Below are 115,343 nucleotides of genomic sequence, written 5' to 3'. Positions count from 1 at the left end.
AGCGGGCGCTCGTCATTGGAAGCAAGGGCTGGATGCGACGGACAATCGAAGAGCCTCAGACGGAATCGCTTATTCGCGGGCCCAAGGACGGCTTTACCGAGGATATCCGCACGAACAGCGCTTTAATCCGAAGGAGGCTACGGGACCCCGGCTTGCGCATGGATTCCTATATGGTTGGAACGCGATCGAAGAAGGAAGTCATGGTTGCTTATATCGAAGGCATTGTCGATCCGGAGCTAGTGAAAGAAGTGAAACGAAGGCTTCTAACGATCGAGATGGACGACCCTGAGGGCTCTGGCTATATCGAGCAATGGATTACGGACAGCTTTTTGTCGCCTTTCCCGCAAATTTTGAATACGGAGAGGCCTGACCGCGTATCCTCCTCGCTGCTCCAAGGACGGATCGCGATATTAGTTGACGGCTCGCCGTTTAATCTGATCATGCCGATTACGATCGCCTTCGCCCTCAACTCACCCGAGGACTATTACCAGCCTTGGCTGCTCTCTTCATTAGTGCGTTTGTTGAGGTTCGTCTCCGCTTTTATTGCTACTTTTCTGCCTGCGTTTTACATTGCGCTTGCCGAATTTCATCATGGCATGATACCTTCCAACATCGCTTTCTCGATAGCGGCAGCAAGGGAGGGCGTGCCTTTCCCGGCGGTAATCGAGGCGCTGCTAATGGAATTTACGCTTGAGATACTGCGCGAGGCGGGGGTTCGTCTGCCGAAGCCGATTGGCCAGACAATCAGTATCGTAGGCGGTCTCGTCATTGGCGATGCAGCCGTAGCGGCTGGTATTGTAAGTCCGCTCATGGTAATCGTGGTTGCTGTTACGGCAATCGCTTCCTTCACGTTGCCTTCGTATTCCTTCGGCATTATAACTCGAATACTGAGGTTCTTCGTCATGCTGGCAGCTTCCATATTCGGGCTCTTTGGGATCATTCTTGCATTTCTGATGATTAGCATCCATGTCGTCAATCTGAAGAGCTTCGGGGTCCCATACTCTGCGCCGTTATCGCCGATGTTCCTCAAGGATTGGAATGACTTTATATGGAGAGCTCCGGTTACTTTTCAGAAGGATCGTCCTCAAATGCTGCATACCGAAGACAGAACAAGAATGAAAAAGAAATAGCAATTGGACAATAGCTTTGAACAGGAGGCCTATCAGATGAGAGAGGATAGTTGGAAGTACGGCGATCAAAAAATTGACGAGAAGGAACTCATGTTCACGATCGGTTCACTAATCATTGGTGTCGGCATACTAACGCTTCCTCGCTCTATTGCGAAAGCTACGGGATCTCCCGATGGATGGCTTTCGATCTTGATTGCTGGATGCGCGGTTCTCATCCTTGCTTGGTTGTTGTCTCGCCTATCGCTGCGGTTCCGAGGCAGACCTTATTTGGAGTATGCAGCATCTATTGCTTCGAAGCCTGCAGCGAATGGGATCGCTATCGTCTATGCGTCGTATTTTCTCATGTTTACAGCGTATGTAACGAGATCGGTGGCTGAGCTATCCAAACAATTCTTATTCGACAAAACGCCGTTGGAAGTCATTTCTTTAGCATTTCTGCTCGTGCTTATTTATGCCGTGTCTGGTTCTAGAGCAGGTCTTATTCGATTAACGGTTATTTTTTTGCCTTTCGTGTTGATCGTTACGAGTATATTTCTGCTATTAGGTATCAAGCAGTTCGATTACCACAATCTGATGCCAATACTGAATACAGACTCCAGCAAGGTGATGAAGGGTGCAAAGGAATCCATATTCTCGTTTCTGGGTTTCGAATCGGTGTTATTCTACAGCTGCTTAATGAGAAACCCGTCCAAAATCCCAAAATTTACGATGTTTGCCATCATTATTACGATAATCACCTATTTATTGATCTTCATCGCAGTGATTGGCATCTTCTCGGTGGAGGTCACCCAGAACATTCTCTTTCCAACATTGGAGCTGGCTAGGGAAGTGAGCGTGCCGGGAGAGTTTTTCGAGAGGTTAGAATCATTGTTTCTGATCTTCTGGGTCGTATCTATCTTCACGACGGCAGCAATATCGCTTGATTTGACCGTACAATCAACCTACTTCTTGTTTAAAGCAGAGAAGCGGAAGCTGATGTATGGGCTGACTCCCGTCATTTACTTATTATCGATGATGCCGGGCAATATCGTGGAGCTTGGCCAACTGGGTCTGCTCGTCAGCAATACCGGAATACTAACCTCGCTCATTATTCCGGTCCTGCTATTTGTTATTGTAAAAATACAGGAGGCTAGATCAAGTGGCTAGAGTGTGTGCAATCGTTATTTGTCTATCGGTCTCCGCGACCCTTCTGTCTAGCTGTTGGGATCGGATTGAACTGGAGCAGCGCGGTTTCGTGATCGGAGTGGCCATTGATGTTGCTGACAAGAAGAAACTGGAGGAGCATGCGTCGGGGGAAGGAGTGCAGGAATTCAAAATTACTTTCCAGGTTGTGGTCCCAGCGGGATTGAAGCAATCTGACAAAAGCGGGGCAACACCATCGAACAAGGCATACTTCAATGTTCATGTTAACGGTAGAACGATGCAGGAAGTGCTTGCCAAGCTTGCCTCGCAGTTAAGCCGGCTGCCGTTTCTTGAACATCTCAAGCTGATTATCATTTCTGAGAAGGTGGCTGCGACAAAATTAGGCTTTGCCAATGTTCTTGATTATTTTCTTAGGAATAACGATGCCAGGCGCAACGTATCTGTCATGATCGCTAAGGGGGAAGCTTCGCGGGCTCTTGACATCGTCCCGCAAGGGGAGCGTACTCCAGTATTTTTTATTAACAATATCGCCCGCAACGGCAGAGAATTGATGCGAATCCATAAAGATACGAGAATTGGCGACGTACACGAATATCTGTTAAAGAGGGAGAGTTTTACGTTGCAAAAGCTTACCATTAAGAATCTTGAAGCAAGTCTTATTGGCGCTTCCGTCATGGACGGCAAGACGAATAGTCTCGTTGGCTTTCTGAACCAACGAGAGACGCAAGGACTGAACTACTTGACCGGAGATAATGACCGCGGCTTAATCGAGTTACAAGTCGAAGATAATTTAATTGTGTTTGAGACTGAGAGGTCTCAAGTGAGGCTTACTTCTGAGGGCACTGACAAGGGAAATCTTAAATTCAAATTTTTGGTAGAAATGGAAGTCGTTATTGCGGAGGCGTTCGAGAGGCAAGATTATTTAAGCGAGCTTACAATCGATAAATTACAGGTGAAGGTTGAAGAGGAGGTCGTTAGGCTGACTGAAGAAACCATCGCTAAGACTCAGAAGATCTATAAGAAAGACGTGATCAAGCTAGGTTCCTACTTGAGTGAGAATAAACCGCGACTATGGTCGCAATTAAGCGACAATTGGGATAGTGGAATCAATTATTTTTCCAAAAGCGAGATTAAGGTCAAGGCCGATGTCAAGATTCGCAGAATCGGATCCGTGAACCAGACAGAGAAGAGAGGATAGGATAGGTTACATATGAAATTTATTTTAGGTCATATTCCCACGGGATTAAGCTTTGTATGCGCGCTTCTCACCATCGCGATCCCCTATCTCGTCTATAAGGTGAACCAAAAGCTGCATGAAATCGGAGATCCGTCCTGGAAGAAGAAATAAAGGGATAGGATTCATGTGGACATCGAATAAGGAGAAATGGATAATAGAGGTAACCAAAGTTCAGCTAACAACTGGGAGGGAAACTACGACTTATGTATGAGCCGAAAACGAAAGAAACCGACCACAGTGTCATCGAGTTTATTGAGCAGATTGAAAATATGAAGAAGCGTGAAGATGCTTATCGATTACTCGATATTTTTACGGAAACGACGGGGTTCGAAGCGAAGATGTGGGGGCCAAGCATTATTGGATTTGGTTCTTATCACTACAAATATGCGACAGGACACGAAGGCGATGCTCCTCTTGCGGGATTTTCTCCTCGGAAAGCCAAGATAAGCTTGTACTTTGAACCAGGGGATACAGGACGGGAAGAGCTCCTTGCACGGTTAGGAAAGCATACATCTGCGAAATCATGTGTCTACGTTAATAAATTGGCCGATATAGATGTCGAGGTTTTAAAGCTATTAATAAAACAATCTATGACGATTACGCAAGAAATGTATCCTGAAGGGCGATGAGCAATCTAGTAATGAGGCAATCTTTCGTTTATTTGATTCCGAATTGCTGGAAGAGTGGGCATACTGCCTGCTATGTTGGATTTCTGCAGGATAGAACGGTCCATGGAGCACCAACACGCAGCTATACTGGATTTTTGCAGCAACTTCGTACTCGAATGGCTGAAATGAACCTTCCCATTAGAAAGTTATTGCCAAAATCCAACATAGGCTCAGAATGCACCTAAAACCGGCCAAAGTTGATGTAATTATCCAATATAGACTCTAGTTAGATGTATACCCATCAAGTAATAAACGGAGGTCATACTTAAGGATTACTAGGCAATATTGTTTTAGTCACGAAGAAGCCGAAAAAATAACGAATCGATTTGGTGCCATGTTTTACAAAAAAGTTCAACATCATATTGCAGCCTATTCCGATAAATGAGGTCTAAGTGAATTACAATTCATCCCGGCCTATTCGGCTAATCTTGTATTTAAATGTTACTCAGAACGCTCTGGAGACGCAGTGTTGAAAATAGGCAGAGAAGGGAAATAGTTCAGCATGAGCATACAAATACGGGGCAACACCCGAGGAATATGCTGATTTATTAAAAACCGTTGCTTTCGCTGAAGCCATAATGATTAACTTTCAATTGAAAATTACATCGCCGATCATCTAAAAAAATAAGAGCTGTACCGATGCCAACGGTGGCTTCCGGTACAGCTCTTATGCTTATTTCATTCGAAGCATCATTGTCCAAAGATCCGCGCTTTCGTACCCGAGTCTCCAAGCTGCGACGCCTGCTAGATCGTATTTGGTTGCTAGCGCGACGCGTGCTTTAGTCGTTTCAGTGGTCTCGGCCCAGAACAGGTAGGTGAAGCCATCCTTCACATACTTGTATTTAATTTGTCCGGATGCTGCATCCGGAACACCTGTTGCTTTGTTATCCGCGATTAGAGCAGGAATATCCTTCATAAGAACGGCACGATTGCCGACCAGCTTGCCAGCGGCGTCCAGCTTCCACTCGCGTACGTAGAACGGAATGCCTAACATAAGCTTGCTGCGCGGGATGCCGTAACCGAGAAACTGTTTGATGCCTTCCTCAACCCATGTCAAGCCTGCTACGGAACCCGGCGTATCACTGCCGCTCCAATGCTCGTCGTACGCCATGATGATTATCGTATCTACAATGGAAGATAATGCCGTATGATCGTAGGCGGTAAGATGATTCCAGCTTAAGCTGCCTCTCGGCAAGTCGATGGATACGTTCAGACCTTTGGCATGAGCTGCCTTCGTAAGCGCCTTAACGAAATCAGTGTAGCTGGCACGATCAGCGCCGGCTACTTCTTCGAAATCGAGATTAAGGCCAAATGCCTTAATTTCAGATAAACGTCCAACGAGCTTACTAATGAAAGCCTGCTGTGCTGCCTTATCCTGCAGGAAAGCTGTAGTCATCTTCCGGTTGAACTGATTATGGACGAGCGGTGCGACGCGGATGCCTTGTTCCTTAAGCGTCTTGACTAAATCGGCATCGGATGTATCGTTGATCGATCCATCAGCGGCGGTGAGTTCGAACCATGTTGGCGAGTCGATCGACAAGCCTTGCGTGTTCGCAACATGGCTTAATATGGTGCTGCTAGATGCGCTGCCATTCCAAGCCAAGTAGACGAGCGACTTAGCGTTGTTCCATACGCTGCGGCCGTCTGACGTACGGACATAGGCGTTTGCGTATTTTTTAGCAAAATCGATCGCGCCCGAACGAGTGTTGAACGAACGCAGCTTCTTGTCGCCTTGGAATACAGTAAGATACGGAACACCTGACCACCATACATTGTCTTTGTATATGACCTCGGCATTCGGCGCTTTCTTTGCCAGTGCAACTGCGTCATCGAGGTTAATAAAAGCACCGATAAGCTTGCCGTTCTGAATAACCTCGTAGGCAAGCACGTTGGAATGGAGCACGATGCCTGTCGCAGTATTGACGACTTCACTTCCTGCAATTACAGACGAACTTTTGATGGCGTCGTAGAGGAAGCCGTACAGCTTGCCGTTGTTCGCTGGAACACCGTCAACCCTAATTTGATAGACGGCTGTTGCAGAACGCTGATCCTTCTTCTGCGCAGCGGTTAAGTTGTCCCATACCCAAGCGTTTTTCGTTAGATCGATAATATGTGCGTTATTCCACTTCTTTGCTTCCTGGATCGCGGCTTCAATGGTCGTGAATGTCCATATCGGCTGTGTCTTGTCGCCTTGATACACTCTGAACTTGGCGTGATTCGCATACTTCCAGCCAATGTTCTCCAAATCGCGAATATGTACGTTTCTTTGCGTCTTAGCGAATACCAGCGCCTGCTCATAGGTCCGGTATTCCCATGCGCTTGACGAGATGCCGTTTTTGTACACTTTGTAGCGAGGGAGATTGTCCCACACCCAGGTACGTCCAGTAATGGTCTCTACATGGCTGTAGCTGACGTTTTTCGCATACGCAATCGCTTTGCTCTCTGTCGGGAATTCACGCAGTGCTTGGTCGTTCTGATAGACGCGGTATTTCGTTACGAGACTTGAAGAAGCCTCAGCAACGCCGCTCCCCGAAGTTCCAGCCAGCAGCGAACTGCTAAGCAGCAGCAACGTAACTGCAGCGATCAGCTTCTTTTTTAACACTCTATTTTCCACTCTCCTCTTTAGTTGTCCGTTTAGTTAGACGCTGGAAGAGGAGGGGAGTTGCTCTTAATCTATGAAAAGTTTGGCGGTAATTATTGCTATATAAGATGAACTAAATTCATATCTGTCGAATAGGTAGAGACCATTCTATTGCACGGGGGGTGAAAATGAAAACTGTTGACGAGCAATTGCAAGACGTGGAACAAAGGCTTAAGCATGAAAAGAGCAGAAGAATGTTTGAGCGTTATCAAACCGTTCGTCTCCATCTTCTCGGCCACGATAATGCCGCAATTGCAGTAAGTATAGGTAGAGAGGAAAGTATAGTCGACACGTATCTGCGTCGGTATCGTAAGCTAGGTCTGGACGGATTACAGATGAAATTTTCTCCTGGTCCTCCGGAACAAAAACGTAAAGAACAACAACAGAATTAAAGAAAAGGATCTGTGATCATGTTCCGCATGATGTTGGCTTTACAGCAAAGTTTAATTGGACACTTGGGCTCATTGGAGAATACATCAGCCGCGAATTCGAGAAAAGTTACTCGATCCGAGGTATCTCCAAACTGATGCATCGCATGGGCTTAAGCTATACGAAACCAACCTACACTTTGGCAGCGGCAAACGAAGAAAAGCAAAGATTGTTTGTCGAAACGACCTTCCCAAGGTTAAAAAAAATACGAGAACGACGAAATTGATCATATATTGTTTGAAGATGAGAGTATGATTCGCGACTACCAAGCACTTCAGAAAACATGGTTTGCCAAAGGAAAGCAACGAATGATCAAGACAACCGGCAAGCATCGCGGCGTCAAACTACTGGAGACACTGGATTATGCAGAAGGCAAAATCGTTTGGAAAGAAGACGAGCAATACAACGCGGAATCCTTCTTTGCGTTTCTTGGAGAAGTCCTGATTGCCTATCCAACCGGGAAAATAGTTATGGTATTGGATAATGCTCGGATTCATCACGCGAAGTTACTTTCAAGTTTCCTTCAAGAGAACAATTATCGTCTTGAACTGGTATTCCTACCGCCTTATAGTCCAGAACTCAATCTTGTTGAAGGACTTTGGAAATGGCTGAAAGCAGATGTAAGGGATCGAGACGGGCTGCAAATATGGAAACATCTACTAAACAACACTCAAATTGATAATGCAACAAATAAGCCGTCATAGCTAGACGGCTCTACTTTTTCTTTTCTTTTATCGAGGCATACCCGGAATCTACCGCTAAAAGTCCTCATCGAGTTAGCGCCGTCAGCCCTTCGATCAAGATTGGGACATCCCATGTTGGAATGACGAGCTAAATGAGTCGTATCCCCCTAGGCTCCGCCAAACTTAAAACGACCAAACTCTTGTGGTTGAAGGCTTTTTGCATGTTGAAATAATGCTCATATTTGATCGTGGTCACACATTTGGTCACACTGAGCATTTTTTTATGAAGTTTAGACTCATATTTTTGTAATTTAGAGTGAATTATGAACATGCAAAATCTCAATTGCTGACACAGCAGTCTGTCTTGAAACTGATAGCCGAGAGATGGCCAAGGATGATGTCAAGTCGATGCACTGTATAGTCAGATCACCCGCGAGTTGATGATGCTTATGATGGAAAATCTGCGCAACATACTCGAGCGGACGCTTGGCGGCTTGCCCAATTTTATTAAGACGGCTGCCTCTATATGGAGCTGGCAAGCAAGAGCCGGTTCTCGTCACCTTGCTGAATGAATTGAACGTAGCTGTTCTTCAGCGGTTGAACGGGCTATGGTTAGTACGCATTCATCATGACATGCTCGGATATGATTAGTGGCGGCTCCGTCGCCATAATAATATCTTCAATCGTATAACCATCGGCAACCTCAGCGAGCAGCAAACCTTCAGCCATAACATCGATGACTGCGCGATCGGTAATGATACGGTGAACGACCTGTTTGCCGGTAAGCGGAAGATTGCAAGCATGAAGTATTTTCGGCTCATTCGCTTTAGTGACATGATCCATAATAACGACAATTCGTTTCGCGCCGTGTACGAGATCCATCGCGCCGCCCATTCCTTTGACCATCTTGCCTGGAATCGTCCAGTTGGCTAAATCTCCGGAGCGGGATACCTCCATGCCCCCTAATATAGCGAGATCGATATGACCACCGCGAATCATCGCGAAAGAATCGGAGCTGCTGAAATAAGATGCGCCTTCGACGGCGGTGACTGTTTCTTTGCCGGCATTGATTAGATCTGGATCGACTTGTTCAGGCGCAGGATAAGGACCAATGCCAAGTAGACCGTTCTCTGAGTGCAGAATGATTTGTTTGTCAGGAGAGATGAAGTTGGCTACGAGCGTAGGTATGCCGATGCCAAGATTGACATAGTCTCCGTCTTTAATTTCTTTCTCGGCACGCTTGGCGATACGTTCCCGAACCGTTAACCTTCCGTTCATTCCGAATTTCCTCCCTTATTCGTTATTGAGTAGTAAGCCGCTCGATCCGTTTCTCTTGGACAGCTGTGATGAGCTTTTGCACATAGATCCCTGGTGTGTGTATCATTTCCGGATCTAACTGACCGATTTCTACAATTTGCTCTGTTTCAGCGATCGTAACCTTGCCTGCAGCCGCCATAATCGGATTGAAGTTTCGGGCTGTTTTATTATAAATCAGATTTCCCATACGATCGGCTTTAGCTGCTCGAATGAGGCTGAAATCAGCTGTGAGAGCATGCTCGAGCACGTATTCAATACCATCGAACATTCGGGTTTCCCGTCCTTCTGCAAGAGGAGTCCCCACTCCAGCTGGTGTATAAAAGGCTGGAATGCCGGATCCGCCTGCTCGAATTCGCTCGGCTAATGTGCCTTGAGGTACGAGTTCAGCTTCAATTTCCCCATTAAGTACTTGGCGCTCGAACTCTTTGTTCTCTCCGACGTAGGAGGCTATAATTTTGTTGATCTGTTTGTTTCGAAGCAGGAGACCGAGTCCCCAATCGTCTACCCCGCAGTTATTCGAGATGATGGTTAAGTTTCGGACACCCTTCTCGGCCAATGCGAGGATGAGCTGCTCCGGGATACCGACAAGGCCGAAGCCGCCGACCATTAAGGTCGCTCCATCAGGAATAGGCTGAACTGCGTCGGAGAATGAGGTTAACGTTTCTTTCATCATTGTTCGTCACCTTCCTATTCCAATATGTTCTCAACAATGGTTGCGATGCCTTGACCGCCGCCGATGCATAACGACGCCAACCCATAGCGGGAGACTCTGCGTCTCATTTCGTATAGTAGAGTAACGAGCACGCGCGCTCCGCTGGCACCGATCGGGTGGCCTAAAGCGATCGCGCCGCCATTCACATTGAAAATAGCTGGGTCATAATCAAAATGTTTTGAGAAAGCCAACGCTTGCGCTGCGAATGCTTCGTTAACCTCAATTAAGTCGAGATCGCTTATGTTCAAGCCAGCTTGGGCAAGAGCGCGTTCAGTTGCAGGAATAGGACCAAGCCCCATCAAGGCGGGATCAATTCCGGCGGAGGCATAGGAGCGAATGATCGCCAAAGGCTTAATGCCTAGGGAGGAGGCCTTCGCCTCCGACATTAGGACGAGCGCTGCCGCTCCGTCATTTATCCCGGAGGAGTTGCCGGCTGTTACAATGCCGTCCGGCTTGAAGGCAGGCTGTAGCTTCGCTAAAGCCTCTATACTCGTGTTTAGGCGGGGGTATTCATCCGCCGTGACTGATAGAGGACTGTCTTTCCTTCGTGGAATGCCAACGGATGTGATTTCATCGGCGAACTTGCCCGCAGCGATCGCTTCCTTCGCTTTTAACTGGCTGTCATAGGCGTATCGATCCAACTGCTCTCGGATAAATCCGTAGCGTTCACATAGATTCTCGGCCGTTATGCCCATCGGATAACGATTTGTTGCGCATCGAAGCCCGTCATGCATCATACTGTCCACAATCGTCTGGCTTCCCATACGATAGCCGGAGCGGGCATCTGGCAAGAGATAAGGAGCGAGGGTCATATTCTCCATCCCTCCTGCGACGATAATTTCGCTTTCCTTGCAAAGAATCGCATTGGCAGCAAGACTAATCGCTTTCATTCCGGAACCGCATACTTTATTGATAGTCAGGGCGCTGCTCTCTACGGGAATACCGGCGGCAAGCGCGGCTTGTCTGGCAGGGTTCTGACCTAGTCCGGCTTGCAGCACATTCCCCATGATGACTTCCTCTACGTCAGTTGGAGCAATGCCTGCCCGCCGTATCGCTTCAGCGATAACAATTTGGCCGAGTTGTATCGCCGATACATCTTTGTATATGCCGTTGAAACTGCCAATAGGCGTCCGCACCGCACTTGCGATTACGACATTATTCGTTGTCATCTTTCTCATGCCTCCCAGTCCCTTTCAAAGCAAGCAGACGCTGTAGACTGTAGCTCATGTCCGATGCGGCTGCAGCGGGATCGTCATACTCATAATAGCCGCTGCCGGTCTTAACTCCGAGCTCACCGCAAGCGGCCAGCTTCTCGATAGTTCCAGGAGTAACCGTGCTGTTGCTTAATTCGGGGAAAAGTTGTCCGGTTACTTTGGCCCATATATCAAGTCCTCCCAGGTCTGCAATCTCAAACGGTCCTTTCATTGCCCAGCGAAGACCAAGTCCTTCGCTTACTACCGTATCGATTTGCGCGGCATTGGCTACGCCGCTGTCTAGCAAGTAGCAGGCTTCTCTCATTAAAGCGGCTTGTAGACGATTAGCGATAAAGCCGGGGATATCCTTATTTAGCACGACGGGTGTTTTTCCGCATTTTCGCAGCAGTGCTGCGAGCTCTTCCAGGATGGATGGCGGTGTGGCGGGCAAGCCAACCATTTCGACTAATGGAATTAGGTGTGCCGGATTGAAAAAGTGGGTAATGACCATTCGATTAGCAAAGGGCAGTTCTTGCGCCAATGTCTGAAGAGCGTAGGTTGAGGTGTTTGAAGCTACGATGGTCTCATTCCTAATAACTGAGGCCAGCTGCTGATAAACCTCACGTTTGACTGTAAGCTGCTCAGGAACACATTCTATGATTAGATCAGCTGTTGCAACCGCTTTCTCGAAATGGCTTGTTAGCTGGATGAGGAGAGTCTCTTTGTTCAGTTGGGTTTTTACACTTTGCAACATTACGTCATTAGGCTCATACAGAGAGACCTCATAACGATGCTCCGCGAATAAACGAGCAATGGCAAGTCCCATCGTTCCCGCTCCTAACACTCCGATATGCTTGATCATTCGAATCCTCCTTGGTCTGTCACTTGTAATTATTTTACACAAAACTATAATATAGTCATAATACATATATAGAATACTATTTATTCGAAATATCTATATATGAGAGGAGGCCATATGATGGATATCAGACAGCTAAGCTACTTTCTAGAAGTTGCGGCGCATGGAAGTTTCTCAAAGGCGAGCCAAGCGATTCATCTGTCTCAACCAACGATCAGCAAAATGGTCAAAAACCTGGAAAGCGAGCTGGGGGTTGAGCTGTTTAACCGTTCGACACGCAAAGTGATGCTGACGGAAGCAGGGAAAGTGGTGCAGCTTCATGCGCAAGCGGTTATAAACGCTACTGAAAATCTTCAAGCAGCAGTAGCCGATCTAACTCAGCTTAAAGCCGGGAGCTTCACTTTGGGGCTTCCGCCGATTATCGGAGCGAGTTTCTTCCCCAGAGTCATAACGGAGTTCCGTAAAAGGCATCAGGGAGTTACGATTCAACTCGTTGAGGAGGGAGGGAAGCGGATAGAGCAGCTTCTGCTAGAGAACAGCATCGATTTGGGAGTTGTCGTCTTGCCAGTGGATGCGACTCAATTCGAGATCGTTCCGATCGTAAATCGGCATTTGAAGCTCATTGTACCGATCGGACACCCTTTGTCGCTCAGAAATAAAGTGCGTTTGTTCGAATTGCGCGAAGAGTCTTTCATCCTCTTCCGTCAGGAATTCAATCTTCACGATCGAGTGAAAGATGCTTGTATCCGTGAGGGATTCGAACCGCAAGTCGCGTACGAGAGCAGTCAGTGGGATTTCATCTACGAATTGATTTGCGCCAATCAAGGGATTTCGTTGCTTCCGGAAACGATCTGCGACAAGTTCGATCCCCGTATGGTATGTGTCATCAGTGATATCGAGCCAAACATTCATTGGGATTTGGGCATTATATGGAAAAAAGACGGCTACTTATCTCATGCAGCCAGAGGCTGGATAGAGTATGCGGAGCAAGTATTTTGAGGCATGTGCTATAAGGTGGATAAAAGATAGTAGAAGTGGACAAAAGCAACTTCAGATCAAGCAGGAGAATGCCTTATGATCAGAGTAGAACAACCTCGACAAGAATGGATCGGAGTTGAGAGATTTGAGTATTCTAAAAAATCCTAATATATTTCTGCGTATATTATTCCTCTTTCTGATTGTTATATTGCCCATCTATATTTTGGTGTTCACGATTAATCATACAAGCGGCTCAATACTTCGTAATGAAATTGCAAGTTCTATGGAATCACGAGTCAGTTCTTATTCGGAATTGATTGATTCCGAAATCAATCATATCGCTCAGTTGAAAACGGATTATCTGGCCGATGAAGATTTGCAGAAGCTGAGCACCGTCTCGATTGCTTTAACGCAATATGAGCGGCTTGCCGCGATTAAACGATTGTCCAATAAGCTGTTTATGTTCAAGGAGTCGAGTCGATTTATAGAAGATGTTCAAATTTACATCCCTAATATTCAAAAAACAATTCGAGCTTCCAGTTATTCCAAACCCATGGAGGAAGACGAAATGAAGATGATCCGTGAAACGAATGTCAATAGAAGTCCCCGAATTGTTGTGTGGAGAGAACAATTAATTCTCGCTTTGTATGATCCCCCGTACTCCGGAGCAAGATCGAATTTTTATATTAAAATCATTTTGTCCCCCGAACGAATGAAGCAGACCCTGGTGCAAATTACGGCAAAAGAAGATGGAAAGTACTTTCTGATCGATAATTCCAACACTTGGATGTTATCCAATACTTCAAGCGGCGTGGAGTTAGCTGCGGATTTTCAAGATGCTTTGGATGGAAATACTTTTCTTCATGGCAGCGGAATTAATAATATGCCATTGGATGCTCAATCTTATCTTGGTGCCTATCGTAGTTCTAAATATTTGGATACAACGCTGTTGGTAGCCGTGCCTGAACGACAGATTTTTAAAGTTCTTAATCGATTTACCTATTTATTCTGGTTTTTATCTATTGCAGCTATATTTGTTGTTCTATTTTTCTCTTATCGCATGTATCTCATAATCCATCGTCCTCTGCAGGTATTCGTTCGTGCATTGCGCAGAGTAGAAGATGGAGATCTGAATGTGGCGCTGCGACATGATAAGCACGATGAATTTCAGTATTTGTACAGACAGTTCAATGTGATGGTAAATCGGCTCAGAGAACTGATCCATGAAGTATATACGCAGCGCATATTGACCCAACAAGCAGAATTGAAGCAATTACAGTCTCAGATCAATCCTCATTTTTTGTACAATACCATATTTATGCTGCATCGAATGGCTGCATCCTATGGCTTGCCGGATGTGACTCGTTTCACAGATCTATTGGGGAAATATTTTTTGTTCCTGACACGAACCGGAGTCAGCGAGATTTATTTAGATGAAGAATGGAACCATGCGAATGTATACATAGAAATTCAGAAAATACGTTTTGCAGATCGTATACGCATAGAGTGGCCATCTCTTCCCGAGCCCTATCGGAAGATCAAAGTGCCTAGAATGATCATACAGCCGCTCATAGAGAATGCATACAAGTACGGGCTGGAGAAAAGAGGAAGCAATGCCGTCCTTCAAGTTGATATCGTCATAACGAAACAGGATTCTCTTCTGATATCGGTGGAGGATAATGGAAGCGAGTTGAGTGATACAACCTTAAATCACTTGAGAGGTTTGCTGGTTAAAGGAAAGAATGAACAAGAAATAACGGGGTTGATCAATGTTCATCGCAGGCTTCAGATCTATTTCGGTTTGCAATTTGGGTTGCAGGTTGAGAGGAGTGAGCTGGGGGGGCTGAAAGTAACGATCGATATTCCGAATAGAAGGGATGATGAAAGTGAATCGACTATTAATCGTGGATGATGAACCCATCATAGTGAATGGGTTGGTGGATTTATTCATGCAGCAAGATATGCAGCCGTTAGAAGTATATGGCGCTCATTCCGCAGCGGAGGCATTAAAGCTGCTTTCGCAAATACGAATGGACATCGTCATTACAGACATAGGAATGCCAGAAATGGATGGACTGGAGTTGCAAATGCGGATCAATCAAACATGGCCGCATTGTAAAGTTATTATCCTCACCGGGTTCAGTGATTTTCAATATATTCAAGATGCTTTGCGGAATCAAGGTATCGACTATGTGCTTAAGGGTGAGGGCGATGAAGTCATATTCAAGGCTGTGGAAAAGGCGATAGAGCTTAATAAAGAAGAAGTCAAGATGCAGGAGCTGATCGCTCAGGCGGGCAAACAGCTGCGTCTGACAATCCCATTGCTGCAAAAGGAGTTCCTGCAAAATATTCTGCAAGGCGATATATATTCGATCTCCAGACTGACTGAGCATTTCACTGAGCTGCAAATTCCGCTTCATGCAGACCAACCGGTCATGCTGGTGCTAGTAAGAGTTGACAGCTTTCGAGAGAATTACAGCATCTATGATCGCAACTTATTAGTCTACAGCATACAGAATGTAGCTCAAGAGTACTTGCAGTCCTCTCTCGCTTTGCTCTCGGTTGAACTGAACCATAGCAGAATGTTGTGGTTTATTCAACCCAAGATTTCCGCATCAAACCATATCGTTACATGGTCAGACAGCAAGAACTTCTTAATGGGAAGTCTGGAGCTCATTCAACAAACCTGCAAGGATTTATTGGGTACATCGCTTTCTTTCATCTTGCAAGAACAACCGACAACGTGGCCGAGGGTAAGCGACGTCTATGGGAAATGCACGCAATGGATGTCACGCGGACTTGGTTTGGGATCAGAGTTTCTATGGGTTTATCAGGATAAAGAAGAGAAAGCTTGCGAGCCCAAGCTAATATCGTTAAATGACAATCATCTTGGAAAACAGTTGGATCAGCTGAGGCTGTATCTTCAGAATGGACAAAAAGAAAACTTTGAAACGGTATTGTCCGATATTCTGCTTACAGGCTCCGACCATGCCAATGAACCTATGATCGAACAAGAAATCTATTATTCGCTCGTTCCGATATTTCTTTCTCACATGAATCGTTATTTTCCGGAAGAGATGGGCTATCATTCGAATATTAGCAAGCTGATATCTATGGAAGCGCATTCATCTTGGCGAGACATTGCCGACTTTTTCAAGGAGCTGTCGTCGGCTATATTTGCCGAAAAGAAAGTAGGAATGGAGCATGAGGAGAATGTTGTAATCAATAAGGTTCAGAAGTACATACAACATCATCTGGACGGAGATCTGTCGCTCGTGCGGATAGGAGATATCGTAGGGCATAATTCAAAGTATTTATCCCGGTTATACAAAAAAAGTACAGGAGAGGACCTGTCAAGCTATGTTAGCCGATCCAAGTTGGTGCATGCGCAAACCATGCTTCAAGAAACATCCATGAAAATTTATGAGATTTCAAGTGCTGTCGGATTTTTGTCTGAGCCGTATTTCTACCGATTTTTCCGCAAAGCAACAGGAATGACGCCTCAGGAATATAGGGAGATCCATTCAGTGGACAGAAGATAGGAAAAGTGGAAATCGGTGAGTAGTCTACATTTGAACCGTCTAACTATAATGAATGTTGTGAGGGGAATGAATTTAAAGCTTATATATGCGGGGAGGACTGCCCATGTCTGTAATGACAGTAACCGGTAAGGTAGATAAGGATAAGCTCGGCTGGGTACTGCCTCACGAGCATGCTTTTATTGATTTACGCAATCTTGTGCCGTCTCCGCAAAGTATCTCGGCCAAGACAATGGCTCAAGAAAAAGTAAGTTTGACTAATTTGGGTCACTTGTCTCGCAATCCGTATGCTGTGCTGGATAATGCCGTGATCGATGACGAGAAGGTTGTCAGGGATGAGCTCCTGGCCTTAAAAAAAGCGGGAGGAGGCACATTGGTTGATCTGACCCTTCGCGATATCGGGAGAGATCCGGTACTGCTTGCCGGCGTGTCTCGGGAGACGGGTATCCAAATTGTTGCTGGCTGCGGTTATTATATCCATGCTTCTCACCCTCCGGAAATGGATGCGAAAACAATCGAGGATATTGCAGAAGAAATGCTGGCGGAGATCAAATACGGGATGGAAGGGACGAGTATTAGAGCGGGAGTTATTGGTGAAATCGGCACGAGCGAAATCATCTATCCCAATGAGAAAAAGTCGTTGATGGCAGCGGGTTTAGTTCAGCGGGAAACGGGATTGGGACTGCATGTGCATACCTATTTGTGGGGCGAAACGGGGCATGAGGTCATCCGAATTCTTAAGGAGCAAGGTGCCTCAACTGAAAAAATTTGCATTAACCACATTGATGTTGATTTGCGGATGGATTATTTGAGAGCGTTGCTTCAGCAAGGGGTATATATCGAGTTTGATAATTTCGGCAAGGAGTTTTATGCCGACAAAAGACACAGAAGCATACTGCAAGGCTTGTTCGCCAGAGATATTGAGCGTGTAAAAGTGATCAAGCAGTTAATAGATGAAGGCTATGTGTCGCAAATACTGGTATCAAACGATGTCTGTCTGAAAACCTGTTTGCATCAGTATGGAGGTTGGGGGTTCGACCATATACTGACGAACATTGTGCCGATGATGGAAGACGAAGGGATAACACAAGAACAAATCAGGATGATTATGTGCGACAATCCAGCCACATTTCTGGACAATCCATTCGATTAAGGAGGGAAGAAAATGCAGATTATCGATTGCAGTTGCTCCATTGGATACAAAACGATTAATTATGAGGTCGTCAATCATGAACATTTGCTTGTTCGTGAAAAGGTGAAACAAGTGCGTGACGCGGAGGAAATGCTCGTTGCGATGGACTATTGTGGCGTTGACCGTGCAATCGTTGGTCACAATACGATGGCGGATGTCGATCCGGATTATGGAAACCGAGCAGTGATTGCAGAAACGGTTAAATCGCCGGAACGATTAATTCCTACATGGACCATCCTGCCTTCTATTACGGAAGAACAGTACGCACCGGAACATTTATTCCCGGCGATGAGAGCCAGCGGCGTGAAATTGCTGAGGGCCTATCCGGAACGGAACCGATATTTGTTGAATCGCGTTGTTATGGGTGACCTTCTGCAAGAACTCGCTGCTGCTCAAATTCCACTGTACTTGTCGTCTAGCGAGGGATGGGAAGGAATATACCAAGTGTTGCAGGAATACCCGGATCTTACGGTTATTCTTTATAACTACGGCTTGTGGAGCCATTCTAGGCTGACATTTCCATTGCTCAAAACTTACAAAAACTTTTATATCGAGACCGGAGATATGCAGACCGCCGGAGAGATCAGGGAAATATGCAATAAATTCGGTTCGGAACGTTTGCTCTTCGGTTCTGAATTTCCGAGCAATGGGATAGGCGGTCCGCTAGCGACACTATTCGGATCGGGCATTGCAACGGAGCATTTGGAGAACATCGCTTATCGTAATGCGGAAAGAATGCTGAGCGAGGTGAAATTATGAGTTTGCACACAATGACCAGTAAATCGCTTCTGGCGAAAGAATTTTTTGAAACGGGCCGCTTGAGCAGCATTTCAATCATTGATATGCATACACATATGGGTGCTTTTTACGGCACTTATTTGCCTGAAGCGAAATTGGAAATGATGATTAACGCGATGGACAGACAAAATATCGAGTGGATTATCTCGGCACCGCATAGTGCCTTGTTTGATCCAATACGCGGCAACTCGGATATCCGCGCTGCTATGCGCGAATATCCCGGAAAGATTTATGGCTATTATGCGGTGAATCCGCATTATGATCATGATCTAGATCGTGATCTGGAACAATTTGATAGCTTCGAAGGTTTTCTGGGGTTCAAAGTTCTTCCAGACTATCACAAATATCCGCTTAACGGGGAGAAGTATCGCAAAATATATGAATTTGCGAACGAACGTGGTTTATTGCTCCTTTCGCATACTTGGGGACATAGTCCATATAATCCACCGCAGATGATTGCAGAGCTGTCGCGTGAATATGAGAATATTCAATTCCTTCTGGGTCATTCGGCGCCCGGGGAAACGGATTATGCGATTGCACTTGCCAAGGAACGCTCTAACGTTTACTTGGAATTGTGCGATACCGGACGTCTTAATGGGGTTGTCTTGAAGATGGTGCAGGAAGCCTCTTCTGAGAAGGTGCTGTTTGGAACCGATTTCCCTTGGTATGACCCCCATTATATGCTGGGCAGCGTGCTCTTATCGGGCATTAGCGATCAAGATATCGAGAATATTATCCATCATAACGCAGCTCGCTTGCTCGCGGGCATTCAGGCACAAAAACAACTTAGGAAAGGTTTGAAGCGTAGATGTCAGATATCATAGAGTCGTTTGAAACGGCTAAAGGCAATACATTCGGAGACTTATTGACGTTAAGAGAGAAGACCGGCTCATTGAAGGTCGGTTTGCTCACGCTTGGATTCTTCGAGTACTGGCGAATGTTCCCTGAAACCATGAGAGCCAACGTAAATGAGGATATGACTTGCGTCTATACCCATTTATGCGAAGTTCTGGATCATGATGCGGTTATCTGGCCGGGTTTAATTGATACGCTTGATGCGGCTGATAAAGCTGGCAAGAAGCTGGCCGATGAAAGAGTCGATATAATCGTATATGTTGCAGGCACCTATTGCCCGGATTATATGGCCATCCAGGCGCTGGAGCATATTCGTCATGTTCCGGTTATCCTGTTCAATACGCAATCCAGCAATAAAATAAATTTGCAAACCAACTATGAAAACATTCTAAGAAATTCCGCTTTAATCGCCAGTCTGCAATTGGCAGCCACATTCAGAAAGATGGGATGGTACCCGGACTTAAAGGTTGTTGTTGGTTCAATTCACGATACAGAAGGCTACGGAGAAATAAAGAAGTATATACGGGCATACAAGGTTTATCAGCAACTTAAGAATACGAATATCGGTGTTATCGGTCATGTATTCAGAGGCATGTACGATTTCGAATACGACAAGACGATGATCAAGGGGACGCTCGGGCCCAATATAATTGCTATTCAGGTCGACCATTTGCTTGATCAGTTCAGTCAAGCTGACGATGAAGAAATTAAAATGATCGAAGCAGCAACGAAGAGCAGGTTTAATATCGTGGGACTAAGCGATAACGATGTCTACCAATCATCAAGATTTTACGTAGCTCTTCGGAGAACGCTTGAGCGATTCCGGTTGGATGCGCTTACACTGCTCGGTCAGCATTATGTGGAACAGAAAACGGGAACGACCTCATACTTGGCCAATACCATGATACATGAGGAAGGCAAGTATATCGTGAATACCGAGGGAGATGTACATGGTCTGATCATCATGACCATCATGAATGAACTCAGCGGACAAATGCCGACTTATGCCGAGTGGGGCGAATATGATGAGGAGCTGAATGCCCTGCTCATGGTTCATCATGGTTATGCGAACACCAATTATGCAACCGACAGAAACACGGTTAAGGTGAACCGTTCACCTGAACAATGGGGATTGCAGGGAGCGGGATTTGGTTTCGAATATACAATCAAGCCAGGAGAAGTGACGATTAGTCATCTGATTATTGATGCAGAAGGTTATAAGATGCTTATTGTAAAAGGCGAGGCCTTGCATATTCCAACTAACATTCCTTGTGAGGAAATTACAGGCGTTGTAAAGTTTGATACTCCAATCAAGCCATTTTTGACTACGCTTATCAAGGAAGGATTTGCTCATCACTGTATTATTGCATACGGCGACCTTACGGAGGAACTTTCGATGATTGCCGATTTTATGGGAATAAGAAAAGTGATCTATTAAAGTTTGGAATTGAGGAGGAGATTCATTTGATTAAGATTCCCATTGAGGAATATATTGCTAGAATTGAAAGCTTGAGAGAACTTATGAGAGATCAAGATTTGCAAGCATGCTTGGTTTATGGCGACGAGTACAGGAAGGAAAACCTGCGTTATATTGGAAACTACTGGCCGTTATTCGAACGAGGGGCGGTAATTGTTCCGCTCAGCGGAGATCCCATTATTTTAGCTGCGCCAGAAGGGGAAATGTTTTGTCGTGAAATGAGCGCTTGGTCGGATGTTCGACTGTTACCCGAATTTAATTGCGTAACTGTACCCGACAATATTGAGTATCCGCTCGCTCATTATACGAGCTTGATCGCAATTTGCAAGCAACTGCAGGAAAGCCTTTCACTCCACAAACTGGGTGTGGCGGGTATTGATGCGATTCCTGTGCCGTTAATGAAGATCATCGAGTCCAGTTTTGCAGGGATTGAAATCGTAGATGCAGCTGATTTGTTATTCAAGCTGAGGATGAACAAGTCTGCGAACGAGATTGCTTGCCTGCAGGAGGCAGCCAGAATTGCCGATGCAGGCTATAAGTTAATGATCGAACGGGTAAGGCCGGGGATGACGGAACTGGAACTGGCCTCACTGGCTTATGGTGAATGTACACGTCAAGGAGCGGAACATATGCCGTTCTGTCTGATTACCAGCGGCGATCGGGTAAAGACGATTATCGGGCGGCCTTCGAGCAAAGTGATTGAAGAGGGAGACATGATCCTGGCCGCTATAGCCGTACAGGTCGAGGGGTATATAGCAACCGTGAACTTTCCGTTTGTTGCCGGGACGATGACGGAAGAGCAGAAGGCATTCATCGATGTTCTCGTTGAAGCGGAGGAAACCGGGCTTGCCCGGATTAAAGGCGGCGCCAAGCAGAGCGATGTGGTACGCGCTGTTAAAGACTGTTTTAAGAAGCATGGGATGACGCAGTATGATTTATACCCGCCGCTCCACGGTTGTGGCCTGGCGGAAGCCGAATCCCCGTACCCGGACGAGAATTCTGTCGCGATATTCACTGCGGGTATGACCGTGAATACGGATGTCAGTTTATTCGGCCATCCTCATGGCTCCAACCGGATTGAAGAAAGCCTTCTGGTCACCAATAACGGTTATGAATCGATGTCGAAGCTAGTCAGACATCTCAGCAAGACATGGAGAACCACGAGGGAAATATCGGTGAACTGAGGAGGAAGAGGGTATGAACAAAGAAGGCGCCCGGAACTGGTATGTAATTGATGGATATTTGCCGTATAAGGGGAAAATGGAGCAGGATTTGTTTGAAGGCCATGAAGCTATTATGATACTGAATTGTCACGATACAGATGCCCATATTTTCATGGATATTTTCTATGAAGATCGAGAGCCTGACCAAGACATCAAGCTTAACGTAAGTGCCAGAAGGGTAAAGTGCATTCGGATGGATCATCCTGAAGAAATTGGCGGAATTGCACTGGGTAGACAAGTCCAATATTCCCTTCGTTTCCGCAGCGATATCGAAGTCATCATTCAGTATGGCAGAATGGATATTGCCCAGCCCAATCTGGCGTATATAGGAATGATGGGATATTCGGAGTAATTTGGTACAAGGGAATGTAAAGATGGGAGTTTGCCGCTTATTTGGATGAATACAATCCTGATTCTAGCGTTCAAATTCCTTTCTTTGCGTTCTCTATTATTATCGGTTTTTTGCATGGGTTATACGAAATATAAGGTAGTGGACAGAAGATATTAAAGGTGGAAATTAGCAAGTGGTTAGCTGTAATACGCGCTTGTATAATTTGAAACATATCAAGGATATTTCCTTTGATAAATCCAATTCCAAAGGGGCATAAAGCATGAAGAGAAAAAGGATCGTTATTACATCAATCATATTTGTGTTATGCGTGATGGCGCTGTCTGCTTGTTCGAACGACAAAAATGGGAACAAAGGCAGCGAAGCGACATCGTCGCCAGCTCCGTCGGAAACGCCCGAACAAACGGTTGTGATTGATCCTTTAGGCAAATATGATGCACCTATTTCGATGACTACGGTAAGACGAATTGATGCAAGCATGAAATTGCCAAGCGGACAAACCTATGAAAAAAACGTGTGGAGCGATGCGATTCTTGAAGAACTCGGAATTGACATTAAAGTGCAATGGAGTGCGGACATTGGCCAATATGACAGCAAACTGAATGTGACGATGGCTTCCGGGGATTTGCCTGATTTAATGCGCGTCAACGGTCAACAACTGCAACAACTGGTCGAAACGGATAGTATTGCAGATTTAACTGAAATATTCGATCAATACGCTTCGGAAGAAACGAAAAAGCAGTTTGCAGTCGGAGACGGGATTGCGCTTGAGCAGTCGTCGGTTGGAGGAAAGTTATATGCTCTGCCTAATACGGCATCCGCGATCGGCGGAGCAGGCGGCCCGCTCATCTGGGTTCGGGCGGACTGGATGAAGAAATTAAATCTGCCAGAGCCTAAAACAATAGATGATTTTATTCATATAGCAAAGGCGTTTACAAATGATGATCCGGATGGCAATAGCGCTAAGGATACGTATGGTTTCACATTCGACAATACTGTGAAAAACAGTGCATTATCAGCTTCTGGTTTTTTTAATAGCTTTCATGCTTATCCGGGGTTGTGGATTGAGGACAACAATGGCGGACTTGTGTATGGCAGTACGCAACCGGAAGCCAAAGAAGCCCTTCTAGCGTTGCAACAGCTGTACGCTGAAGGGATTATTGATCCCGAATTTACTGTCAAAGATGCAGCCAAAACAATCGAGATGATCGCTTCAGGAAAAGTAGGAATGATCAATAGCGCACATTTCTTCGGCCAGTTAGGTCCGCATCAATTAAAAGATAATGATCCAAATGCCGAATGGGTTCCATACCCGCTGCCGTCTATTAATGATGAACCCGCTAAGGTTGGCTTGAATGCGCCAGTTCTTGAATATTTTGTGGTCAGAAAAGGTTACGAGCACCCGGAAGCTATCGTCAAATTATTCAACTATGTCTTTGAAAAAACGGTAGGTAAAGCTGCCGGCAAGGAGACATATGATCGTTTCATGTATGATCCGGAGGATGGCAGCATTCAATTATGGAAACTGGCGCCCGTATTTTCGAATGACGCAACAGATCTTCCGTTTCAACAGTTTATAGATGCCGTTGACGCCAATGATGAGAGTTTGGCTGCGGATCCAACAGCAAAATTGCTTTGGGATAATCGTTTGAAAGCGATTAATAACGAAGGCAGCGTATATGGTTGGTCTTTGTATTATCCGGCTTGGAAAATCTTTTTCGATATTATGGATAAAGGCTTATTCGTAAACGACGGTTTCTATGGCGGCAATACGCCGTCCATGACGGATAAATCGGCTACCTTGGCAACGATGGAAAACGAAGTATTTACAAAAATCATTATGGGCGCAGTTTCAATTGATGAGTTTGATAAATTCGTTAAAGATTGGAAAGCTCTGGGTGGAGATCAGATTACTAAAGAAGTGAATGAGTGGAAGCAAAATCAATAACAACGAGCATTGATTGCGTGCATTTTTAAAGTATAGCAAGGGCGAAACATCCTTTCGCCCTTGTCTATGACGAAGGGGGTTAAATATGCGATATAGTAACTGGGCGAGAGAATTGCCCCTTCATGTGATGATTATCCCAGCACTTATTATTCTAATCGTATTTGCCTATATACCGATGACGGGCGTAGTTATTGCTTTTCAAAAGTTTTATCCTGCTTTGGGAATAACAGGTTCGAAGTGGGTTGGCTGGGATAACTTCGAATTTATGTTCAAATTGCCGAATACGGTTCAAGTTTTATGGAATACGGTTATCATTGCGGTGATGAAAATTATTGTAGGAATTGTGCTGCCCTTGATTGTTTCTATATTGTTGAACGAAGTCAATCACAAGCTTACCCGCGCAGGCATCCAAACCCTTATTTATTTACCGCATTTTTTATCTTGGGTTGTGCTGGCGGGCATTCTGATTGACATTCTATCAATGAAGGGGATTGTGAACCAATTTCTTCAATTCGCCTTTGGTGTAGATCCTATCTTTTTCTTGGGAGACAATAACTGGTTTCGTTTCGTCGTGGTTGTATCCGATGCATGGAAGGAATTTGGATTCAGCACGATTGTTTACCTTGCTGCCATTGTAGGGATAGATCCCGCTCTGTATGAATCGGCCAAAGCAGATGGAGCGAATCGATGGAAGCAAACATGGCATGTCACCCTTCCGGGAATGATGCCCATTATTGTTCTGCTTACAACATTAAGTATGGGGAATATACTGAATGCCGGTTTTGATCAAATCTTTAATCTTTATAGTCCTGTCGTTTATGAGACGGGAGATATCATTGATACACTGGTTTATCGAACCGGTTTGGTGGAGATGAGCTTTGGTGTTTCGACAGCTGTAGGGCTGCTTAAATCCTTTGTTTCATTAATATTAATATCGCTTTCGTACTGGTGTGCCTATCGATTCGCAAATTATCGCATCTTCTAAGTTTGGAGGAAACAACATTGAATGCTTATGCGGGACAATTGGAAAAAGTCGTAACTGTGGTTATATATGTGTTGTTAATTGGGCTCGCTGTTTCATGCGTCTTGCCGTTGATTCATGTGTTGGCTATTTCTCTCAGCAGCGCTTCTGCGGCCGATGCGGGAAGGGTTACGTTCTGGCCGATTGATTTTACTTTTCAATCCTATCAATATGTCATTGGAAAACAACAATTTCTCGACTCCATGTTTATTTCCGTGAAGAGAATCGTACTGGGAGTATCGCTTAGTATGTTGCTGACCCTATTAGCGGCATATCCATTGTCCAAAGAAAAAAACAGCTTTCGATTTCGAACCGTTTATGTATGGGTATTCGTGTTTACGATTCTCTTTCACGGGGGTCTTATTCCTTGGTATATGACGATCCGGTCTGTAGGCATGTTGGATTCGATATGGGCTTTGGTTATTCCTGGAGCGGTTCCGGTATTTAATGTCGTTCTTTTGCTTAATTTTTTCCGTAATTTACCCAGGGAAATTGAAGAAGCAGCATTTGTTGACGGCGCCAATCATTGGGTTATTCTATTCAAACTGTTCTTGCCGCTCTCAGCCCCTGCGCTTGCGACGCTTACGCTATTTAGCATTGTAGGGCATTGGAATGCATGGTTTGACGGACTCATTTTAATGAATAGTCCAGACAATTATCCCTTAACCAGCTATTTGCAGACCGTTGTCATAGGCAGGGAACTTAGTCAATTATCACCGCAGGATGCGATATTGATGTCCAGCATTTCAGATAAGACATCCAAATCGGCACAAATATTTGCCGCGTGCCTCCCGGTTCTGCTCATCTATCCTTTTCTTCAAAGATACTTTATTAAAGGTATCGTATTGGGAAGCGTGAAAGGGTAAATCTATTAACGAAATTAGGAGTGATTGGCTACAGACTATGAATGATCAAAATGAACTAAGATGGATTTCTCCTGCGGATTGTCCTCTTATAGTATCGGGATTTGCATGGTGGAAAGAGGAGCGCAGCTTTCGGCGTCTTCCTGCGGCAGCCCATGGAACGATTCGCGGCGTGCTCGACGAGCTGGCGAACCATACTGCCGGGGGGCAGATAAGATTTCAAACGAATGCGGCTAAACTGGTTGTCAAAGTGAAGCTGTTTGGAACTAATCCTTATGATCATATGCCGTCAACCGGGGTTAATGGATTTGATTGTTATTTTGGTCCTCCGGGTTCTCAGCATTATTTTGGAACTACGCGTTTCCCTTACGATGCAGAGCAATACGAGAGCATATTGTTCGAATCGCTTGAACCGGAGCTTCGCTATATTACACTTAATTTTCCGCTTTATCAAGGTGTGCATGAGTTGCAAATCGGTTTGAACCCAGATTCAGCAATCGGCAATTTCCCGCCGTATGATAATGAAGGCAAGATCATTATATATGGTACATCGATTACTCAAGGAGGATGCGCCTCACGACCCGGTATGGCTTATACTAACATTTTGAGCCGGAAGATTAATATGGAATTTATTAATTTAGGTTTCTCGGGAAACGGAAAGGGCGATTCAAGAATAGCTGAGCTCATTAGCGAGATTGAACGCCCAGAATGTCTTGTGCTTGATTACGATGCCAATTGCGATAATCTTGATGAATTGGCTAAAACGATGCCTGAGTTTATACGAATAATCCGTAGCCGTCATCCCGTGCTGCCGATTCTCGTTATATCGCGGATTCCATTCGGATTTGAACATGCTCAAGCACGATCCTATCAAGATAGAATAGAAAGAATGACCTTCCAACGAAAGCTTGTTAAAGAACGTAAAGAAAACGGAGATGACTTTATTTTCTTTTGCAACGGTGCCGAGTTAATTGGAGAATTGTGGAACGGATGTACGGTGGATGGAGTTCACCCTTCCGATTTGGGTTTTTGGCAGCTTGCGAATGGATTGGCTCCAATCTTGAAAAACATATTGTCTGGGGAGTGAATGTTGTGGAGAAGCTCAAGAACGGAAAGGTTTTCATCTGGATGCAATTGCTAGGTTTCGATAGAGAGGACTCCGATCGAGGGGCTGCGAGGTTTTTAGACCAGACCGGTTTTCTTCCCGATGGCGCTTGTGCGCTGCTGTTCCACCCTGATTTCGTCAATCAGTACAAGGGTATGGACGAGGAATATGAACTTCCCGCCGATAATTGTGCTTATTACGGCATCCCGCGCAATGCGGAACGTGAAAGGCAGCCTTGGACGAATCACAACCTTCGGGACCTATCCTTCAACTTATCTGACAGTGGAACCGGCATGTACGCAGGCATTATGGGGGTGTCCATCGGCAATTCCTTCCACCAAGAATGGATTTGTGACCATCCAGAATTGCAGTTTCATACAAGGGGCGGTGAACGACGCGGGTTATTCGCGCTCAAACGCTTTAAAAACGGTACATACTACGAGGATTTTTTCGTAGAGCAGCTTTGTCGTACGTTGGTTGATTACGGATTTAAGGGAATTCATCTTGCGGACGGGTTTAGCCCAAGCGGAAACATCTACCATGGCGACTACTCGACCGACATGGTTACGCAGTTCATTGACCATACGGGGCTGATTCTGCCTGATGGTATTGCTGCGGCGCTTGGGAATGACGAAGCGGATGTAGAAGACGCCCGCGCAGACTGGATTTGGAAAAATGTCCGTGCAGAGTGGATTGAATTCATGTGCTGGCGATGGGAAGGTTTCTTTGAAAAAATATGCGCGCGTGTTCACGCTATCGGACGTGAAGTGATGGTACTTGGCATGTACTGTACGGATCCATTCGAAACGAAGTATTGTCTTGGAACGGATTTGGCACGCATCATGAATGCTGGCGTCGATTATCTCACTGCCAATATTTTGCCGACCAGTTGTTTTATCGCATCTCCGTGGGATACGCAAGATTACTATTTCCACCGTTATATGGCTATTGCTCCTATTACTGCAGCACATATTCGACAAGGCCATCTGGTTTCGATGGTTGGTCTGCAGGATGCATCTGAGGAATGGGACATGATGAAGCATGTGCCTTGCCTGCACGAACGAGACCTTTATACCATGATGGCATACCAGCTTGCAGAGAAAGGCGGTTCGCGGCGTGCCCTTGAAGGCTATTTCCTGTGTCTAGGCGACGGAATCAAACGCGCCGATTGGGATTGGGAACGAGAACGCATGGAAATTGCCTTCTCCGCGGATGTCGATCGAACACTCTCGCCTACGATGCTTTGGTCCGACCATGCTTATGAGAACATGCTGACCGAATACATCCATACACGTCGCTGGACACCCTTCAAGCTGTTCTACGAGCTCGCGAAGGCCGGAACTCATTGCGGTGCTTGCGTTCGTTCGGAAGATCTCGATTCATTTACCGGTACATTGCTGGTACCTGATTTTGATATGCTGTCACTTGAAGAACAGCGCAAGGTAGCCGCATACGATCGTGGAGCGGTTGTATGTACGGCTCGTACAGGCTTCGAGCCGGCTGATTACGGGATCCAAGAAACGATTCTGTTCTCGGACCGCTACAGCAATCGGCCGTTGACTGTGTTCGCCTTCGGCGCATCGCCGGATGAGGATACCCGTGCGGCAATCGAAGCTCTGTTAAATCAAGATGACGGAAAGCCGAATATGGAAGGCGATCCCGCTGACGCGCCTGATTTCCCTTATACGCTTGTCGACACATTGCCATTCGTCAAGGTAACTACAGGCTTCCGCGACGCGCTTGCACGGCTCCTTCTTCATATTGGCGACTGTCCGTTAACCTGTGATAAACCTTTTTTGGCGTACCGGCTGAAGGACGGCACATGCCGAATCTACTTATTCAATGACAATGACGTTCATTACCGACGGGCTTTTGTTACGATGAAGCAGCCTGTCGCGGATACACGCACGGTCTCCAGCTTTCCTATTCTGCCAGTCCGTTACAAGGATGCGGCATCAGGCGGGCTTACCCACCAATACGTTAGCGGTTCAATCTATAAGCAAAGCTTTGAGGTCAAGCTTCAACCCGGCGGAGTTACCCTCATCGATGTGTATCCCGAAGCTACGAAATCCGTATAAGGCCTTTACAATGAACGCTGCAGCCGCTCGTATCCCTATCGGGAAACGAGCGGTTTTTTCAACTTATAGGAAAGTATAAAATTCGTGTTTATACGCTCTGATATTTCATTCGCGAATCAGTAGCCAAAAGATAGTAAAGTGGAAATCGGAAAGTGGTTACCCATTCAAGGGTGAACGTATAATTAAGCTCGTCAGAACAATATATCTTCTAACAATTTAAATGGGAGGGATTGTAATGAGATTGGTCAAAATGGTATGCGCGTTGGTTCTCTGCCTGACATTGTTGCCCGTATACGGTATAGGAAGCGTGAACGTGCACGCAGCAACAGAGTCTGATCTGCCTGTCGCAGTCGCGGACTCACTGAGTGTTGAACCGCTGAATCGCGCATCCGGCACCCAGATTGCAGGGAGCAATGTTGAAGCGGGAGGCGTGCAATGGACGGCTAGTCCATCGCTCGTATATTTCGAGGATGAGAATGAAAGCTATGTGACTAGCAGCAGCGCTGAAATGCTTGCCAATGCAAGCGTGCCCTTTCGGTCGGTTGGAGATTTAGCAAGCATTGAAGCGGAAATTAAGCCGTCAGGGGTGAATGATTGGGTAGGGCTTGGACTGCTGAAGGGGACTGGCCCGATCTGGCAGGATGGAGAGGTATGGATCTATGTCAATAAGAATGGGGAGTACCAGGCTTTCGTTAATGGGACCAAATATTTGGTGAAGTCCGGAGCGCTGCTTACCTTTGATGCAAACGGTTACACCAAAGTTAAGGTGCAGTTAAATTCAGCTGATGCTACGATTTCTATTTGGCTGAACGAAGAACTTGTTGTAGATCAGCATGACATCAGCGGGATTGAAGGATTCACTCCGAACATATCGCATGCGGGCTTTGTGCTCAGCGGTGCAACAGCATATGGACAACGAGTGAAAAATCTGATCGTTCGGGGGGAAACATTGGCTATCTCGGATACGTTGGCAATCAATGGCACGAATCGCACAGTTGGCGCTTCTCTCAAGGAAAAGGAGACGGAGTTCGACGGCCGAAAGTGGGAAGCCGGTCAGAATCTGGTGTTCGCTGGCGATGAAAGCGAAAGCTATATTACCAGTTCGGTTCGAGGCTCATCCACTGCCAGTGTCCCATTCAAGTCCGTAGGTCTGGTATCCAGCGTGGAGGCTGATATTTATCCGGCTGGCGTAGAGGACTGGATCGGGTTGGGGTTGAATAAAGGTACGGGCGCCATGTGGCTGGACGGCCAAATATGGATTTACTTGAACAAAAACGGTGAATACCAGGCCTTTTTGGACCGGACGCAATATTTGGTCAAAAATGGAGTGGCTCCAGGTTTTGATGCAAACGGCTATACTAGAGTGAAGGTCGAATATAATGCGTCAGAGCATACTGTAAGCATTTGGATGAATGGCCAGGTCATCGTGGATAAGCACGATGTTGGCCAGTTCGCAGGCTTCATTCCTGACATAAATTATGCGTCTTTCATGTTCAGCAATGCGACTGCGAATGGCCAGAGGATCAAAAACGTTGTAGTTAAGGGCGTAGCGGCGCCCATGGATCCTGAATATCCGGTCGATTTGGAGCCGTTCCCGCCAAGCGAATTTCCGATCGGGGTCTTCGAGGATGCGCTCCAGATAAGAGGCAATAAACAAAGATTCAAGGAAATCGTTGCAGACCTGCATAGCCATGGCTTGGACTCCATTATGATTACGAATGGCAATGTGGACGAAGACCACTTTATGTTTGAGGTAACGGATACATATGGTGTAGGCGTGCATTACGGACCGCATGCGAATACGTATGACTGGATGCACAGCGAGGCCGCTGATCCACAGCAATTCCAGCCTATTGCAGACAATATAATTAGTAAATTGAAAGATCATCCCAGCATCAAGAGTATTAACCTGTCGGATGAACCGTTTCCGGAGGCTTTGAACAATCATGTCGTCGCGACCGAATATTTTCATGAAAATGCCCCGGGGCTGAAAGTTTCCACTCCGCTCGTCGGTTTGGACCGGGTGGGTCCCATCTTCACTGCGGCTGGGCTGGATACCTTGCTTATTGACGTTTACCCTGCCGCGAAGCACAACCCGGTCGGCGACTTTACGTTAAATGCGTTCGGATATTCGGCATGGGATTTTGTCAGCTATGTCCGGAAAGTAGTAAAAGAAAAGCCTGAGGATACTCCTTTATGGATGATATTGCAAACGCATAAATTTGATTCAGGACGCTTCTCCACAAGGACTCCTGTTGTGGGCGAGCTAAGAATGCAGAACTGGATGGCTATAGGAGAAGGAGCTACGGGCATATTCTGGTTTATCTATGGCACACAGCAAAGCTGGCTCGGACTTGAGGACAGCCCTGAGCACTATGATGAAGTCAGTTCGTTAGCCAATCGCGTCCGACCATTGAAAGAGACTTTATTGAGTGCGAAGAAGGATGAGGATCGTTTTACAGTCGCGGGAACCGGCAACGCGCAGCCGTATGTCAGTACATTGGCGAAACGGGACGGAAGCAAGTCCTACGTAGTCGCTGTAAACACGGATGCCGAACATCCACAGGAACTGACGCTCAGCTCAGCTTACTACACAGGCAGTTTGAAGGACCTGGAAACGGGTGAAATTTATGAGATTGGAACTGCTGCAATCAGCTTCTTGCCGGGAGACGGCAAATTGTTCGAAGTAATCCCAACAACGACTAGAACCAGCCCAATTGTTCAATTGTTGACTCCTGATCAAGGAACGATTCTGTCGGAGAATGGTTCGCTTACGCTCCAAGCAAGCGCAACCGCCCCGCAAGGTATGGCCAAGGTCGAGTTTTGGGCGAATGGGAAGAGGATTGGAACAGATACATCTGATCCATACAAGCTGGAATGGAAAGGGTTGAAGGCCGGAAGCTACTCCATAACGGCAAAAGCAATCAGCAGTCAAGGGATTGCCGCCCAATCGCAACCCGTCCATATCATGGTTCTCGGCAACGGAAATAAAGTGCAGAATCCTTCTTTTGAGGAAGGTGAGGATAACGAAGGGATCCCTAAAGGATGGACGTTCCCGGCTGACGTTACTCCCGTTCTGGATACGAGTACTTCACGCTCCGGCGGGACATCCCTGCAAATAGCGGGGGCTTTCTCTGGTACCAGTACGAGACAAAGCGTAAATCTGGAGCCGTACAAGGAGTATGAATTGAGTACATGGGTCAAAACGGATCAGGTTAAGGGGACGGGCTTGTCCTTGCGTATGTCCGTAGAAGGAGCCGCAACTTATAGATATGAATCTGAACCGCTGTTCGGCACCAAAGGATGGACACGTCTCGTTACGCGCTTCATGACACCGGCCGTCGTGAATAATGGATGGATCGAGATTCTCCTGGACTCGGTATCTGCCTCTGGTACGGTATGGTTGGATGACGTTAGTCTTACTGCTACGGGCAGGGATATGCTTGTCGATGATCTTGCCGTGTACTGGACCTTCGATGAAGGAAGAAGAACGACCGCCTATGACTCGACTGCTCATGCCAGACATGGCAGCATTATAAGAACAGTTGATGGCGTTCCAACTAATGAGATTCCTTGGGTTCCCGCGTATTATTCCGGTAAAATCGGAAGTAATTCCATGTACCTGGACGGAGGCAATAATTATGTAGCCAATCAGGAGACCGGCGTGCTCGACGAACAGGGCTTCACGATCTCAACATGGTTAAAGCCTTATGAGAACGGGCGGCGCATGGTCATTTACTCTAATAAAAACGTCGTATTGGAGATCGATGAAGCAGGTGCGTTGCAGCTCAGAATGTTGTCAAACTCTTCGGAGGAAGGATGGACTACGGTAGCAGGCGGCCCCGTTTCCACAAATAGCTGGTCTCATGTCGCGGTTGTATATGATGCGGAAGCAGGAGCGGCATTATATATAAATGGTGATTTGGTGAGTGAACCTAATCATGCCGTATACCTCTCCCAGGGAGCCATAGGCACTGTACTCGGCACATCGCTGCAAGAAACCGAAGTCAACTTTCATGGCTATCTGGATGATTTCCGTATCTATCAGCGGAAGCTGGCTGTAAGTGAAATAACGCGTCTGATCTTGAATGCGGAATATGATGAGAACGCTGAAGAGCCTGGCAATGGCAATGGCAATGGCAATGGCGCAGGAAGCGGCAGTGGAACCGAAGGAGCGACAGTTACAATCGTGGACGGCATTGCGGTTGTTCGCATGAAAGACAGCCAGAAGTCGGTTTCAATACCGATAGGTCAGATTACTGGATACCCTTTGCAGGTTCAAACAGGAGAAGCACGGTTAAAGATTGAATCAGCTGAGTTGAACGCCTTGCTGGGCAGAGCGGACAATACGGCTGGTGCGACTTTGGAGATTGAGTTTGCGCCAGCCAGCGAGCAAATAATGAAGGAAGCTGCGGGCAAGAATCCGGATGATGCCATTCGCATCTTGAGTCCAGCCTATAACGTATCGGTCATGCTTGTTACGGCCGATGGCAAGAAGTTCAAGCTTGAACAAAATCTTGTTGGCGTAAGTTTGGAGCTCCCATTACTAGCAAGGGACATTGACAGTAAACTGACGGGTATTTACGAGTATGATACTTTGAATAAGAAATGGATTTATAATGGAGGGGGCGTGAATTCGGAAGCGGCACGAATCACTCTAAAGCTTAAACAAATAAGCCCGAATGTTTATGTGGCTATGGAATACACAAAGCATTATGCAGATATTTCGAATACGCATTGGGCCATGCAAGCCATTCAAACTTTGACAGCAAGGCAAGTCATCGATTGGGAGAACGGAAACCGTTTTAACCCTTCGGGCCAAATTACCCGCGCACAATTTGTGGCTATGCTGGTTCGCGGTTTGCAATTGGAGATTACGGAGGATGGGCAAACGGCATTTACCGATGTTGATGCGAATGCCTGGTATGCAGCCAGCATTAAAGCTGCTGTTGCAGCAGGGTTGGTAGCCGGGATTGACAAGGAGAAGTTTGCTCCCGAACGGTACATTAGTCGTGCGGAGATGGCTGTGCTTCTGTCCAGAGCGCTTGGCCTGGCGATTCATCCATCTGCAAGTACCGCATTCAGCGATTCGCAACAAATTCCTGCATGGGCAATCGGACATGTGTCTGCCTTGCATCAAGCCGGATACATTAAGGGAAAAGGGAACAACATGTTTATGCCTGAAGTGAAGGCGACGCGTGCGGAAGTGGCTATGATTCTGTTTCATATGCTGACATCGGAATCTAGTTCGAAGAAAATAGCGGAGCAATAATGGATTAGGGGCTGTTCCTGACTGCTGTTCGGGGACAGCCCCGATTACCGTTTTCTGAATCGTTGTAAGCGTCAAATCCTCCCCATCGAATATATGTTGTTTCAACAAGCTTTAGTAAAGACAGCCAGCCCGGACGTCAGGCTGGCTGTTCTGCTGCTGCCCTCGGCTGATCAGTTGTATCATTGGCCGGAGGAGTGTTGCGCATATTTAATAGTTGTTATTTGCCCTTTATTGCAAATTCATAGGTTCCGGATTCGATTCGCAGCTCCAGGCGTTCATTCACATAATCGATACCGCGGATGCCAGTCGCAAGTCCGGATACTGTACCGTTCGCCCAAATAACATGACGGGATTCCAGCAGTACGACATGACCGCATTCCTCTGGCTTGCATTCAAGCAACACAACCTTAGCTTTCATGGCTGTTGGGATGCGGATGGACAGCCGATACTCATTGGGAGACTCTTGCGTTCCTCGCTCCCACCCGACGGATAACCGGCCGAACGGCGTAGCGACAGAAGCCCGGGCATATGCGAGTCCCTCCGGCATATATGGCGCGATCTCGGCTTCCTCGAAGCCGGGAGCAGTCAAGCGTATACCGGCGATATATTCCTGCAGCATACGGGCTGGATATCCGTTCCAAGCATGGCAATGCGATTCAATATCATCCCAGCCCTCCCACATCGTAGTCGCTCCCTGTGCAATCATATACCCCCAGCCGGGATGCGTTTCCTTGCGAATCAGTTGATAAGCGATGTCGCCTCGCCCATTATCGAACAGCGAGCGCAGCAACGGAAGAGACAGTACGGTACGGCTCTCCCATGGGGAGTTCGCTAGATAATCGACTATGTGTTCCGTGTCGGCGGATGGAGCAAGACCGAGATGCACAGAGAGCGCGTTGACTCCTTGATGAATCTGATCGGTACCGAGACCGGAGAGGAATCGGCGAACTGTCGGGTCGTACAGCCGGCTGACAATGCTCTCCCGCAGTAGACGGGCTTCGGCCCTATAATACGCGGCATCCTGCTCCCGGCCGATCTGGCCTGCCATTTGCGACAGGATGTCGACTGCAAGATACAGCTTCATATTTTGCACCGTGTATGGCGCCGTATCGGTCCCTTGTTTATGCGGATTGGAGCCGTGATCGACTGAAGGGTACGGCCAATCGCTTATATGCCAACCTTTGTCGAGCGGGACAAGCCCGGATCCTTCGTCGCGAATGCCGAGATAGTAGTCGGCCATACGTTTGGCGGCATCGTAATACCGTACAATCAGGCGATCGTCGCCAGTATGCATATACAGCTTCCAGAGCAGAGAGCAGAAGTGCAGATCCCATTCGGGAATTTGCAGCTTGAAGTCGGGCTGGTCGTAATTTGTCGGATAGACGAATGGAAAAGTGCCGTCATCCAATTGCCCACCTGCAAAATCAGCTAGCACCTTTTCCAGCGCCGCCCTAGCATCGAAATTATAGAGCAGCGTCTCCGCCTGAAGATCGGAATCGGCGAGATATTGCGCTTGCTCGCGATGCGGACAATCGACGATCTGACCCAGCACATTGTTTTTCTGCGTGCGAATACAGGCAGCGTACAACCGGTTCAGGAACGAATCGGAACAATCGAATGAACCAAGCTCAGACATACCGGTATAGGCAAGCACCAACGACAGCTGCTCTCCGGGCTGTATAGCCGCGGGATAACCAGTTACTTCGATATATCGGAATGCCTTATAGGAGAAATCCGGTTGCCAGACCTCCAACTCGTCGCCGCGCATCGTGTATTGATCGTAATAATGATCGGATGTTTCGTTGCTTACATGATGTTTGACAAAGCCTTGCTCATCTAGATCTTCGGAGTAGCGCAGCCGGATGGTTGTTCCCGGGACGCCTGGCAATGTAATTCGCGGCCAGCCTGACAAGATGCGTCCGGCGTCGAACACTTGCCGAAGCGTTTCCGTCTTGTCGTCGTCGCCCGGTGTAAACGCCTGCCGGACAAGGGTCGGCGCAATAAACTCCGCTTCGGCGCCTTCTTGCATGCGTTGCCGCTTCATCGGCCAACGATGAGCCGGAATTCCTGATGGTGCGACTGGCAGACAGGATTCTGCGGCGAAGCCTCTCCGGTTCCAAGACGGATCCAGCCTGCGGGCATCATAATCTTCGATGGCTGATATGCGCCGGTTCTGCTGATAGGGAGTGCCGCATTGGTACGGAATTTCCTTGACCGTCTGCCAGGATTCGTCAGTTCTGAATGTATCGCTTGAGCCGTTTTCGTAGATCACTTCGAGTTGGAGGCGGAAGCCGGGCAAGCCGTCGACGCTGTTCTGGCCGCCTCCGCCCAAATAGTGGGCAATAGCTGAGAGACAGACTGTGTCTTGATGAAGCAATGATGAGATCTCATAGGCCGTATACAGCTTCCGATGCTCCGGATTGGTCGGGGCGGGGGAGCCGTAGCCGCCGATTCGAACACCATCGACGAACAAACGCATAGAATGATGGGCGGAAGCGAACAGCAGCGCCTGGCGGATCGGACCACGCAGCTCAATCTCTTTGCGGAAATAGGCGAAGTCGTTAATAAGATGCTCGCCCGGTTTCCAGATCCACTGCGCGCTCCAAGCTTCCGCCGTGCTAAGGCCAGTCAGGAAAGTCGAGGGCTCCGATGCGAGGACATCCCCTTTCTCGTTCTTTATCAGCACCTTCCACCAATAGCGGGAGCAGTCCTGCAACGCAGATCCGCCGAAGCGGGAATGGGTCAACCGACCGGCAGACATGCCGCTGTCCCAAACGTCAGATTGCCCAGGTTGAAGCCATTCCTGCTTTGTCGCGACTAGCAGTTGCGCGGCAACAGGCTGCGCCTCCTCTCGCGCATAATCCAGCTGCCAGGAAAATTGAAGATCGGTCATGTCTATGCCAATGGGGGTATGCTGTCCGTCGACCTGCAGGTTATGTAAGAGCGGCATGTTTGTCTCTCCTTTTCGATTGCTTCATGTTTCTTTTCAGCTATCGTAGCCCAGTGAGTTGGTTCGCGACAGGGGCTGATATGCTATATTTATAGGTGGATTACATACTTTGGTTCGTTCGTTCCGTAGCTAGCCGCCATGCACTACAATTATGTATAGGGGAGAGTCAGCAATGAACGAGCTTCGGTCGCATTATGTTCTGCAGGGCATCCATTACTGGAATGACGGGCAGTTCCCGTTGCATGTCAACCGGGAGAAGGAGGCCTTTACTCTGCCGCTCCATTGCCATGACTTTATCGAGATTAATTTTGTCGCCGAAGGGCGGGGCATGCACTATATTGGCGAGGATAGTCTGGAAGTGAAGCGCGGCGATTTGTTTGTCATACCGACGGGCACGCCTCATGTATATCGGCCGCTCACCGGGCAGAGCGGCAACGAGCTTATTGTACATAATTGCCTCTTCATGCCGGAACTGCTCGATCGCTTGCGCGAAGCTTTTCCTGCACCGGAGGGAATCTTCTCCCTGTCGGGACGGGAGAAGCAGGGTTATGCTGTGTTCCACGACCGGAATGATGAATATCGCATGCTGATCCGGAGCCTGTATCGCGAATATGTGCTGCGGCTTCCGGGGACGGAAGCGGCGCAGCTCAGCCTGTTGCTGCAATTGCTGCTGGCTATGCATCGCAATGAACAGAGGGGAGAGGAGAGCCGTACTTTCCGCCAACTATCCCCGGTGTTCGAGCATATTGCGGTCCATTATGAGGAAACGATCCAATTGCGGACGCTCGCCGGTCTCGTATCGCTCAGCATCCCTTATTTGCAGCGCCTGTTCAAGCGCGCGACAGGGCAGACAATCGTGGAATACATCCAGAATTTACGCATCGAGAAGAGTTGCGAGCTACTCAGGCATACGGAGCTCCAGGTCCAGGAGATTGCATTTCTGTCCGGCTACAGCGATATGAAGTTTTTCCACAGCCTGTTCAAGAAGAAAACCGGCACTTCGCCGTACCGATATCGTCAAGCCGATCCGAGCCGGCCTGCTACTATTCGCGTCTAACCCGTCGCACCAGGCCGGTCATCATTGCGATGCTTTACGAAGCGGCGTCCCGCCCGATGTATTGACGGAGATTCTGCGTGCGTTAACAATTCGCTTAACCGTTTGTCGGAACAGGAAACTCAGTTTGAAGTGACCTCAAAAAGTTAGACAGTATATAGTTAGGCGGCTTCTAGGGATTGAGTCCGGTTTTGTACTGGGCTCATTCCCTTTAAGTTTGCCTTACACAATGAAGTGTAAAGACTGCTTGTTAACGCCACCGCTCTCCATGTTTTCTCATGTAAGTCAGAAATACATATCGCCAAGGTGTAATGAAAGGGAAAACGACTATCATGCCAGTCGCCAATTTAGGGACCGCAATGACAATTAGCCAAATGGATTTCCACAATAATTCCCACAGAAGGATCGGCAACATCTGCAGAGGATACCGCAGCCCTAAGATGCATAGCAACCAGTATGCAGCCAACATGGAATTGACCGCTCCTTCCATTAGTTCCATCGGTTCCTCTTGAAGGACGACGTCAGGCCATAGCATGACAGCAAGAACCATGACAATAAAAAGATACAACGCTCTCAGTAAATAAAGACGAAACAACGAGTCAAGCCGTGCATTGGAGCTTCTAGACGATCGTAATCTACCAGTAAGAACCGCTGTGATATAGGCGCTGGGATACGGATATGGCTTGAAAGGGAACCGTATCGAAGCCGAACGGGCATATTGTTCCTTGTGCAATTGGGCTGGCGCGGGGAGTTTAATATTGGCGAGCCGATGGCTCGTCTGGTGGATGAAGCACAAGTGCGCGGTATTATGCGAGAGCACACGGCGATGTTAGCCAAATTTCCGATGAAACTGCGGTGTGCCAAGTCATCGCGTATACTCGTAGAGCCATTAAGCAAGCGCGAGTTGGAAATTATACGGCTCATTTCCCAAGGATATTCAAACGATGAAATCGCTAAGGAGTTGTATCTCGCACTTAGCACGGTGAAAGGGTACAACCGGAATATCTTTGATAAACTGCAGGTTCGGAGGCGGACGGAAGCGGTTTCGCTCGCTCGCAATCTAGGCCTTATTTAATGGATAGGATGAGCTCGGCGTATGAATCAACCGCAACGATCTCTGATCTAACGAGATTGTTCCGGTGCTGGTTTTTCTTTCGACTGAACGTTTAAAAGTCGCTATTGCGGCGGCTTTTTTGCTTTGTTCATACTCCGTTCAGAGGACATCTTGTTTGGTTAGACTTGATTAGTGGCTTGCTAGGGCAATATACATATAACGATAGGAGCGGATGATTTATCGCGAGACTTTATGGCGGAGATCCAATAATGTTTTGAAAGGTCATAAACGACCTGGAGGGCCTAAACTTAGAAAATCCGGCAAGCCTCCCAGGAGGACAAGCCGGATTTTTGTGATTTCATGACCAAGTTCTGCTCGGGGCAGGTTGTTGCGTCTTGATAGCAGAAGGCGCTTCTGTCGGGGCTCATCACCTAAATCAGCGCTTGAAATGAAATAGAGTATAAAATGGAAAAACATCTGCTATTCCTGTAGTGTTGTAAATCCTACCCAAGAACAAAAAGGAATGTACAGATGGCACTCCAGTATATCAATGAACTACTCCACTTGCCAGAGTTAAAAATAATCGATTTCCATTCAAAGTACGGCATCTCTTTGAATTTGAAAAAAACTTATCTCTACGATCCTTCCATTCGAATGCGGTGTACGAGATGCTGTGTAGATTTTGTCTGGGTGTACGGCTTTGTTTTGACGAAACGTCGTTACAGCTCAGCCTTTTGTATGCAAGCGGCAGAACTGGCCCTAGGATCGACCGCTGTGCATAGTGCTTACATGCAAGAAGCTCCGGTGAGTACGGTGATCCGCATGCATCAGGACATGCTCAAAAGCGAAAATCAACGTATAGCCCAGAAAGCTTGGCATCAAGCTGAACGTTCGACCAAGTTGGTGCTTAGCGTTGACGATTTCGCCCCTGCCTATCATGCTTGGATTCGTGAGTGCTTCCCCGCAGCACTGAATATTGTGGATCGATTTCACGTACAGGCATGTGTTATTGAAAGCATGCAGGAGGTTCGGAAGAAGGTGCAAAGCACCCTATCCTCACAAAGTAGAAAAATGCTTAAGTCACACCATCGTCTGCTTAATCCACCCGCAGAACAACTGTCGAAGGAGAGCAAAACGCAACTGGAAATCATATTGAAATATTCCACGCTTCTTCGTCGTTCTTGGGAATGGAAAGAGTCTTTCACGACATGGTACGACTGTTCGCCAAGCTACGAACTATGCGTAGTGGAAGAGAAATCATTACCAATTACCACCGATGCCGCTGAACGAATGCTGCGATAGAAGAAAGACATTCAGCTATACATTTATTAATCTGCTATATCGACCCAAAATTCCTCGTCCGCATCCAGCTTAATATCGGATCGGAACACGCGACGATGATATTGCTTATACATGTATTGCTCGATTGCTTCAATGATGTTCGCTTCAAGAATGTATTGGCTTCGGCCTTTGACCCACACCTCGGCTGTAAATCCGTATTGCTCCTCCCATGAGAGCTGCACCTCCACGTCCGTAGGGCTAACCCCTCTGCGATCGGCATAATGGAGGCAGACAGCATTTAAAATCTCGTCCGTATACAGGCGCACGCGCTAGTAACGACTCCTATCGTCAGGCCGCCTGCGATTATGTCGGAAGTTGTTCCATATAACGCGTATAATCATAACGACGGCGATAATCGCGATTACGTTAATGAGCAATCCGAGCAGGTTGCCGAAGGCGCCCCAACTGCTGAACAAACTGCCGAACAGCAGTCCGGCAAGTCCACCGACCATTAATCCTCGGAAGAAGCTGCCACCGCTCCAAAATCCCGTTCGCCCCGCTCCGGTCGCAGCTCCGGTACGCGCTCCGTTATTACTCTGGCTGGTATTGTCTTTTTTCTTTGGGGTCTCCGTATAACTTTGCCTTGGAGATTTGATGCTCCGTCTTGGTTTAGCGTCAGCAGTTGAATGGAAGCCGACTGTCATAACGAGCGACAGGGCCATGAGCATCATTATTCCTTTTTTCATATCAAGTTCTCCTTGGATGCGATTTTTGGTACGACGTCGAAGCGACGGAGTGAGCAGGTTAAACAGTAAGCAACATTGCTAACATAAGCAATTACAGCTAATATATACGGAGGTTGCTTGTCATTATTACTGATCGCTTATGCAGGAGGTTCGAATGAATACGATTCCTGATTCCTATGTTTCCTATTTGGTTGAGTTTCATGCAACAAGGGATTACTTTGAATGCCATGAACTGCTAGAAGAGTATTGGAAAGAACACCCGAATGACGGCATGTCGGCTATATGGGTCGGCTTAATCCAATTAGCAGTTGGCCTGTACCATGAACGAAGAGGCAATCGCAAGGGAGCATTGATGATGTTGGAGCAATCCCGATTGCGATTGGCGGGTTCTGATTTGCTTCCACTTGGTCTGAGCCGCGAACCGTTGATTGGATTGATTGACGGTAGACTTAATGGGTTAGCGGAGCAGAGCAACGCTCATCCATATGTGGATATGGACTTACCGATTGCTTCGGAAGCGTTAGCTAGGCTTTGTGAAGAAGAATGCGCAAGGCGTGGGGTGAGATGGGGAGAACCTAGTCCTTTATCGAACGAAGCCCTTATTCATCGCCATAAGCTTCGTGACCGAAGCGAGGTCATTCAGGCACGAGAAATATCATTGCAAGCGAAAGAAAAAGAGCGCAGAGGCTAGTCCGGATGGGACAGCCGCTGCGCTTTCCGTTACTTTATTTCTTTCGGCGAACCTTCGGTTACGAGCTCGAGCGAGCCGGTCTCAGGATCGATGATAAGGCCGTGGACGAGTACTTCTCTTGGCATAAGCGGATGGTTGCGAATAATGTTAACGCTGTTAACGACACTGTCTTTCACGTTGTCGAAGCCAGTCAGCCAGCGCATGAGGTTAAGCCCGGAATGCTTCAACGTATTGATGGTGTCCATCGGTATCCCGCGGTCAACCATATGCTGAATGATTTCTTCGGGGTTGATGCCCGTCATACCGCAGTTGTGGTGCCCAATGACAAATACTTCATCGGCTTGAAGCTCGTAAACTGCAACGATGATGGATCGCATAATGTTGCCGAACGGCTGAGTGACGATAGCGCCGGCATTTTTAATAATTTTCGAATCACCGTTTTTCAGATTCATCGACTTAGGCAACAGCTCGGTCAGTCTAGCGTCCATACAGGTAAGAATAACCATTCTTTTGTCCGGAAAACGGCTTGTCGCGTACTGCTCGTATTCCTTGTTCGCAACAAAGCTGCCGTTAAATTCTAAAATGGATTCAAGCTTATTCATCGTGTTGCCTCCAATTAGCTGAGTAATAGCTGTTATTACTTCAATAATCTCAGGTTTGTCGTATAAATCTGGTTGTCGCTCTTCAAGCTGAAGCTGTCTCGGTTCGGGTCGTAATCGACGCGCAGCTTCGGCTCGTAGAACACTTCATGGCGAGGCTCGAACCAGTAGGAAAGGGGATCGCCTTGCTCTTGGCGATCGTCGACACTGGGGCTATCAATGAGCTGAAGGGCTGGCACTCCGCTAACGACGCAGCCGCAGCCTTCTGTATCGTGGAGCAGCTTAAGCTGCTTCGTACCGCCTGTTAAGTAGAGACCGAGCTTATCGGCAGCAGACCTCGAGAATGTAATATGCATATGATGACCTCGCTTCCTATCTATCGCGCTTGCAATTGATGCAGGTTTAAGTTGATTATAAAGATAGGAATAAGTAAGATCAAGTTAAGTTCCGATTAATGGAATCCATGTTTAATATCGGACAGAGAGGCGGTAATCTGATGTCAATATCAACCAAAGAAGCGCTAACCAGCTTTAAAGAAAGAATTCATAAGCTGAAGAGCTATGAAGAGGCGCTAGGCGTCCTCTACTGGGATTTGCGCACGGGCGCGCCCCGCAAAGGAATGGATACACGCTCCGAAGTGATTGGCGCATTATCCGGGGATATGTTCAAGCTGGCTACTTCGTCTGAGCTTGGTGAATGGCTGTCTGTACTAGAGCAGAAATCAGCATATGCCGAATTGAATGAGATTGAACAGAAGCTTGTGACGGAAACGCGCAAGGATTATGACCGCAGTGTAAAAATTCCTCCGCAGCTGTATCAGGAATATGTCATTATTTCATCGCAAGCCGAGTCCAAGTGGGAGGAATCGAAGGCGGATAATGATTATGCCGGCTTCCAGCCCTACTTGGAGAAGGTGATATCGTATACGAATCAATTCATCGATCTATGGGGAGCGAAGGATACCCGGTATGACACGCTGTTGGATCAATATGAGCCAGGCATGACAGTCAAGGAGCTGGATCACGTATTCGGCGGCCTTAGAGAACAGCTCGTTCCGCTTGCGGCAGCGATTGCCGCTTCGCCTCACCAGCCTAATACATCGTTCTTGCGTCAGCAGTTCGATAAGTCCGCTCAGAAGTCGTTCAGCCAGTACATACTGAAGCAGATGGGCTTCAGCTTCGAGGCCGGCCGTCTCGACGAGAGCGCTCATCCGTTCGCAACGGGACTTAATCCCGGCGACGTTCGCATCACGACGCGTTATTTGGAGGATGATGTCCTAAGCGCGTTGTTCGGCACGATTCATGAAGGCGGTCATGCGCTCTATGAGCAAAATATTATGCCGGAGCTTATCGGAACGACGCTCTGCACAGGGACATCGATGGGCATCCATGAATCGCAATCCCGCTTCTGGGAGAACATTATCGGACGCAGCCGCCCGTTCTGGGAACAGAACTTCAGCCAGCTGCAGAAGCAGTTCCCTGGACAACTGGATGTGTCCGTAGATGAATTCTATCGCGCTAACAACGTCGTGGAGCCTTCTCTTATAAGGATTGAGGCGGATGAGCTGACGTATAACCTGCATATTATTATCCGCTACGAAATTGAGAAGCTTATCTTCAATGAAGGGGCAAAGGCGGCTGATTTGCCTGCGATCTGGAACGAGAAGTATAAGCAATATCTCGGCATTACGCCGCCGAGCAATGCTCAGGGTGTATTGCAGGACGTTCACTGGTCCGGCGGCGCATTCGGTTATTTCCCTTCCTATTCGCTCGGCAATATGTACGCTGCGCAAATCGCCGATACGATGGAGAAGGAGCTGGACGGCTTCTGGTCGCTTGTAGGCAAGGGCGAGCTGCTGCCAATCAAGGAGTGGCTGACCGAGCGGATCTACAAATACGGCAAGCTGCGCACCCCGTCGGAGCTCATTCAGAGCGTAACGGGCAAGCCGCTTGATCCGCAGCATCTTGTTCGTTATTTAACGAACAAGTATACGGAAGTCTATAAGCTCTAACGAACTCGTTCATATAGAAGAGCACAAAAGAAGATGGCTGTTCAAGGATATTCCTTGGATCGCCATCTTTGTTTATGTTAGACCGATTCACCGCCCAGAGTATTTCTGCATAGGCTGATGTACATCTACTAACGAGAATGAAGGCGGAGGGATTGGTATGAAGAGGCGCATTATAACAGCGCTGCTGCTAGCTGTCGTGCTTACGATAACGGCTGTGCTTGCGGGCTGTGGCAAAGGAGATTCGGAGAAAACGAAGGTCCGGATCGGCGAGGTAACGCGGTCGCTGTTCTATGCACCGCAATACGTTGCAGTAGAGAAAGGATATTTCGCGGAGGAAGGACTTGATGTAGAGCTCACGACAACGCCAGGCGGCGACAAGACGATGACGGCACTGCTGTCGAATGTCATTGACGTTGCTCTTGTCGGCTCTGAAACGTCGATTTATGTGTATCAGCAAGGAACGGATGATCCGGTCATTAACTTCGCGCAATTGACGCAAACCGACGGCACTTTCCTAGTCGCCCGCGAGGCGGATAGCGCATTTGACTGGAATACATTGAAGGGCAAAACATTCCTCGGACAGAGGAAGGGCGGAATGCCGCAGATGGCTGGCGAATTTGCTTTGAAGAAGCTTGGAATCGACCCTCATTCAGATCTCGAGCTGATCCAGAACGTAGATTTTGCCAACATTCCAGCTGCATTCGCATCGGGAACAGGCGATTATGTCCAGCTCTTCGAGCCAACGGCCTCGATCTTCGAGAAGGAAGGCAAAGGCCATGTCGTTGCCTCATTCGGCACGGAAAGCGGGCATCTGCCTTACACCGTGTTCATGGCCAAACAAAGCTATATCAAGAAGAACGAGAAAACGATTCAAGCGTTCACGAATGCAATTCATAAAGCTCAGCTGTGGGTGAAGGACAATAGCGCGGAAGCGATTGCCGATGTTGTGCTGCCATACTTTGAAAATGTCGATCGCGACATCCTCATTAGTTCGATCGATCGCTATAAGCAGCAAGGCTCATTCGCAACCGATCCAATCGTCGACGAATCGGAATGGAACAACTTGCTGGACGTTATTACGACGGCAGGCGAGCTTGAGAAGCGTACCGAGCATGATGTGCTCGTCGATACGAGCTTTGCAGAGAAGTCGATCAAATAACCAAAGTGACGGTGGACAGCAGAAAGGAGGGATGTGATATGGCGATAGTTCCCGTACTTGCGCTGCAGCAGTTATCACATGTTTATGTAAACGTGAAAGGAGCGTCACTTGCGCTGGAGCAGCTGGATCTGCGTGTCGAGCGAGGCGAGTTCGTCAGCCTCGTCGGCCCGAGCGGCTGCGGCAAGACGACCGTGCTGAGCCTGCTTGCCGGATTATTCCCGCCGACGAAGGGGCAAGTGCTGCTTGACGGCGAAGCTGTCGCCGGTCCTTCCCCGAAGGTAGGCTATATGCTGCAGCAGGACTTCCTGTTCCCTTGGCGGACGATTCGCGATAATGCGGCTGTCGGTCTTGAGATCGGCGGCCGCAAGACGCCGCAGGCGATGAAGCTCGTCGACGAGCTGTTAGCCGAGCTTGGTCTGCCGGACTCTGGGCGGCGATATCCGCATGAACTGTCCGGCGGCATGCGCCAGCGGGTGGCGCTCGCGAGAACGCTTGCCACCGAGCCGGAGGTGCTGCTGCTCGATGAGCCGTTCTCTGCTCTGGATCTGCACATAAAGCTGCAGCTTGAGGATCTTGTGCACGAAACGCTTACGCGCAGAGGGAAGACGGCGGTGCTTGTCACCCATGATCTTGCTGAGGCTGCCGCGATGAGCGACCGCGTCATCGTGCTTGGCCGCAACCCAGGCCATATCAAATGCGAGGTCGTTATTGACGAGGAGCTTCGCCGGGTTAGTCCGATGGCGGCAAGGAGATTGCCGAGCTTTCAAGCGACGTTCGAGCAGCTGTGGGCGGAATTGGATGCAGTGGAAGACGAAGGAGGAACTCGGAATGGATGAGCGCGAAACGCGGCAAGCAAGCGGAGCGAATGAGTCCGCCGACGTTCAAATAGCGGGCGTGAAGGAAGATCGGCTGAGCTGGATGGGAGCCCTGCATGAGAGCTACCGTATAAGGATGCGTAAGCTGTCTGCTGCTGTAGCCGTAACGCAGGTAGTGCTGCTTGTCTTATTTGTAGGGTTATGGGAAGCGGCGGGGAAAAACAAATGGATAGATCCTCTTTTGTTCAGCTATCCGTCTAAGCTTGCCGCACAACTTTGGCGGACGATGTCCGATGGCTCAATATGGCCGCATGTCGGCATGACAGTAGGCGAGACGGTTGTCGGGTTCGCGCTTGGCACGCTGCTCGGCACGGCGATGGCCGCTGCACTATGGTGGTTTCCTTTTCTCTCCCGCGTATTCGATCCGTACCTTGTTGTGCTTAACAGTATGCCGAAGGTCGCATTAGGACCGATCTTTATCGTCGGTTTAGGGCCTGGTTTCATGTCGATTGTAGCGGTTACGCTGTCGGTGACTGTTATTATTACGACGCTTAATATTTATAACCGATTCCGCGAGATCGACGCCGGCTTCATTAAAGTCGTCAGGCTGTTCGGCGCTTCGCGCGGCCAATTGTTCCGGCTCGTCATTCTTCCTGCGTCGTTTCCCGTTATTATCTCGACGCTCAAGGTGAATGTCGGTCTTGCATGGGTTGGCGTTATCGTTGGCGAATTTCTCGTCGCGAAGCTCGGACTCGGTTATTTGATCATATATGGCTTCCAGGTGTTCAACTTCACGCTCGTTCTTTCGAGTCTTGTCGTGATCGCTGCGGTAGCCACAGTTATGTATCAGCTTGTCGCCGCGCTGGAGAGAAGGTTGACGGCCGGCTGGCGCGAAAGGTAGGATGGAGTCAACATCTTACTAATCGCGAGGAAGTTTACTATGGGCATACGTATCGTCAAAACAGCGCTAGCCGCTATCGCAGCTATTTACACTGCCGTCTATTTCGGCCTTGAGCCCCCGCTTGGTGCGGGCATTCTGGCTATTCTCGGCGTCGAAGTGACAAGGATGAAAGGGCTGAAAAGCGCAATCGTCCGATTTATTGCTTCGGTTCTGGGACTTTTTTTGGCATCGCTAATCTTCACGCTGTTCGGCTTCCATATCTGGGCGGTTGCGGTCTTCATCTTGATTACTTTTCCGATTCTTTCACGCTTCCAGCTGAAGGATGGAATCGTTACGAGCTCGGTCATCGTCTTCCATCTGTTTAACAGAGAAGAAGTGACGTCAGCCATTATCGGCAACGAAATTATGCTGTTGTTCGCTGGTCTCGGCTGGGCGACCGTGCTCAACTTCGTCTATATGCCGAAGGATGAGAAGCAATTGACGAGCAATCGGCTGGCAATCGAGGACAATTTCAGCGTTATTTTCACAGAGATGGCCCTGACGCTTCGCAACCCGTCCCATGTGTGGGGCGGTGAGGAATTGCTGGCTGCATTCCAGGCAATTGAGGACGGCGCGCAGCGCTCCATTCGCAATCGCGAGAATCGAATATGGGGGCAGGAGCATTATTGGTCCACGTACTTCGAAATGAGACGACAGCAGCTTGATTCTGTGCAGAAAATGCTAGTCGAACTGGCCTTTGTCTACGAGAAGTGGCCGCAAGGCGTCCTAATTGCAGAGCTGCTCGAGCGGCTTGCCTCCGATGTGAAGTCGGAGGTATACGAAGGCTCGGTCGAGACTCGTTTGCAGGAGTTGTCGCTGCGCTTTCGAGGGATGGAGCTTCCGAGGACGCGCGAGGAATTCGAAGTGAGAGCGGCACTGTTTTCGCTGCTCCATGAGCTGCAAAGATATTTGGCCATCGCCAAGCGACTCAAAAAAAGAAAAGTCATTTTGTCCGAACAGGCGTCATAGCATATAGAGGGAGAAAATTCGTTGCGAGGATCGCGAAGAAATATAAGCCGTTATATAAGAATATCGCTTATATATATCTTATATTTCCGAAAAAGAAACAGTCACCCTAGACGAATGTCCTGCATACACTTTAAATGAATGATTGTATGGAGGAGGTTAAATCAATGACTATTGCAGATAAACAGCTTCAGTGCAGAGAAATCATTACGAAAGCTGTCTGCGGCAAAGGTCGTAAGTTTTCCACTGTAACCCATACCGTAACGCCGCCTCATCATCCGACCAGTATTCTGGGAGCATGGATTATCAACCATCAGTATGAAGCGGTTCGTTCGGGCGACGGTATTGAGGTAATCGGTACTTACGATATCAACATTTGGTATTCGTACAGCAAAAACTCGCAAACAGACGTAGCTAAAGAATCCGTACATTACGTGGAGCATGTCGCTCTCTCTTATGTAGATCCTAAACATAGGGCGGCGACAGAAGAAGTGTCCGCAGACGTGCTGCAAGAGCCTAACTGCATCGAAGCGAACATTTCATCCAACGGCTCGGGCGTCGTTATCCGGGTTGAACGGGAGTTTTCGGTAGAAATGATTGCCGAGACTAAAGTTTGCGTCGCCGTTATTCCAGGCGGTTGCGACGACCTGGACGGCAAAGATTTGGAATTCAGCCTCGGCGGCGATGAGGACTACGAGGATTTGGATCCGGATTTACTGGACGATGAGCTCTAAGTAAGCGGGTAAGCGGTACTGCTACAGTATCATATGCTGCGCGAGCAGTATGTCGAGGGCGAAAGCCCTCTTTTTTTTGAAAAATTATAGGTAAGCGTGGATTTGGGCGGAATCGTGAGCATTCAACCAACATTTCGATAAGAATTAACGGGAGAAAATCCAGTTATTGTACAACTTTCGGGCAAGCACGCTGAAATAACGGGAGCAATTCCTGTTATTTTGTAAGGATAGGAGCTATGGCGCTGGAGTTTTGATCAATTATTTGCGGCAAAGGCGGCGAGACGATGAGCTCGACTTGGATATGGCGCGGCAACTACGACCGAATGGAACAGGTAGATACGACCGCTCAGTTGCATCGCTCAGCTGGTGAGCGCGCAGGGAAGCCGCTTTCGGCTCAGGGGTGGACAGCTGTGAAAGAAGGCGACGCCGTCATTGTCTGGAACGACTCGCGACCATTCGACCAAAGCCGTTTCAAGCCTATTTGGGTTCTTAATGCCAAAGCCGCTCAAGCTGCACGTATGGGAGAGGCGGAGAGTGATCGCATATGGAAGCGCGCAGGTCTAATTGGCGTTAAACCGCTGGAGAGCGTTCGCATTTACTTGGTGCGGGTATATCATCTTGAAGCTGTATCCGTGGAGCGGCAGGGCAGCGGAGGTAAGGCGATCGGCAGTCAGGTCGCGACTGACGATCCGCTTATCCGGCGGGTGGTACGCACCGCCGTGCAAGGGTTGTACGCCCTCGGCCTCGATATTGGCGAGGCCGAGGTGGCGCTTGGCGGGGACGGGCGCACTGCCGTCCGCGCGGTATGGCCGCAGCTGCGGAATGCGCAGCTTGAGGCAGAGGCTGCGCAGCGCTTCGCCGCGTGGTATGCGGCGGAGAGGGCGGCGGTGACGGATCGGCGGCCGCTGCTGATCGGCGCCGATCCCGAGTTCGTGCTGGTGACACCGGCAGGGCGAGTGGCGGCGGCGTCGCGGTTCTTCGGCGCGGATACGGGCGGCGCCGCCGGCGCGGACGCGATGCTTGTCGGGCGGCGGCTCGTGTATCCCGTCGCCGAGCTGCGCCCTGAGCCCGCCGCTGACCCGGCCGCGCTCGCCGCGAGCGTGCGGCGCTTGCTGCTCCGCGCCGCGCAGCGAATCGGCGACCCCTCGCTGCGCTGGGCCGCTGGAGCCATGCCCGTGCCGGGGCTCGCGCTCGGCGGGCACATCCACCTCAGCGGAGCGCCGCTGACAACGCGCTTGCTCCGCCTGCTCGACAGCTTTGCGGCATTCCCGCTCGCTCTCATCGAAGACCCCGCCGGGCGAGGCCGCCGTCCCCGTTACGGAGCGCTCGGGGACTATCGCCTGCAGCCGCATGGCGGGTTCGAGTACCGGACGCTGCCGAGCTGGCTTGTCTCGCCGGCAGCGGCCAAGGGCGCCTTCGCGCTTGCGCTGCTGTGCGCGCGCGAGGCGTGGACCTTGCCATACATACCGGCTCTGGAGGAGCGGTATGTCGAAGCGTATTACGCCGGCGACCGCGCAGAGCTTGCCGGCTGCCTGGACGGAATCGCCGCGAGCTTGACCGCCGCGGCGAGCTGGCGCGAGCTCGCGCCGTACATCGAGCCGCTGCTGGATGCGGCCCGACGCGGCGCGAGCTGGAACGAGAAAGCGGACATACGCTTGAAGTGGCGCATCCCTCTAGGTTAATGGTATAAATTATTAATGCCATATATAATCCTCTCTAAATCAAGCGACCTCCTTCACAACCTGTTGCGAAGGAGGTCGTTTTTTCTCTATCTTAAATCTCAATCTAATTTTTGCTATTCCTTCCTGTATCGTTTCTCTATGCGCATATGGCGTACATCTGTTCCGCTTGGTATAATAAAAGTCTATTGTTCACGTTATTCGGAGAATGGTTCACATTGCCATTGTCCCGCATTGCCCATGAGGAGGCTCGAAATGTCAACCTATACCCCGATGATTCAACAATATCTGGCTGTTAAGGAGCAAGCGAAGGATGCGTTTTTATTTTTTCGCTTAGGCGACTTTTACGAAATGTTTTTCGACGATGCGATCAACGCATCGCGCGAGCTGGAAATAACGTTAACCGGCCGCGAAGGCGGCACGGATCAAAAAATACCGATGTGCGGCGTTCCCCATCATTCCGCGGAAAACTACATAAGCAGGCTGGTCGAGAAAGGGTATAAGGTAGCGGTTTGCGAGCAAGTCGAGGACCCTGCGGTTGCGAAAGGCGTTGTGCGGCGTGAGATTGTTCGCATTATTACGCCGGGAACCGTTATGGAGACGAAGTCGCTGGAGGGCAAGTCGAATAACTTTATCGTTGCCGTCGTGCAGTCGGGCGGAATGCTTGGCTTGTCCGCATGCGACTTGTCAACGGGCGAATTATACGTAACCTCGGTGCCCGATCAGCTTGAAGCGCTTATCGACGAAATTAACGTATATCAACCCGCCGAGATTGTCGGCGATGCTGTCTTGATGGACAAGCTGCAAGGCGCGGCAGTATGGAATCGCCAATTGCTGCTAACGGCTCGCGAACCGATGGAAGAGGACAAGCTGCAGCAGCAATTCAAGCCTGGTGAGCTGGACAGTCTCTCGCAAGCGCGATTGCTAGCTATCAGCGTCCTAACAGGATACCTTGACGAGACGCAGAAGCGTTCATTAGGCCATGTTCAGAAGATCAGCTCCTACGAGCCGAACCAATATATGATTTTGGACCATTATACTCGCCGCAATCTGGAGCTTACGGAGACGGTGCGCGACCGCAGCAAAAAAGGTTCGCTGCTTTGGTTGCTTGACCGCACGCAGACATCGATGGGTGCACGGATGCTTCGAAGATGGATCGACAAGCCGCTCCTTAGCAAGTCGGCTATCGATACGAGGCTGGATGCGGTGGAGGAGCTCTATCGCAATCTAATCTTAAGGGAAGACATTCGCACTGAACTGCAGCCGATCTACGACCTTGAGCGACTTGTCGGCAGAGTGGCGTTCGGCAGCGCGAACGGCCGCGATCTCAATGCGCTTAAGAGCTCGTTGCGCCGCATTCCGGGATTAGCCGCATTATGCGATCAATCCGGTTCTAAGGTGCTGCGAGAACTTGTCGCAGGCGTAGACGATTGCGGTGATTTGGCAGATATGATCGATACGGTTGTGGTTGAAGATCCGCCTGTAACGATTCGTGAGGGCGGCCTTATACGTGCCGGCTACGATGACTACTTGGATCAATTGCGCGAAGCTAGCACGAACGGGAAGCGCTGGCTGGCTGAGCTGGAGCGCCAGGAACGTGAAGCCACTGGCATCAAGACGCTGAAGATCGGCTATAACAAAGTTTTCGGATACTTCCTTGAGGTGTCCAAAGCGAATCTCGCTATGCTTCCTGAAGGACGTTATGAGCGGAAGCAGACGCTTGCCAATGCCGAGCGCTTCGTGACGCCGGAGCTTAAGGAGAAGGAACGTCTGATTCTCGAAGCCGAGGACAAAATGGTCGATTTGGAATACGAGAAGTTCATCGAGCTTCGCGACCATCTATCCTTGCATCTGCACCGTCTGCAGCGTGCTGCTGCGATTATCGCAGAGATTGATGCCTATCAATCACTCGCTCATGTGAGCGCGGAGCGTCGATACGCGAGGCCGCAGATTAACGAAGCTTATGACCTGCAGATCGAAGACGGCCGCCATCCGGTTGTAGAAGCGATGATGGACGGTACGCCTTTTATATCGAACGGCACATCGCTGCGTAAGGAGCAGCAATGGATGCTTCTCATTACTGGTCCGAATATGGCCGGCAAAAGCACGTATATGCGCCAAGTTGCGCTCATCTGCATCATGGCCCAGATCGGCTGCTTCGTCCCTGCCAAGTCAGCGGTTATTCCGCTTATCGACCGGATCTTCACCCGAATCGGTGCGGCGGACGACTTAATCGGCGGTCAAAGCACGTTCATGGTCGAGATGAAGGACATTCAAATTATGACCGAGAAAGCGTCGGCAAGCAGTCTTGTCATCATTGACGAGCTTGGTCGCGGCACATCTACAGGTGAAGGCATGGCGATCGCACAAGCGGTTATCGAGTATGTGCATCATCATATCGGCTGCAAAGCGTTAGTCTCGACGCATTTCCACGAGCTTGCGCATTTGGAGGATTCGTTGCCGGCGCTTGCGAACGCGCGCATGGCGGTAGAGGAGAGCGGCGACAACGTCACCTTCCTCCGCAAGCTTATTTCTGGGGCAGCGAGCACGAGCTATGGTATTTATTGCGCGCAGCTTGCTGGGTTGCCGCAATCCATTATCGGCCGCGCATACGAACTGCTCGAAGGTTCAGAGGATATGACGCTGACAACTTCAATCCCAGTCGTAAGCAAGCCAGTATTGGTACCGGAGGCCGTAGCTGAATCAGCGGCAGCCTATGAACATGCTGTTGTTTCTCCGGTATCGCCTAACGTCGTACAGCTGTCCATCTTCGACGAGCCTCCGCCAGCGTCGAAGCGCAAAGCGAGCCCGAAGGCGGAGCAGCTTGCCGAGCAGCTGCGCAAGCTGGATTTATTCAACTTAACGCCTATGCAAGCGATGCAGTGGCTGAATGATATGAAGAGCAAGCTGAACGACTAATCGCGAAGCGAAGGGAGGTCAACCTGCGTTATGGGAAAAATCAAAATACTGGACGAGCAGCTTGCCAACCAAATCGCTGCCGGTGAGGTTGTTGAACGGCCTGCTGCCGTCATCAAAGAGCTTGTCGAGAACGCCATTGATGCGGGAAGTACGACGATCGATATCACGATCGAAGAGGGCGGTCTCACCCTAATGCGTGTCGTTGATAACGGTTATGGTATAGAGGCATCCGACATCTTGACGGCTTTTCAACGCCACGCGACCAGTAAAATATCAACGAGCAGCGATTTGTTCAAAATCGCCAGTCTCGGCTTCCGGGGCGAGGCGCTGCCAAGTATCGCGGCGGTATCTCGTTTATCTTGCACGTCAGCCGATACCGACACGGGGCTCGCTAGACAAATCGTCATAGAGGGCGGCAATATTACCGTCAACGAACCGGCCAATGCGCCGCAAGGCACGGATATGATCGTTCGGGATTTGTTTTACAACACGCCTGCAAGGCTCAAATATATGAAAGCGATCCAGACCGAGCTAGGTCATATTTCCGACTATGTGAACCGAATCGCATTAGCTCATCCGGGTGTCGCCTTTACGTTCAAGCATAATGGCAGCACGCTGCTGCAGACCGTTGGCACAGGCGACAGACTGCAAGTCATAGCGGCTATATACGGAACGAATACGGCTAAGGCGATGCTCGCGGTAGAGGCGGAAAGCTCCGATTACGAGCTTCGAGGCTATGTTTCCAAGCCGGAATTGACGAGAGCGAATCGCAACGGTATTACGGCCATTGTGAACGGCCGCTATATACGAAGTCATGCCATTAATCAAGCATTGCTGCAGGCTTATCATACGCTGCTGCCGATCAACCGATATCCGCTTGCCGTTATTGAGCTGGGGATGCATCCAAGCTTGCTTGATGTGAACGTTCATCCATCGAAGATGGAGGTTCGATTCAGTAAGGAGGCCGAGCTGCGCACCTTGCTAGAGGAAGCGGTACGCAAGGTGCTTGGCAAACAACGTTACATTCCCGGTCCTGACGCCGGTAAGCAGGAGCGCTCCAAGCCGCTATTCGTACAGGATACGATCTCGTTCCACCGGACAGAGGAGCAGGTATCGACATCGCTGCCGTCCATTGCCGAGATCGCTGCTTCTAGCCAGCGTGAGACCAAATCGGCTTACGCCAGCCCGAATCGAACTGAAACTCCCGCGTGGCCTAGGCCGCAATCGACGGCTGGATCGCGACCGAACTCAAGCCCGAGCGCGTATTCTGCCCCTTATGCGGCAAACGCTGATAAGGAATATGTACCGCCTGATGCAACGAACCGGCTTTATTCTCCCCAAAATATTGATAAACAAACGAATACTATCATTCGGGAACAAACAGCGCCATGGCCTGAACCGCCGCCAGTTGTCGAGGCTTCCGAACCGGCTATTGAACAGGAGCAGATTGAAAGTCTGAAGCCGGCTTTTCCTGAGCTTCATTGGATTGGACAGCATCACGGTACGTACATCGTTGCGCAAGCGGAGGACGGGCTGTATCTAATTGATCAGCATGCGGCGCATGAGCGAATTAATTATGAGTATTATTACCGCAAGTTCGGCAATCCCGAAGCGGCAAGCCAGCAATTGCTCGTTCCGCTGACGCTGGAGTTCACGCCGGGCGAAGCTTCGCAGCTGCGCGAGCAGCTTCATCTTTTCGCGGAAGCAGGGGTAGAGGTGGAGCCTTTCGGCTCACAAACCTTCCTTGTTCGTTCCTATCCGGAGTGGATGCCTAGCGGCGAGGAGAAAGCGATCATCGAGGAAATGGCCGAGCTTCTCATGGCGGAGCGAAAGTCGATCGATATTGCGAAGCTTCGCGAGAAGGCGGCTATTATGTGTTCCTGTAAGGCGTCGATCAAAGCCAATGATAGGATGAACCGCGAAGAAGGCGATGCCCTACTGAGTCGACTTGGCGAATGTGAGCAGCCCTATACCTGTCCGCACGGGCGACCCATTATCGTGCATCTGTCTACCTATCAGCTGGAAAAAATGTTCAAACGGGTGATGTCATGATTGTCACGACTGCGCCTAAGCCTTCTGAAAGAGCTTCAGCGCAGGCACAGCGGCTTGCGTTAGAGTTATCGGCGAAGCATATGCTTCGCAGCAATCTAACGGTTCGCAAGCTGGCCCGGATGAGCAGTGATGGCAGGCTCATCATTGTAACGGAGAATGAAGTGCGCTATTATGAGGGGCAAAGCGATTCACCGCTATATTTCCATCCCAGCATGGCGTTCGTTCGGGTGAAGCGGCTTCGCAAAGGCGAGACTGATCCGCTTATCGAGCTTTCTCGCTGCCAAGAGGGCGATTTCGTTGTCGATTGCACAGCAGGTTTCGCCGCCGATTCCCTCGTTTTCTCATACGCCGCAGGAGAGAGCGGACGCGTTGTCGCAATAGAAAGCGAGGCTGTCCTCTGCGCGATCGTCCGGGAAGGATTAGCCGCTTACCGTACGACATTAGATGATGTTGATGCGGCGATGCGCCGAATTACGATGATCCGCGAAAACCATTTGGATTATTTGAAGTCTTTACCGGACCGAAGCGTCGACATTGTTTATTTCGATCCGATGTTCAGACAGCCGATCCATGAGTCCAATTCGATGGAGCCGCTGAGGATGATTGCCAATATGAATGAGCTGTCTGAGCAGTCGGTCGCAGAAGCGAAGCGTGTTGCGCGCAAGACTGTGCTCATGAAGGAGCATCAAGCGAGTGCGGAATTTGGCAGGCTCGGCTTTGAGCGCCGACATGTCAATACGTCGAAAATCGCATATGGAGTGATACAGATTGATCAATAACACGAGCGAGAGGGAGAGTAATAACGTAGGTGCAGGCAAGCGAAAGCAGCCTCTGCTCGTATTAATCGGCCCGACCGCAGTTGGCAAAACCCGCACGAGTCTCGATATAGCCAAAGCATGGAATGCGGAGATTATATCTGGCGATTCGATGCAAGTATACCGAGGGATGGACATCGGCACGGCGAAGCTTCCGCTCGAAGAGCGGGAAGGCATTCCTCACCATTTGATTGACATTTGCGATCCCGACTATGCTTATTCGGTTGCCGACTTTCAGACGGAAGCTGTCAAGAGCATTGATGATATTGCAAGCAGAGGCAAGCTGCCCTTCATCGTTGGCGGCACAGGCTTATACGTAGAGTCGGTCTGTTATCAATATCAGTTCGCCGAGATGGGATCAGATGAGCCATTCCGCCGCGAGATGGAGCTATTCGCACTGGAGCAAGGTGCTGAGGCTCTTCATGAACGGCTTAGATTGGTTGATCCTCAGTCGGCCGATCGGCTCCATCCGAACGATCAGCGGCGAGTCATTCGCGCTCTTGAGGTGTTTCATCTGACCGGGCAAACCTTCAGCGAGCAACAAGCGGGACAGGTGAAAGAGTCGCCTTATGAGCTATGTATCATTGGGCTTACGCTTGACCGGGCAGAGCTGTACGGCAGAATCGAGCAGCGCGTTGATCTCATGATTGAGCAAGGGCTGGTTGCGGAGGTAGAGTCTCTATTAAATGAGCATCATTTGCCTCCCGGAACGGTATCGATGCAAGGTCTGGGGTACAAGGAAATCGCTGAGTATTTACAAGGTGAATGTACGTTAGAAGCGGCTGTAGAACGCCTTAAGAGGGACACTAGAAGGTTCGCAAAGCGCCAGTTATCGTGGTTTAGACATATGAAAGACATTCATTGGATCGATATGGGGGAAAATTTTCACAACAATTTGACCTCGATTCATGATATAATAGCAGGAAAGCTTCAAGTCAATCTTGAATATACTTCTAATCAATCTCTTTAAGACGGGGGTAACGTCCAATGAACAAATCAATCAATATTCAAGATACTTTCCTAAACCAACTTCGCAAAGACAGTATACCGGTCACGGTTTTTTTGATGAATGGATTCCAAATTCGGGGCGTTATTAAAGCATTCGATAACTTTACAATCATTATTGACAGCGAAGGCCGTCAACAAATGGTTTATAAGCATGCGATATCGACGTTCACCCCGCAGCGCAACGTATCGCTCATGCAGCAGGATCAAAGCGGCTCGGACGCTTAAGACTCGGCAGTATGTGAAACTTTCTTATTAGGTGTCACGTTTAATTAGATAGCGGCATGCAAGAGCAACCCGCTCGAAGCTGGGTTGCTCTTTTCATTTCGTGGGAAGCATAAAAAACAGAGACAGCATACGGATGGCAGGAGGGGAATCAGCAATGGCTGAACAACCACGAAGAAAAACGGCAACGAAAAAAGGGAAAAAGAAAAAAATATCAGGTCGCAAATTGTTTTTTGGATTATTTTTTACAGTCGTAATCGCAATCGTTTGCGGGATTATTGGGTATTTGTTCATTATTTTGAACGGCGAACGTTTGTTGGAGGAAAATGGAAGCAAGCTCGATTTCGGTGAAGCTTCCATCATTTATGATCAGAACGACAAAGAGATTGCAAGGCTGTACGATCCGGTGCAGACTCGCGACGTAGCGGAATTCTCGGAAATTCCTGAGTTATTGTTTGATGCAGTTGTAGCGACGGAGGATCAGCGCTTCTTCGAGCATTCCGGTATCGACTTCTTCGCGATCGGACGGGCCGTTGTGAAGGACGTCATCGCTCGCAGCGCTGTAGAAGGCGGCAGTACGATTACGCAGCAGCTTGCCAAAAACGTGTTCCTGAGCGCGGACAAAACGTTTTTCCGTAAAGCGACGGAAGCATCGATCGCGGTTGCCCTTGAGCAGCAAATGTCCAAACAGGAAATTTTGACGATGTATTTGAACCGAATCTTCTTCGGCGGAAGGATATACGGAGTCAAGCGTGCTTCGGAATATTACTTTGATAAGGATGTTAAAGACTTGGAGCTTTGGGAGGCTGCAACGCTTGCAGCGATGCCGAAGGCGCCTAACAGTTACAATCCGATCAAGCATCCAATCAATTCGAAGGAGCGCAGAGCCGTCGTTCTTAAGCTGATGTACGATCAGAAGTATATTACGCTGGATCAGATGGAGGAGGCGAAAGCCGTCGACTACGTGCCTCCTAAGAAGGTCGAACAAGACAATCAGGACGTTTATCAGGCTTATGTCGATTACGTTGTTGAAGAAGCGATGGAGAAAACGAAGCTGTCGGAGGAAGAACTTCGGATTGGCGGCTATCAAATCTATACGTCTCTTAACCAGCAAGCGCAGAAGTCCGTTGACAAGGCTTTCAACAACGACGACAACTTTGAGCAAAGTTCCGATGAACAGATCTCCCAAGCGGCGATGATCATTATGGATCATCGCGACGGCACGATTCAGGCGATGGCCGGCGGACGCGACTATGTGATCAAGGGAACGAACCGCGTCGTAGCGAAACGCCAAAGCGGATCGACGATCAAGCCGATCTCGGTCTATGGACCAGCGATAGCAACTGGCAAGTATTTCCCGTGGACAGAGCTTAAGAATGACAAGAAATGTTTCGGCAGCAATTATTGTCCGAGAGACAAGTGGGGGCCTGTTCCTGTGACGATGAAGCAGGCGATGAAGGACTCCCGCAACCTGGCTGCTGTATGGACACTGAACGAGATTGGCGTAAAGCGCGGCATTTCTTATGCGGAGAAGTTCGGGCTTGAAGTGACGAAAGACAATAACAATCTTGCCATTGCGCTTGGAACGATTGAAGCCACGCCGCTTCAGATGGCAACCGCATATAGCGTATTTGCCAATGGCGGCAAGTCTGTCGATCCCCATACGATTCGGAAGATCGAAGGCGGCAAACAAGCTAATTACACGTATAAAGCTCCTGCTGTCAAGCAATTGATTTCCGAACAGGAAGCATGGTATATGACCGAAATGCTGCAAGCCGTTGTTGAGAAAGGCGGCTCCGGGGTGAAAGCGAACTTCGGACGGGCGCTTGCAGGCAAGACAGGAACGACGCAACACGGTATTCCGGCAAGCGAAGGCTATAAGGGTAACGGTATACGCGACGCTTGGTTCGTCGGCTATACACCGGAGTGGACAGCGGCGGTATGGATGGGATACGATAAAACAAATGCGACGCATGTCTTGGAGAAGGGAAGCCCGCAGGCAGCTGCTTTCTTCGCTAAGGTGATGGAACCGGCAATGAAAGGCATGTCCAGCTCCAGCTTCAATCAACCGGGAGGCGTGAAGGACGAGAAGCCGCCAGTGGGTATTCAGAACTTCAACGCGGTTTACTTGCCGGAAGAAGCCAAGGTTTATCTTACTTGGGATCAGCCAGAGGAAGAGGGCATGACGTACAAGGTGTACCGCAAGGAAGCTTCAGAAGCGGAGTTTATCCATTTCGTTGATTCGATAAATACGAGTGTCGACGATATGAGCGTTTTCCCGGGCATGACGTACGAGTATTACGTGACGTCGTACGATGCCGAATCGGATCAGGAAGGTACGCCATCGGCTAAAGTATCGGTAGCCATTCCTGAAACGGAAATCGAAATTCCGGATATTCCGATGGAGCCAACGCCAAGCGATGATATCGATCCAGGCGATGGAACTAACGGCGGCAACGGTGATGGCAACGGCAACGGTGACGGCGGCACGAACTTGCCAGGAGAACCAACACAACAGCCAGGCAATCCGGATGAAGGAACCGGTGAGCCTACCCCTACCCCAGATTCAGGTGACGGCGGTCAGAATGGCGGCCAAGGTAATAGCAATACGCTTGGAAATACAGGGGAGGACGGGAATACGGCAGAAACGGGTGGGTTGTAATGAGGATAGGATTGAAAGCCAGCTTTGCCGGTTTGATTGTTTTGCTTGCCGCAGCTCTGACATTGTCAGGCTGCGGTGGGAAATCGAACGGCAAGGATGGCGACCATGCACAGAAGACGATGAGCTGGGACAAGATGCCTGAGATGTCCATCGATCTCAATAAAGAGTACTCAGCTACATTCGTAACAAGCAAAGGCGAGTTTACTGTTAAGCTTTTCGCGAACGAAGCGCCTGTAACGGTTAATAATTTTATTTTTTTAGCCAAAGAACAGTTCTACGACGGACTTAGCTTTCATCGCATTATTGAATCCTACATGATCTTGGCCGGCGATCCGAAAGGTGACGGTACGGGAACGCCGGGCTACACCATTCCCGATGAGCTGGACACGGATTTGAATTACGAGCCTGGTGTGCTTGCAATGATGAATGCCAGTGCTCCTAACACCGGGGGCAGTCAATTTTTTATTTGTACGGGCGATGACGCCGCTAACTTGAACAAAGCACCGAACTATTCCATCTTTGGCAAGGTTGAGAGCGGGATGGATATCGTACAAGCCATTGCGAAGGCGCCTGTCAAGGATAACAAACCGGTCGAAACGATACTCATTGAATCGATCACCATTCAAGAATCATAGCAGTTTGCGGAATCGTCGTCCTTTGCGGACGGCGATTTTCGTTTTTTAAATTGAAAGCTTGGTTTATTTTCATAGTCTGCTGGAGAAGAGCGTTAAGATATGGTAATCTTTTTTTATAGTGTAAATTCATTGTTGATGGTCGTATGGTGCGCGTAAGATGGATCATGAGAAAAGAGGAGCATTCGCATTCATTTGCGGGCTTTTCCCAAATGAACGGAAAGGTACGTTCCGCATGAAGAGAAAATTTTCTGACCGGGCCAACTGGAGGCGCATTTTGCGCAAGAGCTATTCATGCCTAGCGCTGGATGGCGATGAGTTCAAGGGCCTCGTAACGTTTTACCGCATACACGAGCTGCGCGAGCCGTTGTGGAAAGAGTATAACGGACGTCGTTATTGCTTAGCCGATCGCGGGTATTTGTGGATGCAGCACTTTCCCAAGGGCGAACATTTCGTCGTAACGACGATGTTCGATGATAAGGGCCGAGTCGTGCAATGGTATATCGACGTATGCAAGACGCAAGGATTGACCGATCAACAAGTACCGTGGTTCGATGACCTCTATTTGGACGTCGTTGTCCTGCCAAGCGGAGAGGTTTTCCTCATGGATGAGGATGAGCTGGAGGACGCACATAAATCCGGCGATGTGAACAACAAGGATGTTGCGCTTGCGCGCAAGACGGCAGGACGATTGCTGTCGAGCATCCGCAACGGCAGGTTCCGGTATTTCACGCTGAGCCTCAAGCATCGGAAGAGCTTGATGGAGCGTGCCGGAGAGCTAAGTGAATCATGAAGGCAGCTGCACAGAAGAAGAGCAGACCACGCAAACGAACGAACAAGTTTCGGCCGTGGCTGCTCTTGTTTCGTTTGTCCGCGTGGCTGTTAGTCGCTTTGGTTCTATGGTGTGGTTATTTATTGTGGTTAATAAATAACCACGTTAACGATAACTTGGCAGAAGCAGATGCCGGTATTGTGCTAGGCGCTGCGATGTGGGGGAATGCTCCGAGTCCTGCGCTTCGTGAAAGGCTCGAGTATGCTTATAGTCTGTATGAAGAGGGCAAGGTAGATTTTCTTATATTATCGGGCGGCCATGACGCGAACGGTGCTGTGAAGTCGGAGGCTGAGGGTATGCGCGACTATCTTTTGGCAAAAGGTATAACAAGCGACAAGCTGTTGCTAGAGGACAAGTCGCACAGTACGTATGAAAATTTGCGCAATAGCCAAGCTATTGCAAATGACCATAACTATTCCAGCTTCATCATTATTACGCATGATTATCATGCGGCCAGAGCGGCTTCAATCGCCAAACACTTGAAGTTCGCCGATGCGCAGGTTGCGGGTACGAAGTCTGAAGTGCTGAACCCGGTCTATAACGAATCGCGCGAAGTGCTCGCTTTTACGAAATGGAAGCTCGATTCGATACTGTTGCTGTTCGGATTTCGCTCACCTGATCCGATGCTGTAAATCTGCTAATATGCGCAGCCAAGCTAGAATAAGCTTGTAGTGCGGGCAGACGCTGCCATAAGGCGATGGCCGTTTCACCTTGCACTTGAAAGGATTGGTGATGCGACAGATGAACGGACATGTTGTAACGGGCACGAGCAGCGGATCTACTAGACCGTCTCGCCAAATTAACGTTGTACTTCGAGGTCAGGAGCCGGTACAAGGAGCTGCAGCAGCGCAAGTCTACGAGCCGGAGCCGCAGCTGGCGGTCAAGCCGTTGCCGAGCGTGGATCACTTTGCCGATATTCAAAAAGAGCTTGAACCTATGGTCGGTATGGATAACGTCAAATCGTTAGTATATGAGATATACGCGCTCCTATATGTGAGCAGAATGCGCTCTGAGGCGGGCTTATTCGGGGGCTCTCATGTGTACCATATGATTTTTAAAGGCAATCCCGGCACCGGCAAGACAACAATCGCCCGCATCGTGGCGAAACTGCTGCAAAAGATGGGCGTGCTGACCAAAGGTCATTTGATCGAGGTTGAGCGTGCCGACCTGGTAGGCGAATATATCGGCCATACGGCACAGAAGACGCGTGATCTCGTACGTAAGGCGATTGGCGGCGTTCTGTTTATCGATGAAGCATATAGTCTTGCGCGAGGCGGGGAGAAGGATTTTGGCAAGGAAGCGATTGATACGTTGGTGAAGGCGATGGAAGACCATCGGAATCAATTCGTTCTTATACTCGCCGGCTATCCGGCTGAGATCGAGAATTTCCTGTTAACGAATCCCGGCTTGCCGTCACGCTTTCCGATCCAGATCGAGTTTCCCGACTATACGATCGATCAACTCGTTCAGATAGCCGAGATGATGGCTAAGGATCGGGATTATGTGATGCAGCCTCAGTCCATCTTCAAGCTCCGCCAGCATCTCATGCAAGAGAAGCTGAATGCCATGTTTTCGTTCAGCAACGCGAGATATGTGCGCAATACGATCGAGAAGGCGATTCGCTATCAGGCGGTGCGGCTTCTTAGTCAATATGCCAACTCTATTCCCGGCAAGCAGGAATTAATGACCATACGTCCAGAGGATCTGAGATGGGAGTCGAAAGCGTAAGCGACGTTCCCAAGAGGAGCATAATATGAGCGAAAAAACCTATGATACGAACACCGGCTTGCATGAAAAAGCGATCCTAATTACGCTCGTCACCTCAGAAGGCAAACGATCCGGCGGTGATCCGGAGCATTCCTTGCAGGAGCTCATTCAATTGGCGGAGACAGCTGGCGTAGAAGTGCTGACGACGGTTAAACAAAATAAAGATAGTGCCGATTCACGATGGTTTATCGGCAAAGGCAAAGTGCAAGAGGTTAAGGCGGCCGCTGAAGAGCTTGGCGCCACTACCGCGATCTTCGACCAAGAGCTGTCCGGCGCTCAGGTGCGCAATCTCGAAGAGTCGCTCGACCTCAAGATCGTAGACCGTACGCAGCTTATTCTTGATATTTTTGCCGGACGGGCGAAGACCAGAGAGGGCATCATTCAAGTGGAGCTGGCGCAGCTCAGCTATTTGTTGCCTCGTTTATCCGGCCATGGCCGTAATTTGTCGAGACTAGGCGGGGGCATTGGCACGCGTGGACCAGGTGAATCGAAGCTGGAGATGGACCGCCGGCATATTCGGGGGCGAATCGCAGATCTGAAAGCGCAGCTGGAGGAGGTCGTGCGCCATCGAAAGCTGCACCGCGAGCGTCGCAAGAAGGCTGGAGTAACGCAAGTAGCGCTCGTTGGTTATACGAACGCAGGCAAGTCGACATTGTTGCGCGAGCTAACGAATGCGGATGTCTACGTGGAGAATCAGCTGTTCGCAACTCTCGATCCGACTTCGCGTATACTTGGTCTGCCAAATGGGCGAGAGGTTATATTGACCGACACGGTAGGTTTTATACAAAATTTGCCGCATGATCTTGTTGCTGCGTTCCGTGCTACACTGGAGGAGGTCAATGAAGCCGATCTCGTCCTGCATGTTATCGACAGCAGCTCGCCTATGCGGGAAGAGCAGATTACTGTCGTAGATCGTATTCTGGAGGAGCTGGGCTCTGCTGGCAAACCGCAGATTAGATTGTATAACAAAAGGGATTTATTTCTTGCAGATAATAACAATATTATTCATGCTCTACCGCGTACATCCGGCGATAATATTGTAATAAGCGCCTATGAGGCAGATGATCTCGCGCTGCTGCGGCAGGCTATCCAAGATAAACTGACGGGCGATACGCTAGTCTTCGTATTACCGGCTGAGCGAGGGGATTTGATTGCTCTTGCTTACCGCAGCGGCGAGGTTGTGGATAAGCAGGTTGGGGAAGACAGCTTAAGTCTGACGGTTCAAGTAAGCAGACAGCAATACTCGCTTCACGGACAGCCGTTGAAGGCGTATGTGAAATAACGAAAATTTGGTTGCAAGCGGAAGAGGAGAAGATAGCGGTGGTTCAAGAGCATCAGGATGAACAAAAAGTTTGGAAGCAGCTTGAAGAGCTTGCGGAGGCGGCGGAGCTTAGCGCGAATTCCGCCTTTCGCCGAATCGAGCGAATAGCAGAGCAAAATCAGTGGAAAGTTATTCAAGTCTTCCAGCGCCATAAAGTGAGCGATTTTCATTTTAACGGTTCTACCGGATATGGCTATAACGATCGCGGCAGGGAAGTGCTGGATCTTGTCTACGCCGATGTGCTGGGCGCTGAAGCTGCGCTTGTACGACCTCACTTTGTATCGGGCACGCACACGATAAGCTGTGCCTTATTCGGAGTGCTTCGGCCTGGCGATGAGTTGCTGTACGTTACAGGCAAGCCATATGATACGCTTCACAAAGTCATTGGCAAGCCGGGTGACGGCAAGGGCTCGCTGCAGGATTGGGGAGTTATCTATAATGAGGTGGCGCTGCTAGAAGATGGCGGCCTGAATTGGCCGGCGATTGAAGCATCGATTAATCCCGAGACGAAAGTAATCGGTATTCAGCGCTCGCGCGGATATAGCTGGCGAGCTTCTTTTACGGTGTCCGAAATAGGGGATATCGTTAGCCGAGTAAAGGCGATTAGGAGCGACCTGCTCGTATTTGTCGATAACTGCTATGGCGAATTTACCGAGCTGCTGGAACCGACCCAAGTAGGCGTTGATTTGATGGCAGGCTCGCTAATCAAAAATCCCGGCGGAGGGCTTGCCGAGACCGGCGGATATATTGCGGGTACGGCAGCAGCCGTAGAAGCTGCTTCATTCCGGTTAACTGCCCCGGGTATTGGAGGCGAAGTCGGAGCAACATTAAGCACGCTGCGGCCAATGTATCAAGGTTTATTCCTTGCGCCACATTTGGTCGGACAAGCTGTGAAGGGCAGTGTTCTTGCGGCAGCTTTATTCGAACAACTAGGCTTCGAGACGAAACCTCGCTGGGACGAACCGCGCACCGATCTGATCCAAGCGGTTCGATTCGGACAAGCCGAGCATTTGATCTCATTCGTTCAGGGTATTCAACAAGCAGCGGCAGTTGACTCGCATGTCGTACCAGAGCCGTGGGACATGCCGGGCTATGAGAATGCCGTCATCATGGCGGCCGGTACGTTCATTCAAGGCGGCAGTTTGGAGTTATCCGCAGACGCTCCGATACGTGATCCGTATATTGCCTACATGCAGGGGGGACTTACTTATGCCCATGCCAAATACGGCGTTTTAACCGCATTGAAACAGCTTGTTTCGAAAGGGTTAATTGTGATTAAACCTTACATAACTTGACACGTTTCGGGTGCAACGTTAAAATGAACATATAAAAGAGCGACTGGAAGGTTGATGCGACATGGCTGATGATATTCGCAGAAATATGGCATTATTTCCGATTGGCATCGTAATGAAGCTTACGGATTTAACGGCCCGCCAAATCCGCTATTACGAGCAGCATGAACTGATCGTGCCTGCAAGAACAGCAGGGAATCAACGATTGTTTTCATTTAATGACGTTGAGAGGCTACTAGAAATTAAATCATTGATTGAGAAGGGCGTTAACATCGCCGGCATTAAGCAAGTCATGAATCCGGTTTCAAAGGAATCGGACGATGCGACAATCGTAAGCGAGCAATCCGAGGTCAAGCGGCGCGAGCTTTCGGATGCGCAGCTTCACCGTATGCTCAAGCAGCAGTTGCTTGAGAAGAGACCGGGCGGTCAAGCGTCATTGATCCAAGGACAACTGACTCGCTTCTTAAACAAGCGATAGTCTTGCTACAATAACAAGCATACTGAAACGCAAACAAAGGAGATGATAGTGTGGGTTACACTAAAGAGGACATCAAAGCAATTGCCAAAGAACAGAATGTACGTTTCATCCGTTTGCAATTTACCGATTTGCTTGGAACGATCAAGAATGTCGAAATTCCGGTAAGCCAGCTTGAGAAAGCGCTCGATAATAAAATGATGTTCGATGGATCTTCCATTGAAGGTTATGTTCGTATTGAGGAATCTGACATGTATCTTTACCCAGATCTGGACACATGGGTTATTTTCCCATGGGTAACACAAGACCGTGTTGCGCGTCTGATTTGTGATATTTATATGCCTGACGGCACGCCGTTCGCAGGCGACCCGCGCGGTATTTTGAAGCGTGCGCTTAAAGAAGCTGAAGAAATGGGCTATACAGCAATGAATGTTGGTCCTGAACCGGAATTTTTCTTATTCAAAACCGATGAAAAAGGCGAGCCTACAACGGAATTGAACGACCAGGGCGGTTATTTCGATCTTGCGCCAATGGATATGGGCGAGAACTGCCGTCGTGAAATCGTATTGACGCTTGAAGAGATGGGCTTCGAAATCGAAGCTTCTCACCATGAGGTTGCTCCAGGGCAACATGAGATCGACTTCAAATACGCGGATGCGATTCGCGCAGCGGATCAAATCCAAACGTTCAAACTCGTCGTTAAGACGATTGCACGCGAGCATGGTCTTCATGCATCCTTTATGCCAAAACCGTTGTTCGGCGTTAACGGTTCCGGCATGCACTGTCACCAATCGTTGTTCCAAGGGAATACGAACGTATTTTATGACGAGAAGGACAAGCTTGGTCTAAGCGCGACTGCTCGTTATTATATGGCAGGCGTCCTGCAGCATGCACGTGCAATGGCTGCGATTACGAACCCAACAGTTAACTCGTACAAGCGTCTCGTACCGGGCTATGAAGCGCCGGTATACGTAGCATGGTCAGCGAGCAACCGTTCGCCAATGATCCGTATTCCGGCTTCGCGCGGTCTCAGCACGCGCGTTGAAGTACGTAACCCAGATCCTGCGGCTAACCCTTACCTCGTACTTGCGGTAATGCTGAAAGCGGGCCTTGACGGTATTAACAACAGAACGGAGCTTCCTCCTCCGACAGACCGCAACATCTACATTATGACAGAGGAAGAGCGTCTGGACGCAGGTATACCGAGCTTGCCAGGCGATTTGAAGGAAGCGCTTGACGAAATGCTTCGCAGCGATGTCGTATGCGACGCGCTAGGCGAGCACGCGCTTGCTCACTTCTACGAGCTTAAAGAGATCGAGTGGGACATGTACCGTACGCAAGTTCACCAATGGGAACGCGATCAGTACTTGACGCTTTATTAATCAATAGGATCAACTAAAACCCGCTATGGCTTCTGCGAAGGCAGAGATCTTAGCGGGTTTTTCTGTCATAATTTTGGGTCTATATAAAGATGAGTTTAGAATTATTAATTGGATTTCCGAGACTGTCGATTAACTGTTAACCAATTTAGATTTGATATCAATTTATATGATTTTACACACAAGACCAGTAAAACAAGACGTAAAGTGACAAAACTTATACGATTTATCACACAAAAGAGGTTAATTCATCCACGCAGCCGATGGTATTGTACGATATTTCGATTAAAACCCTTGTTTTGGTCTATCTGTAAGGTTGGTTTATACGATAAATCGTATTTAATATCAGTAAAGCAATATAAAGAAGAGGAGGAACGATGCGCTTGGCTGTCGTTCTTCCTCTTCTTGTTGGTGGCTCAATGATTAGTGTATATCTCTGAACAATCCAATGACTTTACCGAGAATCGTCACGTTCTGGAGTAGGATCGGCTGCATGGAGGAGTTCTCCGGTTGGAGACGTATGTAGTTCTTCTCCTTGTAGAACGTCTTAACGGTAGCTTCGTCATCCTCATTCATAGCAACGACGATATCGCCATTGTTGGCTGTACGCTGCTGGCGAACGATGACGTAGTCTCCGTCGTGAATACCGGCTTCGATCATGCTCTCTCCTTCAACGTTCAGGATGAAGACGCTGCTGTCACCAACAAAATGCGATGGAAGAGGGAAGTAGTCCTCAATATTCTCAGTAGCTGTAATCGGCACGCCGGCTGTTACTTTACCGACGATTGGCACTTTAGCGACGGCAAGCGGGATAATACCGTCCACGCCTTCCGTATCCAAAATTTCAATAGCGCGCGGTTTGGTAGGGTCGCGGCGGATAAGGCCCTTCTTCTCTAAACGGTCGAGGTGACCGTGTACAGTCGAGCTGGATAATAATCCGACGGCTTCGCCGATTTCCCTGACGGAAGGCGGGTAGCCTTTCTCCCGGACCTCATTCTTAATGAAATCAAGAATAGATTGTTGTCGGCTGGAAATCTTCGACACTGCGATCACTCCATTAGTATGTTTGTACAAAAGTATAGCACAGAACCCGGGTTCGCACAAACATAAGTTCTTAAGCACAAAGGTTCGTATTTTTGTGTTGACTACAAACGTTTGTTCGTGTTATTCTCAGAACAGAACAAACGTTTGGGGTGCTGAGAGATGATGATGAGTCCAAGTTTTTACAGAACAATACATACGCAACCAGAGATGAAGGTTAGTCCTATATATAAGCGATATGCGGTTGCACTGAGACGACATGCACTTAAGCTGATCGTATGCGCAATGCTGTTCGTACTTTTGTTTACGAGCTTTCTATTGATCGGTACGAAGGCATCCGGCAGCAAGAACGCTGTTGCTGCGGTCAACGAGGAGCTTGTGACCGTATTTACAGGCGATACATTGTGGGGGATCGCTAATCGTTTTGCCAGTGAGAAGGAAGATATTCGATACGTCATCTATTTGATTAAGGAGCGTAATGGGCTAGAGTCGACGGACCTGTATCCGGGGCAGAAGCTTGTTATTCCTTCTATATAATGTACTTGTAAGCAGAGAGCATCTGAACCGGGGACGGTTTGATGCTCTATTTTTCGTTATTTCAGCTTCTCTTTTTGCGTACATGATGCAAGTGCCGCCTTGACAATTACGCTCTGAAAATGTCAAAGTAAAGGATAGAACATTTACAGCATGAGGGGAGTATATCGTTAAATATGGATATGGATAAGTTAATAGCGCGGATCAACGAGCTTTCTCGGAAAAATAAAACGGTAGGCTTGACCGACGAGGAAACGACCGAACGTGATGAGCTTCGCCGGCAGTATTTGAACAACTTTAAGAGCAACTTCAGACAGCAGCTCGATACGATTAAGTATGTTGAGGACGAGGACCAGGATAACGTTAAGCATTAAGCGTCTGGGATTATCCCTTGGGCGCCTCTCGGTGGCGGCTTCCTAACAGGACGATACAATCGCGACATTCCGACGGAGGGTCGTCTGACCTCGAATGTTGGCGAGAGGGCACGGGTGAACCGTGAATTCCTTAGCGCACTTCGAGGGAAATATGGGCACGGTGAACTGAGAGATGCCTGTCGATATTTGGGACAAGTTGAATGAAATTAGCGCATTGCCTGACGATTATCCGAACCGAACCGGTTATTACAAAGTTCCAGCGTCCGCTAGGATAATTGAGATTGTTCGCATAATAGACAGGCTTGCGGATGTAGGCCGAAGTAGGAGGAATAAGTTTGTCACGTTCTTGGGAGCGCAAGGTGCGCAAAAACATGAGTCAAGTTAACAAACAACGCAAAAAACATGGTGAAGGCTCGATCGTACTAAACGGCGAGAAAGCGGTTAAAATCGTCGGCCGCAATTATATTGCGCCGATTCTTCTTCTGCTGTTCATCGGCTTGTATGTTATTCTGATCCAAAGCCAGAAGGACTATCAGATCGATACGATGTTTTATGTAACCATTGCATGTTATGTCGTACTAGCAGGTCTGTTCTTCTTAAGACGTCCTTATATCCAAATTGGTAAGGACTATGTACAGACGCGTCGAATGATGGGGGACAAGCGTCTGACGGCTTCTTCCATTAAAGGCATTAGCACGCAGCCTGGTTATGTTGTCATTGAGCCGCAAAAAGGCGGTAATTGGGTTTTCTCGCGTTTGATTAACCGTTACCCTACAGATGAAATTAATGAGAAGCTTAAATTGTTCGCGCAAGCGAACGGTATTTCATTTCAGCAAAAATAAAGGCATGGGAGAGTAATGATTATTATGGCAAAGCAAGCTGTATTATTTGACTTAGACGACACTTTACTGTGGGATGACCGCAGTGTGAAAGAAGCATTCGAAGCAACCTGCCAGGCAGCTGCTGACCTAACTGGCGTAGACGTTATTGCACTTGAAGAATCGGTTCGCCGCGAAGCGCGGGCGCTGTACGAATCTTATGAGACGTTCCCATTCACGAAGATGATTGGCATCAATCCATTCGAAGGCTTGTGGGCGAACTTCCGTGAGGGAGAGCAAGAGGAATTCCGCAAGCTGGAAAGTCTTGCGCCAGGCTATCGCAGAGAAGCATGGACGAAGGGGCTGCTAGCGCTTGGTATAGATGATCCTAAGCTTGGCGCTGAGCTAGCTGAGAAATTCCCTGCTGAACGCCGGTCGCGTCCGATCGTTTACGACGAGACTTTCCGCGTACTGGATACACTTAAAGGGAAGTACAAGCTGCTGCTGTTAACGAACGGCTCGCCGGATTTGCAACGCGAGAAGCTGGCTGGGGTTCCTCAGCTCGTTCCTTATTTCGATCATATTATTATTTCGGGCGAGTTCGGTGAAGGCAAGCCGGCCGCATCGATCTTCAAGCATGCCCTTGAGCGTCTTGGCATCGAGCCGGAGCATGGCATCATGGTCGGCGATAAACTTACGACCGATATTCTTGGAGCCAATACGATTGGCATGACATCCGTATGGATTAATCGCCACGATATGGTTCGGAATGACGATATTATTCCTACTTGTGAAATTAAGCATCTGGAAGAGCTGCTGCAAATTCTGGAGCAATAATAGAATAAAAAAAAAATAAGCCCCTCGGCTACGGCAAAGCTGCAGCATGAGGGGCTTGCATTATTGAATTCGAGTCGTTACGCTTTGTCCGTTTCGAATACCGGATCAGCGAATGGATGAGCGATCCAGCCTTCTGTTTCGATGAACAAACGAACAGCGACGATTTGGCGGTTATCCATTAGCGTGAAGAAATGCGGCTTGTATTCCGGTACGGAAATGACATCGCCTGCTTCAAGCTCAACATCAAAGTAACCAACATCGTCAGTGCCTTTGATGATGAAGATGCCTTTGCCAGCTGTAATAGCGCGAACTTCATCTTCGGTATGTGTATGGACGTTCTCGAATTTCTTGAGAAGCTCATCCAGATTAGGCGTTGCTTCGGACAATGTAATGATGTCCCAAGTTTTGTAGCCGCGGCGTTCAGCGAGATCTTTAATTTCCTCAGCATAAGTAGCAAGCACTTGCTGCTTCTCTTCATCAGAAAGAATGAATTTTTCTTGCAGCTCGGGAGCAAGCTTGCTTGTATTCCAATGTTCATATAGAACTTCCTGTTGTTCTAGAAATGCACGGACGTTCTCTTCGCCGGAGATACGTTGTTCGGTATTGCGAATTCTAATTTCAGCCATGATCATTCCCTCTTTTCCAATAGAAATTAAATGATATAATAATTATAAAACAAATGATGACGGATGTCGATGGATTTGCTTTTCAGTCCTAAGCGATTCTGATAAACTAATTGTTAATGATTTTGGGAAGGGTGTACGAATTGTCTAAACCAACCATACAACAAATGCTGCAAGAGCGCATACTTATTTTGGATGGCGCTATGGGTACAATGATTCAACAAGCAGACCTGAATGAAAATGATTTTGGCGGTCCAGAGCTTGATGGCTGTAACGAAATGCTCGTTCTAACTCGTCCGGATGTAATTCAGTTGATTCACGAGCAATACCTCGAGGCCGGAGCAGACATTCTGGAGACGAATACGTTCGGCGCGACTAGCGTTGTGCTTGCCGATTACGATATACCGGAGAAAGCTAGAGAAATCAACCTCGCTGCGGCTAAGCTTGCGCGTGATGCGGCAGACAAGTATAGTACGCCCGACAAGCCGCGTTATGTTGCAGGAGCGCTCGGACCAACGACGAAGACGCTTTCCGTAACAGGTGGCGTTACGTTCGATGAACTGGTAGAGAGCTATTACGAGCAAGCGATAGCGCTAATTGAAGGACAGGTTGATGCCCTGCTTCTAGAAACATCACAGGATACGCTTAACGTGAAGGCTGGCAGTATCGGCATTCGCAATGCGTTCGATGCACTTGGCGTTGAGCTGCCAATTATGATCTCGGGTACGATCGAACCAATGGGCACGACGCTCGCTGGTCAAACGATCGAATCATTCTATATTTCCTTGGAGCACTTGAAGCCAATCTCGATTGGCTTAAACTGTGCGACTGGACCTGAATTTATGCGTGACCATCTCCGTACGCTGAGTGAAATTGCGAATGCTGCAATTAGCTGTTATCCGAATGCAGGATTACCGGATGAGAATGGCCATTATCATGAATCGCCGGAATCGCTTGCTAAGAAGATGTCGGCATTTGCTGAACAAGGCTGGCTTAATATTGCTGGCGGCTGCTGCGGCACGACGCCTGCGCATATTCGCGCTTTGACGGAGACGATGGCAAGCTATACGCCGCGTTTGAAGATGGGCGAGCACCCGGATGCGGTATCAGGTATCGACACCGTATTCATCGAAGCGGATAACCGCCCGATTATGATCGGCGAGCGTACGAATATTTCCGGTTCGCGTAAGTTCAAACGGCTTCTTAAGGAAGAGAAGTTCGACGAAGCTTCCGAAATTGCAAGAGCGCAAGTAAAAGGCGGAGCGCATGTTATTGATATTAACTTGCAGGATACGGATATTGATGAGACTTATGCCGTCCATCAGTTTTTGCCGCAGGTCGTCAAGAAAATTAAAGCGCCGCTAATGCTCGATTCCACTTATGACCATATTATTGAGCTAGGATTAAAGTATTCTCAAGGCAAAGCCATTATCAACTCGATTAACTTAGAGGACGGCGAGTCCAAATTCGAGAAAATATTGCCGCTCATTCACCGTTACGGCGCTGCTGTCGTCATGATTCTTATCGATGAAAGAGGACAAGCTGTTTCGCGTGAAGCGAAGCTCGAAGTGGCGGATCGTTCGTATGATTTGCTTGTTAATAAATACGGCATGAACCCTGCTGATATTATTTTTGACCCGAACATGTTCCCGGTTGGCTCAGGCGATCCGCAATATATCGGCTCGGCTGTTGAAACGCTCGAAGGCATTCGCATGATCAAGCAAAAGTATCCACGGACAAAAACAATTCTTGGTCTAAGCAATATTTCTTTCGGCTTGCCAGACTCGGGTCGTGAAGTGCTGAACTCGGTTTACTTGTATCATGCGACTAAGGCAGGTCTTGACTATGCAATCGTGAATACGGAGAAGCTGGAACGTTATGCTTCTATTCCTGATGAAGAGCGCCGTTTAGCCGAAGAGCTGATCTACAATACGAATGATGAGACGTTGGCTTCTTTCGTAGCTGCTTTCCGCGACAAGAAGGTCGAGAAGAAGGAGAAAATATCGAATCTTTCCCTCGAAGAGCGTCTTGGCTCATACGTGATTGAGGGAACGAAGGAAGGTTTGATTCCTGACCTTGAATTAGCATTGCAGAAATATTCGGCAATGGAAGTTATCAATGGACCGCTCATGAGAGGGATGGAGGAAGTTGGCCGTCTGTTCAACAATAATGAGCTCATTGTGGCCGAGGTGCTTCAGAGCGCTGAAGTCATGAAGGCGTCCGTCAGCTACTTGGAGCAATTCATGGAGAAAAATGAATCGTCCGTGAAAGGCAAGATCATACTTGCAACGGTTAAGGGCGATGTTCATGATATCGGCAAAAACCTCGTTGAGATTATTTTATCAAATAACGGCTATAAAATAATAAATCTCGGCATTAAAGTACCGCCCGAACAGCTTATCGAAGCTTACCGAAATGAGAAAGTCGATGCTATCGGCTTATCCGGTCTTCTCGTAAAGTCGGCTCAGCAGATGGTCATCACAGCGCAAGATTTGCGCAATGCGGGCATCGATGCGCCGATTCTGGTCGGCGGCGCTGCGCTCACGCGTAAATTTACGAAAACAAGAATCGGTCCTGAATATGACGGACTTGTTCTCTATGCGAAGGATGCAATGGATGGACTCGATATTGCCAATAAGCTCATGGACCCTACGCATCGTACGCGTATGGAAGAGGAGATGGCTGCGTATAAAGCATCGGGCGGCGAAGTAGAAGAAGAGAAGAAAAAGATGCCTGAGCTTACGCGTGCGGTACGTTCCAAAATATCGCCGGATGCGCCGGTATTCGCACCGCCAGATCTTGAACGCCATGTATTGCGGGATGTACCAATTCCTCATGTAATTCCTTACGTGAATATGCAGATGCTGCTCGGTCATCACCTCGGCTTGAAAGGAAATGTCGACAATCTGCTTGCCGAAGGAAATGAGAAGGCTGTACAACTCAAGTCTACTGTTGACGAGATTTTACGCCGCGGCAGTGCTGAAGGAATCATTCGCACGCATGGCATGTATCGCTTCTTCCCTGCGCAATCGTCGGGCAACGATATTATTATTTATAATCCTGAGGATCAGACGCAAGAGATTAAGCGTTTCACATTCCCGCGTCAGCAGGTTGAACCGTTCCTTTGCTTGTCTGACTACTTGAAGTCGGTTGAGAGCGGCGTAATGGATTATGTAGGCTTCCTCGTCGTTACGGCTGGCGAAGGCATACGAGATCTTGCGAATGAGTGGAAGGATAACGGCGACTACTTGCGTTCCCATGCGTTGCAATCCGTAGCGCTTGAAGTAGCGGAAGGAATGGCTGAACGCGTCCATCATATGATGCGCGACATTTGCGGTTATCCGGATCCTGCAGAGATGACGATGAAGCAGCGCCACGGCGCACGCTATCAAGGTATCCGGGTATCGTTCGGTTATCCGGCTTGTCCGAATTTGGAGGATCAAGAGCCATTATTTGATCTTATGAAACCTGAGGACATCGGCGTACAACTGACGGAAGGCTTCATGATGGAGCCGGAAGCATCGGTATCTGCGATGGTATTCGCACATCCAGAGGCGCAATACTTCAATGTCGAGAAAGTATAAACGATATCTTTATAGATAGTAATGAAGCCCTGCAACGGTTCGATAACCGATCTGTCGGGCTTCATTCATAGGCATTAACGAATATACATGCTATGCAGCGAGGTGAATAGGCAGTGCACATATGGTTTCTTGGGACTGGCGCAGGCCGTCCTAACAAGCATCGTAATGTTAGCTCGATAGCGCTGCAGTTGCCTGAGCCGTGCTGTGATTGGTGGCTGTTCGATGCAGGTGAGGCAACACAGCATCAACTAATGAAGACGCCGCTTAAATTAAGCAAGCTGACTACGATCTTCGTAACGCATCTTCATGGCGATCATATTTATGGATTGCCAGGCTTGATAAGCACACGCTCGTTTGATGGAGGAATCACTCCGCTTCGTTTGATTGGGCCTCGCGGGTTAAGACGCTACATCGAGACGGTGTTCGAGATTAGCGGAACGACACTCGACTACGAGCTGCAATTTATAGAGCTGGATGAAGAGGACGGTCAGCTTGTCTTTGAAGATGAACGATTCACTGTTGTGGCATCTACGCTGATTCATCGTGTTCCATGCTTTGGTTATCGTATTGTCGAGCAAGATCAGCCAGGGAAGCTGCTCGTTGATAAACTTATGCAGCTAGGCGTTGCAGCCGGTCCGCAATATGGTTTGCTTAAGCAAGGACATGATATTACGCTGCAAAATGGGACGACTATTTACGCGAATGAAGTTACGGCGCCTGCTTTACCCGGTAGAATCGTAACTATACTCGGTGACACAACGCCATCTCCGAATGCTCTCGAGCTGTCAATAGGCGCTGATCTTCTCGTTCACGAGGCTACTTTCTCCGAAGGGATGGAGGAGAAGGCGCATTTATTCGGCCATAGCACTACGATTGAGGCTGCAAGTACGGCTTCCGAGGCAGGAGCTAGTATACTGGTTATGACTCATTTCAGCGGCCGCTATCACAATGAAGATTTGCCAAAGCTGGAAGAGGAAGCTAAGCGGTTGTTTGGTGGGCAAACTGTTGCTGCTACTGATCTTAAGTGCATAGAGATTAAGAGGCGGGAGTAGCCGCAGAAATCGCAGATGATGGAGCCCGTAATAAAAGACATATAGGCAGCTCGCCTGTATGTCTTTTTTTGTTGCGTATAGTTGCAAGCTCACTGCTTTAGCGATCGACGGGAATAATAGAAGCCGAGACCCTATATGGCGACGACCAAAAGCTAAGATGGCAAGGGCTGCTATGAGCATTAAGAGAATATGTCAAAAAATAAAATTGCAGCACGAACATGTATTCTGTAAAATAAAAAGCAATATGGGGTTAACGAGGAGTGAACGGTCATGAACCGTTGGACAGGCAGAGCATCAAGCCTTGAGGAATGGCTTCAGCATATACGACAAAACGACGAGATTATGGGCAATGTGACGCATTGGCGCACCATTGAACCGAAACAAGCACGAACAGTTCCTCTCCCGGATCGTCTGCATCCTGCGCTCAAGGGTGCTTTGCAAGCGAGGGGAATAAGTGAAATATATACGCATCAAGCGGGATCGTTCCAGGCTGTCAGCGAAGGAAGGCATGTCGTTACGGTCACACCGACAGCGTCGGGCAAGACGCTTTGCTATAACTTGCCTGTCCTTCAATCATTATTGGACAACGAAGAGGGAAGGGCACTGTATTTGTTCCCGACGAAAGCGTTGGCTCAAGACCAGGTGACGGAGATGCAAAAGCTGGCAGATCTGATGGAAGTTGACATTAAGACGCATACGTACGACGGCGACACCCCGCCGACGGTAAGAACCGCAATTCGTAACGCAGGGCATATCGTTGTAACGAACCCCGATATGCTCCATTCAGCGATTCTGCCTCATCATACGAAGTGGGTAAAGCTGTTCGAGAATTTGAAATTCATCGTCATTGACGAGGTTCATGCTTATCGCGGCGTATTCGGCAGCCATGTAGCTAACGTCATTCGCAGATTGAAGCGTATCAGCAAATTTTACGGGTCTAATCCGCAATTCATTTGCGCCTCAGCGACGATCGACAATCCGCGTGACCACGCGGAGAGGCTGATTGGTGAAAGCGTAGCATTAATCGATAATAACGGCGCTCCGATGGGCGAAAAACATTTTGTTTTTTATAATCCGCCAGTTGTGAACAAGCAATTGGGCATCCGCCGAAGCAGTGTGCTAGAGACACAGAAGCTGGCCGGCATGTTATTGAAGCAGGGCGTTCAGACCATCGTTTTCGCTCGCAGCCGTGTCAGGGTTGAGCTGCTGCTCACTTATTTGCAGGATATTATTAAAGACAAGCTGGAAGCGAAGACGATACGGGGCTATCGGGGCGGCTATTTGCCGAAGCTGCGACGCGAGATCGAGCATGGTTTGCGAACAGGCGAGATTCGAGGTGTCGTCAGCACGAACGCGCTGGAGCTTGGTATCGACATCGGTCAGCTTCAAGCTTGTGTGTTGAATGGTTATCCGGGCACGGTGGCGAGCACTTGGCAGCAATCTGGACGAGCAGGCAGAAGGCAAGAGAGTTCTGTAACATTCATGGTTGCAAGCAGCAATCCGCTCGATCAATACATGATTCAGAATCCGGACTTCTTCTTCAACCGGCCGCCTGAACGAGCGCTCATTCATCCTGATAATTTACTTATATTGATCGATCATGTGAAATGCGCGGCTTATGAGCTGCCTTTCGAGGCTGGAGAGAGGTTTGGCTCCGAGTCGCTTGAGGATATGATGGAATTTCTCGTAGAAGAGAAGGTACTGCATAAGGCTGGCGGACGCTGGTACTGGATGGAGCAGTCGTTCCCCGCTCATAACATTTCGCTTCGTTCGGCGGCGCAAGAGAATTTTGTCATTATCGATATTTCGAACGGCAGCCGCGTGTTAGGCGAGGTTGATCGGTTCAGCGCTCCTACGCTTATTCATGAGGAAGCGATATATATTCATGAAGGTGTACAATATCAAGTTGAGAAGCTGGATTATCCGGAGAAAAAAGCTTATGTTCGCGAAGTAAACGTCGACTACTATACGGATGCGAACTTAGCTGTGGAGCTTAAGGTGCTCCATGTGGATAAGGAACGTGAAGCAGGGGAGCTCGTCCGGCAGTACGGCGAGGTCACCGTCAATGCGAAAGCGACCATTTTCAAGAAAATCAAGCTTCGCACGCATGAAAATATCGGCTCAGGCCCGATTCATCTGCCGGAGGAGGAGCTTCATACGAGCGGCTATTGGTTCTCGTTCAGCGAAGAGGCGGCGGCACGCAAGAGCAAGAACGAAATGCAATATGCGCTGCTCGGCATAGCGAATGTACTTGTGCATATCGCGCCTCTTTACTTAATGTGCGATCCGTTCGATATTCGCGTCGTGCCGCAGGTGAAAGCCGTCCATACGCAGCGACCGACGATATATTTTTACGACCGTTATCCGGGTGGCATAGGTCTAAGTGAACGGCTGTACGAGGTGCACGATGCGCTGATCGAGCAGGCGAAGTCAGTTATTCAATCTTGTTCCTGCTTGAGCGGTTGTCCGGCCTGTGTAGGACCGATTGAAGAGGTAGGGCTGCTCGGCAAGCAGCAGGCGCTTGACCTTCTTAATGAAGCGGGAGGTACGCCATGAGCGGCCTTCGGAATCGGATGAACCGGCTGCGCGGCAATGGCGCAAGCGAGGATACGAAGACGTTCGAGGAAGTAGATAAAGCTGAAGTTATTTTAGATGAAGAAGTAGAAGAATTATCGCCGAAGTGGAAGAAGCTTGGCGTTCAGCTGCAGTCGAATGAGACGGGACAATTTTTGCTGCGCAAGATCGTATATCCGCTTCATTATCGGCACGGAACACATACGTTATCGGAGCTTGGCCTCGTTGCCGGCAAGCTGATAGCCTTTCATCCCGGCGATGACAAGATTGCGGAAGCGAATCAAATCATGTTTCTTGACCTGGAGACGACGGGTCTTGGCGTTGGAACAGGCAATGTACCGTTCATGGTAGGGCTTGCCTATCTAGGTGAAGACTCGATTATTGTAGAGCAAGCGGTTATCAGGCATCCCGCGGAGGAACGAGCCATGCTTGCTTATTTAGCGGAGAAGCTGCACGATTATACGTATTTGGCTACCTATAATGGCAAAACTTTCGATTGGCCCGTCATGCAAAATCGATTTATTTTGAACGGATTTCATCGGGGGATGTGGCAACCGTTGCATCTCGATTTTTTGCATCCGGCTAGGTCGATATGGAGAAATACGCTTGCGTCTTGCAAGCTAAGCCATGTCGAAGAGGAACGGCTAGGCATTACTCGTTTAGACGATGTGCCGGGTTCTCTTGCTCCGCAGCTTTATTTCGAATTTCTTGCAACGGGAGATCCCGATACGCTGGAAGGCGTATTCCGTCATAATGAGATCGATATGCTGTCGCTTGTGAGTTTAGCGATTCGATTCGGTCATTTGCTAGACGATATGGATGCTGCGACGTTTCTGCGTCCCGATCAACCGGAGGAAATGGTACGAACAGGATTATGGCTCGAGAGAATGGGGAGCTATAAGCTGCCAGACATCCTATTCGAGCAGGCCGTTCACTCCGAAATCGCAGCGCCATCGGCGCTTCTTATGCTAGCCGCGCGCGATAAGAAGGCTGGAAATTGGGGGCGCGCTGTGTTATTGTGGCAGAAGGTCATTATTCATTCATCGCATGCATACGGCATTTACGCAATTGAAGCTTGCACGGAACTGGCCATGTATTATGAGCATAAGCAGAAAGACTTTCATACAGCGTTGCAATATGCGCGGGAAGCGCTCGAGCATATGGGAAGCCAGCCGCTGCAGCGACGGGATAAAAAGAAGTCTGCGGAGCTGGAAGCGCTTCGCAAACGAATATCAAGGTTGACGGGCAAGGCAGAACGCTATGGTTATCTTAAATAGCTGTTGCATAACATGCAATTGTTTTTCTTAGGACTTAAGGAGGTATACCGCAATGACAACCAAACAGCGAACGATGAGCGGTCTACTAATTGATCTGGACGGTACAATCTATCATGGTTCGAAGCGAATTGAGCATGCTGACATTCTCATATCCGAATTAAGAGACAGCGGCCTTGCTTACAAATATGTGACGAACAATTCGTCCGCGACGCCAGAGGAAGTAGCCGACAGGCTGCGAGCGATGGGTGTCATGGCGGAAGCGGATGATGTATGCACCTCCGCACAGGCTGCTGCATCGTATATTGCTGAGCAGTCGCCCGGCGCCTCCGTATTTGTCATTGGAGAGAAAGGGCTTCGAGAGGCGGTCAGCGAGGCTGGACTCTCGATAACCGAGGACAAACCGGATTATGTGCTGCAAGGGATTGATCGGGCATTCAATTATACTCGATTGGCAATGGCTGTACGTTATATTTTGGAAGGCGCCACATCAATTATGACGAATCCCGATCTGCTGCTGCCTACTGAGAACGGGCTGCAGCCGGGAGCAGGCTCGATTGGCGCCATGCTCGCCGCCGCTGGGGGCAAGCAACCTGTCATAATAGGAAAGCCATCGCCTATTCTAATGAACTATTCGTTGAACCGATTAGGTCAATCGGCAGAGGAAACATGGGTAATCGGCGATAATATCGCTACCGATATTGCAGCCGGCCATGCTTCGGACTGCGGCACGATACTTGTCCTGACAGGGTTAACCAATCGTGATAATTACGACTATTATGCAGAGAAAGCCGGCTGCAAGCCGGACGTCATTTGCGAACAATTAGATGAGCTTCGCTCGTATATTTCTACACATAGAGGGATATAAGAGAAACAAACGAAGGCACAGGAAGGAAGAGAGCTTTCATGTTGGAACTGCCGGAATTAGACCATGTTCGAGGAGCGCTAACGAATCGATTCGCAGGCGCATCAATTACCGGTATCGAAGTAACTAGCAGCAAAACCTTTCAAGTAAACGTTGACGAATGGCGCAAGGATATTGTTGGAGCTGTCGTTTGGTTTATTGAGCGCAGAGGAAAGCACTTGCTGTTTCACTTGGATAACGGCAAACGATTGATTTTTCAGTTGACTCAGACAGCGTACTTGTACATCGGATCGGAGGACGATGCGCCGGATAAAGCGGCACAGGTTCAAATCAAGTTCGGCGAACGAGTTGTGTACGCGGTTGGTTTGCGCTCCGAGTCCATCAAGCTGCTGTCAGTTCGGGAAGTAGAAGAGCTGTTCAGCGTGCTTGGCGCGGATCCGCTGGATAAGAAGCTGACTCTGAATCGTTTCATCGACAGATTCGCCAAGAAAAGAAGCTCGATCCGGCAGGCTTTGCTAGATACGAGCATATTGAATGCGATTGGATCCGCATATGCGGATGAAATCTTATTCCGAGCGGGTTTACTGCCCGATGCCAAAATTCCGTTACTGGAGAAGGAAACTTGGGAACGACTCTTCGAAGCGATGCATAATGTGCTACAGGAAGCGATTTCAAGTGGAGGTGCTGGCGACAATCCGTTTGCAGCGGACGACCAGTTAACGGGCGGCTATATTAGTAAGTTTAAAGTGTACAACCGAGAGGGCGAGCCTTGTCCGACTTGCGGCGCCGCAATTCTCAAGCTGGAACAGTCAGGTCGCAAAGCCTATTATTGCGGCACCTGCCAGAAGGATAAGTAGGAAGCAGCTTCTGAATCAAATGTTTGAATGGGGGATTCATTCATGATTCATGTCTATTTGGACGATTATCGCGGATGTCCGAAAGGGTTCGTGCTTGCCAAGGATGCCGAAGAATGCAAGCTTCTGCTTGATCAGGAGCCGGTCGGCATCTTGTCGCTCGATTATGACTTAGGCTGGGCGCAGCCTACGGGATATGAGGTTGTGAGACATATCGTAGCAACCGGACGTTATCCCGAGCACATTTATTTGCATACGTCGAGCGTATCAGGTCGCTTGCAAATGTATCATGAGCTTTACCAAAATGCACCTGAGACGACAAAGCTCCATAATGGTCCCATGCCAGATTCCCTTCTACAGAAAATGGCAACGAGTTAGGCACGGCTAATGGAGATCATTTGTAGTTCGTCTCACATCGAAGTCTGCGACATTAACTGGAATTCCTCCTGTTAATACGCAGACATTTGGTCGTTTATCCTAAACTTAAGAATAGAGGCACAAACATTGACTGAATGGATCGGAACGGCGAATCAGAGTTATTCGCCATACGCAATAGAGGAGCTGCGCCGGATTATTGACGGTGTAACCTTCTCACAGCTAGCGGCAGGGGAAGTGTTCCTCATGAATAGTCCGCTTGAACGGGAAGAAACGTTGCAAGCTGTCCATCAGCGCGAACCGATCTTTTTGCGACATATACAGGTTGTGGACAGAACGGTAGAAATAACAGGCGATGCCGAAGATATGGAGCAGCTCTCAGTAGTGGTGCGCAGCGCCTCGCAGCAGTTCGCGGGTAAGCGCACCGCCGTTCATATTCGGAGAGCGCACGGAACGGCTTTCATCCATTCGGCATCCGAGACGAAAGCGGTAATCGATGCAGCCTTAGCGGAAGTGGGAGCGGAGCCGGTCGTTCAGCAGCCTGAAATAATCATTGCAATCTATGCGGCAGCGTCGAAGCTGTATATTGGTTTTGGATCACCGCAGGACATGCTCTCTGACTGGCCTGGCGGCGCGGTTCGCTTCCAACGAGAGGAAGGACAAGTATCTCGCGCGAAGTTCAAGCTGCTGGAAGCAGAGCGGGCATTCGGCTTGCGTTATGAGCAATTCCGCAGAGCGCTCGACGTTGGCGCAGCGCCTGGCGGTTGGACGTCGCTGCTGCTGGAGAGAGGGCTTCGCGTTACGGCTGTCGATCCGGCTGAGCTGCATCCGTCGATTGTTGATCATCCGGCTCTCACTTATTTGAAGCGGAACGCTTCGGAAATCAAGCTGAAGCCAGGATCATTCGATCTATTCGTATGCGATATGAGCTGGAGTCCGATGCTTATGTCGCGGCTCGTGCTTGATCTGGAAGCAGCGCTTGCGGAAGAAGCTACGGCGATCATTACGATCAAGCTTATGCATCGCAAGCCGATGCAAACTATCCGCGAGGTCATTGCGAAGCTGGAATCAGTGTTCGAGCTTAAGAAGGCGAAGCAATTATTCCATAACCGCGAAGAGATTACGTTGTATTTGCAGAAAAAGTAAGTAGTACAGTCATGAGGTGTGGACAAGCGTTAGGCCCTTCCCGCAAGGGCCTAATACTCGTAATGGATGGAGGCTTGGAACGATGCCTAATTTGAAAGCGCTTTATACGAATTTGCGGATTAAGCATAAGCTGTTCGTGCTTATTTCGGTCATCATGGGTGTCGTTGCTGTAATCGGAGTCGTTGTCCAGCAATACGCATTTGAATTTTATGACGAAGAGGTTTATCAACAGTCTTCCAAAGTGCTAAGCCTATCTTCGCTAAGCATCGAGAACGAGCTCAAGAAGATGGAGAAGCTGAGCTTCATGATTATGACAGATCCTACGCTTCAGAATTATCTGAGATCGATCAAATCCGGCGGTTCCGATTACGATAACTACGTCGTCCGAACGAAGATCATCGAGCGGATGGTCAACATCGGCGCACTTGACAAATATGTGCTCTCGTCACAGCTATACGATGTTTTCGATAATGAATATGCCGTAGGGACAAGCTCGATTACGATGTTCAAGAATCGTCTTGATCTGATTAAAGCCGAGACCAATCCGAACCAGGGCGGCAATACATGGATCGCTCCGGATTCCAACGATCATGCTTTGGTTGCGGCACGGGAGATTCGTTCCTTTGAGCAGCTTAAGCTCGACAACCTCGGCACGCTGGCCATTCGCATCGATATGAGAGCATTGTTTAATGATTTCGCCAAAGGAATGCGGATGAACAGCTCCGATGCGCAGCTTATTATTTTGCAGGACAATAATTTGATTTATCCGGATCAGGGAGCGACTGACATACCGATTACTCGACTGCCGGGTATGGGACAAAACAGCGGCTATGAGATGATGAAGATGAACGGCAAACAATATTTCGTAACGTATATCGCGAGTACGTACACGGACTGGACCTACTATACCCTCATACCGTTTGATGATATTTTCGAGCGCATTGTGAAGGTCAAGCAGACGATTATCGTTATTTTTGCCGTTCTGTTCTTATGTATTATTTTGTTCTCGATCCGTTTTGCCAATGGGATTACGAAGCCGATTGAGCGTTTGAACGCGAAGATGAAGAAGGTGCAGCTCGGCAATTTCGAATATGCGGATGAGCCCAATGAGCAAGCTCTCGCCATGGACGAAGCCGGTCAGATGCACCGCAACTTCCGAATCATGGTGGAGCGGATTAATGAGCTGATTCATGAAAACTATGTGAAGCAGCTAACGATTCGAGACACCGAATTCAAAGCGCTGCAAGCGCAGATTAATCCACATTTTCTGTACAATACGCTGGAATCGATTAATTGGTCGGCTAAGCTGAGCAATCAGACGCATATTTCTCTGATGGTCGAAGCGCTTGGCTCGCTGCTGCGGACTTCGATCAACCTGAAGGAACCGCTTATTCCAATCAGCAAGGAACTGGAGATTGTAAGTCATTACGTTACGATACAGAAATTCCGATTCGAGGAGCGGTTGGATTTTGACATCGACATACCGGAGCGATTGGCGCATTGCACCTTGCCCAAGCTGTCGCTGCAGCCGATCGTCGAGAATGCAGTCAATTACGGTTTGGAGCAGATGATTGATACCTGCAGCATCCGGATTCGCGCTTATGACGAGGATGACAAATTATATATTTCCGTCACGGACAATGGCCCCGGCATGGAAGAGCAGTTAGTGTCCAAGCTGCTGAGCGGCGAAGTGAAGACAAAGGGATCCGGTCTTGGACTGAAAAATATCGAGGACCGTATCAAGCTCTTATACGGCGACGCTTACGGCATCCATGTGGAGAGCAAAGTAAACGGAGGCACGAGAGTTACGCTCAGGCTTCCGTATGAAATGAGGGAATCCGATGTATAAAGTACTGCTCGTCGATGACGAGCGGATTATCGTTGAAGGCATCTCCCGCACCATCGACTGGAACACTCACAATATGGTGCTGGCAGGGACGGCGCGCAACGGTCTTGAAGCGCTTGCTTTCATTAAGGAAAATCAACCGGATATTATCATCTCGGATATTAAGATGCCTGGCATGGATGGACTCCAGCTTGTTGAGAAGGTGTATGAATTATTTCCGCATATCGCATTCATACTGCTGTCAGGCTTCAGTGAATTCGATTATGCGCGTACGGCTATGCAGTTCGGCGTCAAACATTATCTGCTCAAGCCTTGTAATGAAAATACGATCATTCAAGCGTTAACGGAAGTAATTGAGCAGCTTAACGAACAGCATTCACAGGCGGACTTCATGGCTAATATTCAGAAAGAGCTTAGGAAGGTACTGCCGCATGCGAAGGAGCAATTCCTTAAGGAGCTCGTCACGAATAAGACATACGGCCAGCGAGATTGGGACGATTACGGCGAGCTGTTCCACATTGAGATCGAGGACGATAGCGTTCAACTGCTGCTGTTCCAGATCGAAGGCAAATTCGAGTTCGAGCATCTGTTCGCGATCAAGAACATTGCCAGCGACTATTTAAGCCATCCAACCGTTCTGCTCAGTACAACAATCGGCAAGCATGTGCTGCTTCTAACGAAGATCACTTCCGAGAGTGAGCAGCTGTTCGATCAGCTGAAACAGATTAAACAAACGTTCGCTTCTTATTACAAGCTTGACGCTACGATTGCTGTCAGCACGCCTGGGCGTATTACGGAAGCTCGCAGCATGTATCGCGAGACGCTGGAATGCTTGAACTACCAGTTTTACTTGGGGGAAGGCAGCATCATTACGCGTAATGACATTGCTGATGCGGCAGGCAAACCGCAGGCAACCTTCATTTACGATGACGAGCATTTATGCATGCACATTAAATCCGGGGATTGGGAAATAGCTAAGCAGGAGCTTGCTCATTACTTTGCCATGTTGGCTGAGCAGCGTATGGACATGCACTTAGTCAAATCGTATGTTATTCCTTTGTACGTATCGATCACAAGGCAAGGTCAGGCGGAGCAGATTAATGAATTTTTACAAAAAATCGCAAGTTTCGACAGCTTGAGCACGCTTAGAACGATTGAACAGTTCGTGACAGCGAACGCTGAACTCATTTGCATGAACAATTATAGCCTGCATACGAAGAAACATTCCTCCATTATTCACAAAATGGTACATGTCATTGAAGAGCATATATCGAATCCGGATTTGTCGCTGAACTGGGTATCGAGCGAAATTTTATATATGAATGCTGATTATCTCGGCAAGCTGTTCAAGAAGGAGACGGGGGAGAAGTTCTCCAATTACGTCGTTAGAATGCGTATGGAACTGGCTATTAAGGAGATTGAAACGACAGGAGACGTGAAGGTATTCGAGCTTGCGGAGAAGTTTGGCTTCGGCGACAATCCGCAATATTTCAGTCAAGTGTTTAAGAAGCATACCGGCTTTACGCCATCGGAATATAAGAGGTCGCCGTGATGGCGATCTCTGTTTTTTTAACAAAGAAAGCGGTTTTTTGAATTCCGACATTTCGACATTCGACCTATAATAACGTTGTAGACAACATAAAAGTTTGGAAGGGGCGTATCAAAAATGAAAGCTCGCAAAAAAATGCTTCTACTGCTCATGGCCTTCGCACTTGTTCTTGTAAGCGCATGCGGCGGGAACAACACGAGCAACAACAGTACGAACAAGCCTGATGCAACGAACACGGCAAAGAGCGGCGAAGAGGCGAATGGATCGGACGAAGCTAAACCGGTTACGATTCGCATCGCTTGGTGGGGCGGACAGCCTCGTCACGATTACACGATGAAAGTTATTGAAATGTACAAATCGAAAAACCCTCATGTAACTATTGAAATGGAATATGCGAACTACGATGATTACTGGAAGAAGCTTGCACCGCAAGCGGCTGCGAACGAGCTTCCGGACATTATCCAAATCGACACGCAAAACTATTCCCAATATGCGGGAAGAAATCAACTGGCTGATCTGACTCCTTACATCGGTAACCAAATCGATGTTACCGACATTTCGCAAAACGCGATTGACGGCGGCAAGCTGGGGGACAAGCTGTACGGTATGAACCTTGGCGTTAACGCACTCGGCTTCAACTACGACCCGGCGCTGCTTAAAAAAGCGGGCATCGAATCGATCCCTGAGAACTGGACTTGGGACGATTACGTAAGCATGGCTGCTAAAGCGAAGGATGCTGGATTGTTCTTCGACAACGGTATGCGTCCTGAAGTATTCTTCGGCTACTACCTCCGTACGCTTGGCAAAACGTTGTTCAACGCTGAAGGCACAGGCCTTGGCTACGAAGACGACCAACTGTTCGTTGACTTCTTCGGCATGTTGTCCAAGCTCGTAATCGACGGCGCAGTTCCTTCGCCAGACGTACTGGCACAGATCAAAGGCGCAGAAGACAGCCACCTTGTTCTGAACCAAGGAATCGGCGTATGGCAATGGTCCAACCAATATGTAGGCTTACAGCAAGTTGCTAACCGTCCGCTGGCGCTTGCGCCAATGGTAGGCCCTGATATGGCAAAAGGTTTGTTCATGAAACCGTCGATGTTCTTCTCCGTATCGGAGAACTCGAAAGTGAAAGAAGAAGCAGCGAAGTTCATCAACTTCTTCGTTAACGACATCGAAGCGAACAAATTGATCCTTGGCGATCGCGGTGTTCCAGTATCGTCGAAAGTAAAAGAAGCGTTGAAAGAAGTATCCACTGAAGCTCAAATCCAAGTTTACGACTATGTAGCATGGGCGGAGTCGAACAGCTCCCCAATGGACCCGGCAGATCCGATCGGTTCCGCTGAAGTGTTCAAATCGTTGACTAGCCTTGCTGAGCAAATGAACTACAACAAGATCAAGCCTGAAGAAGCAGCTAAGAAATTCAGAGACGAAGCTACCTCTATTCTTAAGAAAAATAAATAACATTGCCTGAGTAGAAGCGATGGCTGGTCGACATGATCGGCCGTCGCTTCTCTACTTCTCGGAGCATGGTTCTACACGGTCAGGTACGTAAGTCTTCGTATAGGAGTTGGATACTATGAAATCGCTGTCACTTAAAAATAACCTTATCGGGTATACCTTTATCGGACCGTTCGTATTCGGATTTTTGATATTCACTTTAGTGCCGGCTATTGCTTCGCTCTATTTCTCAGTTACGGATTACGATCTGTTATCGACGCCATCCTTCATCGGTATGGAAAATTACACGGAAATGTTTACGAATGATTCGAAGTTTTTTGCATCGCTTAAAGTTACGTTTCTTTATGTATTCATTGGCGTACCGCTTCGTTTGGCATTCGCCTTATTCATTGCAATGATACTGAACACAGCCTCGAAAGCAATCGGGTTATATCGGACGGTTTATTATTTGCCTTCCATCATCGGCGGCAGCGTAGCCGTGTCGATCATGTGGCGCAATCTATTCGGCGACGAAGGCGTAATCAACCATTTCCTGAATTTCCTCGGTTTAGATAGCGTCAGATGGTTTGCAGAGCCTGTAGCAGCACTTTGGATGCTTATTACATTGTCGGTATGGCAATTCGGTTCTTCCATGCTTATTTTCTTGGCAGGTCTGAAAAATATCCCGGGAGAACTGTACGAAGCTTCCAATGTTGACGGTGCGGGACCTATTATTCGTTTCTTCAAAATCACGCTGCCAATGCTGAGCCCAATAATCTTGTTTAACACGATTATGCAGACCATCGGCGCGTTCATGACATTTGTGCCAGCCTACATTATTTCCAAAGGCGAAGGCGGTCCGCTTGACGGTACACTGCTTTACTCGCTGTACTTATTCCGCCAAGCATTCGTTTACTTCGATATGGGTTATGCATCGGCTATGGCATGGATTATGCTGATCATTATCGCGATCCTAACAGGTTTACTGTTCTGGACGTCTAAGCGCTGGGTTCATTACGAGTCGAAAGGTGGCCATTAATAATGACAATCAAAAAAATGAAGTGGCCGATCTATCACCTATTTGTTGCAGCGTTGGCGCTTGGCATGGTGTATCCGGTTCTATGGCTGCTCATGAGTTCCTTCAAGGAAAGCAATCTGATCTTCTCAACGGCAGATTCGCTTATTCCGCAGCCATGGATATGGGATAATTACAAAATCGGTTGGGTCGGCATCGCCGGACAATCCTTCGGAACTTTCATCATGAACTCGCTTAAGATTGTTGTCATTTCTACGATTGGCGCCGTTTTATCATCGGCGTTCATTGCCTTCGGCTTTGCTCGGTTGAACTTTGTCGGCAAGTCGTTCTGGTTCGGCATTATGATGGTTACGCTAATGCTGCCGCATGATGTCGTGCTTGTGCCGCAATATATTTTATTCGCGAAGATTGATTGGCTTAACTCGATCAAACCGATCGTCGTTCCGCAATACTTCGGCATTCCGTTCTTTATTTTCCTGCTTATTCAGTTCATTCGGACGATCCCGACTGAGCTTGATGAGGCGGCAACGATCGATGGCTGCGGCAAGTTCCGCTTGTTCTTCCGCATCATTCTGCCGCTTGTCGTGCCTGCGCTTGCTACAGCTGCGATCTTCTCGTTCTACTGGCGCTGGGAGGATCTGCTCGGACCGGTTCTTTACTTGAATCGTCCTAGCTTATATCCGGTATCCATGGGTCTGAAAATGTTCCTCGACAGCGACACCGTTTCCAACTGGGGCGCGATGTTCGCCATGTCAATCGTAAGCTTGCTGCCTGTCCTTGCGATCTTCTTCGCTTTCCAAAAGTATATCGTTGAGGGAATCAGCACTAGCGGACTTAAATAACGATTATATGGCGTTTACTAATCTCTTGAAGAATGGTAACCTTCTATGCTAAATTAGGGGTAATTACAATGAATTGAAATTGGGAAAGCATCCCGATCCTCCTGTATGTGAACAGGATTGATCGGGATGCTTTTTTATATATCAAAGGGGGAATATGGATGTCGGAACAAGGAGAAGCGCAATATCGTACGTGGCAGCGAGGTCAAGTCATCGGCGATCGTTATGAGATTGATCGGCTGATTGGTCACGGTGGCATGGGAGTCGTCTATTCCGTGTTGGATAGGAAGCTGAACGGCGTTAGAAGGGCGCTTAAAGTGGTCAAGGGATCTGGCATTCGTGACGGGATGTATACAGAAGAAGCTGCAACTCTGATGAAGCTGGGTCATCAACATCTGCCTGTTATCTTCGATTGCTTCCGTATTGAAGCTGAAGGAGAAGAAGCATTCGTCATGGACTTTATTGAAGGACAGACGTTATCGGAGATGCTTGAAAAACCGTTGTCCGTTTTCCCGTTCGAAGAAGTAATTCGAATAGGGCTTCAGCTATGCTCCGCAATTTCCTACCTTCATAATCAACCTCGACCGATTATACACCGTGATCTGAAGCCATCGAATATTATGATCGATTACAGCGGTAATGCGAAGGTCATCGACTTCGGCATATCGCGTACGTTCAAAGCGGGTCAGCTGCAAGATACGATGCAGCTCGGAACAATTCAATTTGCTGCGCCGGAACAGCTTGCCAAGAAGCAAAGCGATGAGCGCACGGATATTTACGGACTCGGGATGCTGCTTTATTATATGGCTAGCGGCGGCGGAATTTATATGCCGCAGCATCACCTATCTATTCGCAAGGGGCTGTCAGGCAAATGGCCTGCTCCATTTGTTAATATACTTGAGCGGATGCTGCAAAGTGATCCGTCAATTCGATATGCATCGATGACCGAGGTTGAATATGAGTTAAAATCGTTAACTGTTCCTAGCGGTGTGCGCTTAGCTGTAGACACTCACGCGCAGCCGCGTGGCGGCATGCGGCAGCGGTTGCTTATAAGCGTTCTTTCTTTGCATGCCGGCGCCGGAGCGACCTTCCTAACACCGCTGCTGGCGGAGCTGCTGCATGAGAAGCAAAGGAAGGACGTTGCCGCTATCGAGTATGTTCGACTTGCGCCAGAGTGGCGCCAAGCTCTGCATGAAGGCATTGAGTGGCGTACAGCCGAAACCTTTACCAGCCATAACCAGCAGCGATATTTGCATGGCTTGGAAGAAAGTAGTGAGATACATTGGTATGCGGTAAATCATGAGTTCGCAGATGCACAAGGACAGGCAGATCCGGGAGAGGCGCTGGAAGATGTGCTGAGGCAAAGCGGCGAGTCGGTTGCGTTGATCGATTTCTCCAGCAAATGGGAGCAGTCGGATAGCAATTATTGGCTTACGAAGTCCCGATTTGTCATCGTAATAGCAGATCCGTTCGTTGCGAAGTGGCAAGCGGGATCCTTGCGGCGACTGGAGCTTCTCCAGGAGGAGCTGCAGCATAAGGGGCATGAGCTCATATGGATTGGCAATAAGGATACGAAGTTTAATGGCCGCAAAGACTGGCTTAGGCTGTTTCCTAAACCTCCGGCCGCGACGATTCCTTTATTACCTAATGATGCATTGTTGAATCTCATGTGGAGCGGCAAGCGGATGAGCGCTCATTCGGCTATTGGCAAGCAGCTTAGAAGGGCTCTGAAGCCTATTGTTGAGCTGATCGCCAATGAAAATAACGCAATATCGCGATAATTGTGGTACACTAGTACGGATTATTTGAAGCAAGGGCTATTGCATTTGCCGATAAGATCGAACAAGCATGAATGGAGTTAATACACTAATGAGCTTATTAACGGTAGAGCAATTATCCCATACTTTCGGCGATCGTACATTGTTCAAGAACGTTTCGTTCAGACTGCTGGCGGGCGAGCATGTAGGACTTGTCGGCGCTAACGGAACGGGCAAGTCAACGATGATGAATATATTGACCGGCAAGCTTCTGAAGGACGAAGGCAAGGTAGAGTGGACGCCTCGCGTTCGCTATGGCTACTTGGACCAGCATACGCTGCTTACCCCAGGCAAAACGATTCGTGACGTCTTGAAGGACGCCTTCCTTCCCATGCTCGTCTTGGAGCAGGAGATGAACCAAATTGCCGAGCAAATGGCGGATGCCGACGAAGACACCCTTGAGCAGCTGCTAAATCGAATGGGTGAAATTCAAGAGGAGCTGGAGCTCGGCGACTTCTATCTCATCGACGTTAAAGTCGAGGAGATGGCGAACGGTCTTGGTCTTGGCGCGATCGGGCTTGATCGTGACGTCGCTGCCCTAAGCGGCGGCCAAAGGACGAAGGTGCTGCTGGCGAAGCTGCTGCTCGAGAAGCCGACGGTACTATTGCTCGACGAGCCTACGAACTATTTGGATGATGAGCATATTAGCTGGCTGACGAACTATTTGAGAAACTATCCATACGCCTTTATACTTATTTCTCACGAAACAAGCTTCATGAACAATGTGACCAATGTTATTTATCATTTGGAATTTGCGAAGCTGACGCGTTATACGGCCAATTATGATAAGTTTCTCGAAATGGCCGATCTGAACAAGGCCCAGCATATCGATGCTTACGAGAAACAGCAGGAATATATTAAGAAGCAAGAGGATTTCATTCAGCGCAATAAGGCAAGAGCGTCCACTTCGGGCCGGGCAAAGAGCCGCGAGAAGCAGCTTGACCGCATTGAGCGAATCGATAAACCTGAGGAAGCAGGCAAGCCGACCTTCAACTTCAAGGAAGCAAGAACAAGCGGCAAAGTCGTCTTCGAGGCGACAAACATGGTCATCGGCTATACGAGGCCGCTTCTTCCAAGCATGGATATGCTCATTGAACGCGGAGACAAGATTGCGATTGTCGGTTGTAACGGCGTCGGTAAGTCAACGCTTCTGAAGACGATTCTCGGTGTGATCGAGCCGCTCGAAGGTACGCTGTATCGCGGCGACTACTTGAGCCCTGCCTATTTCGAGCAGGAATCGAAGGCGCCTACGATGACTCCTCTCGATGATGTGTGGAATGAATTTTCGTTCATGAATCAGCATGAAGTTCGCGCTGCGCTTGCAAGATGCGGACTTAAGAACGAGCATATTACGCGCGCGCTGAACCAGCTTAGCGGCGGCGAGCAGGCGAAGGTGCGTCTATGCAAGCTGTTGATGCATGAGAGCAACTGGATTTTGTTCGATGAACCGACGAACCATCTGGACATCGTAGCGAAGGCTGAGCTTAAGCGTGCCCTTAAGGCTTATAAAGGGACGGTTGTACTCGTATCCCATGAACCTGAGTTTTACGAGGATTGGGTAACGAAAACTTGGGATGTCGAAGCTTGGTCTATGGAGCGCTAAGGTCGCTTGCTTTTGTGAAACGGCTTCATTATGATAATTTCAAGGCTCATTAACGAACACTGGAAGCAGGTGAACTACATTATGAAAGAGCGTATTCTTGTCGTTGAAGACGAAGCGGGCATTGCCCGTATTTTGCAGCTAGAGCTTGAGCATGAGGGCTATACGGTTGGAACGGCTGCCGATGGACGTACTGGCTATGAGATGGCGTCCTCGGGCGAATGGGAGCTTGTTCTGCTTGATGTCATGCTGCCCGAAATGAGCGGGATCGAAGTGCTGAGGCTTGTAAGACAAGCCGGCAATCCGGTACCGATTATTTTGCTTACCGCTCGTGATACTGTGCCGGACAAAGTAAGCGGCTTCGAGCATGGTGCTAACGATTATATAACTAAACCTTTTGCGATGGAGGAGCTGCTGGCTCGCGTGCGCAATATTTTGCGTATATTCCAGCAGTATCCGAAGGAAGCGGAAGGCTCCGATATGATTAAAGTCGGCGATCTTACGATAGAGCTTCGAACTCGCAAAGTGTTCCGTAAGGATATTGTGATCGAGCTTACGCCTCGCGAGTTCGAGCTGCTCGTTTATTTAGTGGAGAACAAAAACGAAGAGAAATCACGCGAAGATATTTTATCCGAAGTATGGGGCTACGACTTTATCGGCGAAACGAATCTCGTTGACGTCTATATCCGTTACTTGCGGCAAAAGCTGGATAAAGGGTATCGGCACAAGCTGATCCATACGGTACGGGGCGTCGGTTATATGATTAAGGAGCCCGATGCATGACGCTGCGCAAACGATTTACGCTGTTTACTATTTTTTGGCTAATATTTATTCTTATTCTGTTTAATATATTTGTCTATTTCTATGTCATTAAGATTACGACCGAGAGCGAAGAAGAAGTGATCGCCAACAAAGTCAATCTCATGCTGGAGAACCCCCGAATACAGAGCGGCAGAGGACTTAATTCGGCGGACCTGCTTAATGAGTATTATAATGTGAACGAAATGATCCGCATTATTTTGCCGAACAACCGCGTCGTTAATATTACCGGTTCCGATCAGGTGCTGCTTGAGCTTCCGGCAAGCTTCGAAATGTACACGCATACCGGCATGATTTCGAAGGGCGGCGAGCGCATTCTGTTTATGCGCGTACCGCTCTATGACGGAAATCGTGTTATTGCGATGCTTGAGGTTAATCGTATATTGGATGAACTCGACAACTATTTGCAGGTACTCGTTGCTGCGCTTAGCGTGACGAGCGGCGGCGCGATTCTGTTCGCGATCTTCGGCACGTATTGGTTCACGTCGAGATTGACGGCTCCGATTCAGCAAATGGTTAATACGATGAGGGAAATCGACCGAAGCGGTAAGCTGAGGAAGATTGAGCTGAGCAATCGCGAGGAATCAGCGGAGCTTCTGCAGCTTGTAAGAGCATTTAATCAAATGATTGAGCGGCTGGATCGTACGTTTGCCAGACAGAAACAATTCGTTGCCGATGCTTCGCATGAGCTGAAGACGCCGCTTACTGTCATTAGCAGCTATGCGGGGATGCTGAAGCGCTGGGGTCGTGATGACGAGAACGTTCGCAACGAGGCGATAGACGCGATCGACAAGGAGGCGAATCGTCTCCAAACGTTAACGAAGTCGATGCTGATGCTTGCGGAGGCCGAACAAGAGGATTGGTTGAAGCAGGAGAACTTCGACGTCGTTCAAATGGTAGACGAGCTTGCGACGATGCTGCAAACGACGTTCCAACGGCCGATTCGCGTTAAGGCATTGTCTAAGGTCGTTCGTATGGTCGGAGATAAGGATAAGATTAGACAATTGCTCGTTATTTTACTTGATAATGCGATTAAATATTCGAAGGACCCGATCGACGTATCGGTCACCCTCGTCAAGCATATCGTGAAGATCGAAGTGAAGGATAAAGGTATCGGCATTCCGGAAAATGAGATCCCGCATCTGTTCGAGCGGTTCTACCGTGTTGACGGAGCAAGGAGCCGTGCGACTGGCGGCGTTGGACTGGGGTTGTCCATTGCTAAGCGGATCGTCGACCTGCACGAAGGCAAGGTAGACGTATTCAGTTTGCCTGATCTCGGTACGACGATTACGATTCAATTCAAACAGCGTAGATAGTTTGCAGCAGAAAGACATTAATAAGTTTATACAAAAGGATTCGCAAGTTACTTGAGGGGGAGGCGGGAGTCGCTTGAAATTTCGAACAGCAGCTGTTCAGTATCATTTAGAGGATATTAATAGCTTCGAGCAATTCTCGGAGCAAGTAACCCATTATGTGCGCAATGCATCGGAATACGGAGCGGAGTTCATCTTATTTCCCGAATTTATGACTACGCAGCTGTTATCCATTCCGGGCGGGGACGGGAAGCCGCAATCTATTGAGCAACTGCCAGCCTATACCGATAGGTATGTGGAACTGTTCCGAGCACTTGCAGCGGAATACGATGTCTATATCATCGGCGGAACGCATGTTGTGGAAGTAGGCGGCGGTAAGCTGCGCAATGCGGCGCATCTGTTCCATCCGGACGGCAAAATCGATGTTCAGCACAAAATCCATTTAACGCCTACAGAGGTCAGTGAATGGAGTATGTCTCCGGGAGAGGGACTTGAAGTATTCGAGACTAAGTTCGGCACGATAGCGATGCTTACTTGTTATGATATCGAGTTTCCCGAAATTGTACGGATGGCACGTGCCAAAGGCGCGGATGTTATTTTCTGTCCATCCTGTACGGATGATCGACATGGCTTCTACCGCGTGCGCTACTGCTGTCACGCGAGAGCAGTTGAGAATCAAGTTTATATCGTAGCGGCCGGTACTGTCGGTTCTCTTCGCAAAGTCGACTTTATGCGTGCCAATTATGGTCAGGCAGCGGTCATTACGCCTAACGATATTCCATTCCCGCCAGCAGGTATTCTTTCCGAAGGCGTTATCAACGCGGATATGCTTATCGTTGCCGATCTTGACCTATCGCTTCTCGAGGATGTTAGAACGGCTGGCTCCGTTACGACTTGGCGGGATCGCCGCACCGATTTGTATCCCGATTGGAAGTAATCGTTATCGGTTAATGGGGGCGATATACATTGAATAAGCAATTATACATCTTCATAAATGGCATTCCGAAGCAAGCTACGATTCGTAATTATGAGGTAACTGACTTCGATTCGCTAATCGATGTTCAGCGTCTATGCTTCCCGCCGCCCTTTCCCGAAGAGTTATTGTGGAACAAAGATCAACTCATCGAGCATATCGCAAGGTTTCCGAGCGGGGCCTTATGTGCAGAAGTTGATGGACGTATTATTGCTTCAATGACCGGGCTGATCGTCGATATGAACAGTTATGGTGATCATCACGATTGGGCAACGATTACCGATAACGGCTACATACGCAATCATAATCCGATCGGCGATACCTTATACGTCGTTGATATAGGCGTTATCCCTGAATATCGCAAGTCGGGGATTGGCAAGTGGCTTATGCAATCGATGTACGAGACGGTTGTGCAGCTAGGTCTGACGAGGCTGCTGGGCGGAGGCAGGATGCCGGGTTACGCGGCCAAAGCCCATGAAGCCACCCCTGAACATTATTTAGAACGCGTTGTTCAAGGCGATTGGAATGATCCGGTCATTTCGTTTCTGCTTCGCTGCGGAAGAACGCCGGTTGGCGTCGCACATCATTATTTGGAGGACGAACAATCTCATAACTGCGCCGCCATTATGGAGTGGCGAAATCCATTTCACGATTAAGGAGAGTTGCTGTCGCTATGCTTACTTATCATCGTATTACTTCCATAGAGGATCCTTATTTTAAGAAGCTGCACGAGCTGCTTCAAACGATTTTCCCGCCTGAAGAGGTATTGGAGTATGAGCTTTGGCGGGAGCCGCTCGAAGATCCGTCCATTCATGTCTATGCAGCCTTGCATGGAGAGGACGTTGTAGGCTCGACCGAATACCGTTATTATCCGTTGCTTCGGGTTGCCATGACTGATTTCACAATAATCGGCCGTCCATCGATGGGCATTGGACGTTTCTTGTATCGCAAGCGTGAAGCGGATTTGCAGCGACTCGCAGACGAATCCGGCATAACGCCGATCGGCATGTTCGCCGAGGTGTATGATCCTTATCGAGCAGGCATCCATGAATTCGGAGGCGTGTCGCCAATGAATCCGATCGTTAGACGCGAGGTGCTGTCGCATATCGGATATAAACGGATTAACTTCCCATATGTACACCCTTCTTGGGATCACGAAGGAAAAGCGGTGTCTGAGCTGGATCTATGCTTCATGCCGCAGGATGAGACATTGGAATCTCTTGATGCAGCACTCATTGCGCAATTTCTTGAAGGTTACTATGTAGCTCTTCCGAATAAACCGCAGGAGTGGCTTGATATGATGGCGAAGCTGCGTGAAGCGGACAAAGTAGAGCTTCTGCCACTATGACGAAGCTGATGTTTAGAGGTACGGGCGATGCGATGGGCGTACCGCGCGTATACTGCGGGTGTCCGGTTTGCGAAGAAGCGAGGTCAACGCAGGTGAATAAGCGCTATCGATCTTCTCTGCAAATCGTTGACGAAATTGCAGGTAATGTTTGGATCGATTGCGGACCGGACTGGGCAAGGCAGATGGAAGAGGCTGGTGCACGTCAGGTAGACGCCATCCTTATTACGCATGCGCACTTTGATCATATTGGCGGACTTGTCGAGTGGGCGGATGCCTGCCGTTGGCTTGGGAAGAGGGGAGTCGCCTATTCGCCGTCGGAAGTGATATCGGAGATATTAGCCCGTTTTCCATGGTTGGCCACCCATATTGAATTTCGGTCATTCGATGAGCCGATCACAATCGGCAATTGGCTTGCACGAGCCTGGCGCGTCAACCATGGGAAAAATGGTTATTCATATGCGTTTCGTTTCGATCACAAGGAATCAGACGTTGCTTGGGCTTATTGCTCGGATTCGATTGGGTTGTCCGAACAGGAGCAAGAGCCGTTATTGGGGCTGGACTTGCTCATCTTCGGAACGAGCTTCTATGAAGAGCCTTATGCCTACGATACGCGTTCCGTATACGACGTAACAGAAGCGCTGGCGCTTATCCAGAAGTGGAAGCCGCGGACAACCTATTTCACGCATATGTCTCATGATATTGATTTGCGCCATCCGTATCCGTTGCCTCATAACGCTTCATTCGCTTATACGGGTCTAGTGGTTGAAGTGTGAGCAATCGGATTCGCTTGACAGACAAGCTAGTTTTTTTGTAAAGTAAAAGTATTACATGCCTAAAGGGGAAATTTTAATGATTACCGGTGTTCTTAACTCCTAAATTGGATAAGGTCGAATGTACGACAAGTCTTGTTTCGCATGTCAGGAAATCTGTATGCGCAAGGCTCTATTTCGCCATTCGCCGCCATGAGTTAAGAACATGAGGATTTCCGCCTGAATGCATTCGACAGGTGCCAATCGCCGTGCTCTAGCAGCACGGCTTTTTTTATACAGATTTTTACGAATAAGCACTCATAGCGTTGTTTGCGTTACGATGGTTAGCTTATTCATATTCTGTATAGGGGCTATGTCGATCAATGAAGACAGGAACGGAACGCGCCCGCGTTCTGTTCCTGTCTTTTTTTATTATAAGGAGGCTAACAAGCAATGAATGAAGCTACGTTGAAAAGATTAGAGTACGACAAAATCAAGGAATCGGTTATCAGTTATACGGTATCCGAAGCCGGCAAGGTGTTGGCAGAGCGAATGAAGCCTAGCACTGACCATCGTCAAGTGGAGGCGTGGCTGCAAGAGACAGCCGAGGCAACCGACCTTCTAGCGAGCGGCGCCAGTATTCCGTTATCGGCAATGGAAGGAATAGAACCTTTCATGGCATTGCTGGGCAAAGGAAGAATCTACAACGAGGCGGAGCTTGATCAATTGGCCGTATGGCTCACTTCAGTTGCTCAAATGAAAAAGTATATGAACAGCAAGCGACATATCGCGCCGACGATTGCTGCCTATGCTGATTCCATGTTCGATTGTCCGGAGCTTAGAGAGGAGCTCGCCCGCTGCATTCGTTACGGTCAATTGACCGACCAGGCCAGTCATGACCTTGCTTATATTCGAAGACATATTTATGCGGCGGAAGATAAGATTCAGCGCAAACTGGAGCAGACGCTGAGCAAATATAAGTCGGCGCTGCAAGAACCGATTGTGAGCAAGCGACGGGATCGTTACGTCATTCCTGTAAAGCGAGAATTAAGGAAGCAGGTACCGGGTACGGTGTGGGATGAGTCTTCGAGCGGCCAGACGTTGTTCGTTGAGCCTAATGACGTATCCGATCTGCAGCAGGAGCTGGGACAATGGAAGGCTGAAGAGGATAGAGAACGTACAATAGTGTTGTCCGCGCTTTCGGAGAAAGCGGAAGCCTATGCATATGAGCTTAAGCGCAACGTCGAAGCAATGGCTTCCTTTGACTTTATTACAGCAAGAGCGAAGCATTCCAGATCGATCGCAGGCAAGCGAATCAAGCTGGCGGATAAGCCAGTCATACGACTTGTCGGCGCTCGGCACCCTTTGCTTGGGGCAATTTCCGTGCCGTTGAGCGCAGAGCTTGGTTACGGCTGGAAGCAGCTCATCATTACAGGACCGAATACCGGTGGCAAGACCGTAACCTTGAAAACAATCGGTCTGTTCGTTCTAATGGTTCAATCCGGTCTGCTCGTTCCTGCGGAGGAAGGAAGCGAGATTGGCGTCTTCCGACACGTCGTGGCCGATGTCGGAGATGGTCAGAGCCTAGAGCAGTCGCTGAGCACGTTCTCTTCTCATATTACGGTGCTTAGTGAAATGCTCAAATGTGCAGCGCCGCGGTCACTATTGCTGCTCGACGAATTGGCGGCAGGGACAGATCCGACTGAGGGCATTGCCCTGTCGATTGCCGTATTGGAGGAACTGCTTGCGAGCGGTGCGCTTGCGGCTGCGACGACACATTTTAACGAAATCAAAACTTTTGCTTCCGTTACGCGAGGTTGCCAAAACGGGAAGATGGCGTTTGACGCCGATACGCTGCAGCCGTTGTACCGCTTGGAAATCGGGGAGTCCGGGGACAGCCATGCCTTCGCCATTGCCAGACGGTTTGGCTTGCCGGAGAAAGTGATGAAACGTGCCGAGGTGCTGCTTTCTTCGAAAGACACTTCATTACAAAAGCAGGGTGATGACTTTATACCGGGCCTGAGAGAAGCACTGCAGATGGAAGCAAGCAATGGAGCTGACGCAGCAGGGCAGAGTGCTGCTTTTAGTACGGCATCTAAAGAGAAAGTGAAAGAGACGAAACATGCAGATGCGTCTAGCAAACCTTCCATGCAGCCATTTCAACAAGGCGATGCGGTATGGATTTATCCCCTTAAGCGGGCTGGCGTTGTTTTCCGTCCTGCGAATGAGAAGGGAGAAGTCATTGTTCAGGTACAGGGTAAGAAACATACCTTCAATCATAAGAGGCTCCGACTTTATATCGCGAAGGAGAAGCTGTATCCAGGTGAACAATACGATATGGATATCGTGTTCGACACGAAGGAAAATCGCAAAGCGAGACATCAGATGACTCGCAAGCATGTAGAAGGACTAACGATTATTACTCCCGGAGAGGAATAGAGCGGTCCGATTTAAAGAGAAGCAGCCCCCAAGGTCATAAACCTAAAGGGGCTGCTTCCTGCGATTTAACGTTTATCCTTTAATGGAGCCGAACTTTTTGTCGCCGCGGGGTTGGTCGCCGTTGTCGTCCGGTTCAAGGGTGATGCCGATCGAATCGAAGGTCAGGCTGTCTGACGCGATCGGCAGCGCCAATACGCCAATGCCTTGCTCATCAACGCGGAATGTGCCTGCGCTTCTCCTTTGACCGTCCTGTAACAGCCACACTTGATAAGCTTGCGAGCCGGCCGTAGCTTGCGCTCCGAATACATAGACGATGAACTGCTTGCTCTGACCGTTATTGACGATGCAGGCGACGCCATAAGCACGCTCCGCCTGCGAATCCTCCGGTTTCAATGAAACCAATTGCTCAATTTGCGTTGCAGGAATGTCCAATGCTTCCTCCAAGGTAAGCGGGGCAGCCATCCGTTCCCGGTACAAGCCGTAGTTCCAGACAGAGCCTGCGATAAAGACAAGAGCGGCGGCCGAGACCAAGGCGCGGGTAATCCAATGCTTCGCAGAGGAACGTCTGCTTGCCGGCTTCCGGACCCGGTCAGCGGCTAATGCTGCATCCATCACTTGTTTCTTCAAATCCTTCGGCGGTTCGATTCTTTCCATGCTATCGGGGAACGCCTCCCATACTAAACGAAGCTCATCGATTTCGGCCCGGCAGTCGGCACAGTTGGGAAGATGGAGTTCGAATGCTCGTTTATCTTCATCCGTGCATGCGCCGGATATATAATCCAGACACATGTCGCAGATTAGTTTTTGCCCGTTGTCACGCATCATATCCTTCCCCTTCCGCAAGAAGATGCCTTCGCAATATTTTCAAAGCTTGATGCAGTCGGTTCTTGACCGTTCCGAGCGGCTGATTATAGATTTTTGCTAGTTCGCTTAAGCTGAAGCCCTGCCAATAAAAATGCTCGAGAAGCATAATTTGCTGCTTGGACAAATGCAGGTAAGCGTTGCGAATTTGCTCATTCTGCGAGCCTCTCATGACGTTATCTTCCGGGGATACCGCGAACTCGTCCGGTATTTGCTCCAACTGCTCCTGCTCGAAAGGGACAAGCCCCGCATTAACTCGCCTTTCCTTTCGCTGATAGTCAATCGTCAGATTCCGGGTTATGGTGAGCAGCCAGCTGGAAAACCGCCCCTTATCGGGATTAAAGTCCGATTCGGTCGTCCACAGCCGCATGAACACCGATTGGACGATATCTCTAGCGGCTTGCTCATTCTTTAACGCCTTCATGGCGAAGGAATAGATAAGCGAAGCGTATCGGTCGTATAAAATGGCGAGCGCTTTTTGCTGTTTTCTCTTGATGAGCAGCATAATCTCATAATCGGATTGATTCCGCATACCTGGTGCCCTCCAGAACAGGCTTAAATAAATGCCATCTTACCAAAATAGAGGGAAACCTTTAACGGTTTCCCTCAGCTCAATTAATCGGCTTCGACGATGATCGTCCCCTTCATCGCCGGATGCGGCAGGCAATAATAGGAAAACTCGCCCTCATTGGCGAAGATAATTTCATTGGCTTGATCCAGGTCGAGCTTTCCGGTATCGAAGGTTTTGTCATCGGCCGTAGCTGTGTGGCCGACTTCATCCTTATTGATGAACTTCACGCTGTCTCCCGCTTTGACGGTAAGCTCTGCGGGCGAGAAGGCAAAATTCACGATTTCTACGATATGCACCTGTCCCGCCGGCTTATCGGTTGGCGTTTCCTTCGCTGGCTGGGTCGCTGTTGGCTTTGGCTTCGGTGTTGCGGTTTGCTGGGGAGTTGCTCCTTTATTGTTCGCGTCGTCCTCCTTGCCGGACGAGTGTCCGCCTTCATGGACATTGTCGGTGGGCTTGGCTTTCGGCGAAGCCGCTATATCCTTAGCGGGCTCGATCGTTGCTTCCTGCGTTTCTGCCGGTGTCTCGGTTTCCTTCGGGGCATCCGTATTGCTGTTCTGCTCCGTCTCTGCTTTGTCCGCCGCTTTCGGCGTCGGCTCCGTAGTAATAACAGGGGATGAGCTCGCCATATTCGCTTGCTGCTCTTCAGGCTCATTCGAACCGCAGGCAGACATGAGAACGAGACTTAACAAGCCTAGAAGGAGGAGCGCTAATACCCGGGTATGCTTTGGCATGTTATTCTCCACTCCGCTCATTTTACGATGATTTGGCCTGTCATAAAGTTCATATGCGGCTCACAAACATAATTGTACGTTCCGGCTTTATCCAATTTAATCGTAAAGGAGTCTCCTTTGGCGAGCAACGGAGTTTTGAAGGAGCCGTCAAGCGCAACGGCGTTATGCTTCATATCATCTAAATTCGTGAAGATGATTTGGGATCCGACTTCAACTGTCAGAGGCTCCGTTCCGAACGAAAACTCTTTAATATCGATGCGGTATGTTTTGACTATCGGCGCCGTCGTGCCGGTAAACTTGGCCGGATCAACGACAAACCACACTTTGTTTACATCTTGTCCCAGTATATCGCCGTGCTTGGTGTCCTTGACGAAATAATACAGCGGATAGCCTTTATACGTCGTTTGCTTCGATCCGTCCGGGCGGGTGATGGAGCCGATATCGGAAGCGGGCAAGGTTGATATCGTGCTTGTTCCTTTTGCCTCATAGGCAGGCCAGTTCGCGAGGCAACCGCCTTCGCATGCGCTCGTTTGTATCGTATCTTTATCAAAATAGTACAGCGTGCGTCCTTCATCGTCCGTTAAGTAATTGCCAAGCTTCGACGAGGTGCCGAGCATGACGGCATAGTCGGATTTTGCCGCGAACCATACGCCGCCGACAGCTTCGCCGTTCACATCGCCAGCAGTCAAATCCTTAACAAAGTAGTAGAGAGGCCAGCCTTTATAAGTCGTTTGCTTGGTTCCGTCGGAACGGGTCAGCACCGAGAAGTCGTCTGGATTCAATTGACCCGGAATTTGCAGATCCTCAGCGTAAAATATCGGCCAGTTCACTAGGCATTGATCCAGGCAGGAGTTCGGATCCTCTGCATCCTTTGTAAAGAAATAAAGCGTACGTCCATTCTGGTCGGTGAAGTACGTTCCCAGCTTATCGCTGCTTTCAAAAAGGATTTGATCGTCAGGCAGCGCAGCGGTTGCCGCGATAACGCCTTTAGCCTTCAAATCTGCGAACAACGATGTTCCGCCGGACGTAGTTACGTTTAGCGCCTCGACGAGCGCGGTAGCGATATGTTCATTAGTGAGGGATGCCGTGCCCGCGATTTGCCTCAGGCCCTTCTTAGCGGAGAATTGTTCCGTATCTGCATAGGGGAAATCCTTCTGCGCCTTGAAGCCCGCGATCTCGAGCAAGACTTTGTACAGCTGCTGGGAGCTGATGCCGGCGGCTGGATTGAATTTCCCGTTGCCGATGCCGGTCCAACCGAGTTCCGGGTGGTTTTTCAGGTATGCGAGTACAGCCTGATTTTTGTTGCTGACTTGGCTTGCGTCAGAGAAGTTTCCGATGCCGGTATAGGCAATGGCATCATCCAATAGACCTTGTAGGCGAAGGGACATGATGGCGGCTTGCAGTCTGGTTGATTTTTTGGCTAAATACGTTTCGTTCACGCCATTACCGTCACCTTGCAGCAAACCAAGCTCAGCGGCGGTATCGGCATCGGTCCTTACGGTTTCTGCAGTTTGTTCCTCGGCTGATGCGCCCAAAGCGAGAATTGAGCTCATACATAGGATCAGAACAAATAAAGCCAGTGTCATTTTTTTTGCGTTCATTAATAATTACCTCCTATGGTTTTTAAGTGCGCAATACTTACGTTTCCATAGGTGATAACGAACGAGGGAACAAATCGGTTTGAGCGTCAGCGCAATTTTTGAGTAAAAGATGCAGCTGATAATGGATTGTGATTATCCTCCGTGTGCTTAATCACGGCTCTGAATGATAAGCAACTTGCCCTCTCTGAACGAAAGGATGCCGGTCTCATCCAGTAGCACGTTGCTTATCCCGAGAGACATGCCGATTGAAAGCGTGGCTTCCGCTAGCGGATATTGAAAACCGTGAAGCGTAATGCCGGTAACCTCCATCGACAGCGGCAACAATGATACATTGGCGAAGTTCCTTTTATGAACCGTTGTCACCGTGGACGCAAGGTAAATGATATTATGCTGATCAATGATCGAGGCCGAAATACCGAGCTCATCAGCCAGCGCCAGCAAGTGTACATTCGCGAGCGAATGATCGAATCTTGTGCCGAGCGCGCCGAGCAGCATGACCTCTTGCGGCTTCAAATCAAGCGCCAGCCGAAAAGCCATTTCGGTGTCGGTGAAATCTTTGTCAATCGGGTCGCAAGCAATCGTCTTTGCGCTTTGCCCACGAATGACTGCTAGGTCCGAATCGCTGACGGAATCGAAATCGCCTATTGCAATATCCGGTCGAAGTCCGTGTTGAACGAGAAACCTGGCTCCGCTATCTGCTCCGATCAATAAATCGTCTTCTGTTATATGTTCAAGCGCCCAGTCTCCCAGCAAGCCGCCCGTAAAAATAATGATTCGATGAGTCATCTCGCTCTTCCTTTCCTTAAGCCTGAATACGTACATTATAAGCCCGTTTACCAGTATATCGCTATGTGCTGGGCAAAAACTACTCAAAATTGCATAGGTTGTACCAAAAAGTTAGACAAAAGGCGAAATTTGTCGTTGCGTAACGGAATGGTCGGGGCTAAAATGGGGAAGGAAACTACCGAGCTGGCTCGGTGCAATGGACGGGAAGAGGGGCGTATAGCAGTGGATATGGATATTTTCGGCATATTCAGCATCATCGGCACGATTGCGTTCGCAGTCAGCGGCGCGATCGTTGCGATGGAGGAGGAATACGACATCTTAGGCGTATTCGTTCTTGGATTGGTGACCGCTTTCGGAGGAGGCGTTGTCCGCAATCTGTTGATCGGCATGCCGGTTACGGCGATATGGAATCAAGGCTCATTGCTTAAGATAGCGATCATAGCGATGACGATTGCTTTCCTATTGCCCGTAAAGTGGATTCAGCATTGGCGGAAAAGCGAAGCGTTTTTCGATGCGATTGGATTGTCAGCGTTCGCTATTCAAGGTGCGCTGTATGCAACTCAAATGAAGCATCCGCTTAGCGCAGTGCTTGTCGCTGCTATGATGACAGGGATCGGCGGCGGAATCATTCGGGACGTTCTCGCAGGACGCAAGCCGCTTGTATTAAAGGATGAAATCTATGCCGTATGGGCGATGCTGGCGGGACTTGCAATCGGTCTTGGCTGGTTCAAGTCCACACTCGAGCTGCTGATCTTATTCGTTATTATTATTGGATTCCGAATGTTATCTGTATACTTCAAATGGAAACTGCCGCGACGTTCGCTAAAGGCAAGAATCATTGAGGAGGGGACTTATGACGAAGGTTAACGTATTGTTTGTATGCTTAGGCAATATTTGCAGGTCTCCAATGGCCGAAGCGGTTATGAGACATCAAGTAAAGGAAGCGGGACTGGACGGCGTCATCGAAGTAGACTCGGCCGGCACCGGGGATTGGCATATCGGTCATCCGCCGCATGAAGGAACGAGAAAACAGCTTGATGCCCATCGTATATCATATGAGGGAATGAAAGCCCGACTCGTGAGTGACAACGACTTCGGTCAATTCGATTATATCGTCTGCATGGACAATAATAATATTCGGGATGTTAGAGCGTTGCTGGAACGTTCAGACGCGAAGCGGGAAGACCGCAAGGAGCTATTCACTTTCATGGAGCTGTTGCCGGAACGAGGCATCGCCGATGTTCCCGATCCGTATTACAGCGGCAACTTCGATTATGTCTATGAATTAGTGGAAGCAGGCTGCCGTCAGTTGCTTACTAAGATAAAGACTGATCTTTCATTATAAGGGATAGGCTGTCCATTCATTCGTGTCTTAGCCTTATGAGTGGATTTTGTGCAGTCAAATGGCTAGCAACGAGAAGATATCAGAGTTTGATTGGATTTTGTACAGTCAAATGGACGGAGTTAGGCTATTGAGGGCTAAAATGCCGGATTTGACTGTATGATTTCCACTCAAAATTCACTTAACAGGCGAATGGGGCCAATTAGACTGTATGAAATACAGGCAAAATTGTTATTTCAATAGTAGAGATCGGGAAACTGTTTCATAGATACAGAAAATGCTCGTTGTCGTAACTGACAGCGAGCATTTTTCTCATCAAAATCCTCTATTCCACTTCGATAAAATAACTAAGCGCCTGACCGACTTCCTTTTGCCAGAATCCCCATTGATGCTTGCCGTCCTTCTCCTCATAGGAGATAGATGCCTGCTTTGATTCCAATAATGCCTTTGCATTACGGTTCAGCGCAACGAAATCAAAAACGCCGCGATCCGTCGTTTCATAAGCGGTTTCCTGCAGGCCGACAATCATGTATATGGATAATCCGCGAAGATCGGTCTCGTTCGCAATTAGGCTTTGGGAATAGGGGTAATAGGCGCCGGACAAAGAAATGACTTTATTGAACAGATGAGGATAGTTTAGCGCCAAGTGCAGAGACACCGTACCTCCAAGCGAATCACCTGCTAGAATGCGGGCGTCCCGATCTCTTCTCGCTGCGAACCGCTCTTCGATGAAAGGGACAAGCTCCTCTGCGAAAAATGTCGTATACGCGGCGAAGCGTTCGCCATCCGGCGAATATTCCTCCGTGCGCTGTTTCTTATCTACATCAACACCTACAATAATGAACGGTTCAAGACCTTCGTCTAGGATGAGCTGCGTCGAAGTTGTCGCAATGCGTCCGAAATTGAAGAAGTCTTCCCCGTCCTGGCAATAGACGACGGGGTAGCTGAGCAGCTCGTTATAGCCTGGCGGGAGAAAAACGCGCAAATTGCGAGTTTGCTCGGGCAAGTAGCGGCTTGCCACCGTTTCTTTCACAATCGTTCTCTTTAAATAACGTTCATCAGTCATCGTAAAAAATTCCTCCTTATTTAATCGCCTGGCAGTTTCACCGCTTGAATGGAATGCAGCCGATGTGGGTAAACAATAGTAAGGTAAACATAGGTGAATCGTCTATTCCCGTTCTGTTGTATTATTCTGTTACAGTCCAAATAATTATCTGTAGCATATACAATTTCTTAACAGAATGATGATAATTAGCGAAAAAACAACGGTTTTTTTGTTTTTTGCTTTGACCATTTTCGTTAAACAGGTTTATAATAATTCTATAACAGAGGTAAACGATTTTCAAATATTTCAATTGAGGTGAGCGTTCAAAATGAGCAAATTGCCATACGAAGTTCAAACGGAACCGGTAACGCCGCTATCCGTGCTGTCTCTCGAAGGAGAAGTTATCGACGAAAGCTTGCTTCCTGATCTGACGGATGACCAGCTTAAAGAAATTATGTACCGGATGGTATTTACCCGTACTTGGGATGAACGTGCCGTCAACCTAGGCCGTCAAGGCAGACTAGGCTTCTACGCTCCGGTATCCGGACAAGAAGCTTCGATGATCGGCAGTGAGTATGCACTTAATAAAGACGATTTCATTTGCCCAGGTTACCGCGATATGCCGCAATTGGTATGGCATGGTTTGCCATTGTACCAAGCATTCTTATATTCCCGCGGACATCAGCACGGCGGACAGATTCCGCAAGACGTGCATGTTCTTATGCCGCAAATCATTATCGGCGCACAAATTTTGCACGCGACTGGCGTAGCAATGGCGTTCAAGAAGAAGAACGAGAAACGTGTAGCGATTACGTATACAGGCGACGGCGGTTCGTCGGAAGGCGACTTCTACGAAGGTCTTAACTTTGCCGGAATTTACAAGCTTCCTGCGATTTATGTCGTTCAAAACAACGGTTATGCCATTACGACACCATTCGCTAAACAAACGGCAGCATTGTCGGTTGCGCACAAAGCGGTTGCAGCCGGTATCAAAGGCATTCAAGTAGACGGTATGGACGTTCTTGCCGTAATCAAAGCGGTAAGTGAAGCTGCTGAACGCGGACGCAACGGCGAAGGCGCTACTTTAATCGAAATGTTGACATACCGTTTCCGTCCGCACTCCTTGGCGGATGACGCGACGAAGTACCGTACGAAAGATGAGGAAGCTGAGTGGGCACTGAAAGATCCGCTTGTGCGCTTCGGTAAATATTTGGAGAAAAAAGGTCTTTGGACGGAAGAAGATACAACTCGCGTAAAAGAAGAAGCGAAAGCAACGGTTAACGAGCATATCAAGAAAGCGGAAGCAGTCGAAAAAATGACCGTTCCAGGCCTCATCGATTCGATGTTCGAAACGACACCGCAGCATCTTGAAGAGCAAAAAGCCGATTTTCAATAGAAGAGGAGGATCAGACGACCATGGCTCAAATGAATATGTTGGAAGCGATTCGCGACGCGATGCGCACAGAATTAAAACGTGATTCGAACGTTCTCATCTTTGGCGAGGACGCTGGTAAGGTCGGCGGTGTATTCCGCGTAACAGAAGGATTGCAGGAAGAATTCGGAGAAGATCGCGTATTCGATACGCCGCTCGCGGAATCCGCAATCGCAGGTATGGCAGTCGGCATGGGTATCCAAGGATTCCGTCCAATCGCCGAAATTCAATTCGTAGGCTTCATCTATGAAGCGCTCGATCAAATGTTCATTCAAGCGGCTCGCATGCGTTATCGTTCGGGCGGCCGTTACAACTCGCCAATCGTATTCCGTACGCCATTCGGCGGCGGCGTTAAAGCGGCTGAGCTGCATACCGACTCCCTTGAAGGTCTTGCGATTCAAACGCCGGGCATCAAAGTTGTTATCCCTTCGAACCCTTACGATGCGAAGGGCCTTATGATCGCGGCTATTCGCGACAATGATCCGGTATTTTTCATGGAGCATCTTAACTTGTACCGTGCGTTCAAAGCGGAAGTTCCAGAGGGCGAATACACGGTCGAGATCGGCAAAGCGAACGTTGTACGCGAAGGCAGCGACGTTACGATCATTTCTTACGGCATGATGGTTCATACGGCAGTGAAAGCGGCTGACGAACTTGAGAAAACGGGCGTTAAGGCAGAGGTTATCGACCTTCGTACGCTGCTTCCGCTTGATATCGATACAATCGTAGCATCAATTCAGAAGACGAACCGTGCGATCGTTGTACAAGAAGCACAGAAAACTTCTGGCGCTGCCGCTGAGATTATTGCGCAAATCAATGAAAAAGCGATTTTGCACCTGGAAGCGCCAGTGCTTCGCGTTGCAGGACCGGATACCGTTTATCCGTTCGCACAAATCGAGGACACTTGGCTTCCAACGACGGGACGCATCGTAGCGGCCGTACAGAAAGTGCTGAACTTTTAGAACTTGTAATATAGCTTGCTTGCATAGTGAGTTTGACATTGAGGAGGATGCGATCGGTGGCTAAATTTGAATATCGTTTCCCAGAGCTCGGCGAAGGATTGCACGAGGGCGAAATCGTTAAAGTGCATATCAAGGTCGGAGACACGGTAACTGACGATGATATTATTATGGAAGTTCAAAACGACAAGGCGATCGTAGAAGTGCCTTGTCCGGTTAACGGCAAAGTAGTGGAAGTTCGTATGAAGGACGGCCAAGTATGCCATGTTGGCGAGGTTGTTGCGATTATTGATGCGGAAGGCGACTTGCCTGAGCAAGCAGCTCCTGCTGCGGAAGCGCCTAAGGCGGAAGCGGCACCAGCGGCAGCTCCTGCAGCTGCACCAGCAGTACAAGCGGCTCCTGTTGCTGCTCCATCCGCTGAAGCGCCTAAAGCAACTGGCGGACTCGTACTTGCAACACCTAGCGTTCGCAAGTTCGCTCGCGAACAAGGCGTTGACTTGACGCAAGTAAACGGCTCTGGCAAAAACGGACGTATTACGCGTGATGACGTTACTGGATTCGGCGGCGCAGCGGCAGCTCCTGCAGCAGTAACAACTGATGCAGCGGCACCTGCTGATCAAGCAGCACCTAAGAGCGAAGCGAAAGCAGCTCCGGTTGCTTCCGGCACAGCTTACCGTCCAGAAGAGCGCGTACCGTTCAAAGGCATTCGCAAAGCGATTGCGAACGCGATGGTTAAATCGGTATACACAGCGCCTCACGTTACAATCATGGATGAAGTAGACGTAACCGAGCTTGTTGCGCTTCGTGCAAAATACAAGCCATATGCAGAGAAAAAAGGTTCGAAGCTTACGTACTTGCCGTTCATCGTGAAGGCGCTCGTGGCAGCATGCCGCCAGTTCCCGATTATGAACGCTACGCTTGACGAAGCTAACCAAGAAATCGTTCTGCGCAAGTATTACAACATCGGTATCGCAACAGATACAGATAACGGCTTGATCGTTCCTGTTATCGAAGACGCGGACCGCAAAAATATTTTCATGGTAGCTGACGCTATTCGTGATCTGGCTGTTCGCGGCCGCGACGGCAAGCTTAGCGCGAACGAGCTTAGAGGCAGCACCATCTCAATTTCGAACATTGGTTCGGCTGGCGGCATGTTCTTTACGCCAGTAATCAACTTCCCTGAAGTTGCGATTCTTGGCACGGGCCGTATCTCCGAGAAACCGGTAGTACGTAACGGCGAGATCGTAGCGGCTCCAGTTATGGCATTGTCGCTTAGCTTCGACCACCGTCTCATCGACGGCGCAACCGCACAAAACTTTATGAACTACATCAAACAGCTTCTGGGCCAACCTGAACTGTTCATTATGGAGGTATAAGACATGGTAGTTGGAGATGCTTCCCTAGATATTGATACTCTAGTCATCGGCGCAGGTCCTGGCGGTTACGTAGCGGCAATTCGTGCCGCTCAGCTAGGCCAAAACGTCTTAATCGTGGATAAAGAATATGTAGGCGGCGTATGCTTGAATGTAGGCTGTATTCCGTCGAAGGCGCTCATTTCCGCGTCGCATCAATATGAGTCGATCAGCCACGCTTCCGCTTTCGGTATCGAAGTGGGCGAGGCGAAGGTTGACTTCACTAAAGTGCAAGAATTCAAAAACGGCATCGTCAAAAAATTGACGGGCGGCGTTGCATCGCTTCTTAAAGCGAACAAAGTTCAATACTTCCAAGGCGAAGTGATGTTCATCAACGAAAACGAAGCTCGCGTCTTCAACGATCAAGAAGCGCCGCGTTACCGTTTCAAGAACTGCATCATCGCTACTGGTTCGCGTCCGATCGAGCTGAAAGCATTCCCGTTCAGCGGCCGTATCGTATCGTCGACAGGCGCATTGTCCTTGCCAGAAATTCCGAAGAGCCTTGTTGTTATCGGCGGCGGCTACATCGGTATCGAGCTTGGCCAAATGTACTCCAAGTTCGGCACGAAAGTTACGGTTATCGAAGGCTCTGACTCGATCCTTCCTGGCTTCGACAAGGATATGTCCTCGATCGTTGCGAAGAAGCTGAAGGGCACGAATGTCGACATCGTTACCGGCGCACAAGCGAAGAGCGCAGAACAAACAGACAAAGACGTTACAGTCACCTACACGGTAGGCGACAAAGAAGAGAAAGTAACAGCTGATTACTTGCTCGTAACCGTTGGCCGTCGTCCTAACACGGATGGCGAGCTTGGTCTTGATCTGATCAACATGAAGATGTCCGATCGCGGTCTTGTCGAGGTTGATGCACAATGCCGTACGAGCATCCCGCACATCTACGCAATCGGCGATATTATCGCTGGACCTGCACTTGCTCACAAAGCGATGTACGAAGGCCGTGTCGCAGCAGAAGCGATCTCGGGTCTGCCTAGCGTCATCGATTACAAATGCGTACCTGCTGTTTGCTTCTCCGATCCAGAATGCGCAAGCGTTGGCCTTAGCGAGAAAGAAGCGAAGGACAAAGGCCATAACGTTAAAGTGGGCAAATTCCCGTTCGCTATCAACGGCCGCGCTATGTCGCTTAACGCTAACGAAGGTTTCGTGAAGCTCGTATCCGATGCGGACTCCGGCCTTGTACTTGGCGCACAAATTATCGGTATTGAAGCTTCCAACATGATCGCAGAGCTTGCTCTGGGTATCGAGATGGGTGCTACGCTTGAAGATATCGCGCTTACGATTCACGCGCATCCAACGCTTGGCGAGATCGTCCTTGACGCTGCTGAAGTGGCTCTTGGTCATCCGATCCATACGTTCATTAAGTAATAAGCTATATAATCATTGCTTATTCGCAATAATAGAGGTCACGCGGCAGCTTCTGCCGTCGGGGCCTCTTTGTGCTTTACAAGGCCAATACGAGTGCCAGAAGGGATGGGATCGTTTATGGAATCGGCTACTAGGAAGGCTAGTGAATCGCGAACCATCATGACTCAGCTCATATTCCCGCTTGATACGAACCATCATGAGACGATGTTTGGCGGCAAGCTGATGGAATATATGGATAAGGTCGCAGCGATATCCGCCATGCGCCATGCGCGCAAGCAGGTGGTGACAGCCTCAACCGACAGTCTCGATTTTTTGGCGCCGATTCGGGTTGGAGAGGTCATAGAGGTTGAAGCGTTCGTAACTTGGACGCATCGCAGCTCGATGGAAATATACGTTACTGTGGAGTCGGAGAATTTGTATACGGGTGAGCGCAGGAAGACGGTTACTGCATTTTTCAACTTTGTTGCGCTTGGGCCAGACGGCAAACCATCGCCTGTTCCAGCTGTCATTCCGGAGTCTGAGGAGGAGCGCAGCCTTCATGCTTCTGCGCCAGAGCGTCATCAGTTGCGGCGTAAACGAAAGCAGGACAGAGATCGCATTTAATGATATAATATATGATATTTTGCAGTTGGGTTGAGAATAGGGGGCGAATCGAAATGAGCAACAACGAGCAAGCCTATCTGACGCTGCTAAGGGATGTGCTTTCCAGCGGCACGAAGAAGGAAGACCGCACGGGAAC

The 115,343-nt window shown here is 48.9% G+C and carries 101 protein-coding genes and 1 pseudogene (2 of these 102 cut by a window edge); 83 read left to right on the top strand and 19 right to left on the bottom strand.

Going from position 1 to position 115,343, the window contains the following annotated elements:
- The 5 genes from V8F51_RS16985 to V8F51_RS16965 form a co-directional block, all read left to right on the top strand.
- Nucleotides 1-1,130, top strand: the 3' portion of a protein-coding gene (locus tag V8F51_RS16985; protein ID WP_337101480.1) for a spore germination protein. Its footprint begins 412 nt before the window's first position; 1,130 of the gene's 1,542 nt are visible here — the last part of the coding sequence; the start codon falls outside the window, past its left edge; its stop codon occupies nt 1,128-1,130.
- A 36-nt stretch (nt 1,131-1,166) separates the two neighbouring features.
- Entirely contained in the window at nt 1,167-2,276 is a 1,110-nt protein-coding gene (locus V8F51_RS16980; RefSeq protein WP_337101479.1) for a GerAB/ArcD/ProY family transporter, read from the top strand.
- A complete protein-coding gene (locus V8F51_RS16975; protein ID WP_337101477.1) occupies nt 2,269-3,471 on the top strand; it encodes a Ger(x)C family spore germination protein in 1,203 nt (400 codons plus the stop codon). The genes V8F51_RS16980 and V8F51_RS16975 overlap by 8 nt, the downstream gene beginning before the upstream one ends.
- A 12-nt stretch (nt 3,472-3,483) precedes the next feature.
- The gene (locus tag V8F51_RS16970; RefSeq protein ID WP_337101476.1) at nt 3,484-3,621 is read left to right on the top strand and encodes a hypothetical protein; all 138 of its coding nucleotides are present in this window, start codon (nt 3,484-3,486) and stop codon (nt 3,619-3,621) included.
- A 92-nt stretch (nt 3,622-3,713) separates the two neighbouring features.
- On the top strand, nt 3,714-4,139 hold the full coding sequence (locus V8F51_RS16965) for a DUF1801 domain-containing protein (RefSeq protein WP_337101475.1): 426 nt from the start codon (nt 3,714-3,716) through the stop codon (nt 4,137-4,139).
- Nucleotides 4,140-4,851: 712 nt separating this feature from the next.
- Here V8F51_RS16965 and V8F51_RS16960 read toward each other — a convergent pair.
- Nucleotides 4,852-6,780 carry a glycosyl hydrolase family 18 protein gene (locus tag V8F51_RS16960; RefSeq protein WP_337101474.1) on the bottom strand — a complete coding sequence of 643 codons (1,929 nt, stop codon included), beginning with the start codon at nt 6,778-6,780 and terminating at the stop codon, nt 4,852-4,854.
- Nucleotides 6,781-6,947: 167 nt separating this feature from the next.
- On the opposite strand from V8F51_RS16960, the gene V8F51_RS16955 reads away from it, so the two are divergent.
- The 4 genes from V8F51_RS16955 to V8F51_RS16945 all read left to right on the top strand — a co-directional run bounded on the left by V8F51_RS16955 (nt 6,948) and on the right by V8F51_RS16945 (nt 8,503).
- A complete protein-coding gene (locus V8F51_RS16955; RefSeq protein WP_337101473.1) occupies nt 6,948-7,211 on the top strand; it encodes a terminase gpP N-terminus-related DNA-binding protein in 264 nt (87 codons plus the stop codon).
- 8 nt (nt 7,212-7,219) lie between these two features.
- On the top strand, nt 7,220-7,474 hold the full coding sequence (locus V8F51_RS31600; protein ID WP_442956445.1) for a helix-turn-helix domain-containing protein: 255 nt from the start codon (nt 7,220-7,222) through the stop codon (nt 7,472-7,474).
- Nucleotides 7,470-7,952 carry an IS630 family transposase gene (locus V8F51_RS16950; RefSeq protein WP_337101507.1) on the top strand — a complete coding sequence of 161 codons (483 nt, stop codon included), beginning with the start codon at nt 7,470-7,472 and terminating at the stop codon, nt 7,950-7,952. The genes V8F51_RS31600 and V8F51_RS16950 overlap by 5 nt, the downstream gene beginning before the upstream one ends.
- A 422-nt stretch (nt 7,953-8,374) precedes the next feature.
- Entirely contained in the window at nt 8,375-8,503 is a 129-nt protein-coding gene (locus V8F51_RS16945) for a hypothetical protein (protein ID WP_337101471.1), read from the top strand.
- Nucleotides 8,504-8,543: 40 nt separating this feature from the next.
- Here V8F51_RS16945 and V8F51_RS16940 read toward each other — a convergent pair whose 3' ends face one another.
- The 4 genes from V8F51_RS16940 to V8F51_RS16925 are packed head-to-tail and all read right to left on the bottom strand — an operon-like array spanning nt 8,544 to nt 12,015.
- Nucleotides 8,544-9,209, bottom strand: a complete 666-nt coding sequence (locus V8F51_RS16940; protein WP_337101470.1) for a 3-oxoacid CoA-transferase subunit B — start codon at nt 9,207-9,209, stop codon at nt 8,544-8,546.
- A gap of 22 nt (nt 9,210-9,231) precedes the next feature.
- A complete protein-coding gene (locus V8F51_RS16935; protein WP_337101469.1) occupies nt 9,232-9,918 on the bottom strand; it encodes a CoA transferase subunit A in 687 nt (228 codons plus the stop codon).
- Nucleotides 9,919-9,935: 17 nt separating this feature from the next.
- Nucleotides 9,936-11,129 (bottom strand): acetyl-CoA C-acetyltransferase, encoded by a 1,194-nt coding sequence (locus V8F51_RS16930; RefSeq protein ID WP_337101467.1) that lies wholly within the window; start codon nt 11,127-11,129, stop codon nt 9,936-9,938.
- Entirely contained in the window at nt 11,116-12,015 is a 900-nt protein-coding gene (locus V8F51_RS16925) for a 3-hydroxyacyl-CoA dehydrogenase family protein (protein WP_337101465.1), read from the bottom strand. The genes V8F51_RS16930 and V8F51_RS16925 overlap by 14 nt, the downstream gene beginning before the upstream one ends.
- Nucleotides 12,016-12,132: 117 nt before the next feature.
- On the opposite strand from V8F51_RS16925, the gene V8F51_RS16920 reads away from it, so the two are divergent.
- From V8F51_RS16920 to V8F51_RS16850, 15 genes are all read left to right on the top strand, one after another.
- Nucleotides 12,133-13,011: a LysR family transcriptional regulator gene (locus V8F51_RS16920; protein ID WP_337101464.1), complete on the top strand. Its 879-nt coding sequence runs from the start codon at nt 12,133-12,135 to the stop codon at nt 13,009-13,011.
- A gap of 124 nt (nt 13,012-13,135) precedes the next feature.
- Entirely contained in the window at nt 13,136-14,902 is a 1,767-nt protein-coding gene (locus tag V8F51_RS16915; protein ID WP_337101463.1) for a sensor histidine kinase, read from the top strand.
- Nucleotides 14,868-16,532, top strand: a complete 1,665-nt coding sequence (locus V8F51_RS16910) for a response regulator (protein WP_337101462.1) — start codon at nt 14,868-14,870, stop codon at nt 16,530-16,532. Before V8F51_RS16915 ends, V8F51_RS16910 begins: the two co-directional genes overlap by 35 nt.
- 103 nt (nt 16,533-16,635) lie before the next feature.
- On the top strand, nt 16,636-17,682 hold the full coding sequence (locus V8F51_RS16905) for a phosphotriesterase family protein (RefSeq protein ID WP_337101461.1): 1,047 nt from the start codon (nt 16,636-16,638) through the stop codon (nt 17,680-17,682).
- A gap of 12 nt (nt 17,683-17,694) precedes the next feature.
- The gene (locus V8F51_RS16900) at nt 17,695-18,480 is read left to right on the top strand and encodes an amidohydrolase family protein (protein WP_337101460.1); all 786 of its coding nucleotides are present in this window, start codon (nt 17,695-17,697) and stop codon (nt 18,478-18,480) included.
- An 11-nt stretch (nt 18,481-18,491) separates the two neighbouring features.
- On the top strand, nt 18,492-19,343 hold the full coding sequence (locus V8F51_RS16895) for an amidohydrolase family protein (RefSeq protein ID WP_337101459.1): 852 nt from the start codon (nt 18,492-18,494) through the stop codon (nt 19,341-19,343).
- Entirely contained in the window at nt 19,328-20,812 is a 1,485-nt protein-coding gene (locus V8F51_RS16890) for a hypothetical protein (protein ID WP_337101458.1), read from the top strand. The genes V8F51_RS16895 and V8F51_RS16890 overlap by 16 nt, the downstream gene beginning before the upstream one ends.
- 26 nt (nt 20,813-20,838) lie before the next feature.
- The gene (locus tag V8F51_RS16885) at nt 20,839-22,035 is read left to right on the top strand and encodes a M24 family metallopeptidase (RefSeq protein ID WP_337101457.1); all 1,197 of its coding nucleotides are present in this window, start codon (nt 20,839-20,841) and stop codon (nt 22,033-22,035) included.
- 13 nt (nt 22,036-22,048) lie between these two features.
- On the top strand, nt 22,049-22,426 hold the full coding sequence (locus tag V8F51_RS16880; protein WP_337101456.1) for a sensory rhodopsin transducer: 378 nt from the start codon (nt 22,049-22,051) through the stop codon (nt 22,424-22,426).
- A gap of 259 nt (nt 22,427-22,685) precedes the next feature.
- On the top strand, nt 22,686-24,371 hold the full coding sequence (locus V8F51_RS16875; RefSeq protein ID WP_337101455.1) for an extracellular solute-binding protein: 1,686 nt from the start codon (nt 22,686-22,688) through the stop codon (nt 24,369-24,371).
- An 85-nt stretch (nt 24,372-24,456) separates the two neighbouring features.
- On the top strand, nt 24,457-25,356 hold the full coding sequence (locus V8F51_RS16870) for an ABC transporter permease (RefSeq protein ID WP_337101454.1): 900 nt from the start codon (nt 24,457-24,459) through the stop codon (nt 25,354-25,356).
- Between the two features lie 17 nt (nt 25,357-25,373).
- Complete coding sequence (locus V8F51_RS16865; protein ID WP_337101453.1) at nt 25,374-26,258, top strand: carbohydrate ABC transporter permease; 885 nt, start codon at nt 25,374-25,376, stop codon at nt 26,256-26,258.
- Between the two features lie 37 nt (nt 26,259-26,295).
- Complete coding sequence (locus V8F51_RS16860) at nt 26,296-27,342, top strand: SGNH/GDSL hydrolase family protein (RefSeq protein WP_337101452.1); 1,047 nt, start codon at nt 26,296-26,298, stop codon at nt 27,340-27,342.
- A gap of 5 nt (nt 27,343-27,347) precedes the next feature.
- Entirely contained in the window at nt 27,348-29,438 is a 2,091-nt protein-coding gene (locus tag V8F51_RS16855; protein WP_337101451.1) for a hypothetical protein, read from the top strand.
- A gap of 235 nt (nt 29,439-29,673) precedes the next feature.
- Nucleotides 29,674-34,710 (top strand): S-layer homology domain-containing protein, encoded by a 5,037-nt coding sequence (locus V8F51_RS16850; RefSeq protein WP_337101450.1) that lies wholly within the window; start codon nt 29,674-29,676, stop codon nt 34,708-34,710.
- A 217-nt stretch (nt 34,711-34,927) separates the two neighbouring features.
- Here V8F51_RS16850 and V8F51_RS16845 read toward each other — a convergent pair whose 3' ends face one another.
- Complete coding sequence (locus V8F51_RS16845) at nt 34,928-37,660, bottom strand: family 78 glycoside hydrolase catalytic domain (RefSeq protein ID WP_337101449.1); 2,733 nt, start codon at nt 37,658-37,660, stop codon at nt 34,928-34,930.
- A gap of 172 nt (nt 37,661-37,832) precedes the next feature.
- Between V8F51_RS16845 and V8F51_RS16840 the strand changes: the two genes are divergently transcribed.
- The 3 genes from V8F51_RS16840 to V8F51_RS16830 all read left to right on the top strand — a co-directional run bounded on the left by V8F51_RS16840 (nt 37,833) and on the right by V8F51_RS16830 (nt 41,070).
- Nucleotides 37,833-38,717 (top strand): AraC family transcriptional regulator, encoded by an 885-nt coding sequence (locus tag V8F51_RS16840; protein WP_337101448.1) that lies wholly within the window; start codon nt 37,833-37,835, stop codon nt 38,715-38,717.
- A gap of 724 nt (nt 38,718-39,441) precedes the next feature.
- Nucleotides 39,442-39,789: a response regulator transcription factor gene (locus tag V8F51_RS16835; protein ID WP_337101506.1), complete on the top strand. Its 348-nt coding sequence runs from the start codon at nt 39,442-39,444 to the stop codon at nt 39,787-39,789.
- A gap of 510 nt (nt 39,790-40,299) precedes the next feature.
- Complete coding sequence (locus V8F51_RS16830; protein ID WP_337101447.1) at nt 40,300-41,070, top strand: transposase; 771 nt, start codon at nt 40,300-40,302, stop codon at nt 41,068-41,070.
- Between the two features lie 26 nt (nt 41,071-41,096).
- Here the strand turns inward: V8F51_RS16830 and V8F51_RS16825 are convergent, their stop codons facing one another.
- The gene (locus V8F51_RS16825; RefSeq protein ID WP_337101446.1) at nt 41,097-41,375 is read right to left on the bottom strand and encodes a YxcD family protein; all 279 of its coding nucleotides are present in this window, start codon (nt 41,373-41,375) and stop codon (nt 41,097-41,099) included.
- Nucleotides 41,376-41,378: 3 nt separating this feature from the next.
- On the bottom strand, nt 41,379-41,795 hold the full coding sequence (locus tag V8F51_RS16820) for a hypothetical protein (protein ID WP_337101445.1): 417 nt from the start codon (nt 41,793-41,795) through the stop codon (nt 41,379-41,381).
- A gap of 154 nt (nt 41,796-41,949) precedes the next feature.
- Here V8F51_RS16820 and V8F51_RS16815 point away from each other — a divergent pair, with 154 nt between their 5' ends.
- Nucleotides 41,950-42,486, top strand: coding sequence for a DUF309 domain-containing protein (locus V8F51_RS16815; RefSeq protein WP_337101444.1), 537 nt, complete (start codon nt 41,950-41,952; stop codon nt 42,484-42,486).
- A 29-nt stretch (nt 42,487-42,515) separates the two neighbouring features.
- Here the strand turns inward: V8F51_RS16815 and V8F51_RS16810 are convergent, their stop codons facing one another.
- Nucleotides 42,516-43,088 carry a beta-class carbonic anhydrase gene (locus V8F51_RS16810; protein WP_337101443.1) on the bottom strand — a complete coding sequence of 191 codons (573 nt, stop codon included), beginning with the start codon at nt 43,086-43,088 and terminating at the stop codon, nt 42,516-42,518.
- A 35-nt stretch (nt 43,089-43,123) separates the two neighbouring features.
- Entirely contained in the window at nt 43,124-43,441 is a 318-nt protein-coding gene (locus V8F51_RS16805; RefSeq protein ID WP_337101442.1) for an iron-sulfur cluster biosynthesis family protein, read from the bottom strand.
- 140 nt (nt 43,442-43,581) lie between these two features.
- On the opposite strand from V8F51_RS16805, the gene V8F51_RS16800 reads away from it, so the two are divergent.
- From V8F51_RS16800 to glnA, 21 genes are all read left to right on the top strand, one after another.
- Nucleotides 43,582-45,096 (top strand): carboxypeptidase M32, encoded by a 1,515-nt coding sequence (locus V8F51_RS16800; RefSeq protein WP_337101441.1) that lies wholly within the window; start codon nt 43,582-43,584, stop codon nt 45,094-45,096.
- Nucleotides 45,097-45,253: 157 nt separating this feature from the next.
- Nucleotides 45,254-46,255, top strand: coding sequence for an ABC transporter substrate-binding protein (locus V8F51_RS16795; RefSeq protein WP_337101440.1), 1,002 nt, complete (start codon nt 45,254-45,256; stop codon nt 46,253-46,255).
- A 38-nt stretch (nt 46,256-46,293) separates the two neighbouring features.
- On the top strand, nt 46,294-47,091 hold the full coding sequence (locus tag V8F51_RS16790) for an ABC transporter ATP-binding protein (protein ID WP_337101439.1): 798 nt from the start codon (nt 46,294-46,296) through the stop codon (nt 47,089-47,091).
- Between the two features lie 82 nt (nt 47,092-47,173).
- Entirely contained in the window at nt 47,174-47,971 is a 798-nt protein-coding gene (locus V8F51_RS16785; protein ID WP_337101503.1) for an ABC transporter permease, read from the top strand.
- Nucleotides 47,972-48,010: 39 nt separating this feature from the next.
- Complete coding sequence (locus tag V8F51_RS16780; RefSeq protein WP_337101438.1) at nt 48,011-48,979, top strand: aromatic acid exporter family protein; 969 nt, start codon at nt 48,011-48,013, stop codon at nt 48,977-48,979.
- 164 nt (nt 48,980-49,143) lie between these two features.
- The gene (locus V8F51_RS16775; RefSeq protein WP_337101436.1) at nt 49,144-49,710 is read left to right on the top strand and encodes an outer spore coat protein CotE; all 567 of its coding nucleotides are present in this window, start codon (nt 49,144-49,146) and stop codon (nt 49,708-49,710) included.
- 410 nt (nt 49,711-50,120) lie between these two features.
- Nucleotides 50,121-51,392 carry a putative amidoligase domain-containing protein gene (locus tag V8F51_RS16770; protein WP_337101435.1) on the top strand — a complete coding sequence of 424 codons (1,272 nt, stop codon included), beginning with the start codon at nt 50,121-50,123 and terminating at the stop codon, nt 51,390-51,392.
- Between the two features lie 252 nt (nt 51,393-51,644).
- Nucleotides 51,645-54,308, top strand: a complete 2,664-nt coding sequence (mutS, locus tag V8F51_RS16765; RefSeq protein WP_337101434.1) for a DNA mismatch repair protein MutS — start codon at nt 51,645-51,647, stop codon at nt 54,306-54,308.
- Nucleotides 54,309-54,338: 30 nt separating this feature from the next.
- Nucleotides 54,339-56,360 (top strand): DNA mismatch repair endonuclease MutL, encoded by a 2,022-nt coding sequence (mutL, locus tag V8F51_RS16760; protein ID WP_337101433.1) that lies wholly within the window; start codon nt 54,339-54,341, stop codon nt 56,358-56,360.
- Complete coding sequence (locus V8F51_RS16755) at nt 56,357-57,139, top strand: class I SAM-dependent methyltransferase (RefSeq protein ID WP_337101432.1); 783 nt, start codon at nt 56,357-56,359, stop codon at nt 57,137-57,139. Before mutL ends, V8F51_RS16755 begins: the two co-directional genes overlap by 4 nt.
- Nucleotides 57,129-58,145 (top strand): tRNA (adenosine(37)-N6)-dimethylallyltransferase MiaA, encoded by a 1,017-nt coding sequence (miaA, locus tag V8F51_RS16750; RefSeq protein WP_442956443.1) that lies wholly within the window; start codon nt 57,129-57,131, stop codon nt 58,143-58,145. Before V8F51_RS16755 ends, miaA begins: the two co-directional genes overlap by 11 nt.
- Nucleotides 58,146-58,162: 17 nt before the next feature.
- The gene (gene hfq, locus V8F51_RS16745; protein ID WP_307201349.1) at nt 58,163-58,408 is read left to right on the top strand and encodes an RNA chaperone Hfq; all 246 of its coding nucleotides are present in this window, start codon (nt 58,163-58,165) and stop codon (nt 58,406-58,408) included.
- A gap of 154 nt (nt 58,409-58,562) precedes the next feature.
- Entirely contained in the window at nt 58,563-61,067 is a 2,505-nt protein-coding gene (locus tag V8F51_RS16740) for a PBP1A family penicillin-binding protein (RefSeq protein WP_337101431.1), read from the top strand.
- Nucleotides 61,067-61,702, top strand: coding sequence for a peptidylprolyl isomerase (locus tag V8F51_RS16735; protein WP_337101430.1), 636 nt, complete (start codon nt 61,067-61,069; stop codon nt 61,700-61,702). Before V8F51_RS16740 ends, V8F51_RS16735 begins: the two co-directional genes overlap by 1 nt.
- 232 nt (nt 61,703-61,934) lie before the next feature.
- Nucleotides 61,935-62,492, top strand: coding sequence for a DUF402 domain-containing protein (locus V8F51_RS16730; RefSeq protein WP_337101429.1), 558 nt, complete (start codon nt 61,935-61,937; stop codon nt 62,490-62,492).
- Nucleotides 62,489-63,163 carry a YdcF family protein gene (locus tag V8F51_RS16725; protein WP_337101428.1) on the top strand — a complete coding sequence of 225 codons (675 nt, stop codon included), beginning with the start codon at nt 62,489-62,491 and terminating at the stop codon, nt 63,161-63,163. Before V8F51_RS16730 ends, V8F51_RS16725 begins: the two co-directional genes overlap by 4 nt.
- 109 nt (nt 63,164-63,272) lie before the next feature.
- A complete protein-coding gene (locus V8F51_RS16720) occupies nt 63,273-64,259 on the top strand; it encodes an AAA family ATPase (protein WP_337101427.1) in 987 nt (328 codons plus the stop codon).
- 25 nt (nt 64,260-64,284) lie between these two features.
- Nucleotides 64,285-65,580, top strand: a complete 1,296-nt coding sequence (gene hflX, locus V8F51_RS16715) for a GTPase HflX (protein ID WP_337101426.1) — start codon at nt 64,285-64,287, stop codon at nt 65,578-65,580.
- A 38-nt stretch (nt 65,581-65,618) separates the two neighbouring features.
- Nucleotides 65,619-66,914: a methionine gamma-lyase family protein gene (locus tag V8F51_RS16710; protein WP_337101425.1), complete on the top strand. Its 1,296-nt coding sequence runs from the start codon at nt 65,619-65,621 to the stop codon at nt 66,912-66,914.
- A 61-nt stretch (nt 66,915-66,975) separates the two neighbouring features.
- A complete protein-coding gene (locus tag V8F51_RS16705) occupies nt 66,976-67,389 on the top strand; it encodes a MerR family transcriptional regulator (protein WP_337101424.1) in 414 nt (137 codons plus the stop codon).
- A 50-nt stretch (nt 67,390-67,439) separates the two neighbouring features.
- Nucleotides 67,440-68,768: a type I glutamate--ammonia ligase gene (gene glnA / locus V8F51_RS16700; protein ID WP_337101423.1), complete on the top strand. Its 1,329-nt coding sequence runs from the start codon at nt 67,440-67,442 to the stop codon at nt 68,766-68,768.
- A 420-nt stretch (nt 68,769-69,188) separates the two neighbouring features.
- Here the strand turns inward: glnA and lexA are convergent, their stop codons facing one another.
- Nucleotides 69,189-69,809, bottom strand: a complete 621-nt coding sequence (gene lexA, locus V8F51_RS16695) for a transcriptional repressor LexA (RefSeq protein WP_307201327.1) — start codon at nt 69,807-69,809, stop codon at nt 69,189-69,191.
- 207 nt (nt 69,810-70,016) lie between these two features.
- Between lexA and V8F51_RS16690 the strand changes: the two genes are divergently transcribed.
- From V8F51_RS16690 to V8F51_RS16675, 4 genes are all read left to right on the top strand, one after another.
- Complete coding sequence (locus V8F51_RS16690; RefSeq protein WP_337101422.1) at nt 70,017-70,343, top strand: LysM peptidoglycan-binding domain-containing protein; 327 nt, start codon at nt 70,017-70,019, stop codon at nt 70,341-70,343.
- 179 nt (nt 70,344-70,522) lie between these two features.
- A complete protein-coding gene (locus tag V8F51_RS16685; protein ID WP_442956444.1) occupies nt 70,523-70,714 on the top strand; it encodes a DUF896 domain-containing protein in 192 nt (63 codons plus the stop codon).
- A gap of 335 nt (nt 70,715-71,049) precedes the next feature.
- A complete protein-coding gene (locus V8F51_RS16680; RefSeq protein WP_337101420.1) occupies nt 71,050-71,556 on the top strand; it encodes a hypothetical protein in 507 nt (168 codons plus the stop codon).
- Between the two features lie 24 nt (nt 71,557-71,580).
- Nucleotides 71,581-72,369: an HAD family hydrolase gene (locus V8F51_RS16675; RefSeq protein WP_337101419.1), complete on the top strand. Its 789-nt coding sequence runs from the start codon at nt 71,581-71,583 to the stop codon at nt 72,367-72,369.
- A gap of 77 nt (nt 72,370-72,446) precedes the next feature.
- Here the strand turns inward: V8F51_RS16675 and V8F51_RS16670 are convergent, their stop codons facing one another.
- Entirely contained in the window at nt 72,447-72,995 is a 549-nt protein-coding gene (locus V8F51_RS16670) for a 1,2-dihydroxy-3-keto-5-methylthiopentene dioxygenase (RefSeq protein WP_337101418.1), read from the bottom strand.
- Between the two features lie 116 nt (nt 72,996-73,111).
- On the opposite strand from V8F51_RS16670, the gene metH reads away from it, so the two are divergent.
- The 22 genes from metH (at nt 73,112) to V8F51_RS16560 (ending at nt 102,481) form a co-directional block, all read left to right on the top strand.
- Entirely contained in the window at nt 73,112-76,576 is a 3,465-nt protein-coding gene (metH, locus tag V8F51_RS16665) for a methionine synthase (protein ID WP_442956442.1), read from the top strand.
- Nucleotides 76,577-76,689: 113 nt separating this feature from the next.
- Entirely contained in the window at nt 76,690-77,628 is a 939-nt protein-coding gene (gene rnz, locus V8F51_RS16660) for a ribonuclease Z (protein WP_337101416.1), read from the top strand.
- A gap of 270 nt (nt 77,629-77,898) precedes the next feature.
- Nucleotides 77,899-80,184 carry a DEAD/DEAH box helicase gene (locus V8F51_RS16655; RefSeq protein ID WP_337101415.1) on the top strand — a complete coding sequence of 762 codons (2,286 nt, stop codon included), beginning with the start codon at nt 77,899-77,901 and terminating at the stop codon, nt 80,182-80,184.
- Nucleotides 80,181-81,479, top strand: coding sequence for a ribonuclease H-like domain-containing protein (locus V8F51_RS16650; protein WP_337101414.1), 1,299 nt, complete (start codon nt 80,181-80,183; stop codon nt 81,477-81,479). The genes V8F51_RS16655 and V8F51_RS16650 overlap by 4 nt, the downstream gene beginning before the upstream one ends.
- A gap of 52 nt (nt 81,480-81,531) precedes the next feature.
- Complete coding sequence (locus V8F51_RS16645; RefSeq protein ID WP_337101413.1) at nt 81,532-82,344, top strand: TIGR01457 family HAD-type hydrolase; 813 nt, start codon at nt 81,532-81,534, stop codon at nt 82,342-82,344.
- Between the two features lie 38 nt (nt 82,345-82,382).
- Nucleotides 82,383-83,198 (top strand): Fpg/Nei family DNA glycosylase, encoded by an 816-nt coding sequence (locus V8F51_RS16640; protein WP_337101412.1) that lies wholly within the window; start codon nt 82,383-82,385, stop codon nt 83,196-83,198.
- A 27-nt stretch (nt 83,199-83,225) separates the two neighbouring features.
- A complete protein-coding gene (locus V8F51_RS16635) occupies nt 83,226-83,573 on the top strand; it encodes a cyclic-phosphate processing receiver domain-containing protein (RefSeq protein WP_442956441.1) in 348 nt (115 codons plus the stop codon).
- Nucleotides 83,574-83,699: 126 nt separating this feature from the next.
- Nucleotides 83,700-84,716: an SAM-dependent methyltransferase gene (locus tag V8F51_RS16630; protein ID WP_337101411.1), complete on the top strand. Its 1,017-nt coding sequence runs from the start codon at nt 83,700-83,702 to the stop codon at nt 84,714-84,716.
- An 82-nt stretch (nt 84,717-84,798) separates the two neighbouring features.
- Nucleotides 84,799-86,565, top strand: a complete 1,767-nt coding sequence (locus V8F51_RS16625; RefSeq protein ID WP_337101410.1) for a cache domain-containing sensor histidine kinase — start codon at nt 84,799-84,801, stop codon at nt 86,563-86,565.
- Nucleotides 86,558-88,114 (top strand): response regulator transcription factor, encoded by a 1,557-nt coding sequence (locus V8F51_RS16620; protein WP_337101409.1) that lies wholly within the window; start codon nt 86,558-86,560, stop codon nt 88,112-88,114. The genes V8F51_RS16625 and V8F51_RS16620 overlap by 8 nt, the downstream gene beginning before the upstream one ends.
- A gap of 114 nt (nt 88,115-88,228) precedes the next feature.
- Nucleotides 88,229-89,572 carry an ABC transporter substrate-binding protein gene (locus V8F51_RS16615; RefSeq protein WP_337101408.1) on the top strand — a complete coding sequence of 448 codons (1,344 nt, stop codon included), beginning with the start codon at nt 88,229-88,231 and terminating at the stop codon, nt 89,570-89,572.
- A gap of 115 nt (nt 89,573-89,687) precedes the next feature.
- Nucleotides 89,688-90,587 (top strand): carbohydrate ABC transporter permease, encoded by a 900-nt coding sequence (locus V8F51_RS16610; RefSeq protein WP_337101407.1) that lies wholly within the window; start codon nt 89,688-89,690, stop codon nt 90,585-90,587.
- A 2-nt stretch (nt 90,588-90,589) separates the two neighbouring features.
- Nucleotides 90,590-91,426 (top strand): carbohydrate ABC transporter permease, encoded by an 837-nt coding sequence (locus V8F51_RS16605; RefSeq protein WP_337101406.1) that lies wholly within the window; start codon nt 90,590-90,592, stop codon nt 91,424-91,426.
- Nucleotides 91,427-91,584: 158 nt separating this feature from the next.
- Nucleotides 91,585-93,204: a serine/threonine protein kinase gene (locus V8F51_RS16600; protein WP_337101405.1), complete on the top strand. Its 1,620-nt coding sequence runs from the start codon at nt 91,585-91,587 to the stop codon at nt 93,202-93,204.
- Between the two features lie 88 nt (nt 93,205-93,292).
- The gene (locus tag V8F51_RS16595; RefSeq protein ID WP_337101404.1) at nt 93,293-94,843 is read left to right on the top strand and encodes an ABC-F family ATP-binding cassette domain-containing protein; all 1,551 of its coding nucleotides are present in this window, start codon (nt 93,293-93,295) and stop codon (nt 94,841-94,843) included.
- Nucleotides 94,844-94,924: 81 nt separating this feature from the next.
- Nucleotides 94,925-95,623 (top strand): response regulator transcription factor, encoded by a 699-nt coding sequence (locus tag V8F51_RS16590; protein WP_337101403.1) that lies wholly within the window; start codon nt 94,925-94,927, stop codon nt 95,621-95,623.
- Nucleotides 95,620-96,975 (top strand): sensor histidine kinase, encoded by a 1,356-nt coding sequence (locus V8F51_RS16585; protein WP_337101402.1) that lies wholly within the window; start codon nt 95,620-95,622, stop codon nt 96,973-96,975. Before V8F51_RS16590 ends, V8F51_RS16585 begins: the two co-directional genes overlap by 4 nt.
- A gap of 73 nt (nt 96,976-97,048) precedes the next feature.
- Complete coding sequence (locus tag V8F51_RS16580; protein WP_337101401.1) at nt 97,049-97,909, top strand: carbon-nitrogen hydrolase family protein; 861 nt, start codon at nt 97,049-97,051, stop codon at nt 97,907-97,909.
- Nucleotides 97,910-97,938: 29 nt separating this feature from the next.
- Nucleotides 97,939-98,601, top strand: coding sequence for an N-acetyltransferase (locus tag V8F51_RS16575; protein ID WP_337101400.1), 663 nt, complete (start codon nt 97,939-97,941; stop codon nt 98,599-98,601).
- 17 nt (nt 98,602-98,618) lie between these two features.
- Nucleotides 98,619-99,293: a GNAT family N-acetyltransferase gene (locus tag V8F51_RS16570; protein ID WP_337101399.1), complete on the top strand. Its 675-nt coding sequence runs from the start codon at nt 98,619-98,621 to the stop codon at nt 99,291-99,293.
- Complete coding sequence (locus V8F51_RS16565; RefSeq protein WP_337101398.1) at nt 99,290-100,066, top strand: MBL fold metallo-hydrolase; 777 nt, start codon at nt 99,290-99,292, stop codon at nt 100,064-100,066. The genes V8F51_RS16570 and V8F51_RS16565 overlap by 4 nt, the downstream gene beginning before the upstream one ends.
- 429 nt (nt 100,067-100,495) lie before the next feature.
- Nucleotides 100,496-102,481: an endonuclease MutS2 gene (locus V8F51_RS16560; RefSeq protein WP_337101397.1), complete on the top strand. Its 1,986-nt coding sequence runs from the start codon at nt 100,496-100,498 to the stop codon at nt 102,479-102,481.
- 72 nt (nt 102,482-102,553) lie between these two features.
- Here V8F51_RS16560 and V8F51_RS16555 read toward each other — a convergent pair whose 3' ends face one another.
- The 6 genes and pseudogenes from V8F51_RS16555 to V8F51_RS16535 all read right to left on the bottom strand — a co-directional run bounded on the left by V8F51_RS16555 (nt 102,554) and on the right by V8F51_RS16535 (nt 107,031).
- Nucleotides 102,554-103,135 (bottom strand): anti-sigma factor, encoded by a 582-nt coding sequence (locus V8F51_RS16555; RefSeq protein ID WP_337101396.1) that lies wholly within the window; start codon nt 103,133-103,135, stop codon nt 102,554-102,556.
- Between the two features lie 60 nt (nt 103,136-103,195).
- Nucleotides 103,196-103,270 (bottom strand): annotated as a pseudogene (locus V8F51_RS31595) (hypothetical protein); the annotation flags it as partial.
- A gap of 25 nt (nt 103,271-103,295) precedes the next feature.
- On the bottom strand, nt 103,296-103,874 hold the full coding sequence (locus tag V8F51_RS16550; protein ID WP_337101395.1) for an RNA polymerase sigma factor: 579 nt from the start codon (nt 103,872-103,874) through the stop codon (nt 103,296-103,298).
- Between the two features lie 83 nt (nt 103,875-103,957).
- The gene (locus tag V8F51_RS16545; RefSeq protein WP_337101394.1) at nt 103,958-104,644 is read right to left on the bottom strand and encodes a cupredoxin domain-containing protein; all 687 of its coding nucleotides are present in this window, start codon (nt 104,642-104,644) and stop codon (nt 103,958-103,960) included.
- 17 nt (nt 104,645-104,661) lie between these two features.
- Nucleotides 104,662-106,245 (bottom strand): plastocyanin/azurin family copper-binding protein, encoded by a 1,584-nt coding sequence (locus tag V8F51_RS16540; RefSeq protein WP_337101393.1) that lies wholly within the window; start codon nt 106,243-106,245, stop codon nt 104,662-104,664.
- A 147-nt stretch (nt 106,246-106,392) separates the two neighbouring features.
- Nucleotides 106,393-107,031 carry a thiamine diphosphokinase gene (locus tag V8F51_RS16535; RefSeq protein ID WP_337101392.1) on the bottom strand — a complete coding sequence of 213 codons (639 nt, stop codon included), beginning with the start codon at nt 107,029-107,031 and terminating at the stop codon, nt 106,393-106,395.
- A 228-nt stretch (nt 107,032-107,259) separates the two neighbouring features.
- Between V8F51_RS16535 and V8F51_RS16530 the strand changes: the two genes are divergently transcribed.
- Both V8F51_RS16530 and V8F51_RS16525 read left to right on the top strand, forming a co-directional pair.
- Nucleotides 107,260-107,898 (top strand): trimeric intracellular cation channel family protein, encoded by a 639-nt coding sequence (locus tag V8F51_RS16530; protein ID WP_337101497.1) that lies wholly within the window; start codon nt 107,260-107,262, stop codon nt 107,896-107,898.
- Nucleotides 107,885-108,376: a low molecular weight protein-tyrosine-phosphatase gene (locus V8F51_RS16525; protein WP_337101391.1), complete on the top strand. Its 492-nt coding sequence runs from the start codon at nt 107,885-107,887 to the stop codon at nt 108,374-108,376. The genes V8F51_RS16530 and V8F51_RS16525 overlap by 14 nt, the downstream gene beginning before the upstream one ends.
- Before the next feature lie 322 nt (nt 108,377-108,698).
- On the opposite strand, the gene V8F51_RS16520 is transcribed toward V8F51_RS16525, so the two are convergent.
- Nucleotides 108,699-109,439, bottom strand: coding sequence for an alpha/beta hydrolase (locus V8F51_RS16520; protein ID WP_337101390.1), 741 nt, complete (start codon nt 109,437-109,439; stop codon nt 108,699-108,701).
- Nucleotides 109,440-109,746: 307 nt separating this feature from the next.
- On the opposite strand from V8F51_RS16520, the gene pdhA reads away from it, so the two are divergent.
- The 6 genes from pdhA to V8F51_RS16490 all read left to right on the top strand — a co-directional run.
- A complete protein-coding gene (gene pdhA / locus V8F51_RS16515) occupies nt 109,747-110,814 on the top strand; it encodes a pyruvate dehydrogenase (acetyl-transferring) E1 component subunit alpha (RefSeq protein ID WP_337101389.1) in 1,068 nt (355 codons plus the stop codon).
- Between the two features lie 20 nt (nt 110,815-110,834).
- Complete coding sequence (locus V8F51_RS16510) at nt 110,835-111,812, top strand: alpha-ketoacid dehydrogenase subunit beta (protein ID WP_337101388.1); 978 nt, start codon at nt 110,835-110,837, stop codon at nt 111,810-111,812.
- Between the two features lie 56 nt (nt 111,813-111,868).
- Nucleotides 111,869-113,185, top strand: coding sequence for a dihydrolipoamide acetyltransferase family protein (locus V8F51_RS16505; protein WP_337101387.1), 1,317 nt, complete (start codon nt 111,869-111,871; stop codon nt 113,183-113,185).
- 3 nt (nt 113,186-113,188) lie between these two features.
- Nucleotides 113,189-114,604 (top strand): dihydrolipoyl dehydrogenase, encoded by a 1,416-nt coding sequence (lpdA, locus tag V8F51_RS16500; protein ID WP_337101386.1) that lies wholly within the window; start codon nt 113,189-113,191, stop codon nt 114,602-114,604.
- A gap of 159 nt (nt 114,605-114,763) precedes the next feature.
- Complete coding sequence (locus V8F51_RS16495; RefSeq protein WP_442956440.1) at nt 114,764-115,207, top strand: acyl-CoA thioesterase; 444 nt, start codon at nt 114,764-114,766, stop codon at nt 115,205-115,207.
- Nucleotides 115,208-115,260: 53 nt separating this feature from the next.
- Nucleotides 115,261-115,343 carry the 5' end (the start) of a thymidylate synthase gene (locus V8F51_RS16490; RefSeq protein WP_337101385.1) on the top strand. 874 nt of this gene lie beyond the right edge of the window, so the window shows 83 of its 957 coding nt (coding positions 1-83); its start codon is at nt 115,261-115,263; its stop codon lies beyond the right edge, outside the window.

The organism is Paenibacillus sp. YIM B09110 (genome assembly GCF_037167145.1).
Classification (GTDB): Bacteria; Bacillota; Bacilli; order Paenibacillales; family Paenibacillaceae; genus Pristimantibacillus.
The sequence above is the reverse complement of the archived record's forward strand: the minus strand, read 5'-3'. Positions and strand labels throughout refer to the sequence as shown.

Excerpts from the sequence above, each read along its gene's own strand:
- V8F51_RS16540 (WP_337101393.1), bottom strand. The coding sequence starts at position 106,245 with ATGAACGCAAAAAAAATGACACTGGCTTTATTTGTTCTGATCCTATGT.
- V8F51_RS16940 (WP_337101470.1), bottom strand. The coding sequence starts at position 9,209 with ATGAACGGAAGGTTAACGGTTCGGGAACGTATCGCCAAGCGTGCCGAG.
- V8F51_RS16740 (WP_337101431.1), top strand. The coding sequence starts at position 58,563 with ATGGCTGAACAACCACGAAGAAAAACGGCAACGAAAAAAGGGAAAAAG.
- V8F51_RS16930 (WP_337101467.1), bottom strand. The coding sequence starts at position 11,129 with ATGACAACGAATAATGTCGTAATCGCAAGTGCGGTGCGGACGCCTATT.
- V8F51_RS16655 (WP_337101415.1), top strand. The coding sequence starts at position 77,899 with ATGAACCGTTGGACAGGCAGAGCATCAAGCCTTGAGGAATGGCTTCAG.
- V8F51_RS16545 (WP_337101394.1), bottom strand. The coding sequence starts at position 104,644 with ATGCCAAAGCATACCCGGGTATTAGCGCTCCTCCTTCTAGGCTTGTTA.
- V8F51_RS16620 (WP_337101409.1), top strand. The coding sequence starts at position 86,558 with ATGTATAAAGTACTGCTCGTCGATGACGAGCGGATTATCGTTGAAGGC.
- V8F51_RS16570 (WP_337101399.1), top strand. The coding sequence starts at position 98,619 with ATGCTTACTTATCATCGTATTACTTCCATAGAGGATCCTTATTTTAAG.
- V8F51_RS16945 (WP_337101471.1), top strand. The coding sequence starts at position 8,375 with ATGCTTATGATGGAAAATCTGCGCAACATACTCGAGCGGACGCTTGGC.
- V8F51_RS16555 (WP_337101396.1), bottom strand. The coding sequence starts at position 103,135 with ATGGAAAGAATCGAACCGCCGAAGGATTTGAAGAAACAAGTGATGGAT.
- V8F51_RS16585 (WP_337101402.1), top strand. The coding sequence starts at position 95,620 with ATGACGCTGCGCAAACGATTTACGCTGTTTACTATTTTTTGGCTAATA.
- V8F51_RS16610 (WP_337101407.1), top strand. The coding sequence starts at position 89,688 with ATGAAATCGCTGTCACTTAAAAATAACCTTATCGGGTATACCTTTATC.
- V8F51_RS16645 (WP_337101413.1), top strand. The coding sequence starts at position 81,532 with ATGACAACCAAACAGCGAACGATGAGCGGTCTACTAATTGATCTGGAC.
- V8F51_RS16810 (WP_337101443.1), bottom strand. The coding sequence starts at position 43,088 with ATGAATAAGCTTGAATCCATTTTAGAATTTAACGGCAGCTTTGTTGCG.
- V8F51_RS16920 (WP_337101464.1), top strand. The coding sequence starts at position 12,133 with ATGGATATCAGACAGCTAAGCTACTTTCTAGAAGTTGCGGCGCATGGA.
- V8F51_RS16635 (WP_442956441.1), top strand. The coding sequence starts at position 83,226 with ATGGGGGATTCATTCATGATTCATGTCTATTTGGACGATTATCGCGGA.
- V8F51_RS16800 (WP_337101441.1), top strand. The coding sequence starts at position 43,582 with ATGTCAATATCAACCAAAGAAGCGCTAACCAGCTTTAAAGAAAGAATT.
- V8F51_RS16955 (WP_337101473.1), top strand. The coding sequence starts at position 6,948 with ATGAAAACTGTTGACGAGCAATTGCAAGACGTGGAACAAAGGCTTAAG.
- V8F51_RS16755 (WP_337101432.1), top strand. The coding sequence starts at position 56,357 with ATGATTGTCACGACTGCGCCTAAGCCTTCTGAAAGAGCTTCAGCGCAG.
- V8F51_RS16685 (WP_442956444.1), top strand. The coding sequence starts at position 70,523 with ATGGATAAGTTAATAGCGCGGATCAACGAGCTTTCTCGGAAAAATAAA.
- lpdA (WP_337101386.1), top strand. The coding sequence starts at position 113,189 with ATGGTAGTTGGAGATGCTTCCCTAGATATTGATACTCTAGTCATCGGC.
- V8F51_RS16795 (WP_337101440.1), top strand. The coding sequence starts at position 45,254 with ATGAAGAGGCGCATTATAACAGCGCTGCTGCTAGCTGTCGTGCTTACG.
- pdhA (WP_337101389.1), top strand. The coding sequence starts at position 109,747 with ATGAGCAAATTGCCATACGAAGTTCAAACGGAACCGGTAACGCCGCTA.
- V8F51_RS16725 (WP_337101428.1), top strand. The coding sequence starts at position 62,489 with ATGAAGGCAGCTGCACAGAAGAAGAGCAGACCACGCAAACGAACGAAC.
- V8F51_RS16600 (WP_337101405.1), top strand. The coding sequence starts at position 91,585 with ATGTCGGAACAAGGAGAAGCGCAATATCGTACGTGGCAGCGAGGTCAA.
- V8F51_RS16495 (WP_442956440.1), top strand. The coding sequence starts at position 114,764 with ATGACTCAGCTCATATTCCCGCTTGATACGAACCATCATGAGACGATG.
- V8F51_RS16790 (WP_337101439.1), top strand. The coding sequence starts at position 46,294 with ATGGCGATAGTTCCCGTACTTGCGCTGCAGCAGTTATCACATGTTTAT.
- V8F51_RS16870 (WP_337101454.1), top strand. The coding sequence starts at position 24,457 with ATGCGATATAGTAACTGGGCGAGAGAATTGCCCCTTCATGTGATGATT.
- V8F51_RS16850 (WP_337101450.1), top strand. The coding sequence starts at position 29,674 with ATGAGATTGGTCAAAATGGTATGCGCGTTGGTTCTCTGCCTGACATTG.
- V8F51_RS16980 (WP_337101479.1), top strand. The coding sequence starts at position 1,167 with ATGAGAGAGGATAGTTGGAAGTACGGCGATCAAAAAATTGACGAGAAG.
- V8F51_RS16845 (WP_337101449.1), bottom strand. The coding sequence starts at position 37,660 with ATGCCGCTCTTACATAACCTGCAGGTCGACGGACAGCATACCCCCATT.
- V8F51_RS16900 (WP_337101460.1), top strand. The coding sequence starts at position 17,695 with ATGCAGATTATCGATTGCAGTTGCTCCATTGGATACAAAACGATTAAT.
- mutL (WP_337101433.1), top strand. The coding sequence starts at position 54,339 with ATGGGAAAAATCAAAATACTGGACGAGCAGCTTGCCAACCAAATCGCT.
- V8F51_RS16820 (WP_337101445.1), bottom strand. The coding sequence starts at position 41,795 with ATGAAAAAAGGAATAATGATGCTCATGGCCCTGTCGCTCGTTATGACA.
- V8F51_RS16785 (WP_337101503.1), top strand. The coding sequence starts at position 47,174 with ATGGGAGCCCTGCATGAGAGCTACCGTATAAGGATGCGTAAGCTGTCT.
- V8F51_RS16965 (WP_337101475.1), top strand. The coding sequence starts at position 3,714 with ATGTATGAGCCGAAAACGAAAGAAACCGACCACAGTGTCATCGAGTTT.
- V8F51_RS16520 (WP_337101390.1), bottom strand. The coding sequence starts at position 109,439 with ATGACTGATGAACGTTATTTAAAGAGAACGATTGTGAAAGAAACGGTG.
- V8F51_RS16860 (WP_337101452.1), top strand. The coding sequence starts at position 26,296 with ATGAATGATCAAAATGAACTAAGATGGATTTCTCCTGCGGATTGTCCT.
- V8F51_RS16780 (WP_337101438.1), top strand. The coding sequence starts at position 48,011 with ATGGGCATACGTATCGTCAAAACAGCGCTAGCCGCTATCGCAGCTATT.
- V8F51_RS16605 (WP_337101406.1), top strand. The coding sequence starts at position 90,590 with ATGACAATCAAAAAAATGAAGTGGCCGATCTATCACCTATTTGTTGCA.
- V8F51_RS16735 (WP_337101430.1), top strand. The coding sequence starts at position 61,067 with ATGAGGATAGGATTGAAAGCCAGCTTTGCCGGTTTGATTGTTTTGCTT.
- V8F51_RS16550 (WP_337101395.1), bottom strand. The coding sequence starts at position 103,874 with ATGCGGAATCAATCCGATTATGAGATTATGCTGCTCATCAAGAGAAAA.
- V8F51_RS16565 (WP_337101398.1), top strand. The coding sequence starts at position 99,290 with ATGACGAAGCTGATGTTTAGAGGTACGGGCGATGCGATGGGCGTACCG.
- V8F51_RS16670 (WP_337101418.1), bottom strand. The coding sequence starts at position 72,995 with ATGGCTGAAATTAGAATTCGCAATACCGAACAACGTATCTCCGGCGAA.
- V8F51_RS16615 (WP_337101408.1), top strand. The coding sequence starts at position 88,229 with ATGAAAGCTCGCAAAAAAATGCTTCTACTGCTCATGGCCTTCGCACTT.
- V8F51_RS16530 (WP_337101497.1), top strand. The coding sequence starts at position 107,260 with ATGGATATTTTCGGCATATTCAGCATCATCGGCACGATTGCGTTCGCA.
- V8F51_RS16880 (WP_337101456.1), top strand. The coding sequence starts at position 22,049 with ATGAACAAAGAAGGCGCCCGGAACTGGTATGTAATTGATGGATATTTG.
- metH (WP_442956442.1), top strand. The coding sequence starts at position 73,112 with ATGATTTTGGGAAGGGTGTACGAATTGTCTAAACCAACCATACAACAA.
- V8F51_RS16590 (WP_337101403.1), top strand. The coding sequence starts at position 94,925 with ATGAAAGAGCGTATTCTTGTCGTTGAAGACGAAGCGGGCATTGCCCGT.
- V8F51_RS16910 (WP_337101462.1), top strand. The coding sequence starts at position 14,868 with ATGATGAAAGTGAATCGACTATTAATCGTGGATGATGAACCCATCATA.
- V8F51_RS16705 (WP_337101424.1), top strand. The coding sequence starts at position 66,976 with ATGGCTGATGATATTCGCAGAAATATGGCATTATTTCCGATTGGCATC.
- V8F51_RS16805 (WP_337101442.1), bottom strand. The coding sequence starts at position 43,441 with ATGCATATTACATTCTCGAGGTCTGCTGCCGATAAGCTCGGTCTCTAC.
- V8F51_RS16690 (WP_337101422.1), top strand. The coding sequence starts at position 70,017 with ATGAAGGTTAGTCCTATATATAAGCGATATGCGGTTGCACTGAGACGA.
- V8F51_RS16895 (WP_337101459.1), top strand. The coding sequence starts at position 18,492 with ATGACCAGTAAATCGCTTCTGGCGAAAGAATTTTTTGAAACGGGCCGC.
- V8F51_RS16815 (WP_337101444.1), top strand. The coding sequence starts at position 41,950 with ATGAATACGATTCCTGATTCCTATGTTTCCTATTTGGTTGAGTTTCAT.
- V8F51_RS16875 (WP_337101455.1), top strand. The coding sequence starts at position 22,686 with ATGAAGAGAAAAAGGATCGTTATTACATCAATCATATTTGTGTTATGC.
- V8F51_RS16625 (WP_337101410.1), top strand. The coding sequence starts at position 84,799 with ATGCCTAATTTGAAAGCGCTTTATACGAATTTGCGGATTAAGCATAAG.
- V8F51_RS16775 (WP_337101436.1), top strand. The coding sequence starts at position 49,144 with ATGACTATTGCAGATAAACAGCTTCAGTGCAGAGAAATCATTACGAAA.
- V8F51_RS16905 (WP_337101461.1), top strand. The coding sequence starts at position 16,636 with ATGTCTGTAATGACAGTAACCGGTAAGGTAGATAAGGATAAGCTCGGC.
- hflX (WP_337101426.1), top strand. The coding sequence starts at position 64,285 with ATGAGCGAAAAAACCTATGATACGAACACCGGCTTGCATGAAAAAGCG.
- V8F51_RS16535 (WP_337101392.1), bottom strand. The coding sequence starts at position 107,031 with ATGACTCATCGAATCATTATTTTTACGGGCGGCTTGCTGGGAGACTGG.
- V8F51_RS16890 (WP_337101458.1), top strand. The coding sequence starts at position 19,328 with ATGTCAGATATCATAGAGTCGTTTGAAACGGCTAAAGGCAATACATTC.
- V8F51_RS16925 (WP_337101465.1), bottom strand. The coding sequence starts at position 12,015 with ATGATCAAGCATATCGGAGTGTTAGGAGCGGGAACGATGGGACTTGCC.
- hfq (WP_307201349.1), top strand. The coding sequence starts at position 58,163 with ATGAACAAATCAATCAATATTCAAGATACTTTCCTAAACCAACTTCGC.
- V8F51_RS16650 (WP_337101414.1), top strand. The coding sequence starts at position 80,181 with ATGAGCGGCCTTCGGAATCGGATGAACCGGCTGCGCGGCAATGGCGCA.
- V8F51_RS16510 (WP_337101388.1), top strand. The coding sequence starts at position 110,835 with ATGGCTCAAATGAATATGTTGGAAGCGATTCGCGACGCGATGCGCACA.
- V8F51_RS16970 (WP_337101476.1), top strand. The coding sequence starts at position 3,484 with ATGAAATTTATTTTAGGTCATATTCCCACGGGATTAAGCTTTGTATGC.
- V8F51_RS16640 (WP_337101412.1), top strand. The coding sequence starts at position 82,383 with ATGTTGGAACTGCCGGAATTAGACCATGTTCGAGGAGCGCTAACGAAT.
- V8F51_RS16730 (WP_337101429.1), top strand. The coding sequence starts at position 61,935 with ATGAAGAGAAAATTTTCTGACCGGGCCAACTGGAGGCGCATTTTGCGC.
- V8F51_RS16935 (WP_337101469.1), bottom strand. The coding sequence starts at position 9,918 with ATGAAAGAAACGTTAACCTCATTCTCCGACGCAGTTCAGCCTATTCCT.
- V8F51_RS16595 (WP_337101404.1), top strand. The coding sequence starts at position 93,293 with ATGAGCTTATTAACGGTAGAGCAATTATCCCATACTTTCGGCGATCGT.
- V8F51_RS16675 (WP_337101419.1), top strand. The coding sequence starts at position 71,581 with ATGGCAAAGCAAGCTGTATTATTTGACTTAGACGACACTTTACTGTGG.
- V8F51_RS16720 (WP_337101427.1), top strand. The coding sequence starts at position 63,273 with ATGAACGGACATGTTGTAACGGGCACGAGCAGCGGATCTACTAGACCG.
- V8F51_RS16560 (WP_337101397.1), top strand. The coding sequence starts at position 100,496 with ATGAATGAAGCTACGTTGAAAAGATTAGAGTACGACAAAATCAAGGAA.
- V8F51_RS16525 (WP_337101391.1), top strand. The coding sequence starts at position 107,885 with ATGACGAAGGTTAACGTATTGTTTGTATGCTTAGGCAATATTTGCAGG.
- mutS (WP_337101434.1), top strand. The coding sequence starts at position 51,645 with ATGTCAACCTATACCCCGATGATTCAACAATATCTGGCTGTTAAGGAG.
- V8F51_RS16830 (WP_337101447.1), top strand. The coding sequence starts at position 40,300 with ATGGCACTCCAGTATATCAATGAACTACTCCACTTGCCAGAGTTAAAA.
- V8F51_RS16840 (WP_337101448.1), top strand. The coding sequence starts at position 37,833 with ATGAACGAGCTTCGGTCGCATTATGTTCTGCAGGGCATCCATTACTGG.